Consider the following 115,343-nt stretch of genomic DNA (forward strand, 5'->3'; position numbering starts at 1 on the left):
TCCCATATTCCTTTTGTACTTTTTGAAATTATGACGAGAGAAGTGTTAGTACGTCCAAGTTTGGGAAAGGATATTTAAAATGGTTTTTAGCTATAAAAAGCTAAACTGGTTTTAGATGATGATTTATCTCATAGTCTTTTGATTTCTGGCTTCTGACTTTTACATTTATAATTCGTTATTCAGTATTTATTTTGATATTAGGGTGCTGTACAGATATGAGAAATAAGCATGGCCGTTCCATAAAAAAAATGACTACCCTTAGTAATTATATACGAAACGGTACCATGCTTATATGAGTCTTACAAGTACTCGATATTCCTTAGTGCTTATACAAAATTTAGCTTTACTATACTAGTTACTTCTTTTTCACTATGAAACTGCGGTCATATATAGAGGGTTACCTATATTTATCGTTTCAATACATAATTTTGATTTTTTAATTATTTTAGCGACTTCAAGGGCGGTACTACCATTGTAGAACTTTTCTTTTATCCATATGCGAAGAAGAAGTGCATAGCCTCTATGCTCCTTTACACAAGTTTTGAAAAGTTTTGGGTCTATAAACAAATAGTTAAATACCCTTTCTTCAAAAAACTTAAATTGATTTGGTTCTAAAACACACTTTATATTCTCTTTCATAATACTTACTTATTTGGGGTTACATTAATCTTTCTAACTCTTTCTCTAATTGTTGCAAAAACATTTTACTATTTTCAATAGTTTGTTTTTGGTGAGAAATTGCAATTCGTATCATATCTTTAAGTATTTGCTTATTTGGATCTTTTTTTCTCCTATCTCTTATATTAACAATTGTATTATAATGAACATTGTGTTCTTTTGCTATAGCTTTTATCTGTGATGCGGTTAGTGTATCTTTTAATAATTTAGATAGTAAACCACTTATAGGAGTACGACTGCTTATTGCCATATCTTTCAAGAATTTTTTTACATGTTAATTCAATAGCATACAAATCATAAATTGTTAATACTGTTTTCATATATTTGTTTCTTAGTTATTGTTTTACAGTGTTAAAAATACGAAATAAAATTCGCATATACAATATTTATTTCGTATTTATTATAATTCACACAATATTTATTATGAAAATAGGCGATAGAATAAGGAAAGTAATGGAGTTCAAAAACATGAACTACAGATCTTTAGGTATTTTACTGGATTATTCAGATGGCCAAACTAGAAATATCATGATAAATAAATCTGTTCCGAAAATTGACTTTGTACAAAACCTATTACGCGCTTTTCCTGAAATAAATGTCAACTGGCTGATAACTGGTGAAGGTAGAATGCTTGACGATGTATCAGAAAACCAAAAGGTTACAGATTACAGTAAACTAGATAATATAGAACTAATCAAACATCTTCTTGAAAGAAAAGATGAACTCATCCAAGATGAGACTTTTAAAGACTACGTAAGAATGGTTATGGAGTTAATCATGGCAGATGATGAAAGAGAGAAGAAAAACAAGGCCTTGGAGGAACTAAAAGAAATTGCTATAAAGAAGTATTCGAAAAGAAGTTGATTTTTTTATAGTGGTTGTTGTTTAAGAAGAATATTAATAATTCTAGATGATCATCTCTTATAAATTAATTTAAATGAGATAGTGTCTACTATTAACATTTTTTCAAAAAGAGAAATCATGTATAATTTCATGGTATAGCTCATTAAATTCACTTTCGGTGTAGTAATTAGGGTTCTCTTTCAAAATTTCTACCAACACCTCCAATTCAATACGCTGCTTTCTTTCAATGTTATGCAACTTAGAATTGTTTTTCATTTCCTTTCTGATTTCTTCTTTAACTTCCTTTCGTATAACCTTTGGACTATCATCAAAAAACTTTCTTTGTTCAGATGTAGTATATTTTCTAGGCTTCAATATCTCGAGTAATTTTTTTAACATCATTTATCCTATTAAATATTATCGGTTACTCTTTTTAAATCTTCATGAAATTCATCTATACAATCATCTACTAGCTTACCAGATTTGTAAGGTTTTCCTGATTCCTCAGCATACATCGCTTTAAAAATCATGTCTTTATAATATATTCTTTTAACCCTTTCAATAAAAGAAAGCTGTCTATAAATAATTTGATCTTTATAAGTATAATATTTGACGAGAAAATATGTAAAAGCTGCAAAGAACGAAGCAGCTATAACAAGAATCAAAACATATTTGTTTTGAGTAAAATCTTTTTGAGTGAGAAAAATGAGATGAATAAACCAAAATCCTGAAACCAATATTCCTGTAAGTGAAACAAAATGAAATTTGAAAGTACTGCCCCTGGAGAAATCGTCGTGTAAGGATTTACAACTAAAAAAGAAAAGCGCGGTCACTAACCCAAAAACAAATATCCAGAAATGAAAACTAGATCTACCCCGAAAAGAATGATCTCTATTGATTTGACGTTTCTCTGCATTTATTTTAGCAACATTTTGTTTAGAGGTTTTAACTAGGTCAGTAGCTAAAACGTAATATTGTTCAATATCAATTTTCCTATTTTTTAGATCTTCCAAATATTGATTCTGTAAATCATTCCTACGATTTATTTCTACTGAGTACTTTTGATTATTTAATGGGACTAATTTAGATTTAGCGTTAAAAAAAACATGGAATAAAGAAAGGGTGACTAGCATAAAAGCCATCACCCCTTTTATAAATGGTAATATTTTATTATTGTCCTTCTCTGTGATCGTCTTCATCAATGGTTCCATCGTCTCCTGGGTCAGTGAGTTGTAATTCTGTTTCGCTGATTTCATCATTTAGTGTTTGTCTTTCACAGCTACTCATAAAAAAAATTAAAAATAGCACGCTGAATAAAATTATAACATTCTTCATCTGATAAATATTTTAAGGTTTGTTACCCTAAAATACTATTAAATAAGGAGATTATCCTTTACCAAATGATAATTGAGTTTATTTTTTTTAGACTGATTTGGGGAAGTACTATAGAAATAGTAGAATCAATCCAATTTTATTTTAATATTTATCTTTTAAAAACAATCAAATATAATAAAGATGACAGCTTTTTCAAATACGGTTTTACCGTAAACAGCTGATTTTGTGAGAGTAAAACAATAGTACAACACTGACATATAGGTTTTTATAAAGTCATAAATTTTTGAAAAAAATTTACAACCCTATCTATTTACGGGAACCCGTAAACATTGGGATAACGCTTTTATTTGTATCACTGTGATTCCAAAATTCCCCTTTTACAAATAATGTGATAGCTTCCTAAAAGCATGTACGGTTTCCTTTCTTTTTTAGAGTGTTTGGTTACTTCAATCTAATGGTCATATAAGTGAAGGTTTAAAGAAATAAAAAAAAGAGCTATATCTGAATATTAACTACATAGAAACTATGTTCAATAGCACAGGTTTCTACGATAGATTTGAGAATGACAAATTCGAATATATTCTAGAAACTCAGAACAACAGAATATAGGGTCATTAGTTATAGGTCTTTTACAATGATAGGCTCTTTGAAACAGAATGAAAGTTTAGGTTCCTTATTTAGCTTATAGGTATATATGATCGAACAAGTTCTAAAAGTAAGAACCGATTTGTCTTTGGTTTATGCTTCTAAAAACTATTGTCTTTTAAATTTAATAGGTGCTCCCTCTCAATTAAGCATATCTCTATTTATAGAGAATATTACAGACATCAATCTTGATTATTCATTCCGCCTTCAACAAAATTTATATGCTAACTTTAAAAATATATAGTAACTTAGCAATTAGAAAAATTTAGGCAAACGGCCGCTACAAGCCGAGCAAAATATAAACCGCCGTATTGACCGACGCTACAATCGGATTTATGGTTACTTAATGAATAATGCTTAATTTAAAAAAAGATGATAAACTCATCGAGTTAAAAGAAGTATGTGAAAAACTAAAATTTAAAGACATTCGTACCGCTATCAAATGGTGCAAAAAAACAGGGATACCTGTTATCCCCAGAGGGAAACAAAAGCTTACTTATAAATTTCTTGTTGACATAGAATTAGATAGAGATATTGTAAAATTTCTTAAATCTGAATATCCAAAGTCCTGGAAAGAAATGTATACATTTTATCTTGACAATGACAAACGCGGGTATGTGTTAGCAATAGAAGAATATAAAGTTTCTTCAAGAATCGAAGGAATAGTAAAGTAAATTGTTATTCTCTGAAATTAGAACAATATAGATGATGCCTAAAAGTTTAAGATCTTTTCTAAGGCATCATCTGTATCTTTATGAATAAAATTTCCTTGATACCCAATAGTTGTTGTTAAATGTCCATGCCTATATAACTTTTGCAGCATTTGCAGAGGCACTTTATCCCCAGCTATATTACCGAAACTATGCCTTGCAATATGATTCGTTATTTTTTTATCAATCTCGGCCAATTCAGCTATATCAGAAAGATTATTATTAAACTTTTTAGTTGCTGTTTTTATTTTTGCATACATATCTCTTGCATCTTTGGCATTTGCATTTTTCAATTCAGGAAAAATATAGTCGTTACCCTTTTTCTGATCTTTCCTATAAATTTCTAAAATAGAAATAACTTTTTCTGGCAATTTAATCGAAACCACTTTATTGTTTTTGCCCATTTTATAATACAGCCTATCTTGTTTTATATCACTCCATTTCATTTTTAAAACATCTGCTATTCGTATTCCAGCAAGATAAAACGAAAAAAGAAATACATTTCTAGTATGTGCTATGGTTGTTCCTTCTTGTAAATCAAGATTTTCAATTCTTCGTATTTCAGACTCATCTAATCCTATTTTTAAAGTCTCAGGAAGTTTTATTCTAATTTTATCGGTTCCAAATGGATAATACTTTCTATCTACAACTCCCATTTTAATAGCTCTATTATAAAGTAATCGAATCAATATCAAAATATTCATTATTGACCTTTCACTAACAGTTTCTTTAGCCTGTAAATGATACTTAAAACGGTTTAATAAAGTCTCATCGATTTCATTAAAAGTTAAATTTTCATTTCCTGTAAATTCCAAAAAGCTGTTTACTTTGCTGTTGTCTGAAATTGCTCGATTGTGCTTTTTAGCCTTTCTTAAATTTTTAACATGTTCATCAGCAACCTGAAAAAAAGTTACAGTTTCAGTAACCCCTTTAATCTCATCAATAATTTGTCTAGCTGTAAATGATTTTTTAGTTGCCTCATACTCTAATATAAGATCCTCTATTGAATCAAACTTTTTCCTGATAAGTCTATTTAATTGATGATGTTTCGGATTTTCACTTGTTACTACCCTTGCTTGATCATCCCACTCATCAATACTATTTAGGTTAGTCAAGTATAAATAATTCTGTTTGCGATCTTTAGTTACTCTAATTGCTACTCTAAATATCTTACCTCCCAAGCCATCACTTTTGGGATGTAGTAGTACTTTAATTGTTGCCATAATATGAATATTGAGTCCAAATATAACGAATAAACTCAACCAAAAGGTCATACATAGGTCATACTTTTTGTGTTTTTCGTTGATTTTTAACATTTTCAAAAATCATATAAACCTTTTACATACAATACTTATGATGACATTTAAACACATTAGAAATCATTAGAAATCAAAAAATAATAGACTTAGGATCTAGTGCCGCGAGGTGTGAGAGTTCGAGTCTCTCCGCCCGCACCAAAAAATAAAAGCTTCTCAGAAATGAGAGGCTTTTTTTATGCCTAAAAGCCTAAGCTACTTGCAAGAGACGAGAAGTTTATCCTGAGCCTGGTCGAAGGGAGTCTCTCCGCCCGCACCAAAAAATAAAAGCTTCTCTTAATCGAGAAGCTTTTTTTGTTTAGGTTGTCCCATCCTGAAATAAGTTTGCACAAAATTGACTTATCAGGAAACACTAACAAAAAGTCTACTTAACGCTATTATAATTTAGATTTTAAATTAGGAGTGGTGCCAGTTAGAAAAAGGCGAGACAACCTATAAATAAACCTAGAAGGCTTTCTGCTTTATTGATTGTTAAATGCTTTTTATTAAACGAAAAAAAATTAAAACGTATTTTACGTCTACTCTTAAAGAGTTTTTTTATTGGAATTATTAGTGACTTTGTTTATCTTTTGGTGTCTCAATATATATAACAATAAAACCATATTATACAATGAAAAAGATTCTTTTAATTTTAGCGGTAGTATTAACAGCTAGTTTTACCTCTATAGATAATAATGATATCGTAGAAGCACAGGTAACTTATAGCGGGCAATCTGATAAAGCGTATTATTTTACTAATAAGGATACGGGAAAGGTACTCGAATTTACTTTTGTAAGTAAAAAAGCGATATCTAAGTATGATTTAAGTACAAAAAAACTTACCGGAAAAGAGTTTATAATTACTTATGAAATTGATAACATAGAAATTGTAAGCAAAGATACACAAGTAAAAAAATACAAGAAACGTTTAATTCTTATCGATATAAAGATGACAGAAAACGAAGTAGTCAATAACTAATAATATCTTAGGTGAGAGAGTTTGAATCTCTCTGTCTGCCCAAAACAAATAAGAAACCTGTAAATAATTGATTTACAGGTTTCTTATTTTTTACCCAAATCTTTCACCTATATTATTATCAGCACTTTATAGGTTTTTATGATTATGAATAATTATACTTGTCCATTTATGAAGTAAAAAACGGACTAATTACTAGTGTACAGTTTGCAAGAGAATGATGGTATAAAAATTAAGCTAAAACTCAGAAAATATGATTTATTGATAATTACCTCTATATAAGCGCTACAGCTTAAGTTTCTACTGCTATTTTTATCCTTAAGGATAAAAAAACTCTCCACATCAAAGGATCTGGAGAGTTTACATTAACACTATGGTTATAAAACAAAAAACACGTTTTATTATTTTAATAAAGTATACTTTAATTTCTAGTTTCCTCTTTCAGTACTCTCATTGACGACCTTGATAAAATGAGGTTTATCATAATTACTAGTACATCCTCTATGATGTAATATCTATCATCCTTTTTACGCGAAAATGAAATTGAGGTAAAAAAATAAAAAATAAAGCAAAAATCTATTTCTATTTAGATTCATTCTTAATAAATTTGCAGCAAATATATAATTATTTTAATTCAATCTAAATAAGGATTAGTAATTTTTTAAAATATTCAAAAATGAAACGATTAACACTTTCATCACTTTTACTATTAGTTGTAGTATGTACGATAACTGCACAGGATAAAAAAAAACAAGATAAAAATGCTATAAAAAAAATGTGCGGTTGCTATGAAGTAACCTTCAATTTTGCAGAAACTTTTCAATATAGCAATGATTCTCTTTATAAGCCTTCAAAAACAAAAATTGCCAAAGGGTTAGAATGGGCTCAATTGGTTGAGGAGGATAAAAACAAGATTTCTATTCAGCATCTATTACAAGTAGGTGATCCTTCAAAACCTCATATTGTAAAACATTGGAGACAAGATTGGATATTTCAAAACACAGATTTCTATATGTTCAACGGTAATAATTCCTGGAATTATGAAAGTAAACCTAAATCTGATGTAAAAGGGCAATGGACTCAAAAAGTATATCAGGTAGACGATAGTCCTCGTTATGAAGGCTCTGCAACCTGGGTACATGTAGATGGAAAAAGTTTTTGGGAAAACACAACAGATGCCCCACTACCAAGACGAGAGTATACTAAAAGAAGTGATTACAATGTAACTGTTAGAGGAAACAGACATGAGATTACCAAAAATGGTTGGATACACGATCAAAACAATGATAAAGTAATACGTGAAGCAGGTAAAGCTGATGTTATTTTGGCTAAGGAAAAAGGATTTAATACATATGTAAAAGTAGATGACAATAAATGCAAAGCTGCTGCAAACTGGTGGAAAGAAAACAACCAAAAATGGGCTTTAGTTCGTAATAAATGGGAAAAAGTTTATGGTAGAAACGCCAATTTAGTATTAGAAGCCAAAGTAGATAACAAACCACTATATAAACATCTATTTTCTGATGAATACACAAAAGAACAAGATATTAATAAAGTCATTGAATCTTTTGTAGTTCAATAACAACAATCATGACCGCAACCACAACCACAATAAATAAATAATATAATCATGTCAGTCTTTAAAAAATTACCCCTATTACTACTTCTATGTAGCTTAAATTTGATGTATAGTCAAGCCACTATACAAGGCGTTGTAAAAAGTGAATCTGATGAGGCGATTCCTTATGCAAATGTATTCATTCAAGGAACCAGTCTAGGTGTACAAGCACAAGAAGATGGTACTTTTACGATTACCAATGTTCCTTTTGCCACTCATGAGATAGTAGCTAGTGCTGTTGGATATAATGAACTTAGTCAAAAGACAGCTATATCAGGTGATATATCAGGTCTTGTTTTTGTATTGCAAAATGATACTCAGCTAGAAGAAGTTGAACTTTTTGGCTCTAGAAATAAAAGAGCAGAAAAATTAGAAACACTCACCAGACTACCTTTACAGCCCAATGAGCAGTTACAGAGTATATCTGTACTGTCTCATAAACTTATTGATCAACAAAATGCATTAACGCTAAGCGAGGTTACCAAAAATGTTGCTGGTGTTTATACATTTGCTACATACGGAAATATAAGAGAAAGTATGTCTTTAAGAGGATATAGAGGTATTCCTTTATTAAAAAATGGAGTTAGAATCAATTCAGATTTCAGAGGAGTTGGTGTTATTACCGATATGGCAGGTGTTGATAATATTCAGGTATTAAAAGGGATTTCTGCAATTAGTCAAGGTTTAGGAGGTGATTTGGGTTCTGTAGGAGGAGTCATAAATGTTGTAACCAAAACTCCTAAATTTTATAGCGGAGGTGAAGTAAGTTTAAGACTTGGCAATTTCGGCAAAGTACGCCCCACATTTGATTTTTATGGTCCTTTAGATAAAAAGGAAACCATTGCTTTTAGAGTAGCAGGTTCTTACGATAGAGCAGATAGTTATAGAGTAAAAGTGAATTCGGAGCGTTTTTATATAAACCCTTCCCTTGCATGGAAACCCGATGAAAAAACCTCTATCGTTCTCGAAATGGATTATATGGATGATAGTACAACTCCAGACCAAGGGACCATTAATTTAGGAGATTACGCAACAAACAATATTTTAAAATTGTCAAATGATAAGTTTTTAGGTTTCGAATCTGATAGAAATAATTCTGTAAACACCACTTATGCAGTACGTTTTGAGCGAGAAATAAATGATGACCTAAGCATAAAAGCGGGGTATTTTGCTTCTGATTTAGAAACATATGCAGAGACTTCTTATGCTTTTCAGGGAGGCGGAAGAACTGGATTACCAGAGCTACCTAACACACAGAGATATCGAGAGTATTATGCTCAGGGAAGGAGTGATAAAAATAGTGTTTTACAAATAGATTTGGTTGGTAAAGACATTAAAACAGGTTTTTTAACACATACATTTCAGGTAGGAGTAGATTACAGAAATACTACTTTTGATAATACGGCTTATACGGCTAACTACCCAGACAATGATAACGACCCAGATAATGATCCTCCTACGTATATAGATATCATCGATGTCACTCAACCTATCAATAATATTTTACCTAATGGTGTTACGGTAACACCAAACCCTGCAAGAGCTACAGGATCTAAAACAAAGTCATATGGATTTACTGTCCAGGATAAAATTTCTGTTACCAAATGGGCTGATCTCTTTTTAGGATTGCGATATACCACATTAGAAAGAACTAAAGGTAATTTTATAGGAAGAAGTTTGACCGGAGCAAAACGCGATGATGCCTTTAATCCTTTAGTAGGATTAAATATCAAACCTACAGAAAATATTATTATTTTTGGCTCCTATGCCAGTAGCTCTAACCCTATGACTTCTTTTTACCGGGATGTTAATGGTAAAGAGTTAGGCACAGAACGTTGGGATCAATTTGAAACAGGTATTAAATCGGTATGGTTAAATAAGGCTTTACGTTTTAACGTAACCTATTTTTCGACTTATAGTAAAAACTTAAACTTGCAAGCAATTGACCCAGCAGGTAATTTCTTAGGATATTATTTACAAGGAGGAGAAGATACCAGAAATGGTGTTGAAATAGAATTAATAGGTAGAGTATTGCCTAATTTAGAAATAATAGGAGGGTATTCTTACTTAGATGCCAAATATAAAAATCATGCATCTTATTATTTTAATTCTAGTCCTATAAATACACCTAGGCATACGGCAAATTTTTGGGTACGTTACAACTTCAAAAAATATGTAAAAGGTCTGTCTTTAGGTGCAGGAGCTTATTATCTGGGAGAACGCCCACATAATGTATGGTCCAGAAATTACACACATACCGGAGTAGTTCCTGGTGTTAGGCCTTTTGATTTAAAAGCATATACTACGGTAAATGTACAAGCATCATATAAATTTAATAGTAAATTAAGTTTAGATGTTTTCGGAAATAATGTTTTTAATGAAATTGGATATAATGCATACCGTACAGTATATCTTAACAGGATTCAACCTGCTAGTTTTGGGACGGTATTGCGATATAAATTTTAAATTAAAAAAAATGAAAACAATAAAATTAGTAACCGCATTTCTTTTGTTTGTAAATGTTTTACAGGCTCAGACAAAAAATGTTTTTTTAGAAAGAGAATTCTGGAAAACTAACCCTTCAATAGAAGTTATAGATCAGAAAATAACAGAAGGTAATGATGCAACGGCATTAAATAAAAATGGATTCGATGCTGTAGTATATGCTATTTTGGGAAACGCAGATAATGCAATAATAAAACACTTACTATCTAAAAAAGGGAATGATGTTAATAAGTTAACCCATGATAAAAGAACCTATGTGTTTTGGGCAGCTTATAAAGGAAATCTTGAATTGGTAAAACATCTCATTAATAATAATGCCAGATTAGATTTAAAAGATTCACACAATTTTTCACCATTAACTTTTGCTGCTGTCGCAGGACAAACTAATACAGAAATCTACGATGTATTTATAAAAAACGGGATTGATGTTAAAAGTGATTTAGATGAAAAAGGAGCCAATGCTTTATTACTATTAATTGGTCATTTAAAAGATTTTGAACTTGTAGATTATTTTGCAAGCAAAGGGCTTAACCTTGATAGCGTAGACAACCATGGAAACGGAGCTTTTAACTATACAGCTTATAAGGGCAACAAAACCATGTTGGAGTTATTAATAAAAAAGGGATTGCCATATAAAAATCCAAGTGCCAACGGGGATAACGCTATTTTGGCAGCTACTATAGGCTCACGTAGCGGTTATAATCCATTGAGTTTTATCAAGTACTTAGAAGGTTTAGGCATTAACCCGAACATTACTAATAAAGATGGAATAACACCACTGCATAACATCGCTTATGGTAATAAAGACTTAAACACATTCAACTACTTTTTAGATAAAGGGGTAAATAGTAATCAAAAGGATGATAAAGGTAATACTCCTTTGTTAAATGCATCTCATAACAATACCTTAGAGGTAATAAAATTATTGGTAAAAAAGACAAATGATATAAATACCACTAATAAAGATGAGCATTCTGCATTAACCAATGCAATAAAAAACAACACAATAGATGTGGTTGATTTTTTAATTAGTCAAAAAGCCGATGTAAATGTAATCGATTCTAAAGGAAATAATTTGGTGTACTACACACTAAAATCGTATAATCCCAACAAGGTTGATCAATTCAAAAAGAAAATAGCCGCTTTGACTAAAAAAGGATTTGATATTGCCAAGCCTCAAAAAAACGGAAATACATTATATCATTTAGCCATAGAGAAAAACGACCTGGAATTATTAAAAATGATTCCTGATTATAATATCGATATCAATGCTAAGAATAAAGAGGGAATTACAGTCTTACATAAAGCAGCAATGAGTGCTAAGAATAATAAAATCTTAGCCTATTTATTATCGATTGGAGCCGATAAGACTATTAAAACTGATTTTGAAGAATCTGCATTTGATTTGGCAAGTGAAAATGAAGTATTAAAGGGAAACAACGTAGATTTAAATTTTTTAAAATAAAATGAAAAAAATAGTAACATTTAGACTGTTTCCGATAATAGCATTTGCCATTTTTACAGTATTTGGGTTTAAAAGTACTACAGATAGTAGTCCTTATAAATGCATGATACAAATGACAAATTACACGGGAGAAGGTGCATATATAGTTATTTCTTTATTAGACCCGAACGGAAACTACGAAAAAACACTATTTGTACAAGGTGATGATGAAGAATGGTATCATGATATTACAGATTGGTGGAAATTCTATGGAAAAAAACGTCAAGACATTGATGCGATCACAGGAGCAACTGTAAGTGGCGGTGGACGATCTATCAATATTATTGAAATTGAAAACGATAAGATAGACTCTGGCTATAAAATACGTTTTGAAACCGCTGTAGAAGATCAAGAGTATTATAAAGATGATGTAGAGTTTGAGTTAACATCGGAAACTGTAAAAAGTAAAATTGAAGGAAAAGGATTTATACGATATATTCGTATGATGCCACAATAACAATACGATTAAATGACGATTTCAATTTGGAGATATAGCCACCTTGCTTTGGCTATATCTTCATTTGCTTTTATACTTATAGCCTCTTTAACAGGGATTATTTTAGCATTCGAACCTATATCGAATCAGCTAGAGCCTTATGCTGCAAACAACACAAAAAATCTCACTCTTGCACAAACCATAACAGTATTACAAAAACATTATGGTGAAATAATTGAAATTGAAATCGATAATAATGATTTTGTGTCAGCCTCAGTAATTACCAAAGAAGGAGACAACAAAACCCTTTATGTCGATCCTTTAACGGGTAAAAAGGTAGGCGATATTATCGAAAAAGCTCCTGTTTTTAAGTTTGCGACCAACCTACATCGTTCTTTATTTCTAAAAAGTACTGGTCGTTTTTTTGTGGGACTAGTTTCTTTTATATTATTTTTAATTGCAACAACCGGAGTTCTTTTAATTATTAAAAGACAACAAGGTATACGTCGTTTTTTTTCTAAAGTTATAAAAGAGAATTTTGAACAATATTACCACATACAAATAGGTAGATTAACATTAATTCCTATCATTATAATAGCCCTAACTGGTGTATACTTGTCACTAGAAAAATTTTCACTGCTACCATCCAATATCGTTAAACATCAAATAGATTTTGAGAATATAAAAGAAACCCCCAAACAGCAAATCAAAGATTTTGAAGTTTTTAATCAAATACGGTTAAAACATGTTAGAAAAGTAGAATTCCCCTTTTCTGATGATCCCGAAGATTATTTTCATATAAAACTATCTGATAGAGAATTGAATATTAATCAAGTTACAGGCGAAATATTAAGCGAAGTAGCGTATCCTTTTAATACATTACTATCACATTGGAGCTTGGTGTTGCATACAGGTCAAGGAAGCATATTATGGTCTGTCATACTACTTATTTCCAGCTGTTCTATTTTGTTCTTTATGTATTCAGGTTTTTTAATGACTATAAAACGAAGAAAGAAAAGCCTAGTACTAAAAAATGTGTATCATAAAGACAAATCCGAATACATCATTCTGGTTGGTTCAGAAACCGGAAATACATTTAATTATGCAAGACTCTTCTATGATGCTTTAATTGATTTGGAAAAAACAGTCTTTATTTCAGAATTAAACAAGTATTCCTCCTATAAAAAAGCAGAGCATTTAATCGTATTTACAGCAACTTATGGTAAAGGAGAACCTCCTACCAATGCGAAAAGTTTTGAGCAATCTTTTAAAAAAATCGAACCCAAAAAAGAAATGAAATTTTCGGTTGTTGGTTTTGGTTCATTAGCGTATCCAGATTTTTGTAAATATGCGATAGACATTGACAAAATGTTACAATCTCACCCAAAATTTAAATCGACTACAGAACCATACCCTATAAACAATCAATCTTATGAATCTTTTAAAGATTGGTCTTTAAAATGGGGAGAAAAGATTGATTTACCAATACAGGTAAAACAGTTACAAAAGGCCACAAAATCTAAAAATAATAAACGGTTCTCTGTTGTTCATAGATCCCCACTAAATATTGACAATACATTTATACTGCGTTTACGTCCAGAAGAGAAAATACGGTTTACATCAGGAGATCTGCTAGCTTTTTATCCAGAAAACGATGCTGTCGAACGCCTATACTCTATTGGTAAAATTGATGACGATATTCTTTTGAGTATTAAAAAACATGAATTTGGTATATGTTCGACTTATTTTAGTGAGCTTAACAAAAACGATAGCATAACGGCATCAATAAAGCGAAATCCTGATTTTAATTTCCCAACCTATGCAAAAGAGGTTATTATGATTGCAAACGGAACAGGAATAGCTCCTTTTTTAGGAATGATTAGTAAAAACAATAAGAAAGTAAGAACACATCTATTTTGGGGAGGAAGAAATAAACAATCTAATGAATTGTATAACGAAATAATTCAGGACAGTTTAAAAAACAATAATTTAACTACATTTTATCCTGCCTATTCAAGAGCTCAACCAGAAAAAATATATGTACAACATGTACTAAAAAGAAATAGTAATCTAATCACAAAAACATTAGATAAAAACGGAGTTATCCTAATTTGTGGGTCTGTTATTATGCAAAAAGAGGTTATTAATCTCTTAGACAAAATATGTAAAGAAGTTAATAATAAACCAATACGTTATTATCAAAATAAAGGGCAACTTAAAATGGATTGTTACTAATTCTTAATCCAGTCACTAACAATTATATTTTAATGATTTTGAATTTTTAAATAGCCATATTTTAATAGCCACATGATGTGTTTTCCTACTTTTTCTGAAGATATCGTATCACTCTTTATTTGTTTCTTCAACATACCAAACTCCTGACTTGTATAACCTCCAAAGGTACTTAGCACACTATATAAAATAGGGGTCGAAAGATGATTAAACGAATCGTAATAAGAAATAAGAGATTCTTCCTTACTAACTATTCTTTTCCCTTGTTCAGAAAGGATTATTTGTGTGGTATCACTTATTCTTTTTGAAGCATAATGATTGAAATTTTTATAAAAGGCCGGAATCTCATATGTTTTAATAAAATCTATAGTTGCATTCTGTTTACTGGCTCTTTCTAATTGTTTTTCCCAAAGTTGTTCGTGTAAGTAAATACTATTTTTCCAGTCATAAATTTTTAAAGCTCGTTCTCTAGAGTTTTTACTCATTTTTAAGCATAGAGATGGAAAATCCAAAAGCATTTGCAATGCTTGTTGATAAGCTTCCAAATCAATAGCTACAGTCTGGGCAAACTCAAAATGATCGATCAGATTGTAATTATCGTACATCCCTGATTTTAGTGTTATTTCCTCATCCAGATCACACATATACGTAGGAATCAAGAAACCAGTTTCACCATGTTTTACGGTATCTTTATACCCATTCCAATCAGATACCACCTGTGGTACTCCACAAGCCATAGCTTCTATAGGAGTAATGCCAAAAGTTTCCTGGATATTATCTGCAGGAGAAACAAATACATCTGCACAAGAATGATATAAGTGACGTTTGGATACAGGCAAGGGCCTAATTAAAATGATATGGTCATTTAATTGAAGGTCATGAATACATTCATCAATGATTTTGTTAAAAATATCTTCTCCGGCTCCCCCGAGTGCTAGCCTTATTTTCTTTTCAGGATTGTTCTTTATAAGATTTTGAACAACCAATAATAATGGTAGTAAATCTGCTTTATCAAGCGGTGAAATTCTTCCAATCCATAATATAATAAATGCGTCTAATGGAAGTCCAAGTTCACATCTCACCTCTTTTTTATCTCTTGGTTTAAAAATAGTAGTATCGATTCCTATAGGAATTACCTCTGTATTACCTTTAAAACTTAAATCGATGTTATGTGAATCTTTTAGCCTTTCACTAACATGATCAAAAATAGTGTTCAATGCTTTTTGGGCTGCTGTGCTGGTACATATCATCGTATCATAATCATATGTTTTTTTCAACAGAATTTCTAAATACCAATCATGTAAAAGATATTGATAACTTAATACATGAAAAGTAGCACTTATCGGATAGGCTTTTGCGCTATATCGATTTCGCAAAGAAATTGCTTTAGAGAAGTCTGCATCAGTTTCATGCCAGATATCAAAATCAAACGTACTATTTTTCTCCTTTATATCATTAATATCCTTAATTGTAATAGATATATCTTTTCGCTGATTACCAATATCTAATAATTTCCTACGATCATTAAAGGTGTTTTTAAAAAAATCGAAAGTTTGATAAAATTGATAATTCCTTGGTTTACCATGTACAAGTAATCCCTTTAGAAAATCATTCACAGCGATATCTCTTCCGAATATAGTTTCTCCTTCTTTAACAGGAGGGTAACTATTAAGATATATCCCTAGATCATTTTTTTTAACAGCAGACTTCTTTGTCATCATATTATTACTAAATTTTCATTTTGTTTAGCAACCAAAGAACGCATGGTATATTCTAATGCTATTACTGTGTAAAAATCAATATTTGAATATTTGCTCGCTCCTTTATCATTAATATGTTCTTGATAAGCATTTATGAATTTTTTCGGTTCTATATACCCTAAATCTGCCAAATACGAATTTTTAAAAAGCTTATTTACCTGATATTTTGATTGTTGCAATGCATGAAACATGACAGGGCCAAAATCTTCTGGTTTTTTGGGGTGGGTAATCTTTTTAGAGCAACCAGATTGTGCGAGAAATTCTCGTTGTAATCTTCGATTTTTTCGCCAGGAAAAAGGAAGGCTTCTACAAAAATTAATAAGTTCGGGAGTACAATAGGGGCTTACTGGCCAAATATTATTAGAAAGATATACAGGAGAACCATATGCCACAGCTTCTACAGATGAATCAGGCATTAATGATTTAGGTGCTCTTTTTATCGAATTTACTGTATCAGAGTATGTTTCATATAAATCATCTTTTATAAACAAAGGCACTTCATTTCTTTGTAAATGCGCACTAGACATATATGATTTTTTGTCTTCGTTATCCATTTCATTCCAATAGGGAAAAAATAATTCATCACCGCCAAAGCCTGTAAATAACAGATCATTTTTATTTTGTTTGGCCAAGGATAACAAATGATTAAATGCGGCATGATAACACCCTTCCCAAGGAACCATTTCTGCATTAGTTATCCTATAACTATTTCTAGAAAAAGGTAAAAAATCTTCAATATGTATGCTTGTATCGTCATATCCAAACCTGGCAATAAATTCATTTCTTCGCGATATTTGAGCACCTTTATATTCGTCCATTACCAGCAAACCATAAGTTTGTAACTTAGTAGATGTTAAAGACGAAGCTATAATAGAGATAATCCCAGAATCAAGACCACTACTCAATTCTGTCGATATGGTTTTTACATCATTATGTATCCACCGTTTCATAGAATGATTAAGAATTTCTTTAAACATCCCAACAACATCGGCATCGGGTTTAAGCTCTCTAGCAAAAGGTTGTTCGAGAGATAGTGGATATGTAATTTCTAAAGTATCATTCCCACTCCAATGTGCTACAGATCGCTCTGTTAGTCTATGCATTTTCGGGAATATTGTTTTTTTTGAATATGGTCTGTAGTATGTAATAAGATAATGAGAGGCTAATTCTTTATCTAATGTTAGCGAAGAAAGATGTTTGTAATGTTCTTTGGGATTCCAATGCCCTAATAATTTATTATTACTTTCTACCAAATAGATTGGGGCAACTCCCCATTTTCCTGTATGAATAGTAATGGTATTGCTATCTATTAAAAGAGAAATATAATGCAGTGACCACTGTCTAAGGTTTTTTGTTACTTCATGAAACTCGTTATCACAAACAATACGTAATGTACTCTTTTTAGTTTCTTTAGTTATTATCTGGGCATTACGTTCTCTAACAACAAATAGATATTGTGTTCCATTAGTAATAGCAAAAGATTCTAACGATTGATGTGTAAATGGTTCTATACTACTCTCATCAAAACACCATCCTTTTGGTGTTGCAGCACAAGGATAAATAATATCTTTTATATCAATCGAAAAACTAATCATAAGCAAAAAGATGAGACTGTCTTAAAAATCTCTTTTTATACTATTTTGAGTCTAATGATTCAATACATTCCTGCTATAATCTATTTGACAAATAGGATTGTTTACATTTTTAAAGCAGCCTCATCTTATATTTATGTTATCCATTCTTTTTACCTTGAGCATCTCTGTCTCCATCTCTTTTTCCTCTCAATTCTATCATTGAAGAGTTTCTTTCTGGAGAGAAAGTTTTGTTCTTAAAAAGATCTTCTCCCGTAGGAATATTACTGTTAATTTTCATAATATAAAGTTTTAATAATTAATGATTTATATCATAAATGTAACTTATCCATGATAGATAACAAATACGTATTTATACCTGAAATTTTAAACCTTTGAGTACTATTTATAAAATAATTGAGAAAAAGTATTTTATATAAAATGATGATATTCTAAAAAACAATTCTATAGGATTTGTGAGTTTACTTTTGCAAGTATTTTGCTTATAATAGTATAATCAAATCAAACAAAAAAAACCTGACAAGTTAAACTCATCAGGTTTATAAATAGACACTAAATTAAGGGCAACCTTTACAAATCAAATCATTACTACTTATTATTAACCCCTTAATTTCCTCTATTTTTAAAGATATCTAGTTCAAGGCCTACCCAAAAACTATCCTTCTTTATTTCCACCACTTTCGTAACCCATTGTGATGTTATCTATTGCATTTTTTAATGTAGTATCAATTTCTTTTAGGGCACCATCAATTCTAGAAGAATAATATTTATATTCTTTACCATTAAAACGTAATGTAGTAATTGGCTTATCTCTCACTTTTTTAAAAGCCAAACCTTCGTATGAGTCTTTATTCAACATCGTTTTTAACGCTCTAAATTCCTGTTCTTCTAGCTTAGCTTTTATATTTCCTTTTACAGAAACGTGATGTATTCCCGAGTAAGAAACCGAGCCATCTTCATATATCCATACATCATACACCGGGCATTTTCCCATACAAGATCCTTTTGAATAATATACTAGTGCTTCATCTTCTGAAGTATTTGCAGTAGCATTTTTGGTGGATTGACAAGAAAAGCTTACCATTATTAGTATTATCATTACATATTTCATGCGCTATCTTTTTTAAGTAGTAGTGGTTTGAATGATTAAATCACTACTACAGTTTTTATCATTTTAATGCTTGTGAATACCACAGTGTGTTTTATTTTTATTACCAAAAGTATTTGCATTTTTCCATGATCCGGGAAGAGGTAGGAAACTTCTGCTACTTTTTGAGATATTGCCTCTTATATAATTTCTAAGCTTTATCATCTCTGCATTATCATACATCATTTGTATCTTTTTTTCTGCTCTACTGCTTCCATTTGCTCCTCCTGCTCTGGTCACAAACGTAGCAAAGACCTCTGCGATATCTTCTCCGGGATTAGTAGAAGCATATTGCGTTACATAACGCTCTTTATATTTATCATAAAATTTTTGTGCATCACTTTCATTATTCACCTTTCGAAATTCTTCCCAGATATCAGCCCAATGATTTTGATATAGCTTATTAATATTAGAATTATCTCTGGAGCACCCTTCTCCTGTAAAGAAATTTTTGCAATCGCCTTGAGATACAGAAGAATCAACCTGCACTTTATCCAAAGTGATGATATGTCCAAATTCGTGCACTATAGTATATGCCAGTTCTCCTCCTGCATTAAATCCTCCTTGATATGCAAAATCTATCGCAATACCCATCTGCCACTTCGAGAGGTCTTGTGTTCTTTCTACTACATATCCAGCGGTTCCATCATTTTCGCCAGCAAAAATTACAAACTCACTCATTCTTGATCTATAATCGGGCGGAACAATCTTTTTTACTAAGTCCCATATTTCCTCATGCTTTTTAGTATCCTTTTGAAACTCTAATAATTTCCCGGTTACTTTATAATCTTTTTCTTTTATGATTTTATCGCCATCAATTTTATAAAGAGTTATACTTCCACCATCACCATTAGTCTCACTATCAGTTCCTGTATCACCACCAGTAGTACCTGGGGTATCTGTATTCGGATTCGGTTGTGGACCGGCTGCATCATCATCTTTACTACAGGATTGAATAGAAATTGTCGCTATACTCAGAAAAATGATCAGTATATAATTCCATCTTTTCACGTTGTTCATGTTTTATTTTGGGTTAAAAATTAAACGTCCTTTCTTACACAACAGTGAACTTCTAAAACACCCTATTTTTTTATTTACTTTTTTTTAAAATCTTCTATATTTTTTTTAGAAATAGGGTAAAAGCAAAATATACTGTTGTTATAGTATATGGAGATATCATTACAATAAAAGCTTAAGTAGAAGGCAATCAAAGAAAGAAAAAACAACATCTTTCTATACTTTTTCTTTAAATACCGTAGTTTTGAAAAAAAGCTAAGTATTTCTAAGATGTCAGAAAAACAAAAGTCTGTTTGTGATGAAAAAAACTTTAGGATGATTTTTGATAATCATTCTGAAGTGATCCTGAATTTCATTTATTATAAATGTGGAGATATGAAACAGGCAGAAGATATAACACAGGATGCTTTTGTAAAACTTTGGAAAAATTGCAAGAAAGTACTTTTTGATAAAGCAAAGTCTTTTTTAATGAAAGTAGCTCAAAATGCTTTTTTTAATGAATTAAATCACGAAAAAGTAATCTTAAAGTATAATCAGCAAAGCTTCTCTTCTATTCAATATGATTATAGCCCAGAGTTTTTAATGGAGGAAAAAGAGTTTATGGTAAAATTACAACGTAGTATTTCTGAACTCCCGCCAAAGCAAAGAGAAGTTTTTCTATTAAGCAGAAAAGACAAGAAAACCTATAAAGAAATTGCCGAGATTATTGGGTTAACCCAAAAAGCGGTAGAGCGAAGAATGCACTTGGCATTATTAGAATTAAGAGAAAAATTAGGGCGCACGGTTTAACAAGAGAACAAAAAAATGGAAAAGTCAGATAACATAGATGTTTTTTTAGCCAAATGGGCCAGCGGTGAATTATCCGAAGAAGAAATCAATGCTTTCAAAAAATCTAAAGATTATACTTTATACGAAACTATTCTCGAAGGAACAAAGTTACTTGAAGTCCCCACAGTAGACAGAGAAAAACTTTTTGATCGTATTCAAGAAGATGTCTCTAAAGAGAAAAAAGTAATCTCTTTGATTCCTGGATGGGCATATGCAATCGCTGCAAGTATTGCACTAATCCTTGGGTATACTCTATTTTTTAATCAAAACATTACACATCAATCCGGATTTGGTGAACGACTAGCAATAACACTTCCTGATGGTTCTGAAGCAATTTTGAATGCTAAATCAAAACTATACTATAAAAAAGGAAGCTGGGAAAATACCGAACGAATCGTATTTTTAGATGGAGAAGCCTTTTTTAAAGTGAAAAAAGGAAATACATTTACCGTAAAATCTGATCATAATTCTGTTTCAGTATTAGGCACGCAATTTAACGTTAATGCTTCTTCTAAATTTTTTGAGGTGATCTGTTATGAAGGTAAAGTAAAAGTAGAAAATGGAATTTCTTCGAAAATTATTACCAAAGGACAAGCAGTAAGAAGTATTGATTCATCATTCGAAGAATGGGAATTAAATGACACCGCTCCTTCATGGACTTCAGGAGAAAGTAGCTTTGTCAATACCCCATTACAGCAGGTGATATCTGCTCTCGAAAAACAATATAAAATTACTATTAAAAGTGAGCGCATTGGTGTCGATCAGCGATACAGTGGTGGGTTTGCCCATGATAATTTACAAAATGCTTTGCATACTATTTTTGATGCAATGGATATTAAGTTTATTTTTATAGACAAGAATACTGTAGAATTGTCTAAAGAATAAATGAAATACCACTTTTTATTGCTTATTTCTCTTTTTTTTCTAACTGCAAATGCTCAAGAAAAAAAGAAGGACATACATTATATTGACCTCTCATTAGACGGTTTTCTAACCGAAATGGAAGGGCTTTTTGATGTGAAATTTTCTTATAATACTTCGTCATTCACAGATATAGTGATCACGATAGATCAAAACGCTATATCATTAAACGAAATTATAGCTATTGTATCCGATCAATACCCAATACATTTTACACAAGTTGATGAGCGATACTACGTTGTTAAACTTAATAAAACAACTCCTTTTTGTGGATATCTTACCGATGAAACCCACACTCCTATTGAGGGAGCTACTATACTTAACGAAGTAAAAAAATCAGGGACCTCATCTGATGATAAAGGCTTTTTTTCTTTAAAAGACAATAGCGTATCAGACACTTTAATTATTTCATACCTTGGATATAAAACCATTGCTATCCCTCTTAAAAAAGTAATCAACAAGAAATGTGACACCTATATTCTATCTCCCGAAGATTTTGTGTTAAACGAAGTTATAATAAAGGAATATCTAACCTCTGGAATAGTAAAAACCAGAGATGGTTCGGTTAAAATTCAACCTAATAATTTAAATATAATTTCGGGATTATCTGAGCCCGATATTCTGCAAAATATTCAACTGTTGCCTGGGATAGAAAGTCCGCTAGAAACCGCTTCAGGAATTTATATAAGAGGTGGTACTCCCGATCAAAACCTAATTCTATGGGACGGTATTAAAATGTATAATTCTGATCACTTTTTTGGACTTATTTCTGCTTTCAACCCATACATCACCAAAGATATTACTATATACAAAAGTGGAACCCAGCCTATTTATGGAGATCGTGTCTCGGGAGTTATTGATATCAAAACAGATCAAACTGTACCCGATAAAACACACGGAGGTATAGGAATTAATATGACTCATGCCGATGGATATTTAAAACTTCCTATTTCTAAAAAAATCGGGGTTTTACTATCGGCCAGAAGATCTATTACCGATGTTATTGATACTCCAACAATTAACACCTACTCTAACCGGGCTTTTCAGAACACAAGTATTACTGATAACAGGTCTATTTTTGATCCCGAATCTTCAGAAAGTAAAGAGCTATTTTATTTTACCGATGTAACCTTAAAATTAATTGCCAATCTTTCTAAAAAACACGATATCTCTATTTCTAATTTGTTTACTCAAAACAAACTTGATTATTCTTTTAAGGATTCTCAATTTGCAGATATGTCACAGGATAAACTTGCTATTAAAAATTTTGGAACAAACATTTCCTGGGATAGCAAGTGGGGTTCGCGATTCTCTACAAAAACACAATTTTCATATTCTGAATATCTACTCGAGTACCAGGGAAGGAACCTCTTTATTAATCAAGATCTAACTATAGAAAAAGAAAATGCCATCGAAGAATATGGACTATTATTTCATTCTGACTGGACTATTAATCCTCATTTCACTTTTTCTAATGGATATCAATTCTACTATAACCGAACAGCATTTTATCTAAGAGAAAATGATGCTGAAGTCGGAAATTATCAAGAGAATCCTACTCATAGTTTTTATTCTCAATTACAATATAGTGCTCCCCAAACTTGGCTGGTTAGCTTTGGCCTAAGAGGAAATTATTACGCCGCATTACAATCTGCTTTTATCGAGCCCAGATTCTATGTAGAACGAAAAATAGGAAAGCATTTTAGGGTTAAAGGATCTGCAGAAGTCAAAAATCAATCCATTAGTCAAGTGATTGAGTTTGCCACTTTTAATTTTGGCCTCGAAAATCAGTTATGGGTTGCAGCACAAGAAGATGATATCCCATTGTTGAGAAGTCAGCAATACACGCTGGGCACTCTTTTTCATAAAAAAAACTGGAATATCGAAATAGATACCTATTACAAAAAGATAAAAGGACTTACTTCGCTAACCAGAGGGTTTGAGTCTACTTCGGGTGACCTGTCTGAAGGAGAAAGTATCTCTACGGGAATAGATTTATTAATTAAAAAGAAAGCGGGTAAGTACTCTACCTGGCTTGGGTATTCATTTTCTGATACCGAGTTCACATTTAATACGCTTAATCAAGGTAAAGCTTTTAAAGGAAATAATAATATCACGCATTCTGTTTCGTGGTCTCATGCTTATCAGTGGAAGAAATTTCAGTTTTCGTTGGGGTGGAAATATCGTACCGGTACTCCATATACTCCTTCATTAGGGCTTACAATAGTAGATGATCTGCCCATTGTTCAATACGGTGCTATAAACTCTAAGTCGCTACCCGATTATCATAGACTGGATTTTTCTGTAGTATATGATTTTAACTGGTCATCAAAAAACGATAGAATAAAAAGCCGCCTGGGCTTCTCTTTATTAAATCTATATGGAAGGAAAAATATCTTAGATCGAAGTTATCCGCTCTATCAATTAACAGATAGTGAAAATAATATTTCTTATGAATTAAGAGAAGTCAATAAATCTTCTTTAAATATCACTCCTAATGTTACGTTTAGACTAAGTTTTTAAATGAAATGGTTTACTATCGCATCAATGAGAAATTAGCGGTAAACTCTTTTAATACACCGTTTTCTTTATACACTACTTTGAACCAATAATCTGCTGAAAATAATCGCTTCCCGTTATAGGTGCCATCCCATCCTGCACCTCCAGGTTGCAATACCTTTATTAATTTCCCAAATCGGTTAAAAATATATAGATTTTCAATTTCTATGGCCCCACAGCCACTGGTATTAAGATTCCAGGTATCATGAATCCCATCTCCATTAGGCGTAAAATATTTGGGATATCCCATAATACAGATTTCAATTGTATCACAACCACAGCCATCAATACTACATACTGTTATTTGATGAGCTCCAGGGGTTAAATCTTCAAAAACATTACTATCCTGAAAAATACCTCGATCCAGGCTATATTCATATGTACCTTCACTTTCTACTTCTACCGTCACGCTGTTATTTTCTGAAAATGCCTGCACACTTTGTGCACTAATAACCGGAGGTGTTCCTTCCAAAATCGTAATCATAAAACTAGATTCATTATTACACTCTGGTATACCAGCATAGATATAGATCATTTGCGAACTGTAAATCTCGGTACCGGCATCTAATTGTGTACCTGTTGCGTTACTGCCGGTATAATACGTTCCATTGAGAATGACCGGCAATTCATATGCTCTACAGATTTCAATATCATCTAAGGTGGTTATTTCTGGGGTATTAGTTATGCTAACATTTTGTGATGCACTGCCTGTACAAATATCGGTAACTGTTACAGTATAGCTACCTGATTTGGTAGTTGTAAGCGTATTTGAGGTTTCGTTGGGAATAACATTACCATCTAACTCCCAAACATAAGTAGCAGCAGTACTAAACGTTCCTACAGCAGCAAGCGTAGCTTCACCTGAACATGTTTGTTGAGTTACTGTCATATCTACTACTAAGGCATTGGTAATCGTAACTGTTTTGGTAACACTACCTGCACAACCGTCAGTAACCGTGAGCGTATAATCACCTGATACAGTAGCTGTAAGCGTATTTGAGGTTTCGTTGGGAATAACATTACCATCTAACTGCCAAGCATAAGTAGCTGCAGTACTAAATGTTCCTACAGCGGTAAGCGTAGCTTCACCAGAACAGGCTTGTTGAGTTACTGTCATATCTACTACTAAGGCACTGGTAATAGTAACCGTTTTGGTAACACTGCCGGTACAACCATCAGTAACCGTGAGCGTATAGTCACCAGATACAGTAGCTGTAAGCGTATTTGAAGTTTCAGTTAATGGATTACCATCTAACTGCCAAGCATAAGTAGCTGCAGTACTAAATGTTCCTACAGCTGCAAGCATAGCTTCACCAGAACAAGACTGTTGAGTTACTGTCATATCTACTACTAAGGCATTGGTAATTGTAACTTTTTTGGTAACACTGCCAGAACAACCGTCAGTAACCGTGAGCGTATAATCTCCTGATACAGTAGCTGTAAGAGTATTTGAAGTTTCGTTGGGAATAACATTACCATCTAACTGCCAAGCATAGGTAGCTGCAGTACTAAATGTTCCTACAGCAGCAAGCGTAGCTTCACCAGAACAGGACTGTTGAGTTACTGTCATATCTACTACTAAGGCACTGGTAATTGTAACTGTTTTGGTAACACTGCCGGTACAACCATCAGTAACCGTGAGCGTATAGTCACCAGATACAGTAGCTGTAAGCGTATTTGAAGTTTCAGTTAATGGATTACCATCTAACTGCCAAGCATAAGTAGCTGCAGTACTAAATGTTCCTACAGCAGCAAGCGTAGCTTCACCAGAACAGGACTGTTGAGTTACTGTCATATCTACTACTAAGGCACTGGTAATTGTAACTGTTTTGGTAACACTACCAGCACATCCATCGGTAACCGTGAGCGTATAGTCACCAGATACAGTAGCTGTAAGCGTATTTGAAGTTTCAGTTAATGGATTACCATCTAACTGCCAAGCATAAGTAGCTGCAGTACTAAATGTTCCTACAGCAGCAAGCGTAGCTTCACCAGAACAGGACTGTTGAGTTACTGTCATATCTACTACTAAGGCACTGGTAATTGTAACTGTTTTGGTAACACTACCAGCACATCCATCGGTAACTATTAAGGTATAATCGCCTGATGCAGTAGCTGTAAGCGTATTTGAGGTTTCGTTAGGAATAACATTACCATCTAACTCCCAGGCATAAGTAGCTGCAGTACTAAATGTTCCTACTGCCGTAAGCGTAGCTTCACCGGAACAGGACTGTTGAGTTATTGACATATCTACTGCTAAAGCAGTAATCTTAACTGTAAAATTACTACCATTCGAACCCGAACAACCATTACCATCAACGATACGCACATAAATTGTATCATCACTGGTTACTGTATAGGAGGTAGGGTTTGTTATAGGGTTTACTCCATTATCAGCATTTGTTTCTGTGGTATAATAACTTACAGTAAGTCCCGTTTGGCCATTAGTTGCCAGAGCATCATTAACTGTAAGATCAAATTCTGCTTGACCATTTTGATCTGCACAAGCTTCCAGATCTTTTACAGGACCTACCTGTAGTCCCCCGCTTAAATTCACTTCGATCTCATCTTCTCCCGGGCATTTTGCTCCGGTAACAATAACGGTATAGGTACCTGATTGGGTTGCCGTAAGTGTTTTTGTATTTTCATTAGGAATAGGTATTCCATCTAATTGCCATTCAAATTGCATTGAAGAATCAAAAACTCCCTGAGCAGTAAGTGTTGTTTGTTGTGCGCATGTATTGATATCTGGTCCAAGATCTACTTTAAAATCTCCAAAAATACTGTTTTGTATAAATACTCCTCCATCAAATTGATGATCTCCTCTATCCGCAATTACTAATTTTAAAGTATACGTTTCTCCCGGAGTTACTTTGGATGTAGCTGTTAATAGTGTTGTACGACCGTCAAACTCTATAGGAGAATTAGTTCTTTTTTCTATAGAGTTCCAATGGCTTACATAAAATTCTGGAAAAGAATTAGGATCAATACAATTTGCACTAGGGTTATCATAAATAGTTTTGGCACTTACTGGTAGGTTTGTACCAGGAATTAATGCTATATTTTTGCCTTCATGTGCAAAAAGAGTGTTATCTTTTTTCCTGTCGGGAGTAATTCCAGGGCCTTTAATAATAAATGCAAAACCATCCTGATAGTCTAAGTTACCTGAATTTTCAAAACACGAGTCGTCTTCATATTCATCTGATGCAAATACATAATCAAAAGATATTTTGTCTACTGCAGGAATAAATGTAAATGTAATACTGGTCGCATTAAAGGTTGCAAAAGAATTCTCTAATCTATCATCCAAAATCTCTTTCAAGTCTGAATCTCCAGTCCAGCTTGCATCTCCAAATGAAAAATTGCCTCTTTCATTGGGCCCTTCTACCTCTGATGCAGATCCTGAAGTGAGTACAATTCCTTTTTTTAAAGGAAAAGAGTGTTCTACATTTTCATCGGTTGTTCCTCCATATGTAAAATAGCCATAACTATTTCCGTGATTGGGCGTAGATCCTGATACCACTTTAATATCTGTTACCCCTCCTGCACAACCTCCTATTAGTATATCCTCTGCAAGTTCTTCTAATGACAAATTCGAATTTGGATCTCCCATAGGATGTACATCAATAGGTACTAAAACCGGATTAGTAGTTAATGTTGTAAAAATAGCCGAAAGGCTATAGGCAGACTGATCCCCCCCACATATACTACTCACCCTTACCAGATAGGTAGTGCTTAATGTTAGCCCGGTAAGCATAACCGGTGTTGTAGTGGTTGGCAGATCAATCCAATTGGTAGCATTTTGTTCTTTATACTGTACATTATAAGTCGCATTGGGTACCGCAGTCCACGATACAAGTGCAGTTGTCGTAGTAATACTTCCTAAGGGAACTGATACTCCTGTAGGGACAGTCGCATTACATACCGGGGCATCTGTAGTAAACGTTTCAGAAGATGTATATCCCGAAGTACTAGTATCAGGACATTTGCTTTGTATCTGTACTTCGTATTCTGTTGCAGGATCTAATCCAGTAAGCGAATACGGAGGAGAGGTTACTGATACTTCTGTCCAGTTAGTATCTCCTGTTTTTCGATACCGTAAATCATAAGTTGCATCGGTAACCAGATTCCAGGATATTTCTGCCGTAGTATCGGTAATTGTAGCTACTGTTAATCCTGTGGGAACGGTTGCCATGCAATTATTCTGTCCTGTAATCGTAAAATCAGCATTAGAAATATCATAAAAAATATTACCTGATCCGCGAATCATAATCCTGTTGGTCGTTCCGGGAAGATTCGGCACGGTAATACTTGCCGTTCCTGTATTGGGTACTGTAGCAATGGTATTGGTATAGGTATATCCTCCATCGGTAGACAATAGGATGATTACATCGGTTGTGTTGATCCCGTTAGCTGTAGTACCTGCAACATCCCAGGTTACTGTTTGTGTACTATTTGCAGCCCAGGTTACGGCAGTATTAGGAGCCGTTACCAGAAAAGGCCCTGTATTAGCTACTGTGACCACCATGTCATCACTATTGTTCTGACCACCTGCAGCATTATTGTCCCTTACTGTAAGCCTAAAATTCATGGTTCGGGCGACTGTGGGGATTACTCCCCATGTGGGTGCCAGGTTCCCAGCAATCACTGCCGGTAGACTGGGCATATATCGATCAGGAGCTGTACTCGGTGGTATTGACCTAAACATCGGTCCCTGAGTAGCAGTGGGTAAAATCGGCACAGCCCCCTGCTCATTATCCATCTGCTCCCAGGCATAGGTAAGGGCATCGCCATCAGGATCAGTACTATCTCCTTCGAGGATAAAAGCAGTCCCATAGGGTATCGTATGATCACTACCTGCACTGGCAGTAGGTGCTGTATTACTGATATTAGTTAATATTCCGCAACTAGTAGAGGAAATATAATCATATATATTATGAAGACTAATCGCATGAAAGTAATCATCACTATTATTTTGTACATTTTGAGGAGAACAAATCCCGGCATATGCCATAATGGTTGTACCACTTCCAGGCTCAAAAGCAGTAGCTGCATTTTGGTTTCCACCACCACAAGCTCCTGTTGTTCCATTAAACGTATGAGGAGCTCCGAACTGGTGTCCCAACTCGTGAGCTACATAATCAACATTAAAGGCATCACCTATTGGGTTTTGACTACCTGTTACTCCTGCTGCTTTTCTAGAACCACATACAACCCCCAAACCAGCAACACCACCACCACCTGTACTAAACACATGTCCAATATCATAATTTTCACTTCCGATATTGGTATTACATATTGATGGATTTTGGTTAATCAAACTGGGGTCATTAGAAGTAAATCCATCTCCGGGAGTTAAAAATATAATTTTTTCATTATCAGGAATAATCTCCATAGTAATTGCAAGTTCTCTTTCAAAGATTCCGTTCACCCGTGTCATGGTAGTATTCATTGCCCCAAGAACAATTCCTTTTTTTACAACATCGGTAGCTCCGCCTTGTCCGGCAGCATTCACATGATATTGTGCATACTCTCCATTACAGGCAAGTGCCAAGCGGTATTTTCTATGTATTCCATCATTGGCATTTCTTTGTCCATAGAGATTTCTCTTTGTAGCCGTTTTGGATTGTACGGTTTCTTCTACTTCACAACTAAACTGCGATAAATTTGCCGGCAGATCTCTTTTAGAAAACGCCATGTAGTACTGTTTGTCTTTGTTATAAGGATCAATATATATAGTGCCTTGCGGCATACCCAGAATCATCCCATGAAATCCTAATGAGGTCACACTAAGTGCAATGGTAACAGAAGCGTCCTCGAGAGCAACTCCCATGTAGGATTTGATATCAGGATATTTTACTGCCAAATCAGGATGTAGTATCGAGGCTTCCTGTATTTTAAATTTGATAAGCTGACCATTCTGATCAGGAAATTCGACAATCAATCCTGCTGCTCTAGAAGCAGTATTTCTGTCTGGAGCTTTTTGCAGATGAGTAGTAAAAGATTTTAGATCAAGATTCAGCAGGGTATAATGATCTGGATCAACATTGTTGTTTGTTTTGGAAATATTTCTGAACTGAGGAAACGATACAATATCCCAGTATTTGGATTGTGAAAAAGCAGATACAGAAAAAGCAAAGACTAATATTGGAAATAGAGTGTTCCTTATCATCATAATTACTGTAAAAATTTATATCAAATTATATAGGTAGGTTTCGAAGAGTAATAAACTTATGGGTTAGAATTAAGGTTAGAGTAAGCAGATAATTTTGTGAGCGCAAACATAGCTCAACCACAGAAATCACAAAGTAAAAATGAAGTTTTGTGACGAATACCCAAGAAATAGGGGCGAATTTTTAATTACTTAATAACATGATTTTTATGCTTTTGCATCAAAAAACAGTTTACATATATGTAAATCACATATTAATCTCAATTTAGAAGTAGTATAAACTTGCTTCATAAAAAAAACCGGTAAAATTTGATTTTACCGGTTTCATCTAAATAGTTAATTCAATATACACATTATATAATTGAATTGGGGTTATGTGTATTACTCAAAAGAGGTTTCTCCTTTGTTAGGATTATACACATAATTAAATGTATAATATTGTGACTTTTTAGAAGTATCTTCATCCTGATAATAACTCAGTATTTCTACTTTTGCATAGTTACCGTTACGGGTTTTAAAAACAAGTATTTTTCCAGGGATTGGAGAGATCAAATGAGTTGGAGGTCCTGCATAATTATACCAACCATTATCACTTCCTGTAGGGATCGCAAATGCAGCATCTGCATCTTGACTAAAAGTTACATCTTTTGCACTGGTTACCCCTGCAAATGTCCCGGTAACTATTGCTGCTCCTACATTACCATTACGTGAGGGTTCTTCTGCAACACCAGTAACTGTTCCTCCATTAATTGCTATGGTAGTACCTCTAAATGCAACATCCCAATCGGTATCACTGGTAGTTATTTTTCCTGTTTCAAAATCAAATTTGGTAAATGCTCCTCCTATAGGGTTTCCAGTTCCCTGACCGCCTGTTTGTATAGCCTCAAGGTTAGAAATTTTCTCAGATTTAACAGGTACAGGAGTAGGTGCATCATCATCGCTGCTACACGAAATAAGTACTGTACTAAGTACTAAAAATAATATTGATAATTTTTTCATTGTCATGACATTTAAAATATTAAAATTGATAGTTAAGTTTTGCATATAATTGTATCCCTGGTAAAGTGGGAATGTTATCTTCGGTATAATCAAAAAGATTGTTTGCACCTATTTGTAGTGTAAAATTTTCGTAAAAAGTCTTACTGGCTGCAATATTTGCTGTCACAAATCCATCGACAAAGCTGGTGTCATAATCATCTATAAGGTCATTACCGTTAGTGTCAAACAAGGCGTATTTACTTCTATATAACAGCCTTAGATTTATATTCGCTTTCGCGGAAACGATATCATAAAAAACTTTAAAGTTCGCATTATGCCTCGAGCGATTCACAAGTCCAAAATATTCTGATCTTGAGACTACAACTGTTTGGTTAGTTTCGGGATCACGAGCAAATACTTCGCCATTTTTTACTTGTTTTTCTTTTTCTTTATCAAAAGCGTAGAGTAGTTGGTAACCGGCGCTCAATCTTACATTATCGATTATTCTATAGTTGGTATTAAACTCTATACCTGTCGTGTATATTTCATCAAAATTGAAATAGCTAAACACATTTTGCCCATTAGTTTTACGAGCGATAACACGAGTATCGATTAGATTTTTAATATCGTTTCTAAAGAAATTGAGTTCTGCATTCCATCGCTTTTCATTATAAGTTAATCCTGCATTATATCCTATAGAGTTCTCTGCTTCGAGGGGATCTTGTAATGATGATTCGGGAACAACCACATCAAGAATTTGACCCTGAGCTTGTAGTTCATTTAATTTTTCTAAAGCCACATTATATCCTAGTACGGTATACCCCACCGCAGAGTTTGTAAAATCAAAATAAAGCTGTCTAAAATCCGGAGCTTTAAAACCATATCCTATAGAAGCTTTGGCAGCCAATGCATCTGTGATTTTATACCGCAATGCAAGCTTAGGACTAAACTGGTTATTATATTCTGAATGATTATCAAAACGTGCTCCCGCAATGACGTTTAATCGCTCAATAAAGTTTACATCATATTGAGCATACACATACTGAGAGTTAAAATCTACTTGTGTATCAAAAAAAGTACGATCTAACTCATCGTATTGAAAACCTACCCCAAGAGTAAGCTTGCTTCTATCTTTAAATACGTAGGTAGTTCGTATTTCTGGCCGCAATAAACGCTGATCAAAATCACTATTGCTTACTATATCTCCAGAACCAGAGTCTACCAGTTCTTCTTTGGCATTGTAATTCGTATAATAAAACTCGTATTGAGTAGTTAGATCATCACTCCATTTGTGATCGAGACGTATGTGACTGTTCCATTCTTGTTCCTCGCTATCTCCTTCAAAACTCGTAGTATTAGCTGTGAATCCTGCATCCTGGTATTGCGTATATAAACGACCCGACAGAAATAACGAAAACTGATCAGAAAAATCATAATATAACCTGCCATTAAATGTATAATTCTCGAATGGATTTACAGTTTGCCCTGCAGTATCAGGAGTGAGATCATAGCCTTCGCTAGAAAATCGGTTTGCAAAAATACTATAACCAAGTTTCTTAATACGTTGCTTAATATTTACATTAATATCCTGCTGGGTATAACTGCCTATTCGATAAGAAGCATTTCCCGATAGCACATCACTTTTTGGTTTCTCGGTAATGATATTAATTACGCCTCCCAAAGCTTCAGAACCATAAAGGCTACTAGATGGCCCCTTAACGACTTCTACTTGTTTTATATTACCAACGGTTAACCGATTTACATCAAAGTTTCCTGCTTTTCTACCAACCAGAGGAACACCATCTATAAGAATTAAAATATAGTCTGAAGCAATCCCTTGTATTTGCACCCCTTCAAAACCGCTTTCATCGGCAACAGTTATAATCCCTGTTTGCTCATTTAGAATTTCATTAAGTCTAATGGTACCTGATTGCTTAATTGTTTCCTGAGAAACAATAGTAACGGGTAAAGGCAGAGAAGAAAGCTGTCTTTCTGTTCGGGTAGCGGTAAGAACTACTTCTTGTAGCTCATTAACCAAAGTAGTATCTATAGTTTTTTCCTGCGAATATCCACTTACAATAACAAAACCTGCTAAAATGCAGATTATCAGATTCTCAAATCTCATTTTTATTTAGAATGTTTCTTAATAGAGTGCAAATATATATTTATTTTTATTTATTCTAAATAAACTTAACTATTTTTGTCATTAATTTACAGAAATAACCTACACGCTATGAAAACAACATTTTGTACATTTTTAGAAATATCACTATGATTTGTAGCAACTACTTAAGTAGAAAAAACAATTGAGATGTGATGCCATTAAAGAGAGGTGTGGTTGTTACAAAGTTGTATGTAGAGATACCGAAACATTTGCTACCGTGATCGATTAAGAAAAAACCAGGTTATTCAGACGGCCTTTTTTGTTACTAGTATATGTAACAAAATATATGATTACCCGATTACCCCACTTTCGGACCTCACAGAGATGCTGAAACAAGTTCAAATAGGCTCGTGAGGTCTGATAAAAAGACCATTATCAATACAACTCAATCTTTAGTTTATGCTAACAAAGAATCCTTAAAAATAGATCCTAAACAAATTTCAACAAGCCATTTATATACTTACCTCTATACCGTAACTTCTTACAACCAACAGTATAAAACACGCAATATAAATCACTGAATTATAGATTTTTATACTAGTATTATGGGATTTAATATGGAAATAGCACAAAAAATATTTAAAAAAAAGGAGAAATATCTTACGGGAAACCGTAATTATTTGAAAGCTTCTTACTATATTGTGCTTTAGGAAAATAGAACTACTAAAAAAGATAAAATAGTTCGTTTTATATTTTTAGACACAAATTATCGATTAGAAATTATATATAAGGATTTAGGGTTAAATCATTCAGAAATCATATCCTTTTTTGAGCTATTTACTCTAAAAATATCCTTATAATGGTTGGTTTACATTAAATCAATCGTTATTCAGACCCTGCTTTTGTTGGCTCGCCAAAGTTTTACAATTGCGGGGTTGTTTCTGTTTTATAACTACCTATTTAGTAGCTTTTTACGATTGATCAATAACTATAATTGCTGCTCTTTTTAAGCCAACAATCTCAGTTATTTTAAGTATTACCTCAAATTTAAAGCTAATAAACGACAATTCCTTGTGGATTTCCGTAATAAAAGCGTTAAACTAATGTGAATCTGGCATTTAAAAAATTTAAATATCTGATTTTGAGATTTTTACACTTACAACATCTCATCGTATTATCTGGTAGGTATTATTTTCCAATTCGTTAAAGTACTTCAGCATAGTCCTTAATCTCCAAGAATTCAGGATACCAAAGGGTATTAGTGTTCTTAATATAAGTTGTCTGTCATCCTGGACTTGATTCGGAATCTACTTTGGAGTAACGTTTTCGCTATGGATCCCAGCCTATAGTTTATCCTGAGCCATGCCGAAGGGCTGGGATGACAAAAAGTATTGAAATGAAGACTTTACCCTTCGACAAACCTGTCCTGAGTTTATCGAAGGGCTTAGGGTGACAAAGAATGTTGAATATCGAATACTGAATAACGAACTGTCGAATGAAAAATGTAAAACTCTAAATATAAAAGTAACCTCTATAACCTGAATGCTTTAAATTCTAAATATTAAATGCAAAAATTGAAAGAAGAGTACATCTAGCATTCGACTTCTGGCTTCTGGCTTCTACAAAAGCCCTAAATCTTTGGTCATTGCTACCAGGTGAATGGCATTTTTTGCTTTAAAATTATATTTCAATTTATTAAGTCGCTTCTCTATAGAGCTGGTACTATTTGGAGAAATTTGATTTTTCTTAAAATGATTCCCTATCTCTTCCTGGGTGAGGCCATCAGACAAATGCTTTAATAATAAAATGTCATAATCCTGGAGTTCGAAAACATTATTCTTACTCATTGCACTTTCTAACTGTGGGGATACGTATCGAATGTTGTTAAACACATCGGTAACCGATTTTACCAATTCGTTTAGTCCATAGCGTCCTTTGCATACATAGCCATCTATGCTCTGTTCTGCAAAAAACGATTTAATTTTACCGGGTCTATCTTCCATAGAATATATAATAACTTTAACATTAGGTTGGATCTCTCGTATGGCTTCTACAAGTTCAATCCCCGAAGCCAATTTTCGTTCTCTGTGACTCTCTTTAAACGAAAGATCTGTGATCAACAGATCAAATGGGGTATGATCACTAATTGCTCTTCTAAATTTTAGCAGAGCATCATCACAATATTGTGCTTGCTGTATTTCATCAATCCCAGTTCTTTCTCGAAGAATATGCGCGATACCATGGCTAATACTACCAAGATCTTCTGTGACTAAAACTTTCTTAAACATAAGCTCTATATTATAATTAATTCGGAAAATTTATCTTCGCTTTAAAGCCTTTTCCTTTTGCTGAATCAAAGATAAATGATCCCCCGATCGTTTTTATACGGTTTTCCGTATTTTGGAGTCCGTTACTATATATTATTTCTTCTGCGGCTACGCCAACACCGGTGTCAGCATACGTGATTACTACACCTTTGGGTGTTTTCTTAAATGTGATCGCCACCAGTTCGGCATGACTATGTTTTTTCATATTTACCATTAATTCTTGTAAAGTACGGTGTACAATAATCTTTTTTTCTGGGTTTATCGCCTGCCAGTTGATCTCATCTATGTCTTTAATAATAATCTTGGTACCATTGGTACTATAACTACTTAACATACCATTAAGTTCGGTAGCATATTCCTCTCCTGTTTTAAAACTATTATGCTCCCTAGAGATATCCCGGGTGGTATTGTATATTTCTTCTAATTTATCTAATACCCCAGGGTCATTCTGATCATTCTGCATCTGCATCATCACCTGGTATACATCATTGGCCAACTCATCATGTAGTTTTTTAGAGATTCGCGCTTCTGCATTATATACCTCTCGTATTTTTTCTCGCCGTAGTCGTTGTCTATATAAATAGAACACTACTCCCCCTATTAAAAAAACAAATAGCGTACTAAACAAATAAATCACCTGTTGCCGTTCTTTCCTGGCGGTCTCTGCTTTTAGGATCAGGTTCTCGTTGGTGAGTTTATCGTTTTCATATCGGGTTACCGCATAGATCTCCCGGTTGCTTTGGTTTACTTCTTGTATTTTTTTATGAATTCGGTCATACTCCTTTGCTTCTTCATTTGTTTTTTCTTTTAGTTTAAAAATATACCCTAAAGCTTCAAGAAGCAATTCGAGGCTATGTTGTTGTTTTGCATTATAATAAGCCGCTTCAGCATACTTCAACGCTTTGGTTTTATCTTTCTCAAAATAATATTTACTCAAATGTATATTACTCGTAACCAACCCTATAACATCATTGCTTTCTGTTCTTATTTTTAATGCTGTAAGTAATAATGTTTCAGAATTCTTATTTTCTTTATCCTCTAACCATTGTATATATGCAAGATTACTCAAAACCCTAGCGTATTCTCTTTTATCTTGTTGTACTATAGGATCGGAAACCAATATATTCAACATTGCTATTGCTTCTTCATAGTAGCCCTGGTTTGCTAATATTAGAGCTTTTGTATTTTTAAAAATCAAAATATTTTTGGTCCCTATAGTTTTTATCGATATACTGTCTTTACCCAGATTTAGTGCTTTCTCATTATATTTAAAAGCTTCCTTATAGTTTTTTTGCTTCCTATTTGCTACAGAAATAATATGGTATAAACCGGCAAGGTTTTTTAAGTCAGAAGTGCCTTCTAAATATATTACACCATCGATCGCTGTAGTTTTACTCCCTGAAAAATCTCCTAAAGAGGTTTGAATGTTGGCCATTTGAAGTAAGTATCTACCGATCTTAACCTTATCATTGATAATCCTCGAGATCTTAAATCCCTCATTATAATATTTAAAAGATTCGGCTAAATCATTATTTTTCTTGTTATATAGACCTAGTTTGGTTAACGCATTTGTAATAAAAAAGGTATCTCTATTTTGTCTCGCCAAGTCATATAATTGATGAGAATATACAATAGCACTATCATATTGTTTAGCTTTACTAAGCAACCATGTTTTTTGTCTTAATCCTTTATATATCAATGAATCTTTTTCTGATAAAAAAGCACTTTCTAAGAATGAACTGACATGATACAGGCGTTTGTCTATAGATAATGAATCTACATTACTTAATGTATAGTTTTGGGTCATATTATCTAACTGCCTTTGAGGCAAAGAATTTTGTGCATTTAATTGACTAAAGGCAAATACAATAACACCGAATATAAGCCCCTTCACTATTCTAAAAGAGAGGAAATTGACGCGCCAAAGTTTCATTCCTCTAAGATACTAAATTAAATTCGGTGCATGCAGTAAATTTACTGCATGCACCGAATTTAAAATCATCAATATCTTACAAATTATTGACCACCACCACCATCTTCTGATTCAACTTGTCCATCTTCTGTTCCAACTGTCTCAATAGAGATATCTTCTGTATCGTTAATATTATCTGCAGTACAAGATGCAAGGTTTGCCGTGATAAATAGGGTCATAAGTAGGTATAAAAAAGTTCTCATAATATTTAATTTTTTTAAGATTTAACATGGGGATTGCTGCCTGGTTCTACACCAGGGATTTGGGATAGCAATCAAATAGTGCGGGAATATTCCCTCGTTTTTTCGGAAAGTTGAAATCCGGTGCGGTAGTGTTTAGCCACTTTCCTTTTGAGCTTTTACCATCGCGCTACGGATTTCCGTAACATCTAAATCCATACATTTACTATGTTAGCAAAATGAAACTGGAACTAATTGTTGAAGCGAATTTATAAAGACCCCAAGTCTATATCCGTAAACAATTCCAAGGATTCCAAAGATTCCATTGAAATCCTAAAGATTCCAATAACCTATGCCTATGAGAACAAAAACAAGTGTGACGTACAAGAATGAGATTCTTGAAAAGTACAAAAGGGAAAAAGGAGGAGAAATGAACTGTTATCTCCAGGAACCCACCCGAAAACAAATTAAAGAAGCCTGCTTATGGCTGTTAAACCGTAGAAAAGAGAAGTATGATGAAAGTATTCTAAATCGCTTTTTTCAATTTGAAGAAGGAGAAAATAAAGCATACGCTATCGAACGTGTTCACGGTGACAAATTTAAACCCATTATCAATTTTTTAACAGGAGAAACAAAATCAACCACTCCTGCTAATCTAGAGTTAATCGCATGGCTTATCGATTTTAAGCCAAGACCATTATCTATGTATTTAAAATCAAATACCGAGAATGAAGTAACATTACGTGAATCGTTTCAGAAAAAAGAAAATGCCTACTACCTTAAAAATGAAAACCAAGTTGTAGATATTATTCCTGAGACCAAAGTGATCGAAAAAACAGATAAGAGTATTACCATTATCTCTCAGATCAATCCCACGCTTAGGATTACGACTATCGTATCCTTATGATGAGGGATCCCGTAAAAAGACCCGTTAAACTTGTACTAAGTCAAGTCTAGTATAAGTAGAACAAGTCAACAATAACCAGTGTAGTCATAGGGTGTCTGTCAAAATGTAATTGGAAAAACATGATTTTATAATCATTGACAAGGCCCAGACTAGCATTTTTTAACAGAGTTTATTCAAGGAATAGGATCAACTCAACCCTAAGTGTAAGACCCCATAGGTATATACTGAACATGATTCGGTATTCCTGTGGGGTCTTTTTTAATGATGAATATTGGTTATCGACCGTAGTATATACTTTCAATTTAACCAGACCTCACAGGTCTCTGAGACCTGTGAGGCCTAAAATCCTACCAGATGTCTACAAAACTTTTCAAAATAGAGTTTCGCTAATCAAATTTCGCTCTATCTTTGTATACATAGTTTCTGGTCGTAAACAGGCGGTTTTTAGGATTTGAATTATTTTTGATGGAATTTTGATTTTCTTTTTTGACACAGATGCCTTAGCATCAGGTGATAAAAATAAATTGAAATTGCGCAAAAAGAAACAAATCTAATAGTGATCTATTTACGACCAGAAACTAGTAACGAAATTACCTATGATAGCTGTAGAAAAAGCCCTTGAACTCATCAATAATAGCATCAAAAAAACAGATGTTATCACTACAATACCTATATCAAAAGCATCGGGATATGTACTGGCAAAAGATGTTATGTCTCCCATCAATATGCCGCCTTTTAGACAATCTGCAATGGATGGATATGCATTGGGATCTGTCGAAGAGAAAAAATTTGACCTAATCGGCGAAGTAAAAGCCGGCGACGATACCGATCCTAATCTCGAGCAAGGTAAAGCGATTAGAATTTTTACCGGTGCCCCAGTACCATCAGGAGCAAAGGCTGTTATCATGCAAGAAAAGGTAGACATACAAAATAACCAGGTACTATTACAAGAGACTGTACTGCCTAATGCCAATATTCGCCCTCTTGGAGAGCAAATAAAAAAAGGAGATATCGCACTTCCAGAAGGGACTACAATTACTGCTGCCGGTGTAGGATATCTCGCGTCTTTGGGAATTACCCATGTGCAGATCTATCAAAAACCTTCTATAGCAATCATCGCTACAGGAAATGAATTAGTACCACCGGGCCAAACTCTTAAATATGGACAAATCTATGAGAGTAATTCGATCATGCTATCGACTGCTTTGACTAAAGTAGGATTTGATGATATATCGTATTTTAAGGTAGAAGATGAATATGATATTACTCTTGCTCTTTTAGAAAATACAATAGCTCACTATGATGCGGTTTTAATTTCTGGTGGAATATCGGTTGGGGATTATGATTTTGTAGGTAAAGCACTAAGAGCACTAGATGTTGATGAAATTTTTTATAAAGTAAAGCAAAAGCCAGGAAAGCCGCTTTATTTTGCCAAAAAACAAGGTACAACCATATTTGCGTTACCCGGCAACCCTGCTTCTTCACTAAGTTGTTTTTATATCTATGTACTACCTGCATTACTCAAAATCTCTGGATATAAAGAATATGGCTTAAAACGAACATCTGCTATTTCTAATCTCAAATACACAAAAAAAGGCCAAAGAGCAGAGTTTTTAAAAGCACATACCGAAGAAAACAAAGTAACCATCCTTGACGGACAGGCATCTTCTATGTTACGATCTTTTGCCCAGTCCAATGCCTTGGTTTATCTTCCCGAAAACGTAACAGAAGTTAATATTGGTGATACGGTACAGGTGATCAATTTGCCATAAAATCCTCGAGTATATAAGGTAATTAGAATTAGACCTCACAGGTCTTAGAGACCTGTGAGGTCTGGTTAAGCTTATACCATTTTTGATCTAAAAAATCTTTTAAAAGAAAAACATCTCTAAAAAAATCGTTGTATCTTTGAAAACCTAACGGTTTTATGATATGGATTACGTAATAAAAAGTAGAATTTGGATAGAATCTGAGCACGGTGTGTTTTTGGGTGAAGGAAGAGTAAAGTTATTAAAAGCGATCGCACAAACAGGTTCATTAAGCAAAGCTGCCAGTGCGTTAGAAATGTCATATAAAAAAGCCTGGAACTTATTAGACAGCATGAACAAATCTACCAAAGAACCTTTGGTGATTACTTCTACTGGTGGTAAAGGCGGTGGTGGTGCAAATCTTACTCCGTATGGTAAGAAAGTTATTGAAACATTTGATCACATTAATCAAAAATGCTGGGAGTTTCTGGATAAAGAGCTAAAACAAATCTCACTATAACCATTTTAATATTTATATGAATGATCCAAGAAACATAACAGGAATTATTCTTGCCGGAGGAAAGAGCTCTAGAATGGGAAGAGAGAAAGGATTAATTCTACTCGACGGTAAACCTTTTATTCAACATAGTATTGATGCATTGCGTCCATTGGTTAATACCATACTTATCGTTAGTAGTAATTCTGATTATGATGGTTTTGGAGTCAACAGAGTTGAAGATATTATAGTTGAATCTGGGCCATTAGCAGGGTTGCACTCTGGATTAATGCATAGTAAAACAGAACATAATTTGGTTATTAGCTGTGATGTTCCTTTAGTGACAACCGAATTTTTAAAAAAACTGCTATCCTATAAAAAAGAAGATTACGATATCGTTCAATTTGAAGCTAATGGAAAAAGTATTCCACTAATCGCATTATATAAAAAACGATGTGCAGATCGATGTCAGGAATTACTAACGAATGGAGAGCGACGTTTACGTAAACTCGTTTCAGCAGTAAAAACAAAAACCATTACCGTACTTGAAAAAGAGCGTCTTTTGGTAACCAATATGAATACCGTTGAGGATTTAAAAACAATTACAAATGCAATTGACCATTAAATATTTTGGTATGCTGGCCGAGGCCACAACAACTAATGAAGAATACTTACAAACCGAGGTTTGTTCGGTTTCTCAATTAGTAAAAAAGCTAAAAAATCAATACCCAAAATTAGATAATACTGATTTTAAAGTGGCTATTGATCAACAATTAGTTGACCAAAGTCATATTATTAACTCAGAAGTAGAAGTAGCTTTGTTGCCGCCATTCGCTGGTGGATAATTTAATTATTCAAAATATAGATCATGAATTCGTTTAATCCCAGATATCATAGACAAATCATCTTACCCGAGATCGGTACTGCTGGTCAGGAAAAACTAGATACTGCTAAAGTATTAGTTATCGGTGCGGGTGGACTGGGGTGTCCTGTATTACAATATCTTACAGCGGCAGGAGTAGGCACAATTGGTATTGTTGATTTTGATACTGTAGATATCTCTAACTTACACCGCCAGATTTTATATGGCACCGATTCTTTGGGAACAAATAAGGCCGTAGCAGCAAAACAGCGCCTTATAGACCTTAACCCTACAGTAACTATTAATACATATACAGCAAAATTAACTCCAAAAAATGCCATATCTCTTTTTTCTGAGTATGATATTATTGTTGATGGGACTGATAATTTCTCTACCCGATACTTAGTTAATGATGCTTGTATTATCACCGATAAACCGCTGGTATACGGAGCTATTTTTAAGTATGAAGGGCAAGTATCTGTATTTAATTATCAAAATGGTCCTTCTTATCGATGTTTATTCCCCGAACCTCCAAAAGCAGGAAGCGTTCCTTCTTGCTCAGAGATAGGTGTTCTGGGAGTATTACCGGGTATTATTGGTAGTATGCAAGCCAACGAGGTTCTTAAAATTATTTTAGACCTGGGTGATGTGCTTAACGGAAAACTGTTAATGTACAATTGCTTAACTACACAATTCTCATCTTTTACTATTAACCGAGTTGCAGCAGAAGTATCTAAAGTACTTGATTCTGCAAATCGATTTGAAACTAATGATTATGACTTTTTTTGTGGTGTGAAGCAAATTTCAGAAATCACTGCCCAGGAAGCTTTTTTAGTAAAAAATGCCCAATTTATAGATGTTCGTGAGACTCATGAACAACCAAAAATTGAATATTTGAACCCTATTTATATCCCATTGGATAGTCTTAAACAAAAATCAGATACTATCTCTAAAGAAAAAGAAACGATAGTTTTTTGTCAATCCGGTATTCGAAGTAAAAGAGCTTTAGACATCTTACTTCAAAATGGATTCGAAAACATATCTCATATAAAAGGAGGAGCTATTGCTTTACATGAAATTATACCAGACCTCACAGGTTCTGAAAATCTATAAGGTCTAAAGACACTTGGATTAAAAAAATCTAAAAAATAACTATGGAAAAAAAGAAACCAAAAAATGTATTTGTGCAAGGTGCTATTTCCTCAGAATTTATAGGAACATCTATTGCAAAGCATCAAACTAAAACCAGTATAGGAGCCCATAACATATTTCTGGGACAGGTTCGTGCAGATGAAATTGATGGTAAGAGGGTTACGGCTATTGACTATACTGCTTATGAAGAAATGGCAAATCAAAAATTTCATGAAATACGAGAAGCCGCTTTTGAAAAATTTGACCTCACTTGTATGCATATTTACCATAGTTTAGGAACGGTAAACGCTGGAGAGATTTGTCTTTTTGTGTTTGTGTCTTCCCCGAGAAGAAAAGTAGTTTTTAAAGCTCTGGAATATGTAGTTGAAGCTATTAAAGCAGATGTTCCCGTTTTTGGAAAAGAGATTTTTGAAGATCAAACACATCAATGGAAACAAAATAGTTAAAACTTCAAAAGATAAAAACACAAATTTCAAAATTAAACTTTGGTTCTTGTTTTTTGAAATTTGGTATTTGAGATTTTAAATTTATTATTAAAAAAACATGGTAGACATCACTCATAAAACATCTACGCTGAGAATTGCAACAGCTCAGGCAATTGTAAAGGTTAGTAAATCCGAAACTATAGAGGCTATAGAACAAGGTACTGTTCCAAAGGGAGACGTATTTGCAATGAGTAAGGCAGCAGGGTTGCTTGGTGTAAAAAAGACTCCGGATTTACTTCCGGATTGCCATCCATTACCAATTGAATATACTGGAATTGAGTATACCATTGATGGATTAGAAATCACAGTTTTGGTTACTATAAAAACGATTTATAAAACCGGTGTAGAGGTAGAAGCTATGCATGGAGCAAGTATTGTAGCTCTAAATATGTATGATATGCTAAAACCTATTGATAAAGGTGTCGAGATTCATCATATCAAATTACTCAATAAAAAAGGAGGAAAATCTGATTATAAAGATAAATTTAGAAGAGATCTTAAGGCTGCTGTTATTGTTTGTTCTGATACTATTTCTGAAGGAAAGAAAGAGGACAAAGCTGGTAAAGCTATCATCGCAAAACTAGAACAATGTGAAGTTGATATTTTAGATTATGTAATCATCCCCGATGAGGCCGAAATCATACAGGAAAATGCAAAACAATATCAACAACAAGGAGCAGATCTTATTATTTATACCGGAGGTACCGGTCTCTCTAAACGAGATGTCACCCCAGATGCTTTACGACCGCTTTTAGACCGAACTATTCCCGGTATCGAAGAGGCTGTACGTAAATATGGACAAGATCGTATGCCCTACTCTATGCTATCTAGAAGTGTAGCAGGAACAATTAAAAACGCCCTGGTATTAGCATTACCAGGTTCTACTAATGGAGCAAAAGAGTCTATGGATGCTATTTTTCCTGAAGTATTACATGTGTTTAGAATTTTAAAAGGAGCGAGACATGACTAAGTCAAACATACTTACCGATACCTTTGGCAGAAAACACAATTACCTGCGTATTTCGCTCACCGAGCGATGTAATCTTCGATGTACCTATTGCATGCCTGCAGATGGTATTCAATTATCTCCCAAAGATCATCTTATGACCTATGAGGAAATTTATACCATCGCCAAAGAATTTGTAAGTATGGGTGTTACCAAAATTCGGTTAACAGGAGGGGAACCCTTGATACGCAAAGATGCTGCTCTTATTATGGAAAAACTCTCCTCACTTCCTGTTCAATTAACATTAACTACCAATGGCGTGATCGTGGATAAATTTATAGATCACTTCAAAAAATGTGGTATTAAAACTCTTAATGTTAGCCTGGATTCTCTCGATACTCAAAAAAATAAAGAAATTACCCGTAGATCATATTTCGAAAAAGTATATCAGAATATCATTTTATTAGTTAAAGAAGGTTTTGTGGTAAAAGTGAATTGTGTTTTGATGAAAGGTTTTAATGATGATGAAGTTATTGATTTTATTAATTTAAGTAAAAACCTACCTGTACATGTTCGATTTATCGAGTTTATGCCTTTTGATGGAAATCAATGGAATATGAATAGACTGGTTTCTTTACAAGAGATTCTTTCTAAAGTACATTCTAATTTTGAAAAGAATGATATTGTAAAACTCCAAGATGCCCCTAATGACACTACAAAAAGTTATCAGATAAAAGGATATCAAGGCACTTTTGCTATCATAAGCTCTGTGACCAATCCATTTTGTGATGGTTGTAATAGAATACGTCTAACTGCAAACGGGCAGATAAAAAACTGTTTATTCTCTTCAAAAGAATCAGATATTTTGACCACGTTAAGAGCGGGAAAATCAATAATCCCTATCATCCAAAAGGCAGTACACACCAAATTTAAAGTACGTAGCGGGATGGATACACTGGATAAATTTAACCAATCAGATATACATTCTAATAATCGTAGCATGATTGCCATTGGAGGTTAATCTAAAATATTTTCGACTATAATGAAGGTAAATATGAAACAATTATTATTACTAATTCTCATATTAATATTAAATTCTTGTAAAGCTCAAGAATCAATTATTGTGGAAAAGAATAAAATTGATTGGAAGGATTACCCAATTCTTTTTCAGGATAAAGAGAAAACCAAATTCATTGAAAAATTTCATTTTCTCAAAAATATCGAGATGTTTGAAATTACATACCTAAGTGATGGTTTAAGGATTCAATCTTTTGCTGCAATTCCTATAAAAGAAGGAAAATATCCAGTAATTATATATAATCGGGGTGGTAATAGAGATTTCGGAGCATTACAACTTTTTAAAGGAAAAGCAAAACGTCCAGTCGCCTACTATTTTTCAAAATTAGCAAACGAAGGCTATGTGGTAATTGGTTGTAATTATAGGGGTTGTGGAAAAAGTGAAGGAAATGATGAATTTGGAGGGCAAGATGTTAATGATGTCATCAATCTAATTCAAGTCGTAAAAGAAATCCCCGAAGCAGATACCGAAAAGATAGGAATGTATGGCTGGAGTAGAGGAGGAATGATGACTTACCTAGCATTGCCAAAAACAAATCAAATTAAGGCAGCAGTTGTTGGGGGAGCACCTTCGGATATGACAATAATTGATAGGCCGAATATGGAAACAAACGTATATTCAGAATTAATTCCAGATTACTGGGATAATAAAGAAGAAGAGCTAAAAAAAAGATCTGCTTATTATTTTGCTAATAAATTCTCAAAAAACATACCAATTTTGCTCTTACATGGAAATTCTGACTGGCGAGTAAAATCTACTAATTCACTTAAACTTGCATTGGAATTTGATAAAAACAGAATCCCATATAGATTAAAAATATTTGAAGGAGGCAGTCATGGCCTTCGAGAATTTAGAAATGATGTTGACAAAGAAGTATTAAGTTGGTTTAATAGATTCTTAAAAAACAATGAACCTGTTCCCAATATGGAATTGCATAGAAATTGAATATGGTCGAGAAAATGTGTAATATTCTACTAAAAAAAGCTATTCCTTATATACACTATTAGACCAACATCATGACGGATATCATAGTTATTTTATGCTATCTGATTTATTTTTAGAACTATAAATCTTTTACACATGAAAAACATCCTTCTTCCCACCGACTTTTCAGACAATGCCAGAAATGCAATACATTATGCTGTAGAGTTTTTTAAAAATGAACTTTGCACTTTTCACCTCTTTAATGTACAGAAAGCATCTCATTATACTACAGATGATTTAATGGCTGCTCCAGCTAATACTACAATACACCAATCGGTAATTAGCGATACTAAAAAGAAACTTAGTCAAATGGTCAAAGAACTAACCGACCAATATCCAAATCAAAACTATACATTTAATACCATTACCGACTATGATGTCTTTATAGATGCTATACGACAAGTGGTTAAATCTAAGAATATCGATATAATCATTATGGGAACAAATGGTGCTACAGGAGCATCAGAGGTGGTTTTTGGCAGTAATACACTTAATGTTATTCGCAAAATAGACTGCCCTATAATAGCCATTCCTCAAGGGCATAAATTTAAAGATCCAAAAACCATTTTATATGCTATAGACTACTGGGATCATTTTAACACAGAAGGTATCGAGCCTTTAATGGATACTATTATAAAACATAAATCTTCTTTACGGGTTCTTAAAATCAAAGAAGATGATACTATTACTGTAGCCGATTTTGATGACAAAAAACATATGAAGGAGTTTTTTAAAGAAATAAATCATACATTTCACTCTATTATTAATGTACCAACTGCTTTAGCTATTAATAGTTTTGTGCAAATCATGGATATTGATATGACGGCTATGTTTATCAAAAGAGAAACATTTTTAGATCGATTTTTTAAGGGGTCAGAAACCTCTAAAATAAGTTATGGAACAAGAGTGCCTCTTTTAATTATGCACAGCCAATAAATCTTATAAAACTCATACAATAAAATGTTATTATATATTGCTACTACGCTTTATATCCTGCTGGGAATTTTTATTGTTATACGACTGCTTTTAAATGGAATGCGGCCTACTAAAACATTGGCTTGGCTTCTTACTATTTTTACGATTCCTGTTGGTGGCATCTTTTTGTACTTAATGCTTGGTAGAAATCGTAGAAAAAATAAATTATTCCGATTAAAACATACACCAAAAGTAACTTCATACATCGCAAAAGCATTGGATCAATATTCTTCAATAACAGAAGAAGAATATGCAGAACACCACAAAATCATTTCTCTAATTACCAAAAACTCCTACTTTGCTCCCTGTACAGGAAATAACGTGAAATTGCTTAAAAATGGTGAAGCTACTTTTCAAGCCATATTTGACGCTTTAGAGAACGCAGAGCATTTTATTCATTTAGAATATTACATTTTTGAAGAAGGTAAATTAACATCTGATCTTTTCGAGCTTTTTCAGAAAAAAGTAAAAAACGGAGTAAAAGTACGTGTATTATACGATGGTATAGGTAGTATGTCTTTGAGTAAAAAGTATATCAAAAAACTACAAAACATAGGAGTCGAAATCCATAAATTCTTGCCTATAAAATTTGGTAAATTTTTATCATCGATAAACTATAGAAACCATCGTAAGATCATAGTAATAGACGGTAAGATTGCATTTACAGGAGGTATCAACGTATCTGATAAATACGTAAAAGGTGATGCTAACCTAGGGGTTTGGCATGATATGCATTTACAACTCAATGGTCCCGTTGTTCATAGTCTTCAGGCCATTTTTGCAATGGATTGGTATATGATAAGTGCTAATGATGAAGTTCTGGACACTTCATATTTTCATACCTATAAAAAGACAGAAGGTTCTACAGCCCAAATCGTACATAGTGGCCCGGATTCTGATTTTTCGGCAACCCAACAGATGTATTTTTCTATAATTAATGAAGCCAAAGACTATATCTATATTACAAACCCCTATATTATCCCTGGAGAATCCATTCTGGATGCATTAAAAGTAGCCTCAATGAGTGGAATTGATGTAAGAGTGCTACTTTCAGAAAAATCGGATAACGTTATAGTCAAATGGTGTATTCGTTCTTATTTTGAAGATCTGCTACAGGCGGGAGTAAAAATACACCTGTTCTCTGAAGGTTTTATACACAGTAAAACCATTGTCGCCGACAGTACCATATCGTCTGTAGGAACAACTAACCTGGATGTTAGAAGTTTTGAACAAAACTATGAGGTAAATGCAGTAATCTACGACGATAATTTTGCTATAGAATTAAGAGATGATTTTTTGAGAGACATTAAAAATAGTAAACAATTAGATTTTAACACTTTTATACAACGCCCCTGGAGTGAAAAATTAAAAGAAGGTTTTGCCAAAATCTTTAGTCCGGTTTTGTAAATTTATTGATGAAAATGAAAGCATTTAAAAACATAGGGATAGTACTCTCTGGCGGAGGATTTAAAGGTGTTGCGCACATAGGAGTTATACACGCCCTTGAGGAAGCCGGAATAACCGTTGATTTTGTTTCGGGTGCCAGTGCAGGAGCTATTGTAGGATCACTATATGCTGGGGGTTATGCTCCAGAGGAAATAAAAAATTTCTTTACCAAAACCCCTTTATTCAAATTAAATCGGTTCTCCCGAAAAAAAGCTGGGTTTTTAGATTCTGAAAAATTTTATAATGACTTGCTTACGTATTTCCCCGAAAACTCCTTTGAATCCTTACATAAAAAACTATTTGTTACAGCAACCAATCTTATAGAAGGAACAACAAAAGTATTTAATACAGGAGAGTTGATAAAACCTTTATTGGCATCTGCTGCATTTCCCGGTGTTTTTACTCCGGTAACCATTAATAATGAATTATATGCAGATGGTGGAATTTTGGATAATTTCCCGGTATCACCGCTCAAAAAACATTGTGACCTGATTATTGGTGTAGATGTATCTCCGATTAGGAAACCAAAAATTTCTGATTTTAAGCATTCATATAACGTTATGCAACGCGCTTATTACCTTAGAGCTATGCCAAATGCCGAAGTTAAGTTTAATCTATGCGATATTATAATTCAACCTAAGAAATTGGTTAATCATGGTATTTTTAGCAGTAGTAGTTTGGATAAAATATATGATCTTGGATATCAGGAAGCAAAATTACAATTAGGATTATTCCTAAAAAACCTAGAAGGATGATTAAAGAAATAAAAAATAAATATGGTCACCTTTTTGAAGACGAATTGCTCGAAGAAATTAATCAGGTAGGAACTTTTAAAGAAATCCCCGAAGGCTTTGAACTCATCAAACCCGGAAGCTATATTAAATTTATGCCTTTGATCATTAGTGGTGCTATAAAAGTGCTTAGAGGAGATAATGATGGCGACGAATTATTATTATATTTTTTAGAACAAGGAGATACCTGTGCAATGACATTATCTTGCTGCCTGGGGCATCATAAAAGTGAGATTAAAGCCATTGCTGAGACAGATACCAAATTAGTAATGATTCCTATCGAAAAAATGGAAGAATGGACAACAAAATACAAATCCTGGAGAGGTTTTGTTTTTAGTAGTTATCATAAACGATTAGTAGAAACCATTGAAACCATAGACAGTATTGCTTTTCTAAATATGGATGATCGTTTATTAAAGCACCTTAAGGACAAAACCAAAATCAGTCATACCAACATTATCAATACTACACATCAGCAAATTGCATATGATCTTCATACGTCTAGAGTTGTAATCTCCCGATTGCTTAAAAAACTTGAGAAAAAAGGTGTTGTTAAACTTAACAGAAACAATATCGAAGTATTAGAAATGTAAACTGTTGATATTCTTAGTAAAGAATACCCTTTAAACAAGCTTTGTAACAATTGTTAATGTATTGCAATAATAATTGTATTATTTTTCAAACTGTACATAGTATAAACATTTAGTTATGTCTGACTCTGATAAGTATTAAATAAAAACAACTAAAATATTCCTATAATTTCGGTTTCTTTGTGATTAACACAAAAGTTAAACCTGCGTAATCGCAAAATATTATTTATGCAACGACTATTATCTGTTTTATCTACACCATTGATTAAAATTTTAATGCTCATTACTATTGGGCAAAACGCTTATTCACAAGGAGAAAAAGATATACTATTAGCTTCTCAATACTACAAAAAGGCAGATTCATTACTCACCGAAGAAGTTTACAAAAACTCTATCGATTTTTTTGAAAAATCTCTTTTACTATATCAAAAAAACAAGGATTGGGAAAAGGCAGCAAATTGCTTTAACAAAATATCTAGTATACAAAACAAGATTTCTAATTTCACAAAATCTCTTGAGAATGCTAATAATGCTTTAGAAATTTGTGAGAAACATTTACAAGATAATAGTGAAGAAAAGGCAAATGCTTTTGATAATATAGGTCATTATCATGAAAATAATTCTCCTGCTTTTCAAAAAGCGTTAGATTATTTTCAAAAAGCATTAGAAATTCGTTTAAAAATCTCTCCAAAAGATCCTAAAAACATTGCTTTATCTTATGATAATATTGGGGTACTATACCACAGGCAAGGAGGGATTCCTATGGCTATAAAAAACTACGATAGAGCATTAGAAATCAGACTTAAAAATTATGGAGAAAACCACCCGATAACTTCAAAATCTTATATTAAAATTGGGATGCTAAATAGAATTCAAGGCAAAAACCAAGAAGCAATATCTAACTTTAATAAAGCACTAGATATTTTAATTCAAAAATATGGCGAAGATCACATAAAAATAGCTAATCTACATTCGCGTATTGCAGGCTCATACACGTTTCTATCAGCCTACGAAAAGGCAGAATTTCACATAAAAAAAGCATTAGAAATAAGAACAAATAGTAATAGTGAGGATCGTAAATCATTAGCAAGTCTTTATTATAAATTAGGAATGCTTTATATAGATACGGATAGATTTAAATTATCCGAAAAAAAATATCAAAAGGCATTAGAGATATATACCGAATTATATGGGGATCAAAATATTCATGTTGCTAATGCATATTATGGTTTAGGAAGTCTTTATGGTATCATGGGGTTTTATGATAGAAAATTGGACTATTTACAAAAATCGTTAAAGATATATCTAAAAAAAGCTAAAAATCATTCTGCTTTAAGTAACATTTATCATAATATGGGTAATACTTATGTTGATAAAGGAGCTTATGAAAAGGCGTTGCAGTTTTATAAAAAATCTATAGACATCTCTATTAAAACTGTCGGAAAAGAACATTATCTGGTTTCATATGGATATAGTGGTATGGCATCAGTGTATCAAAATCAAAACAATTATGACCTTGCACTTGAGTATAATAATAAATCGCTAAAAATTAGAATAAGTAATTTTGGGGAAGATCATCCTATCGTTGCTACATCTTATAATAAAATTGGAGATGTTTTTTTAAAAAAGGAACAATATGACAATGCATTACATTACTATAAAGCTGCCTTAAATGTATATAAGAAAACATTTAATACAGATTATCTTGAAACGGCTAAATCTCTAGCAAAAATAGGGGTGTTAAAACAAGAAAAAAAACAATTTGATGAAGCATTGCATTATTTTAATGAATCCTTAGAAATGTATAAAAGATTATACGTAGAAAATAATGGGGTTATAGCAGATATATATAATCATATAGCAAAAACATATTCTTATTCTGAAAAATACCAAGATGCATTACAAAACTACGACAATGCTCAAAAAGCAAATAACAAATATAAAATCGGTGAAATTAAAAACAACAATACATCATCTTATAATAATTATATAGACCCTAATATTTCATTAACCACCTTAAAAGGAAAAGCAAAGATTTATAAAGATTTATATCAACAGAATAATGATCTCAATGATCTAATTCATGCCATTAATATTTATCTAAAAATAGATCCCTTAATCAATACTATTAGGCAAACTTTTACAGGTCATCACGACAAGGTGAATTTTGCTCGAATTACAAAAGAAATTTACCATGAAGCAATAGAATGTCATATGTTGTTATATGCAGCAAAAAAAGACCCAAAATCGTTGGAAAAAGCTTTTTATTACGCCGAAAAAAGTAAAGCCAATATTCTAAAAGAACTACTCACTAATACAAACGCAAAAAAGTTTACTGGATTACCCGAAGAAATTTTAGTTTTAGAAAAAAAATTAAGGATTGATTATGCTTTTTATCAATCTAAAATCAAACAAGAATTCTCTAATCAGAAAATAGACACTTCTAAAATTGCTTTTTACGAAAACAACCTTTTTGATATTAACCAACGACAAGATTCTTTAAACTTAGTTATAGAAAAAAAATATTCAAAATATTATCAATTTAAACATAAAAATACTATTGTATCAATACCACAAATCCAAGAACAACTAAATGAAAATAGTACTCTATTGGAGTTTTTTACATCAGATAGTAATACCTATGCTTTTACAATTAACAAAAACACTATTACGGTACAAAAATTAATTACACCAAAACTTATTGACAAAATAGAACGTTTTAGGAACAGTATTATATCTAAAGATATACATGAATATAAAACAATAGGAAATAATTTATATAATCAATTGATCACTCCTGTTATCGATCAATTAATCGGAGATGAATTGATAATTATTCCTGATGGTCCTCTATGGCAACTTGATTTTGAACTCCTACTCACTAAAAAAGAGAGTTCTAATAACCCTTCCTTATTACCCTATATGTTGCGAGACTATATAACCACTTATACAAACTCTGCCAATTTATTGTTCACACCCATTACAACAAATGCTCAGCCTGTTACTACAAATTTTCAGTCAAAGCCAAAACAGGAATGCTTAGCATTTTCATTTTCAAATAATACACAAGATACTTTAAAAAATGTTTTAAGTTTAGCCATTCTTAGAGATGCTAGTGATGATCTTCCTGGCACTAGAAAAGAAATCAAAGCAATCTCAAACATTATTGATGGGCAATATTACTTTGGAAAACAAGCTGTAGAGTCTAATTTTAAAAAATATGCAGGACAATATAATATTCTTCATCTAGCTTTACACGGAGATATTGATAACGAAAACCCTAATAATTCCAAACTTTATTTTACGAAAAGTAACGATTCTATAGAAGACGATTTATTATATAGTCATGAATTATTTGCTCTGGATATTCCTGCAGAGCTTACTGTATTGAGTGCCTGTAATACTGGAACTGGAAAAATTGCCAAAGGAGAAGGAATTATGAGTTTAGGAACTGCATTTCAGTATGCAGGAACCGAAAGCTTATTACTTACCCGTTGGGAAGTATCTGATCAAACGACTCCAGAGTTAATGAAATATTTTTATACTCATTTACGATCAGGAATGAACAAAGGAAAAGCACTACAGCAAGCGAAGCTTGATTACCTTTCTACTGGTAATATAAACCGACTAGATCCTTTTTATTGGGGAGGGTTTTATCTCGTAGGAAATTCTGCTCCAGTTTCTTTTCATAATAATTATACTTGGTTATATTGGGTAATAGGATTAGGAGGTTTAATATGGCTACTATTTTTGTTTAGGAAAAAAAATAACAACTAAACAAATTTGGATTGACAACATTTATGAACTCATTTGAAATTTTTGTTTGTCAACAAGAATTTTGGCTTTTGTTCTGTAATAAACATTTTTATGAAAGTATGAGAAATAGAGTCGTAGCCGGGCTATGATAAAAAAACAAAATTAGAGCGCAAAATGTGAAATTAACAGGTAAAAGAAACCCTAAATGAGTTCTACGTTAAATTTATAACTATCTATCCAAATATTAGCTTTTCTATTATATTTTTTTTGCGTTTCGCAACGCAAATATCAACAATCCTTTCTTTTTTCAGAAAAAGTTTAGATAACTTCATTTAATTACTTTGTAACAATTGTTACTGTATTGCAATAATAATTGCCTTATTTTTGAAAAATAAATAATAAATACATAGCTTCTCTTCCTAAAATCAAGAAAAGCTTAAAAATAGAATACATGAAGATAGAACAAATATATACAGGATGTCTCGCTCAGGGAGCTTATTATATAGAAAGTAACGGTGAAGTAGCAATTATAGATCCTCTACGAGAAATAAAATCATATATAGAAAAAGCAGATGAAGATAATGCAAAAATCAAGTATATTTTTGAAACTCATTTTCATGCAGATTTTGTAAGTGGTCATGTAACACTAGCCAAAGAAACTGGTGCCGATATTATATTCGGGCCTAGTGCTAACCCTTCTTTTGAAGTAACAATTGCCAAAGATGGGCAAGAGTTTCGACTAGGAGAGATTACCATAATTGCACTACATACTCCAGGACATACTATGGAGAGTACTACTTATCTTCTTAAAGATACTACAGGTAAAGATCATGCAATTTTTAGCGGAGATACCTTATTTCTTGGTGATGTTGGTCGCCCGGATCTCGCTCAAAAAGCAGCGCATATGACTCAGGAAGAGTTAGCAGCAACACTTTATGACAGTTTACGCACCAAAATCATGCCTCTGGCAGATGATGTTATTGTATATCCTGCACATGGTGCTGGTTCTGCTTGTGGTAAAAACATGATGAAAGAGACAGTAGATACTTTGGGGAATCAAAAGAAAATGAATTATGCACTTAGAGCAGATATGACTAAGGAAGAATTCGTAAAAGAAGTAACCGATGGGTTACTGCCTCCTCCTTTATATTTTCCGCTTAATGTAAAAATGAATAAAGAAGGGTATACTGATATAGACGAGGTAATTCAAAAAGGTACAAGACCATTTTCTCCAAACGATTTTGAAGCTCTCGCCAATGAAACCGGAGCTGTAGTTCTAGATGTAAGACATCAGACCGAATATGTAAAAGGGCATATCCCCCGATCAATATTTATCGGTATCGATGGTGGATTTGCACCCTGGGTTGGAGCCTTAATCGCAGATGTACAACAACCAATTTTATTAGTAACACCAGAAGGAAGAGTAGAAGAAACAATTACTCGGTTATCACGAGTAGGGTTTGATAATACCCTGGGATATCTCGAAGGTGGTTTCGAAGCCTGGAAAAAAGCAAGTAAAGACTATGATACCTTAACTTCAATCTCTGCATTAGAATTTAAAAATGCTATAGAAGAAGAGAACACCCCTGTTTTTGATGTACGTAAAGAAAGTGAATTTACAGCAGAACATATTGATGATGCACATCATACACCATTAGATTTTATTAATGATTATTTAGCTGAATTTCCTACCGATAAAACTTTCTATGTACATTGTGCGGGAGGGTATCGCTCTGTGATTGCAGCATCCATACTAAAAAGTCGTGGTATTCATAACCTTATAGATATAGCCGGAGGTTTTAAAGACATAAAAGAAGTAGGTATTAAAACTACAGATTATGTGTGCCCTTCGACAATAAAATAAAATATAACAGTTTTGTAACTAAGGTTACAGACAACTCGTTTTCAATTTAATTACTTTGCCTAAAAAATTAATATAAATGAATTGGATTTATAATCCTTGGCCGTGGTATGTATCGGGACCACTAATCGCGTTAGTATTATTTTTATTACTAATGGTAGGAAAAAGGTTTGGTATGTCATCTAATCTAAGAACGATATGTACTATCTGTGGAGCAGGAAAAACATCAGATTTTTTTAGATTCGACTGGAAGGCTCAACGATGGAATCTGGTTGTGGTACTTGGTGTAATTATAGGAGGATTCATTGCCAATACTTTTTTATCGGTAGACAATTCTGTGTCTATTGATCCAAAAGTAGTTTCGGACCTTCAATCCAAGGGGTTTAATAGTGCCGGAATGGAATACATGCCCGATATGTTATTTTCTAATGAAGCTTTAACAGATCCTAAAATACTCTTTTTACTCATAATCGGTGGACTATTTGTAGGTTTTGGAGCTAGATATGCTGGCGGGTGTACTTCGGGACATGCTATCTCTGGATTAAGCAACTTGCAAATCCCTTCTCTTATTGCTGTGATTGGATTTTTTATTGGTGGACTAACTATGATACATTTTATTTTTCCTTTAATTTTTTAAACATATGCGTTCAATTATATATTTAGGTATTGGTATTTTCTTCGGAATTGTTTTATTCAAATCTGAAGCAGCATCGTGGTTTAGAATCTATGAAATGTTTCAGTTTGGATCCTTTCATATGTACGGAATCATTGGTTCTGCGGTAGGATTAGGTATTATCATTACTCAAACTATAAAAAGATTTAAAATAAAGTCGTTTTATGGTGACCCTATAACTTTTGCTCCTAAAGACAGAAGTTTCAAAAGATATATATTTGGAGGTACTCTTTTTGGATTGGGATGGGCTCTTGCAGGGGCATGCCCTGGGCCGATGTTTGCTCTTTTGGGAGCTGGCTATTTACCAATTCTAATCGTACTTATCTCTTCTATACTGGGTACTTTACTATACGGAATAGTTAAAAACAAACTACCCCACTAACTCTAGGGTTAATTCGTTTTTACCAGGCTCATTTTGTTGCCAGCAATTAATGTTATAAAAGGTTGTTTCTGCAATAGTAGTAAGTGCTTCTTTGGTAGCAAACGCCTGATGAGGCGTAAGAATTACATTAGGTAAATCAAGAAGTTGTTGTAGTATTTTATCCTTAGGTTTATTTTCAGAATGATCATAAAAAAAGATTCCATTTTCATTTTCATACACATCTGTACCATATCCAGCTATACTTTTTGATGCTAACGCTTGCAATACATCTTGTGTATGCACTAATGCACCCCTTGCAATATTGATAAGTATCGCTTCTTTTTTCATCTGCTGAATTCGATGCATATCTATAAGATGATGCGTCTGGCTATTGAGTGGCGTACATAAAAAGATAATATCGGATTGCTTACATAAATTGTCAAGAGTCGTATATGATACTTTATATTTTTCTTCTAATTTTTTATCTTCATATATATCATGGCCTATGATCTCACAATTAAACCCGTGCATTATTCTGGTAATTATTTTTCCTATTCTACCGGTTCCAATAATACCAACAGTTTTTTTATTGATATCAAAACCTACAAGGTGACTCAACGAAAAATTATATGTACTTACTTGGTGATTAGAAGATATGAGTTTGCGGCTAAGGGCTAACAATAATGCAACAGCGTGTTCTGCTATGGTTTGTGGAGAATATCCGGCTGCATTAGCCACTTTGATCCCTAACTTTTTGGCTGTACTAATGTTAACATTGTCGTATCCTGTAGAACGAAGTGCTATATATTTAACTCCAAAATCTTTTAATCTTTCTAAAACCATAGAAGACCCATCATCTGCAGAGAAAATAGATATAGCATCAAAGCCTAATGCCAGCCCAGCAGTTTTTGGAGTAAGTCGTTCTGGCACATATTTAATTTGATGCTTTTCATTATTTGCCTTTTCCAGAAAAGGAATTTCAAAATCTTTGGCGTTATATATCAATATCTTCATTAGTAAGTTCTTCAATAATTAATAATTGTTGTCCCTTTAATGCCCAAACCAGTACTTTAACATAGTCGGTTACTGCTTTTTTAATATTTTCTGGCTCTGTAATATCTATTGATCCTTTCCATATTAATTCTCTTTCTTTATCTGGGCAAATGCAATACAGTGAAGATTCTGCATGAAAAATTTGATATTCTTCATAATAATCTTCATCATAATATATATCCTGATTTTCATAATAGTCATCTCTAAAACTGTCAAATGTTTTATCCAGATTTCTATATGCTTTTACAACAGTTACTTTATCTTCGACTCCTAATACTTTAGAAAGTAAAATTGCATCGAAGCCATTTTCTATAAGCTGAGACTCAAGAGCCATCATTTCTTTTTCGGTTTTTGGAGAGGTGGTAAAAGAACTCTCAAAATAATCTAAACTTTTTACGGCATTAACACCACTTTTCTTTAGTTCTGTTGCTAATTTCTTTTCGAATACTTTTCGGGCACTTTCATCTGGAGTAATTCCAATAACCAGAACTTTTTGAGCTTCAAATGTATCAATATCAGGGTTTTTCCAGTTTTCGACTAATTCACTAGATGAACAACTGTACAGTAATCCACTAATAATTAAAAGATATATATATAATTTGTTCATATTTTCTTGGTATAGGTTATTAAAATTTATGTAAGGTTTTCGGCTTTATAATTTTATCTAATCGTTCTACTACTATACTGGTATATTCTGGTGCTTTTTCGATAATAGATTCACCAGATATCACATCAACATCTTCTAAGGCTATATTACTACTTCCTACAGTTGATAGGATAATGAGCTTATCTAATTGACTCGGGTGATTTTTAATAAACTTTTTTACATTTCTAGGTGGGCTTCCATACTCCCACGAATTAATAATAACCAAAGCATCCCACTTGTCAATATTTACAGTAAACATCGTATATACATCTATTATCTTAAAATAAACTGCATCATTTTGATAATGCCTAATGATACCCTGAACCAAAGAATCTTTAAATCTGCTTCCTTGTGAAGCTATCAAAACTTTAGTTTCCAGATTAGTATCATTAACTTCAAAAGGGATTACGGTATCCATAGAATAGGTATACTCGTACCACACCCAAAATCCGGCAAAGAGTATCAAAACAGAAAATATTATGATTTTTAGTATACGTTTCATCTACTTAACTCAATAGACGTTTTTGTTTGCCTTCTTTCATTATAGTTTTTATCAAATCAAAAACCTTTCTTTTTGTTTCTTTGTAACTATTTAGGTACTTACTTACTGCCATTGTTAACTCCCAATGATTCTCTTTGTATTGTTTTTCCTCTACAGGTTGATCAACCCCGTCTAACAATATGGTAAGTTCATTATGGTGATTAATTATTTTTTTTAATAATGGGTCGAGACCTTTCCTGCTAAGAGATAGTTCTTGTAATATGTTCTTACTTTTCTCAAAAATTTTTTTTGAAATTAGTTGTACGGTATGGTTTTCTATAAGTTCATCTAAAAAATGCTGTTCATCTTTGATAAATTTAAGTTCTGATACCCAGTTTAAAGAAATTTCATGTAATTCTTCTGGGCTTCGCCATTCTACATATTTTATATTTGGTTGCTTTGCTTTCATGATTTCTATTTTAAGGTCATCATTTTTAGATAAAAAGACAGAGAATAATGTCCCTAAATCTATTCTCTGCCTTTCTTGTATAGATTAATCTATTTCAATTACCTTTTTAGGTTGTTCTTTTGTTTCTTCTTTTTTTAGAAGATTAAGAGTAAGCACTCCATTTTTGTAGACAGCTTTAACCTTTTCATTCTGGTTTACGCTGGTAGGTAACTGTAATTTTCTATCGAACTCGTTATAACTAAATTCTCTACGTGTGTACCCTTTATCCTCTTCTACTTCTTCTTTACTTTTTTGAGCACAAATGTGTAACACATCATCTTCCATAGTCACTTCAATATCTTTCTTTGAAAAACCAGGAACTGCGAGTTCAATTTCAAAATTATCCTTGTTTTCTTTGACATTCATTGCAGGAAGATTTTTGTCTTTTATAAAAAAATCGTCTGCAAAAAAATCATCTGTATCTAACCATGTAGAAACACGGTCATTGATCCAGGGAAATCTGTTTTTGTTAAATTTAATTAATGACATAACGTTAAGGTTTATTAGAGTTATTATTATGCTAAAATTAAGCTGACAACGGGTATATTAAAATGACAATTATCAGTTTATTAGCGTTTTAACCTGTATTTAACGTTACTTCTTTTTCTTTTTTAAAACTCCGCCTGCATACAGAAAAACTTCAGATTTCAATCTGCTGAAATTTTTATAGAAGTCATCAAAAGTACGCCTTACCAGAATATGATTTTTATAGTAAAAATTGTCACAAGAAATAGTATCGCATTCTAGCATACCGCCTAATTCACTCTCATGTGTTCTTATACCTTGACTTATATGTTGTATCTCCTTCTCTATGTCTGTGATTTGCTGTTTAAACCCTTGTAATCGCTCAAAAAGATTCGGAGTAGTAGGTTCAAAAACATAAGAATTTAATAATTGATTGATAAAATGTATTTCACCTTCGATAAATCGAAGACTTGATTTCCATTTTAGGATATCAAAATGGATCTCTTTTAGTTCTTTATCAGAGGTATTATCTGTTGCTGCCATCATTTTTTCTAGGTTTTTAAAGCTTACCAAAAAGGTACTTAACCTCTATAAATTAAAAAGTGATAATTATCAGGTTTTGTAAGTTTTAACAAGGAGGTAGTTTACAAGGTGTAATAATATCTTTAATATCTAATCTTTTTCGTATCCTTTCTGGGTATTCTTTTACTTTACCTATTCGCAAAAGCATTTGTATTTCTTTGTCTATCTTTAATGATGTCTTTAATAAATCATAATATTCTTTTTCTTCTAATACTTGACTCATAGGGTGAACCGCAATTTGGCTATCTATACATTCTAACCAAACTCGTTCTAATAATCTTCCTGTTTTTATCAATTCGGCTTTACTATAAGAATCAGATGTGATCAAAATATATCCTGAGCAAGAATTTAGCTGTTCTTTTGCACTCTTAATAGAACTTTTTATGAATGTTTTTCCTGTGACTGATTTTTTTGTAAAAAAAAGATTGAATAAAAAACGTTCAATTCCTTTTATTCCTAATGCTTCAGATGTTATTCCATCTTTTCTATGTTTTTCTTCTTTATAAGAAAAAGTCATCCATTTTGCCAATTCTCTAAGCTTACTAGTGTCTTTCATCTGAAAACTATACGCATCTAAAGAATAATCAATGATTTTTTTGGTCTCTTTATTTTCTATTGGAAAGTATAAAATACCATCTGATGGGTTGATCAGTTTTGTTATTATTCTATCGTCTATTTTTTTTTCTAAATATGGTTTTCTAATTGTTAAACGTTTCTTTATCAATTCAATATTTCGATTTGTTTTTACCAAATTATGATCTTGTTGAAGATTAAGGATTACTTCAGCATCATTAATCGTTACAGCTGAATTATAGCCTAAATCTTGTGCAGATAACACACAGTTTTCTATAAATGCTCCTATTGAAATCCATGTTTCTCTATTATTTGGATCAACAAATGGTAATACTCTATCATAATTAGGGTACACTTTAATCTTATTATTTTTTGGTATCTCAACAGTCCACATTTGGGCATTATGACTACTTGGAGCATAAGAACCGTATGTTATTATTTCTTTCATATTAGTAGTTTAAGAATAACTAAGTTTTTTTATTCCTTGCACTAGTTCTACTTATCATAAAAAATCAAACCATAATTTCTATGGTATCATGTAGTTTAGGAATCTGAACTTTCCATTGATACGTGTCTTGTATTTTTACGCGTAATACATCTGCTGGAGTTGCTTCGCCATGAATCAAAAATACTTTTTCGGGAACATTCTTAATCTCACTCATCCAATCTAATAATTCTCGCTGATCTGCGTGGGCAGACAGGCTTTCTATACCATAAATATTTGCTTTTACCGGATAATATTTACCAAATAGTTTGACCTCATGAGCTCCTTCTTGCAATTGTCTTCCACGAGTTCCTTCTGCCTGAAAACCCACAAGTACTACAGAGGTATTTACATTGTCTATAAGCTGTTGCAAATAGGTAAGTACTCTGCCTCCGGTAACCATTCCGCTACCTGCAATAACAATTTTGGGACGGGGATTATCGACCACTTCCCATGTTTCTTTATAAGACATCACAATATTAGTATGATTACAAATAGCATGGTATTCGTTCATAGGTAATTTATGCCAGTCGGGAAAGCTTTCAAAAACAGAAAGCACATTGTTTCCCATTGGGCTATCTACATAAACAGGAAGGTTAGGAATACGATTTTTTTGATATAGTTTCCAAAGTATATACATCAAAGCTTGTAACCTCTCTACTGCAAATGAAGGAATGATTAAAACCCCTCTGTTATACAATGTATCATTAATCAAAGTGATAAGTCTTTCTTCGACATCTTCGGGAGGGTGTAACTTATTACCATAGGTGCTTTCTATAAAAAGAAAATCTGCCCAATCTGGTTTTTCTGGAGCATAAAGCAATACATCATCTGTTCTTCCCAGGTCTCCAGAAAACACCAATATCTTTCCGTAAAGATTTAACTCTATAAAAGTAGACCCTATAATATGTCCGTTATATCTGAATCTAAATTGTATATCATGAGATAACGAAACCCATGTATCTTTTTCTTCTCTTTTAAAATACCCAATTGTTTTCTCTACATCATCCTTGGTATAAAAAGGTAATGCAGGATCATGCTTAGAGTATCCTTCTTTGTTAGCTTTTTCTGCTTCTTCTTCGTGTATTTTTGCACTATCTCTTAAAATAATTTCTGTAATTGCCAATGTAGGCGCAGTAGCTATAATATCACCGGTAAACCCTTGTTTAATTAATCTTGGCAAATAACCTGTATGATCCAAATGCCCATGAGTAAGCAGTACACTATCAATAGCAGAAGCATCGATAGGCAAGTCTATCCAGTTTAATTCTCGTAATTCTTTAACCCCTTGAAACATCCCACAATCAATTAGTATATTTTTTTGAGGAGTTTCGAGATAAAACTTAGATCCGGTAACCGTTCCTGCAGCTCCCAAAAAGTGAATTTTGATTGATGGCATAAGACTTTATTTTATGCTGTACATAGCACTTTGATTTCATTTATGATATTTTGTTTTCGCTGTTCAGAAATGCCTAAATGATCCAGAAAAAAAATCTGTTCTATCAATTGTTTTGCTAAAACAACATTCCGGCTTAATAAAAATTGTTTTTCGCGATTTGTTAAAAGTGTAGAAACCGTTATTGGATATAACCCTAAACGATCAATTCTATCTTTAAGGCTATTTTCTATAGGATAATCCCAACTTAATAAATACAACCCCGCACACTTGCCATATTGAATTGCGTCCTTTGTAAAACGCGTGTTGGTCACAACCCAACCATGATTAGGTGTCATTTCTCCATTATTTTTATGATGCGTTTCAATATCCCTAAATCGGGAATGGATATATAAAGGGACTTTTACATTACAATTGCGCCCTTCTTCACTATGAAACTTACATTCTATAACCAGGTAATCACTATTTTTTCTGGCTACTACATCAACTTCATGAGAAACACACATACCTTGAATAATTTCCCCTACTTCTACCTGATAACCAGAATACTGCAAAATAGATGCAACAAAACGTTCGAAAGGGAAACCTGTTGGTCCCAACTCATAAATTGCTTTTTTTAGTTTGTATTTTGAAGCAAAAACAGATTTCTTCTTTTTAAGTAATGCGAAAGCTCTATTATAAATTTCTCTGGTAGAAATACCCTGATATAATTCGTCTCTAACAACTCCCAGAATATGTTCTATTGCTTTATCATCTGCACCACTTCGCTTTAAGGAATTGCGAAGTTTGTGGAGTGAAAATTTAACTTTTTCTCCAGAAGATTTTATAACATCAAAATTCTGGTTTTGCATTAAAATTATTTAAATATTAAATACAACTAAATACCTTAATGAATACGCTGTTGATCTTTTTTGAAATATGATCTTATCAAAGCTTTGGTTTGATTATCGGTCATACTATCTGCTTTGAGCACATCTTTTACCTTTTCACCAATATCTTTATAATTGGTTGTTAATTCTTTATTGAATTTTTCTCCTGTTTCTGCGGGCCCATAAATCACAATCCTATCTGCATCTTTTATAAGAAGGACAATCTTCTTAAAATAGGCTTTAAATTGGTGTTTCTCTCGTTCGAGATATTTACTATCCTGAACTACATCCTGCGGCCCGCCTTTAAGTCGTGTTCCCGAACCGCCATGAATACGAAAGTTTTCAATTTCTGATAGTATGGTAGTCATATCCTCGCTATCTTCTTTAACAGAAATGATATGAGCCTTTTCTTTATCTATCCAAATTCCTATATGTTTCATCTGTTTATTTTTTATGGTTAAAGAGTATTAACAGCAGTTATGAGATGTAAACTGCATGATTATAGTATCTACTTAATTTGCTAAATCATGTAAGGCCAGTACAGGTACTTGCGAATGATGTCCTAAACTTTTTACCATTGGTCTTGAAAATATACTTCCAAAAAAACTGTGTTTTCTATTGATAAAAGTAATCATATCACTCTCCCGGCTTTCTACAAAACTACTAAGCCCTCCTTTTACATCTATATTATGCAGTGTATGAAAAGTATATTTTATACCATCTAGGTATTCTACGAGCAATTTCTTATTGTTTTCTTGTTCTTCATCTAGATCATCATCATTAGTAACATGAAGAATTCTTATTTCAGCATTTGTGATTCGTGCTATTTCAATTAGATATTGAAGCTCTCTGCGTTTAATCTGAGTTCTATAATCTGTTGGAAATACAATTTCTTTTGGCTCCTTATAATTGGTATTTTCTGGTATTGCCATAACAGGGCAATTTCTTACTTTTTCCATCACCAAAACTGTATTACTACCATAAATCAGGTCTCCAGCATTAGTCGTCCCTTTGGTTCCCATAACGATCATTTCGATATCCTTTTTCTCTACGGTATCTTTGATCGCACTCAATACATTATTGAATTGAGATATCATAAAAAAATTATGGTTAGGATTATCATCTCTAAAACTCAACCTTTCTTCGATTTTACTTAAGCCTTTTTCTGATTTTTCTTTGGCCTCTTCATAAAATCGTTCTCCTGGTTCGGGAATCATCATACTTTCTAATGCATAACCTGTTGCATTAAACACATTAAGTACGTAAAAATCACATGTTTCGTTTTTATATAGCTCTATAGCATATAGTATAGCATTCCACGCGTTTTTTGAAAAATCCGTGGGCAATAAAATCTTTTTTTTCATCACTTTAGGTCTTTAGGATTAGTTTTATAAATGTATAGGTATAGCCTTGTAAAAACTATGATAATTATCAGCTTAACTCAGGAATGACTAAGAAAGGAATAGTCGTATGAAATCCTATTTTTTTTATAACGGGTTCGTGTGTAATATTTTCTATAAGACTATGTTTATATTTTGACATACACAGCATATCAACATTCATCTCATCAATAAATTCATTAATAAGTTTTGCTTTTTGAGTAAATCGAGGAATCCAATGAATACAATAATTATAGTCTTTAAAATTTTCTTTAAGATTCTTAAGATTATGTTCTTGTATTTCGTCTAATTTTTCTTTTTCATGAATATGCATTATCCTAATATTTGAAGAAAATACAGAAACAATCTCTAGAAGAGGTTTTAAAGACTCTATACTATAGAGGCATTTAAAATCTGTTGCAAAAGCAATCTCTGTAGGTTTTTTAAAATCAAATTCATCTGGTACTGCCAGTATTGCGCAATCCTTAATATTATTGATAACTTTAACCGTATTACTTCCTATAAGAACTTCTTTGGCACCACTGGCTCCCTTAGTTCCCATAACAACAAGATCAATATTCTTACTTTTTATGGTTTTGTTAATGGTATCGGTAAGTTTTTTGGAAACAGAAATGGTCTCAAACGTATGCTTTAAATCTTCTGTATCTCTAACTATAGAATGAAGTGTTTCGGTAAGCTTTTCTTGAGATTCATTACTTAATTCCTGATATAACAAATCTCCTTTTGTAGTATTAATCCTGCTCGTTAAAACCGGAGTATCTACATCAAAAGTATTTAAAATATAGAATTGACATTCCTGATCTTGAAATAATCGGGTCGCATAAAAAAGTGCACCATAGGCATTATTAGAAAAATCTGTGGGAACAAGTATCCTTTTCATTTCTTTTCAGTTTTACAAATTATATCATAAAACTAGTTTTATAATAGCAAGAATACTATGACAAATCTCATATCTGTACAAACTCTTAAATCGCAGTATCAGCCGGGATCACTAAAAAAGGGATTATAGTACTAAATGTCATTTTTTTGATGATCGGTTCTTTTATTATTTTTTCGACAAAACTATGCTCATAATTAATCATTACCAGAATATCGATTTCTAGTTCTTCAATAAATTCCTGAATAGCATGTTCTACAGTTGAAAAATCAGGCATGACATGAAAATCATATTTTACACGTTTAAAATAATGTTCTAATGAACTAGAATTATAATGTTGAGAAGGTTCTAATTCGGGTTTATCATATATATGAATCATTCTAACGGTTGCATTCTGACTTTTGGCAAATTCTAGTATTGGAGCAATCTCTGCCTTATGATACATTCGCTCAAAATCTGTTGCAAAAGCTATTGCCGAAATTTCTTTAAAATATGAATCATCAGGAATGATAAGGATAGGACAATGCGATACATTCTTAACTACTTTCTGCGTGGTACTTCCCAAAAAAAGATTTTTACTCCCGGTTGTTCCTTTGGTACCAATAATGATCATACCAAAAGAACTGTCTTCTAAAAGCGTATTCATGTTTTGAACCAAAGATCCTTTCTTGCTTATGGTTTTAAAAGTATGATGCAACCCTGGTTTAGAGTTATGGATATCTTCTAAAGTCATTTTCAGTCCTTGCTCAGATTCCATCTTAATCGCTTTATAAAGATGACCAATACGCTGAGAACTCACAACACTTATAAGTTGTATTGGTTCAAGATCATACGTGTTTAACAAATAAAACTCACAAGGAACATTTCTATATAACTCTATAGCATACAATATAGTATTCCAAGCATTATCAGAAAAATCTGTGGGGATTAGAATTTGTTTCATTTGTCTATATTTATCAGACCTGCGAGATCTAGAGTTAATATCACGCTATCCTCTCTTTAGAAGGGATTACCAAAAAAGGGATATTGGTATGATAGGCTACTTGGTTAATTACTGGTTTGAATAAAAGATTTTCAAAGAAAGAATGTTTATTGTGAATCATGATCAATAAATCGATTTTGTACTTTTTCTGAAAATCTTCTACAGCTTCTAGTACATCCACTCCTTCGGCAATGTGAAAAATATGAGCATTATTTTTAAAATACTTGTCCAATTCCTCCTTAATCTTGTGCTGTTCAGGCCCTAAAGCAACTCCATAATACGCATTTAAGATATTAAGTCTGCAAATATATTTATCACAAATTTCTTTTACTAAAGGTAAATATTTATTATCAATACTAAGATTATAATCTGTCGGAAACAAAACCTCTTTTGGTTTTTCAAATTCAAAACCAGAAGGAACTGCAATAACAGGGCAATTTACTTTTTTTATCGTATACATAGTATGTGTCCCAATAAAGACTTCTTTGGCACCAGTAGCTCCTTTGGTACCCATTACTATTAGATCAATATTGTATTTTTCGACAACCGACTTAATTTCTCCTATCAGAGTATTAAAAACCGATAATCTAACAAAACTGTGTTTCGGGTTATTAAATTCTTCTTTGATTTTTTCTTCTGTTCGTTCGATATCGCGTTTAGAATTTATCATTGCAATATCTTCCATGCCATACGGCGCAGGATTCTCGATAAGATACCCTGTGTGATAAGACACCGGAGTAAATGTATTGAGTAAATAAAAAGTAGTCTCTTCCTCTCTAAACAAATTTAAAGCATATCTAATCGCATTAAATGCATTATCAGAGAAATCGGTAGGTAATAAAATTCGTTTCATCTCTATATAATTTTAATATCGTTGTAAGTTTTGCATCACTAAAAAAGGAATCTTAATATGTAGTCCTATTTTATCAATTGTAGATCGATCTAAAAGATTTTCTAAATAAGAACGCCTTGAATTTACCATTACCAAAAAGTCTATTTCATTACGTTCTATAAACTGATTTATAGCATGGGTAAGGTTTTCTGCTGTCTCTTGATGAAATATTACTTCTGCATTAGGTAATGATTCTTTTAAGAAATACTTATTATCTTCTTGCCTGATAGAAAGCTTGTCAAAGTCCGAGATATATAAAAAATTAATAATAGACCTGAAGCTTTTAGTTAATGTACTAAACAATTTGAGTTCTCTTCGCTTAAATGGTAATTGATAATTTGTAGGAAATAGAATGTTTTTTGGCGAATTGTAACTACAATCACTTGGGATTACCAATACAGGGCATTTTACATATTTAAGGACTTGTAAGGTATTGCTTCCAAAAGTAAGTTTTCGATCATTAGTTTCTCCTCTTGTACCCATAATCAGAATATCTATATTTTCCTTATCTACCAAGTCATTAGCCTCATCGGTTAGACTCCCAAACATGGATAGTAATTTATACTCATGTCGAGGATTAGGTGAAATATTCTTCATTTCTGAAAGCGCTTTCTCTAGTGCCATATTAGAGCTTTTGTACACTCTTTCTTTTAGTTCATCAAAAATTTCGCGAGAAACTACGGTGTTATGATCGTATACCTCATCGGCATAAGCATGTAGAATAAAGAAATCACATCGCTCATATTTAAAAAGTTCAACAGCATATCGTAAAGCATTCATGGCATTTTCTGAAAAATCTGTAGGAATTAATATTTTTCTCATTGTTTGCTTTTTTTGATATGTTATCCTCAAAATTAGATAATTGCAGATGCAAAAACTATGATTTTTGTCAGTTGAATAATCATGACATTTGTCATATTATATAAATGCATACTTTTTCATATTTGTAGCAAACAAATTCTATGTCAGAGCATACTTGTTTTCACTGTGGAGATGATTGCAGTAAGACGGTAATCAAATTTGATCAAAAAACATTCTGCTGTAATGGGTGCAAAACTGTATTTGAAATTTTTTCGACTCATGATTTATCCTGTTATTATGACTTACAGTCTGCTCCTGGCGCCATTCCTGAAGAAATTCAAGGAAAATACGATTATCTCGACACTCCTGCTATTGCTGAAAAATTAATAGAATTTAATGATGGTAACACTCAGATCATCACACTATATATTCCACACATGCATTGTAGTTCCTGCATTTGGATATTAGAAAATCTACATAAGCTTCAACCAGCGATTACAGCCTCTCAGGTTAATTTCCCTAAAAAAACAGTTCGTATTACTTTTAATAGTGACCGTATTTCTCTTAAAGCATTGGTCACTTTACTTAATTCTATAGGCTATGAACCCTATATTAGCCTGGATGACTACTCTACAGGGAAGACACAAATAAACCGAAGTTTGATTTATAAACTTGGTATTGCAGGTTTTGCTTTTGGAAATGTGATGTTTTTATCGTTTCCAGAATATTTTGAAGTATCAGAATACTGGTTAGAACAATACAAACACGTTTTTCGTTGGTTAATGTTTACTTTTTCATTGCCCGTTGTATTTTATGCTGCACAAGATTATTTTATTTCTGCCTATAAAGGATTACGATCCAAAATATTAAATATAGATATTCCCATCGCTTTAGGGATTCTGGTTCTTTTTCTAAGAAGTACTACAGAGATTATTTTTGATTGGGGAACCGGTTTTTTTGATAGTCTTACCGGACTGGTATTTTTTCTGTTGTTAGGAAAATTCTTCCAGCAAAAAACCTATTCCTTTTTATCTTTCGAAAGAGATTATAAATCTTATTTCCCCATTGCGGTAACAAGAATTGCCTTTTCACAACACAAAAAAGAAAGAAAAGAAGAAAATATACAAGTTTACGATATTAAAAAAGGTGATCGACTATTGATCAGAAATGGAGAATTAATCCCCGTAGATGCAATTCTTATCGAAGGCGATGCCCAAATTGACTACAGTTTTGTAACTGGCGAAAGTGAATCGGTTACCAAACAATCGGGTGATACTCTTTTTGCCGGAGGCAGACAACTTTATGGAGCTATAGAAATCGAAGTTTTAAAATCTGTAGAACAAAGCTATCTTACCCAATTATGGAGTAACGATGTATTTAATAAAGATAAAACAGCCTCATTTACCAATCTTACAGATACGATAAGTAAATATTTCACGATTACAATCCTATGTATTGCCATACTCGCTACTTCTTTTTGGCTATTTGTTGATCCCTCAAAAGCAGCACAAGTATTCACAGCAGTACTTATTATCGCCTGTCCTTGTGCGTTAGCTTTAGCAAGACCTTTTGCCTTGGGTAACATCCTTCGCATCTTCGGAAAAACCAAATTCTATCTCAAAAATGCAGATGTTATTGAACGATTAGCAAGGGTAGATACCATGATTTTTGACAAAACCGGTACCATAACTACTACAATTACAAGCGAAGTTACTTATGAAGGAATGAAACTAACACCAGAGGAAGAATCCTTACTTAAAAACACTTTACGAGCATCAAATCATCCGCTTAGCAGAACACTTTATGATATATTAGCAGAACACGATATTCTAACCTTAGACGAATATCATGAACATATAGGAAAAGGAATTGAAGGTAAACTTGAAGAAGACACTATCAAAATAGGGTCTGCAAATTTTGTAGGACAGGACATTAATTCTGAAATTAAAGACACTACAGTTCATATTAGTACTAATGAACAATATAAAGGCCATTACGTTTTTCATAATCAATATAGAAAAGGAGTTAAAAAAGTATTCGATCAATTAACTCAAGGTTACAAACTCGCTATTTTATCAGGAGATAATGAAGGAGAAAAAGAATATTTAAAAAAATTACTCCCTAAAAACACTTCTTTACTTTTTGATCAAAAACCAGATGATAAGCTAAACTATATCAAATCTTTACAACAACATAACCAAAACGTCATCATGGTTGGTGATGGATTAAATGATGCCGGAGCCTTAGCCCAAAGTGATGTAGGTATAGCTGTTTCAGAGAATGTAAATGTATTTTCTCCGGCATGTGATGCGATTCTGGATGCTTCAAAATTCGATACCATATCTGTTTATCTTAACCTTTCCAAAAAAGCGATTGCGATTATTAAATCAAGTTTCGTCCTATCGTTTTTATATAATATTATAGGTTTATACTTTGCTGTTACCGGTCAACTCTCTCCTGTGATAGCAGCAATACTAATGCCATTAAGTTCGATCTCTATTGTTGCATATGTTACCGTGCTAACAAACTGGTCTGGAAGAAAATTAATATCAAAATAACAATGAATACTCCTGATGACCATAATCCGATACAACATTTCCAGCAATGGTTTTATGAGGTAGATAAAGCTCATCCCGAGGACGAAGCTAATGCAATGTTACTCTCCACCATCGGGGTAGATGGTTTTCCCAAAAGTAGAATTGTATTATTAAAACGCTTCACCTGGGAGGGTTTTATCTTTTTTACCAACTATAACAGTGAAAAAGGAAAGGCCATAGCACAAAATAATAAAGTTTCTATTGCCTTTAATTGGACAGCAGCAGGAAAGAACGTTTTAATTGAAGGAGAAGCAGAAAAAATTGCCAGTAATTTATCAGAAGGATATTTCGAATCACGACCAGAGGGTAGTAAATTAGGAGCCTGGGCTTCTGATCAAAGTAAAGTAGTTTCTTCGCGAAAAGTGCTCGAAAATCAATTAAAACACTACGAAACCAAATTCAAGAATCAAATTATTCCAAGACCAGAGCATTGGGGAGGATACATGATCAGACCCAATAGATTTGAATTTATAGAACACAATCAGACAGAAGAGTATACTCGCACCATAACATATAAACTTCTGCCAGATTATAACTGGACAAAAAATACTATTTTTCTTCACATTATCGCATAGTCCAACTTCTTGAAATTCACTGAAAACTGGGTGGTATTAGAAATCTATATCTCATATTTTCATCAATCAAAAGATAGTTTACCTAATTAATATGAAATATAAAACATTACACTGTGCAAGATATTTTTTTACCATTCTAGGGTATTTATTTTTTCTAAACCTAATACTATCATGTGAGTCCGATTTAGATCCAATAACTCTTACAGAAGCAGAACTTCATGTTTCCGTTTCAGGAACTTTATCGGGAAATCCTCGTAGTAGTATTTCTGTAGCTATTTATCATACCAAAAATGACGCTATAGAGGAAATAAACACAATCAAATCTGCTCATACAGATGATGACGGGATTGCCATTTTTGACCACTTGGAAATTGGTAAAAGATATTGGATTAGAATCGACTCGATATTATTAAAAAATATTAAACTTAGTGAAGAGTTAAATGCCGGGTTTAACGAATTTATTATCAGAATCCTTTGACCTCACTATCCCAAATAATCCTTTAACTAACATCTTTAATATGATACTAAACAAATAGAAAGAGAACTTTTAATACCACCTGGTTTGAGTTTAGAACATAACCAGATAGAAGAATTTACTCATCACACAGCATATAAACCTTAACCAACACAATAATTATTTCAGTGAATATCCATTTAAAATTAATCTTTCTAACAATATCTATTCTATGTAAAGCCATCTACAATTAAGTGATTTTTCACATATAAGTTTAGTTCACTGCACATTAGGTCTGTCTTCAAAAAAGAGAAGAGTTCATTCTTAAAATTCTATTCTTATTTAGATTCAATTAATATATTGGCTTTATGACAATTATCATGCTTTAAGACCCTATTTGCGAATAGTTTTATCCGTATATTATGAGGTGAAAAAAGACATCTAACTATTTGTTTATTCTCTAATCTTAGAAAAATAAATAGCATACTCAGAGTATCATTAAAAATGAGAATGATGGTTGATTTTGAGCCTTGTATTTAATCAATTTAAACTAAACCTGATTGATATCATTGCACGCAATAATAAATGAACCAATATTTACCGTAGTTAATTTATAATCAAATCTTACTATGAAACTCGTTAAACTTAGTACCCTCATTTTTTTCACATTACTTATTACAACTACTAATGCTCAATTAAAAATCGATGCCGAAGTACGACCTCGATTCGAATACAGGCATGGATTTAAAACGCTGTTCCCAGATGATGCAGATCCCGCAACATTTGTATCTCAGCGTACACGATTAAATGCTGGATATAAAATGGAGAAATTAAATTTTTATGTAAGCCTGCAAGATGTAAGAGTATGGGGAGATGTACCCCAACTCAATACAGCAGACAAAAATGGTTTTAGTCTCCATCAAGCTTGGGGAGAAATTCTTTTTAATCCCAATATCTCATTAAAACTAGGACGCCAGGAAATTGCATATGACGATCAGCGTATTTTTGGAAACGTAGGCTGGGCACAGCAAGCCAGAAGTCACGATGCTGCACTTATAAAATATAATAAAGACAGCTTCAAATTCGATCTAGGTTTTGCATTTAACCGGGGAGAAGAATCCCTAACAGAACATACACTTACAACACCGAATACGTATAAAAGTATTCAATACCTATGGTTACATAAAGATTGGGAGAGTTTTTCGGGAAGCTTCCTTTTTCTTAACAATGGATTACAGTATACAGATGCCACCAATTCTGATAATAATGAAACCAGATACAGCCAAACTGTAGGAACTCATTTAAAATATAAAAAAGGAAAACTTGGTCTTACATCTAATCTTTATTATCAATTTGGAAATGATCTGGGTGATAATGACCTAAGTGCATATTTATTAGGCCTAGAAGCAGATTATAAATTATCAGAACAATGGAAAATAGTACTTGGTGGAGAACTACAAAGTGGTAATGATAATGGAGCTCCTGCAAATGGAGATAACGAAGCTTTTACTCCTTTTTATGGTACTAATCACAAGTTTAATGGATTAATGGATTATTTCTATGTTGGAAACCATATCGGAAATGTAGGGCTAATCGACTTGTATCTAAAAGCTAATGTGAAATTTAATCAAAAATCTACATTAAATGTGGCTGCGCATAATTTTATGGCAGCAGCAGATTTACCTGCAAACGAATCTAAACAACTGGGTACAGAAATAGACCTGGTATATTCATATAATTTACAAAAAAATGTAAATATTAAAGCTGGATATTCTCATCTCTTTGCTTCAGACGGAATGGAGATACTTAAAAATAATTTTGATGGGAATACCAATAATTGGGGATGGATCATGGTGACAATTAAACCAACTCTATTTACAACCAACAAATAATAAAACTATGCCAATTAAGAGTTATTTAGCCCATCCGCAAAAAGGAGAAAAAAATGAGCTTATCGATGCACTATCTTCACTAGAGCAATGTGAAGTCATGCCAGCCAATAATAAGGATGTACTCATCTTAATTACAGAAACCGAAAATGAAACCGAAGAAGCAATTCTAAAAGAAAAACTAGATACTATAGAAAGTCTAAAATTATTGGCTATGGTTTCTGGATTTAATACACCACAAAACAATTAGTATTATGTATACCTCTCTCACAAATAGAAGAAAATTCATAAAAAAGATGGCTATGTTGTCTGCGATGACTGCCGCAGCAACTATGTTTCCGGGAATCTTATTTGCAGACGAACAGGAAAAAGGGTTACCAAGTGGTGATATCGATTGGACAAAGGCTCCATGTAGATTTTGTGGTGTAGGATGTGGAGTGCTTGTAGGAACAGAAAACGGAAAAGCTGTAGCTGTAAAAGGAGATCCTAAGAGCAGTGTCAATAAAGGGCTACTTTGTGTAAAAGGATACCATCAAATCATGTGTATTCAATCAAAAGATAGACTAACTCATGCATTGGTAAAGAAAAACGGTCAATACGTTAAAACTCCAATCAATGAAGCTTTAGACATTGTTGCCAACAAAATGAAGGAGACTATTCAAAAGCATGGTAAAGATAGTGTAGCCATGTACACTTCTGGTCAATCTACAATTCCTGAAGGATATGTTGCTTCAAAATTAATGAAAGGTGCGATTGGCACAAATAACTTAGATTGTAATGCCCGTTTATGTATGGCGAGTGCAGTAGCCGGTTTTTTAACCTCTTTTGGCGCTGATGAACCCATGGGTTGTTATGAAGATATCGACCATGCAGACTATTTTATTACATGGGGTAATAATATGGCAGAAATGCATCCAGTGTTGTTCTCCAGAATGCTAGAACAAAAAAATAGAAGAGGCGCTAAGATTATTGATTTTGCAACACGTACAACACGTTCTAGTACTGCATCTGATAGATCTATATTATTTGAGCCTCAAACCGACTTGGCCGTTGCCAATGCAATTTGTTATGAAATTATCAATAATGGATGGGTAAATAAATCTTTTGTAGAAAAACATTGCAACTTTAGCAAAGGGCTAACCAATATGGGATATGGTCTGGAAGATAATTACAAATTTAAAGACAAGCCACAAAAAATAGATTTTGAAGCTTATAAAAAATTCTTAAACGATTATACTCCAGAAAAGGTAGCTAAGTATTCAAAAGTATCTGCAAAAGACATTAAGTATTTAGCCTCTATATACGGAGATCCAAATAAAAAGGTAGTTTCTTATTGGTGCATGGGAATGAACCAGCACACTAGAGGAACGTGGATGAACAACTTAGTCTATAACATCCATTTACTTACCGGAAAAATTTCACAACCGGGAAATGGCCCATTTTCATTAACCGGGCAACCATCTGCTTGTGGTACTGCAAGAGAAGTAGGTACTTTTACTCATAAATTGCCTAAAGGAGTCGTGATGAACGAAAAACATAGACGTCTGGCAGCAAAAATATGGAAAGTACCTTATGAACGTATCCCTTCTAAACCAACGTATCATGCCACAGAAATGTTTAGAGCAATTGATCGTGGAGATATCAAATTTATTTGGACACAAGTAACTAATCCATTGGTTTCAATGCCAAAAACAAGCAGGTATCGACCGGGTATGGAGAAAGACTCCTGTTTTGTTGTAGTTTCTGATGTTTTTCCTACACCAACTTCTGATGTAGCAGATGTCATTCTACCAGCATCATGGCATATAGAAAAAAGTGGATTGTATGGAAATTCTGAACGAAGAACACAACATTGGGATAAAATGGTAGATGGTCCCGGAGAAACTACTCCTGATGCATGGATGACCATTGAAATTGCAAAACGACTGGGATATGGTGATTTGTTTCCATATAGTGAAGAAAATCATGTCGAGGAAATTTATAATGAGTATCGGCAGTTTCATGAAGGAGCAAAACATGGTATGGCGCCTTTAGAAGTTCTGAAAAAAGAATCTGGTGTAATATGGCCATATGTAAACGGAAAATCTACGCAATGGCGTTTCAATTCAAAATATGATCCGGCTTGTTCTAATGGTGAAGATTTTCATTTTTATGGAAAACCAGACGGAAAAGCAATTATATGGCAACGTCCTTATGAACCGGCTCCAGAAGAACCTGATAATGAATATCCGTTTTGGTTAAATACCGGAAGAGTTGTTGAGCATTGGCATACAGGTTCTATGACACGTAGGATTCCTGTTTTACATAAAGCGATGCCAAGTGCCTATGTAGAGTTTCATCCAGAAGACGCAAAAGCATTAGGAATTAGAGATGGCGAAAATATAAAAGTAACATCACGTAGAGGTTCGTGTATATTACCTGCATCGATAAACAAAAGAGGATTACCTACCAAAGGTCAGGTCTTTGTCCCCTTCTTCGATGAAAACATGTTAATTAATGACGTTACTTTGGATGCTTTCTGCCCAATTTCTAAAGAACCTGATTATAAAAAATGTGCTGTTAAAGTTGAAAAAGCATAGGTTATGAAAAAGAGACTCGGAATCATATCACTTTTTTTATTGTTGTTCATAGCCTTTATTACTATTTGGAATTATAGTTATCAAGAAGGTTTGGAAGAAAGTTATATCCCTATTGAAGAAAATTCAACCGAAACATTTATTCCGTTAGAGAGTGGTGTGTTCAAACGTTCTGGATTGGCATTAGAGTATGCGAATATGCCTGTCGATGAAGAACATCAAAGGTCACTAGACACTTATTATGATAATAGGGCATATCCAGGTGCGCCACCCAGTATCCCGCACCTTGTAAAGGAAGAAATGAGTTTAGGAGCAAATACCTGTTTGCAATGTCATGAAAATGGAGGTTTCGTTACCAAATTTAATGCATATGCACCGGTTACACCCCATCCAGAAATGGTTAATTGCAGGCAATGTCATGTAGTACAAAATACTGAAACTCTCTTTACCGAAAATGGTTTTGCAAAGGCTCATGCTCCAAAAGTTGGGATAAATAATGCTTTACCTGGGAGCCCGCCAATGATCCCGCATCAAATACAAATGAGAGAAAATTGTTTGTCTTGTCATGCTGGACCCGCAGCTCCAAAAGAGATCAGAGTATCTCATCCAGAACGTATAAATTGTAGGCAATGTCATGTTCCTAAAGATAAAACAGTTACTGATATTGAAGTTTTCACAAGAGCTAATATTACCGAAAATGAATAGATATAATAACATACATATTCTGATGTATACTCTCCTTACCGTTATATTATTTTCTTGTAAACACGGAGAAGGTGAATACCATAATATTACGGATAAAATAGAAGCCAAGAGCAAAAATTATCACGGTACTTCTATTTCTTCAGAACAGTATTTAGAAGGTATAAAAACAATCAAAGTCACAGAAGGAGAACACACATTTTTGATTCCTGAACGTAAAAGTGAAATCAAATCATATGCCTGTACCGAATGTCATACCAAACCACTAGAAGAATTAAAAAGTAAAGATCCTTCAAAAAAAGCACATTGGGATATTAAGCTGGCTCATGCAGATTTAAATACTATGAACTGCATTACTTGTCATAATGGTAATGATATGGACAACTTAACAAGTTTAACAGGCACAAGCATTGATTTTAATAGAAGTTATAAATTATGTAGCCAATGCCACAGCAAACAGTTTAAAGATTGGAAAGGTGGTGCACATGGCAAAAAGCTAGGAGGATGGGCTCCTCCCAGAGCATCAATGACTTGTGTAAATTGCCACAACCCGCACAATCCAGGTTTTGAAACCAGGTGGCCTGCCGGGTATAATACTCAAAAAGTAAAAGAACGAGAATAGTTTAGCTATCACACTTTCATGTAATACCTCTTAACAATTTAACAATGAGCGACAATACTAAAAAATGGTTTTCTCTAAACCTAAATAGCAAAAAGAAACAAAGTACAGGTTCTTGTGGTTGTGGAAAAACATCTGGTGGATGCGGTTCTCATACTAAAGATCAAATTAGTGATAAGGAATTTGATGCTGCAGTAGATGCTGCTATCGGCGATGAACGTAAAAAAGATGGTTTCGATCAAGTTTTTGATGTACAAATGGATCGCCGAACTGCTTTTAGGAAACTAACCGCTAGTTTAGTCATCGGAGCCGGAGCAGTAAGTACGTCTTGTAATCTGACTACCGGAGAAGAAACCAAAGAAAAAGCACAAATCGATTGGGAAGAACAGTTTAAAGGCAACTACAAATTAATGACCGATGAGGAGAAAAAAGCCACTGTTGACCGATTAGTACGTTCCTATCAATTGCGAAAAGGGAAAAATATAAGTATGTCTTCTAAAAACGCCGAGAAAGACGTGCTTTTTGGATATGCTTTTAATATCTCTAAATGCCAAGGGTACATGGATTGTGTAAGTGCTTGCGTTGAAGAAAATAATCAGGATCGAAATTCGCAGATGGAGTATATTCGAATTCATGAAATGAAAGATGGTAAAGGTCTTAAGTTTGATGAAGCCGATGACAATTATTACCACGAAGTCCCGGCAGAAGGTCATTTTTATATGGGAACACAATGTTTTCATTGTGACAACCCCCCATGTGTAGAAGTTTGCCCTGTGCAAGCTACATGGCGTGAAGAAGATGGACTAGTAGTTGTAGATTATGACTGGTGCGTGGGCTGTAGGTATTGTATGGCAGCTTGCCCATATGATGGCCGACGATTTAACTGGAGTACTCCCGAAGTTCCCGAAAATGAGATTAACAAAAATCAACATTACTTAGGAAATCGTATGCGTAAAAAAGGGGTAATGGAAAAATGTACTTTCTGTGTACAGCGTTCACGAGCTGGTAAAAATCCCGCTTGTGTAGAAGCTTGCCCAACAGGAGCACGAATTTTTGGAAACTTATTAGACCCGGACAGTACAATACGATGGGTTCTTAATAATAAAAAAGTATTTAGACTAAAAGAAGATCTTGGGACAGAACCTAAGTTCTGGTATTTTATGGATTAATAAAATTGCGTGAGGGATTGAAACGGCATCCTTTTCTGTTACTTCGAGATGTCATTCTGAGCTTGTCGAAGAACGAGAAGTAGGTAAGAAAAGATATAGTGAAAAGCCCGACCCAATGGGCACGCCAAAAAAACAACACATGAAACGACTTAAAGTTTTTGGAAGTTTAGTTAAAGATAGCCTGGATACTACGACTCAAGGCTCAAAAAAATATCACATCTGGATGGCATTTTTGACTTTTGTCATGCTAATTGGTATGTACTGTTATTCTTTACAAATAGAACACGGCCTAAGTGTCACAGGAATGACCGATAGAGTAAGCTGGGGACTGTATATTTCTAATTTTACATTTCTTGTTGGTGTTGCTGCAGCTGCAGTAATGCTCGTTATGCCAACTTACGTACTAAAAGATATTGATTTTAAACAAGCTGTACTTATTGGCGAGGGACTAGCCGTAGCTGCATTGATTATGTGTTTGGCTTTTGTTGTAGCCGATATGGGTGGGCCATCTGTATTGTGGCATATGATACCAGGAATCGGAGTCTTTAATTTTCCAGCTTCAATGTTAACCTGGGATGTTATTGTGCTTAACGGGTATTTATTTTTAAACATCTCGATTCCGTTTTACATTTTGTTTACACGTTATCAGGGAAAAGTGCCTAATCCAAAAATCTATGTTCCAGGAGCAATTTTGTCTGTATTTTGGGCAGTAGCTATTCATTTGGTAACTGCATTTCTATATCAAGGCTTACAAGCTCGTCCTTTTTGGAACAACGCATTATTAGGCCCTCGATTTTTGGCATCTGCCTTTGCTGCCGGGCCTGCCTTGATTATTCTTGTTCTGGCAATCATCAGAACATTTACAGAATTTAAAATAGAAGATAAAACGATCAAAAAAATTGGTATGATCGTTACTGTAGCAGCTCAAATCAACCTGATCATGTTAGTATCTGAGTTATTTAAAGAATTTTATGCTCCAACACACCATAGTGAAAGCGCATATTACTTATTCTTTGGTCTACAAGGTAAAACAGCGTTGTTACCGTGGATATGGACAGCAATTCCTTTAAATGTCTTGGCAACCGTATTGCTAACTTTTGGTAAACTGCGCAACAATTTAAAGGTGTTATATTTCTGTTGTTTTATTCTCTTTATAGCCATCTGGATAGAAAAAGGATTCGGTTTGATCGTTCCTGGCTTTATCCCCGGACCTTATGGAAAAATTTCAGAATACACTCCTACAGGAATAGAAATTGGAGTAACTCTTGGTATTTGGGCTTTAGGAGCTTTTGTTTTTACTATACTGGCAAAAACTGCTATCAAGATAGAAACAGGAAAATTACAGTTTAGAAAAAAATAAATAAAGCCGAATTTTTAATAAAATTCGGCCTTTTAGTATCTAATAATTCTTAGCTTAATGCGCGTAGCGCTTAACTCCTGTGAACAAAGTGTCTTCATAATTATAAAGCTTTGGTACACAATCCAAAAACATATTTTGTTTTTGTGTTGCTGTTTTTAGTTGTTTTCTAATATTTCGTAAAGTTCTCATGATGATTAGTTTTTGATCCCAAGGTATTGGGATAGGTTGATAAATATGAATTATCTGTATCGCCTTTTTGAATTCCAGGTATATCCGATAGGAGCGTTTAATTTTCTTGTGATTCTGTTACTATCTATAGTTCTCATAATTTCTGTTTTTTTTGATTAATGTATAAATTGTTATATTTTTCTAATAGTCGTATTTAAAATTATCTGTATCGTCTTTTCGAATTCCAGGTATATCCAATTGGTGCATTTAATTTTCTCGTGATTCTGTTACTGTCTATAGTTCTCATGATTTTTGTTTTTTTGATTGATGTATAAATTGTTATTTTTTTAAATAGTTATGCTTAAAATTATCTGTAACGTCTTTTCGAATTCCAGGTATATCCAATTGGTGCATTTAATTTTCTTGTGATTCTGTTACTGTCTATAGTTCTCATAATGTCTATTTTTTGATTGATGTATAAATTGTTTTTTTTAAAATTATTGTACCTAAAATTATCTGTAACGTCTTTTTGAATTCCAAACATAACCTTTGGTTGCCGTTAATTTTTTAGTGATTTGATTGTTGTCTAAAGTTCTCATAATTTCTGTTTTTATAATTGATGTATACCTACTAGACGTCGATAAATCATTTTTGTTACAGTACTATGTATAAAAAGGTACTATTTTAACAATTATTAACATTATACACCTATAAAAGGTCAATAAATTAGATATTCTTGCTAAGAATGGGCTTAATTAATAAAACCTGATAAATGTCATTTTTTTAGAAAATGTTCGCGCATACTTTTGACTCATAATCAAAAGTAAGCATGGGTGTAATCTATATACTCTTAACGATTAGTATTATCGTTGCCATCGTCTTTTTTATTAGCTTTATTATATCGGTCAGAAATGGTCAATATGATGATGTCTATACTCCTTCTGTTAGGATGCTTTTTGATGATGAACTTATAAAAGAAAGCAAAGAAAAATCTTCGGAATCCACTAAAACTAAACAATCTTAATATGGAAATGGAACAATTCTATTACGATAATAAAATCGTAAAAAAATTCTTATATGCCACTCTGCTCTGGGGTGTTGTTGGGATGTCTGTAGGCTTGCTACTGGCGTTTCTATTTTTATTCCCTAATCTAACAGATGGAATCTCATGGTTAAGCTTTGGGAGATTAAGACCATTGCATACCAATGCTGTTATTTTTGCATTTGTTGGTAACGCTATTTTTGCAGGAGTATACTACTCTACTCAACGTTTGCTAAAAACCCGTATGTTTAATGATACACTTAGTAACGTTAACTTTTGGGCATGGCAATTGATCATTGTTGGTGCCGCTATTACACTTCCGTTAGGATATACCTCTTCAAAAGAATATGCCGAGTTAGAATGGCCTTTTGATATTGCAATTGCTATTGTCTGGGTAGCCTTTGGATGGAATCTTATTGGAACTATTTTAAAAAGAAGACAACGCCATATGTATGTTGCTATATGGTTTTACCTGGCGACTTTTGTTACAGTAGCTGTTCTCCATATTTTTAATAGCCTTGCATTACCCGTAAGTGCCTTAAAAAGTTATTCTGTATATGCAGGTGTTCAGGATGCTTTAGTACAATGGTGGTATGGTCATAATGCGGTTGCATTCTTTCTTACTACTCCTTTCCTAGGTTTAATGTACTATTTTATTCCAAAAGCTGCAAATAGACCGGTCTATTCATATCGATTATCTATTGTTCACTTTTGGTCTTTAATATTTATCTATATATGGGCAGGGCCTCATCACCTTTTATATTCATCTTTACCAGATTGGGCACAGAATCTTGGTGTAGCATTTTCTGTTATGCTAATTGCTCCGTCCTGGGGAGGTATGATTAATGGATTACTAACATTAAGAGGTGCCTGGGATAAGGTGCGTACCGATCCTGTATTAAAATTTATGGTAGTTGCTATTACTGGTTATGGTATGGCCACTTTTGAAGGGCCTATGTTATCCTTAAAGAATGTAAACGCTATTGCACACTTTAGCGATTGGATTATTGCTCACGTGCATGTTGGTGCATTAGCCTGGAATGGATTTTTAACCTTTGGGATGGCCTATTGGTTAATTCCGAGACTGTTCAAAACCAAATTGTGGTCGACAGGATTGGCTAATGCTCATTTCTGGATTGGTACTCTGGGGATCATCATGTATGCATTACCAATGTATGTTGCCGGATTTGTACAAGCTTCTATGTGGAAACAATTTAATCCAGACGGAACACTTACTTACGGTAATTTCTTAGAAACTGTAAATGAAATCATCCCAATGTACTGGATGCGTGCTATCGGTGGTAGTTTATTCATCTTCGGGATGTTTATCATGTTATACAACGTTATTAAAACCATAAAGAATGGTAGTACCGTGACAGACGAGCTTGCAGAAGCTGCTCCTCTTACCAAAGTGACCAAACATAGAACCGTTAAAGAAGGATATCATACCTGGTTAGAGAGAAGACCTGTAAAACTAACCATTTTTGCTACTATAGCAATCTTAATTGGTGGGGTCGTACAAATAGTTCCTACGTTAATGGTAAAATCTAATATACCAACGATTACCAGCGTAAAACCATATACTCCTCTTGAGTTAGAAGGAAGAGACATTTATATTAGAGAAAGTTGTGTGTCTTGTCATTCACAAATGATCAGACCTTTCCGTAGTGAAGTAGAACGATATGGCGAATACTCTAAAGCAGGTGAATATGTCTATGATCATCCTTTCCTATGGGGAAGTAAGCGTACGGGGCCAGATTTAATGCGAATTGGAGGGAAATATTCTGATAACTGGCACTTAAATCATTTTTATGATCCGCAAACAACCTCTTCGGGATCTATTATGCCAAGTTATAAGTGGCTGATCAAAAACAAGCTTGATCGATCTAATACAGAAACCAAAATGAATGCTATGGTAACTCTTGGTGTTCCTTATACTCCCGAAGAAATTACCAGAGCACAGCAATGGATGGATGAGCAAGCAACTACTATAGAGAAAAACTTGTATACCGATCCCGATTTTGTAAAAACCTACGAAGCTGATAAAAAATATGCACAGGAAAATGGGTTGGACTTTATCGAGATGCGAGATAGAGAAGTTGTAGCCTTGATTGCCTACATACAACGGTTAGGAACCGATATAAAAGTTAAAAACGAAGAAACTGTAGTTCAAACTAAAGAATAAACGCCATGCTAAAATTTATAAAAGGCCATATGGAAAGTATTGAAGGTATTGAAATCTATCCAATGATTTCGCTTCTTATCTTTTTTATCTTCTTTGCCGCATTATTCTGGTGGGTTTTCACCGCAAAAAAAGAGCATATAAAAGAAGTAAGCCAAATTCCATTAGAAACTGAAAACGAAAACGTGTTATGAGAAGTACTGCATCCTATATAAGAATTATTGCTTTTCTATTCCTAGCATACTTATTAATAGAATTAACCGTAGAATCAGGAGAACAATCTGCATTTATAGCACAACCTCTCACCTGGTTAGTATTAGGAATGGTTTTACTGTTTATTATAGCAATAGAAATTAGTTTAGAAGCATTAAGAAGTATCCTCTTTCGTTCTTTAAAACCTGATGCGCAAGAACGCTACATTCTGGCAGAAAAAGCTAAAAAAGAAAAACAATTTAAATGGATTAAAAGCATCTATTTAAAGCTCCTCGACAGTAAACCTGTAGAAAGTGAAGAAGAAATCATTTTGGATCACAACTATGATGGGATTAAAGAGCTCGATAATAATTTACCACCATGGTGGGTGTATATGTTTTATGCTACAATTATATTTGGTATAGTCTATTTAGTTCGCTTTCATGTATTTAATGAATATACCCAAGCAGAAGAATATGAAACTGAAGTAGCCGAAGCGAAAATTGCAATCGAAAAATACAAAAAAACGGCTAAAGATTTGGTAGACGTAAATACGGTTACATTACTAACAGATGCTTCTGATATTAGTGCAGGTAAAGCCGTTTATACAACCAATTGTGTCGCTTGTCATAAGGCAGATGGTGGTGGTGGTATTGGACCAAACCTTACCGATGAACATTGGATTCTGGGAGGAGGTATCAAAAATGTGTTTAGAACAATTTCTGAAGGAGGTCGAGATGGAAAAGGAATGGTTGCTTGGAAACAAACTCTAAAACCTGTTGAAATGGCACAAGTAGCGAGTTACATCATCACATTAGGAGGTACAACTCCAGCCGAACCAAAAGAAGCACAAGGAGAAATATGGACTGATCCCGATATACAGAAATAAAAAAGTAGAAGGAAGAAATTCCTGAATCTGTTTCGGATTTAACAACTGTAGTACTGAACGAATAAAATCAAAACCATTGGAAACACCCGAAAACGAAAGATTTAGAGATTCTATCGGCACCATAAACGAAGAGGGTAAACGTGCATGGGTGTATCCCAAAAAACCTAGTGGTAAATATTACGATTATCGCAAATGGGTGAGTTATGGATTATTGATATTTCTGATTTCTGCTCCTTTCATCAAAATTAACGGTAACCAGTTCTTACTATTTAATGTCCTAGAACGTCGTTTTAACATTTTTGGAGCACCATTTTGGCCACAGGATTTTCATTTGTTTGTGATATCAATGCTCATTGGTGTTATATTTATAACTCTATTCACCGTTGCTTTTGGTAGGATATTTTGTGGATGGATATGCCCGCAAACGATTTTCATGGAAATGGTTTTTCGAAGAATAGAATACTGGATCGAAGGCGATCGTGGAAAACAAATACGCCTGAACAAACAACCCTGGAATGCAGAAAAGATTCGAAAACGTATCCTTAAATGGGTTATATTTTTTATTATTTCGTTTTTAATTGCAAATATATTTTTAGCCTATTTGATCGGAAGCGACGTATTATTACGATATATCATTGATGGACCACTACAACATATAAGTACCTTAATCTCCTTACTTATATTTACGGCTGTCTTTTATTTTGTATTCGCTTGGTTTAGAGAACAGGTTTGTATTATTGCATGCCCCTATGGGAGATTACAAGGTGTATTACTCGACTCTAAATCAATTGTAGTTGCTTATGATTATAAGCGTGGAGAGAAAGAAGAAGGAAGAGCCAAGTTTAAGAAAAATGAAGACCGCCCTTCTACCGGAAAAGGAGATTGTATTGATTGTTTTCAATGTGTACATGTTTGTCCGACAGGAATTGATATCCGTAACGGCACACAGCTAGAATGTGTAAATTGTACGGCTTGTATTGATGCCTGCGATCATATGATGGAAAAGGTAAACCTTCCTAAAGGATTAATACGATATGCCAGTGAAGATAACATTGCTAAAAAAGCAAAATTTAAATTTACCCCAAGATTAAAAGGATATAGCGCTGTTCTGGTAATTCTAACTGGTGTTTTACTAGGAATGTCGTTTCTAAGAAACGACGTAGAAGCAAATATCTTACGACTACCAGGGCAATTATACGAGAGAAAAGAGAATAATATCATTAGTAACGTATACACCTATAAACTGGTTAATAAAACTACGGCAGAAATTGAAGATGTTCGTTTTGAATTGATGTCCCATAAAGGGAAAATAGAACTAGTCACTCATAAGAATTTTAATGTTCCTAAACAAGGAATTGCCGAAGGTACTTTGTTTATTGAAATTAATGGTGCTGCTCTAAATGGGGATAGTGACCGATTAAAAATCGGAGTATATAGCAACGACAAATTAATCGAAACGACAACCACCGCATTTTTAGGACCTAGAAGTTATAGATAATAAAAAGTATAAATTATAGTGGATTGTAGCCTTTGCCTGAATGACAAGTGTATTTTGATATTTTGTTCCTTTTCATCATTCTGGCATAGGCCCAACCCATAACCGAACTAAAGAAAAATATTATGAAAATAAACTGGGGAACCGCCATCGTATTAGTATTTATAGGGTTTATCTCTTTTATCCTATATTTTGTTGTAAAAATGAATATTAATTCAGACTATGAACATGATTTGGTAACAGAAGATTATTATAAGCAAGAACTCGCTTTTCAGAATGAAATCAATGCTGAAAAAAACTCAAAAACATTACTAAAAGATGTTATAGTTAAAAAAACGGCAGTAGGTCTAGCCATCTCTTTTCCAGAAGATAAAAACTACAATGATATTTCTGGCACTATATCCTTCTACAGACCATCGAATAAAAAGTTGGATTTCGAAATTCCTATTTCACTCTCTGCTTCAGAAGTAATAATTGAAGATAAGAATCTATTAGAAGGACGTTGGAACATCACCATCGATTGGAAATACGAAAACATTTCATATTTGTTTAAAAAATCATTTACATATTAAAAAATGCTTATCTCTGCACTCATACTTGGTCTATTGGGTAGTTTTCACTGTGTGGGAATGTGCGGCCCTATTGCCTTTATGTTGCCGGTAAATAAGTCTAATACTACTCAAAAATTCTTCCAGGTATTTCTGTATCATTTTGGGCGATTATTATCCTATAGCATCATTGGATTATTCTTCGGAATCATAGGAAAGAGTTTAAATCTTTTCGGGTTACAGCAAAAGTTATCTATTGCAGTTGGGGTTTTGATGATCATAATTGTAATGATCCCTTATCAAACTTTTTCTAAATACAATTTCTCAAAACCGATCTATAAAATTATCTCCAAAGTCAAAAATGCTTTGGGCGAAGCCTTAAAAAAGAAAACACCAGATACTTTTCTTTCTATTGGTTTCTTAAATGGTTTTTTGCCCTGTGGTTTGGTGTATATGGCTGTTTTTGGAGCCATTGCCTCTGGCCATATCCTTAAAGGTAGTTTATATATGACTTTTTTTGGGTTAGGAACCATACCCTTAATGACAATGGCTGTATATGCCGGGAATTTTTTAACCCGAAAAGCACGACAACACGTTCAAAAAATTATTCCAGTGTTTGTAGTCATAATTGGGCTATTATTTATCATACGAGGTCTTGGATTAGGCATACCATATCTTTCTCCCAAACCTGTAACCGAAATAGTTTCTGCAAATTTTGAGTGCCACTAACTACAGATTTTAGTGGATTATATTTTAATTATAATAGCACATTTAAGGTCTGTATTTTTATAGTACTATGACCCCTAACAAAATACCCTTCTCTACTTGCCAAAACACATATTGTAACCTTTGTTACCAAAACAAAGAATGAAAAACGTTAAATTTATGAGGTAAAACAGTAAATGTTTGCCAAATGAAAAGACGAAACTTTGTTAAAAAAGCAGTACTAAGTTCTATGGTAACAGTCATAGGATATGATATTGTTTTTGGAGCCATAATGCCCGAAGGATATGAACCACTAGCATTGCAGGGTTCAGATCCTTATAAAATGTTCAAAAAAGATAAAGAAATGGTAATCTTAAATGATAAACCATGGAACATTGAGGCTAAAGCTCATTTATTGGATGATAAAATAACTCCTAATAAATATATGTTTATTAGAAACAATGGTCTAATTCCTAATACTATAAATGCCAAAAATTGGACATTAACTATTGATGGAGAATCTGTAGTCCAAAAGAAAACATATACGCTTGCCGAATTAAAATCAAAATTTAAACAATATACTTACCAACTAACTTTAGAATGTGGTGGTAACGGTCGTAGTGAATTTGACCCTCCCGCAAAAGGCAATCAATGGACTGTTGGAGCCGTATCTTGTGCAAAATGGACAGGCATTAGGTTACGAGATCTTCTTGAAGATGCAGGTATAAAGGACAATGCAGTGTATATTGGCTATCATGCTATCGACACTCATTTAAGTATGGATCCCAATAAAGAACCTATATCCCGAGGAGCTCCAGTAGCAAAAGCTCTTCAAGATGAAACATTATTAGCCTTTAAAATGAACGGAGAAGATATCCCATTGGCTCATGGGTATCCTTTACGTTTAATTGCTGGAGGATGGCCCGCTTCTGTTTCTGGTAAATGGATCAACAGAATAAGTATTCGTAATAAAATACATGATGGCACCAAAATGAAAGGCACTGCATATCGAGTCCCTTGTGAACCAATATCACCTGGCAAAAAAGTAAGTGATGAAGATATGTGTATCATAGAATCGATGCCTGTAAAATCTTTGATTACATATCCCAAATCAGGAGCAATGATTAATAAAGGGGAAAAATTAAATATCAGAGGGCATGCCTGGGCTGGCGAATTGGAAGTCGGTAAAATGGAATATTCGATTGATTTTGGATCAACATGGGAAAAATGTTCAATAGAAAAACCTGTAAATCGACTTGCCTGGCAACATTTTTATGCGACTATTGATTTCCCGAAAAAAGGATACTATGAAGTCTGGGCACGTGCCACAGACGTACAAGGCGTTAGCCAACCCATGATTCTACCTGGCTGGAACCCAAAAGGGTATCTAAATAATGCATGTCATCGTATTGCAGTAAAAATCATATAAATGGAACAGCAAAAACAATTTAAGCACTATGTAAAAGCCATTTATCGCCTTCTGGTGATACTGTTCTTTATGGTGGGAATAATTACTATTGGTGGGATTTATCTTCTTATTGATCCAACATTGTCTATTTTTAAAAAAAACGAACCCAATTCAATATACCTTACAACTACAGAAGAAAATGAAGATAAAATTGAAAATGGAATACACTTAAGAACTGGGCTGGTAGACGCCGAAGGATTAATGGAAGTAGTAAATAATTGTACTAATTGTCATTCGTCTAAGCTCATTATGCAAAACAGAATGACTACAGAACGATGGATAACTACAATACGTTGGATGCAAGAGACTCAAAATTTATGGGATTTAGGGAGTAATGAAAAAATTATTGTAAATTATCTCGTTGCTAATTACCCTCCCAAGAGAAAGGGAAGACGTGAACTATTAACAAATATTGAGTGGTATGATTTACAGGATTAGCAGGATAATAATTTTAGGAGCACTATTTTTTTCCTGTACAAAATCTAAGGATAAAGTAAAGGATGTGATTTCTACAGAAACCAAAATAGATACAAAAACTTATTATAGTTCTAAACATCTAATAGAAGCCGAAGAACTAGTATCTCTTTCTAAACAACAACATATAAAAATAATAGATTTTAGAAAAGCAAAAGATTATGCCAAAAATCATATTAATGGGGCGATAAATATCTGGCGTGCAGATATAGAAGATTCTTCATATCCTTATAACGGGATGATGGCTAAAAAAGAAAGAATTGAGCAATTATTTAGTAGATTAGGTGTTAAAAATAACGATACCTTAATAGTATATGATGATAGAGGATCTTGTGATGCTGCTCGCTTTTGGTGGGTACTTAAAAATTATAATTTTCAATCTGTAAAAATATTAAACGGAGGATTAATCTCCTGGGAAAAAGCAGGGGGCTCGATTAATAATCATACTGTATCGATTACTCCTTCAACTTTTACACTTCCTAATAATAATACTTTTGAACTATATATTAGAAAAGAAGAAATCATTAAAGCCATAAACTCTAGTAAACAAGTCGTTATTCTAGATACCAGAAATATTGAAGAATTTAGCGGTAAAAGACAAAAACAAGGAGCTTTTAAAGCGGGAAGAATTCCTAAAAGCATACTCATCGATTGGGCAGAAACCATAGATCATCAAGGAACACACAAATTTAAATCTTATGATAATTTAAATATGATTTACAGTAGAATGAGAGCTTCAAAAACAGATACTATCATCACATATTGTCATAGTGGAGTGCGCTCAGCACATACTACCTTTGTACTCACAGAACTGTTAGGTTACAAAAATGTGAAAAATTATGATGGCTCATGGATAGAATGGAGTTATTTTGATGTTCTTCCATTTGAGCAAGATAGTACGACAACAATAAAGAATTAATTAGTTATGGAAAAATATATAAACGCATTTACCGACTCTTTTATAGGTAATGTACAATGGACCTGGAGATCAATACTATTTGAGGTTCCCTGGTACATGAATTATTTCTGGGGCCTTATTATTATATCACTATTAGTGTGGGGGTTAGAAGTTGTTTTTCCGTGGAGAAAAAATCAATCCATTTTCAGAAAAGATTTTTGGTTAGATGGTTTCTATATGTTTTTTAATTTTTTCCTTTTTGCCATTGCCATAAGTGGTTTTTATAAGCTACTTGAAGTGACCTTTATAGATATTGGGATTTCTGCAAAAACATTAACCATAATTGATGTTTCTAATCTTTCTACGTGGGCACAACTTCTATTATTTTTTGTTGTGCTAGACTTTGTACAATGGTTTACACATATCCTACTTCATAAGTATCCTTTTCTATGGAAGTTTCATAAAATACATCATTCTGTTAAAGAAATGGGATTTGCCGCACATCTAAGATATCACTGGATGGAAAACATTTTCTATAAACCACTTAAAACTATTGGTGTAATGGTTCTAGGTGGTTTTGAACCAGAGCAGGCTTACATTGTACATTTTCTGGCCATTACAATCGGTCATTTTAATCATTCGAATATAAAGATTACCTGGGGACCGCTTAAATACATCCTCAATAACCCGGTCATGCATTTATATCATCATTCTTATGTATTACCAAAAGGCTCTTACGGTGTAAATTTTGGGATTAGTTTAAGCCTTTGGGATTATATTTTTAAGACCAGTTATATCCCCGAAGATAGCGGGACAATAGCATTAGGGTTTCCTGGGGATGAAAAAATCCCAAAAAATTTCATTGGTCAAATCATCTATGGTTTTAGAACATCAAAACAGAAAAAAGAATAGATTTTCAAGCTTTTAAGATAATTATACGGTCATCGAAAACAACATAGTCTCTGGTATTTTGCGTTGTAATCTCAGATCAAAAGCCATACAAATATTGCGAACAAAGGGACGACCTTTTTCTGTGACATGAATATGAGAATCATTAATCACCAATAATTGATCTGCTTCTAATTCTTTTAAGTTCTGTAACACCTCTGGTAGTTCTTTAAAATACATATGATCATCCTCCCATTTGGTGCTAAAATGACACATCAAATTAAGAATATGCTTGCGTATAATCTGATCTTCTATGGTTAAAATATGCCCTCGATACACGGGAATAATACCTTCTTTTACCAAATGCTGGTACTCTTCTACTCCTTTTACATTTTGGGCAAAACCATACCAACTATCACTAATTGCAGATACTCCTAAACCAATCATTGCATGTGTTTTGGAGGCAGTATATCCCATAAAATTACGATGCAGAGTTTGATTTTTCATAGATTGGTATAGCGAATCATTTTTTAAGGCAAAATGATCCATCCCGATTTCTACATAACCTACTTCTGATAGCAATTTTTTCCCTACCTCATATTGTTTTCGTTTTTGCTCTCCTGTTGGGAGATCTGATTCGTTAAAACCACGTTGCCCATTACCTTTTTGCCATGGCACATGTGCATAACTGTAGAATGCCAACCGATCGGGCAGTAGCTCTTTTGTCTTTAGGATAGTATGAACAACTGCTTCCTGAGTCTGAAAAGGCAGCCCAAAAATGATGTCATGTCCTACCGAAGTAAAACCAATTTCCCTAGCAGTCTCTGTCACATATTTTACATTCTCAAAAGGTTGAATTCTATGAATTGCTCTCTGAACCGTTTCATTATAATCCTGAACTCCAAAACTTACTCTTCTAAAACCAACATCATACAATGCCTGCAAATGTTCTCGAGTTGTATTATTGGGATGTCCTTCAAAACTTAATTCACAATCTTTTGCTTGTTCTACTCCCGAGAAAATACCATTAATTAAATACTGTAAATTATCTGGTGAAAAAAATGTAGGTGTGCCTCCTCCCAGGTGTAATTCTTTTATTTTAGGTTTAGTCTCAAAAATCTTAAGGTACAATTGCCATTCTTTTAAGATTGTATTTATATAAGGTTCTTCTACATCATGCCGTTTTGTAATACGTTTATTGCATCCGCAAAATGTGCACATACTTTCACAAAATGGCAGGTGAATATATAAACTAATCCCTTCTTCTTCATTACTTTCTACAAATGATCGTTGTATAGAAGTTGTCCATTTTTTTAATGAAAAAGTATCTATATCCCAATAAGGAACAGTAGGATAACTTGTATATCGAGGTCCCGGAATATTATATTTATGAATTAAATTTGCGCACATTTTTTTTGTTTTTAGAACTATTCTTAGTTGTCAAGATGGTTAGCTTCAACTTAATTGGTTATATAAACCGACTATTTCTTCTTTCTTCATTTATAAGTCACTCATGCAATACCAAAAAAGGAATAGTAATGTGATAACTTATTTTTTCGACTGTAGGGTGAAACAAAATACGTTGGAAGAAATTAAGGTTTTTGGCAATCATAGTAATCATATCGATGTCTCGGCTTTCAACAAAACATTGTATAGCCTCTTCGATATTGGGGTTAGACAGGAAGTGAAAACTATGCTCTATTTCATCAATAGAATCATCTAGAAAGTCTTTATTTTTTCTTTGTCGATCGGTTAATTCTTGTTCTTTTTTGGCAACATGCAAAACCCGTAAAGCGGCTTCATTTAACGTAAGAGTATCCATAATCGTATTTAATACCCTACTTTTGTATAGCATATTATAATCTGTGGGAAATGCAATTTCTTTAGGTTTGGTATACTTGGCTTTTTCGGGTATTACCAAAACCGGGCATTTTACTTTTGTGATTACATCTCCTGTATTACTACCTATGGTTTTTTCTTTAATCCCCGAAGCACCTTTGGTTCCCATAACGATAAAATCAATATTCTTTTCTTTGACCTGTTTTCTAATTGCATCTACAAAAAAGATATATTCATTAATTGTGAAAAAGCTATGTTTTGTATTTAAAGGTAGTTTCTCTATTTTTTTAAGCAATAATTGCATTTGCTCTGTATCGCTTTGAGTGCTTTTTTCTAAGACTGTTTTTTTTGAACCATAAAAAGAATCTCCTCCTATCATTTCTTCAAAGGGAGAGACATGTAACAAATAAAAATTACATTTCACCCTTTTAAAAAATGATAATGCGTATGTAATCGCATTCCACGAATTTTCAGAAAAATCTGTAGGGATCAGGATGTTCTTCATTTTTAATACTTTCTAATACAGCAAATGTATTAGGATGTACTCATGAAAAATATGACAAAAATCAGTTTGGGTGCTTTTGTATTTTTATTCTACTAACTGAAGACCAGGTAAATCCAAAATTTTTATGTTACGCCCTTCAATTTCAATCAATCCATCTTTTTTAAAACTGGATAGTGTGCGTATCAAACTTTCTGTCGCAATCCCGGCAACACTAGCCAAATCATTTCTGGATATTTTTATACTATCTTTAGGTTTTTTATTCAATACATCGGCAAATTGAAGTATGGTTTGAGCCGTTTTTTTACGTACCGAGCTATAGGCCATTTGTAATAATTGCTCTTTGATATCAGAAAGATTATCGGTAAGTAACTCCATTAATTCAAGAGAAATATTTTTACTCTTTTCTAATATCTCTTTTAGGTTATTCTTTGATATTCCTGCTAATTCTGAATCTTCGACTGCTGTTGCCGATTCTAGATATGGAGTATTATCTATAAACGAAGTGAACCCCAGGAAATCATCGGTTTTGTATAAAGTAGTGATTAATTCTTTACCATTCTCATCCATTTTATGACTTTTAACAACTCCTTTTAAAATCAAATATATGTTATTAGAATGTTCTCCTTCTTCATAGATTACTTCTCCTTTTTTAAATTCAGAAATTTCACCATGATCATCAAAAAAATTCTTAAGCTCATGTAAATTTCTAAGTCCGCTATCTTCAGAAGTATTTGTTGCCGAAGTAGAAAACTCTTGATCTTTAACAATTTTAGAGAGTAATGCTGCTTTTGCAAGACGACTTTCGATTGCACTCAATAGTTCTTCTTCTTCAAAAGGTTTGGTTAGATAATCATCTGCTCCCAGATCCATTCCTTTTCGAATCTCTTTGTGTTCTGTTTTTGCAGACAAAAATATAAAAGGAATATGATTGGTTGCTATATCATAGGATAGTGCTTCAAGTACTCCATATCCATCAACCTCTGGCATCATAATATCGCAAACAATGATGTCTGGCTTTTCTTCTTTTGCTTTGGTAATACCTACTTTTCCGTTAGGAGATGTGATTACTTTATAATCCGAAAGCTCTAACAGTTCTGCGGTATTTTCTCTAAGTGCCGTATCATCTTCGATTAAAAGAATAGTTTTCATGATTCGTGAGTATTGGTTGTAGGTATTGTAACAATAAATGTAGACCCTTGATTTTCCTTACTTGTAAAAGTAATACTACCCCCTAGGTTTTCCAAATGACTTTTCACAATATTTAACCCAATACCTGTTCCTTGATCTAATAAGGCATTTTCTGCCCTAAAATATCGTTTAAAAATAAAGTCTTGTTCTTTTTTAGGAATACCAATACCTTGATCAATAATCTTAAATGTAAGGATATCATCCTCGAAACATACCTGCAAATCAATTACTGTATGTTCTCCAGAATATTTGATAGCATTATTGATTAGATTTGTAAGTACGAGTTCTAAAATCTTTTCATCAAACTCTATAACGTAATCATCAATATCCTTAGGGTAATTTATTCTCTGTCCGTCTTTAAGTAACATATTAGCATCATAAACCACTTCATTAACCACTTTACTAAGAGGGAACTGGCTATACTTATAAGTTACTTTTCCTGTTTCGAGACGTTCAATAGATAAAAAATCATTAAGGATATTATCCAGGTATTTCACTTTATTTTTTATGGTATCGAGATGCTTTTCTCTTTTTTCCTGTTGCTCGGTTTTAGTGTATTTTCCGGTAAGCGTGGCCGAAGTAAGAATACCACTTAACGGTGTTTTAAATTCATGTGAAACAAGTGAAAGGAACTTTGTTTTTAACTCACTTAAATCTCTTTCCTTTTTTAAAGATTCTTTAGTTTGAGCTTCGGCTTCCATACGAAGTTTTACTTCTTCTTTTAATTCTTGTATGGTATGATGCAGTTCTACTGTACGTTCTTCTATTTTTTGCTCTAGCTTAGCATTTAAATCTTGTATTTGCTGTTCTTGTTGTTTTCGAAGTGTAATATCGATAACAAGAGCCATTACATAATTATTACCATAAATTGCAAATGGGTTTAAGCCTGCTTCTACAGGAAATACCGAACCGTCTTTTCGTATTCCAAAAAGATCTCGCCCTGCACCCATATGTCGCTTTTCACTATGATCTACAAAGCCTTCAAAATGCTTTTTGTGACCGTGATGGTATTTTTTTGGTATCAGGGTATTAAGGTGTTTTCCTATCAACTCATCAGTCTCATAACCAAAAATAGTATTAGCAGATCCGTTAGTTGCCACTATTGTTTGTTTCTCATTCACCACAATGATACCTTCTGAAATAGCCTCAGAAAGTAATTTGAAAATGTTATTGTCTTTTTCGAAAACTTTCATGCTTCAAAAGTAATCATTTTGATTTGTTACCAGAACTGATTTATGTCATAAAAAATATGACTCAGTCTGATTACATTTATATTCATTAACCGATAATTTTTTATGATATGAATACTGCTCAAAATACAGGAATTATATTTTATCAAAACCTTGGCAAGCTATTTTATGCAATTGCTGCGTCGGATAAAATAGTTCGTAAATCAGAATATGATTCTTTACGAAAAATTGTAAAAACAGAATGGTTAAAAGTAGATGATATTGAAGATGAGTTTGGTGTTGATGCTTCTTTTCAAATCGAAATCGTTTTTGACTGGCTTGACTATGAAGAATTGAGTGCAGAAGAGTGTTTTATTCAATTCGAAACCTTTTTTAAAGAACACCAATCTCGTTTTACAGATAAACTAAAACAATTAATCTGGAGTACAGCTAATGCTATTGCAGGCGCATTTTCTGGTAAAAATAAATCCGAATTAATGATGCTGGGGCGATTAAAATTAATCTTTGAAAAACAGTAACTAATTTTTGATTAGCATATGGAGTTTATTGATTACTATAAAATATTAGGGGTTTCAAAAAATGCTTCAGATAGTGACATCAAAAAAGCGTATAGAAAATTGGCCAGAAAATATCATCCTGATTTAAATCCTAATGATGAAGAAGCTGAAAAAAAGTTTAAAGAGATTAATGAAGCCAATGAAGTATTAAGTAATTCCGAAAACCGAAAAAAATACGATCAATACGGTAAAGATTGGAAACATGCTGAAGAGTTTGAAAAAGCCAAACAATCACAGCATCAATACAAAAGTACCGGGCAACAACATTACAGAAATCATTCAGAAAGTGATTTCTCTGACTTTTTTGAATCTATGTTTGGAGGCTCAAGAAGAAGTGCAACATATGGCAGAACCCGATATAGAGGTGAAGACTACAATGCAGAGCTACATCTTAATTTAACCGATGTCTATAAAACACATAAAAGAACGCTAACTGTTAACAAAAAAAATATTCGAATCACAATTCCTGCAGGAGTTGAAAACGGACAAATTATAAAAATCAAAAACCATGGAGGCTCAGGAATCCAAGGTGGACCTAATGGCGACCTGTATATCACTTTTGTTATCGAAAACAAAACTCCTTTTAAACGCAACAAAAGTGATCTTTATTTACATGTTGATATTGATCTATACACAGCAGTCTTAGGCGGTGAAATTATGATTGAAACTCTTGACGGAAAAGTAAAACTAAATGTAAAACCTGAAACTCAGAATGACACCAAAATAAAACTAAAAGGAAAAGGATTTCCTATATATAAAAAAGAAGGACAATTTGGAGATCTCTTTATTACATATGCTATCAAGATCCCAAAAAACCTGTCAGAACAACAAAAAGAATTATTTAGAACATTATCCAAGCTTTAAATGTATTATAATGACTAAAGGACATCTTATACCAGTATTAGAATTCTGCACACGCCACGAGATAGAATTCTCTTTCATAAACTCATTACATGAGTTTGGATTAATTGAAATTATTACGATTCGGCAAACTGCATTTTTAAACTCTGATGAATTACCCAGGCTCGAACAAATTATACTTTTCAATAAAGAATTAGAAATTAATCTCGAAGGTGTTGAAGTCATCATGCGTTTGCTAGAACGAGTTCATCAAATTCAAAACGAAATGAATATACTTAAAAATAAATTAGGACTATACGAAAATTAGCTTTCATAGCGATTCAAAAACTTAATCTGTATAGATCAACTTTTTTAAAAAGTAGTTTAATTACAGGTTTTTTAATTACACACTACATAACAAAAGGTGGGTTTCATTCGAGACTCGCCTTTTTATTCGTCGACCAAGCTGATCAATATCATATTTTTTGATGGTTCGCTATCTTACTTTTATATGAATTAAAAACTTTCGTATGAAAACTCTTATCACTTGTATTGTTTTTTTAAGTTTCATCGCTTGTAAAAAACAAACGCCTATTCAAAAATCATCAGAGCAAAAAGAAACTGAGCAACAACATACAGAACAAAAAGCAGAAGATACTGTATCTGTTTTTTCTGAAGAAAGCCTGGAGTTAGATCAGGAAAAAACAAAAGCCATAAAAAGAGAACGATTAATCACTGCCAAAGATGATAAAACTCAATTACAGGAATTAGTAGTTTCTAAAAGCTTCTTAAAAGAAGAAGATCTTTATGTTTTAGATTACCAATACCCGTACCTAAATGAGAAAATTGATCCTTTATACTCGGTATTTAATGATTTTATTTCAGAAAACTATCTGAATATTGAAAAAACCGAAAATCAAATTCTTGAAGACAAAGAGTTACTTTGTGATACCTTAAAAATTAATAGGTTTAGAGATAAAAGAATTATTGATTATAAAATCTATAGTGTAAAAAGTGATCGTATTAGTGTTGTCCTTTACAAAGAGAATTATTATTCTGGAATGTTATATTCTACATATCTCTTTGATTGTGTAAACTTTGATCTTAAGAAACATAATTTCATTTATTTTGATGATTTCTTTGAAACTGGCTCAGAAGAAGAAGTGTTTACTACTATAAATACAATTATAAAGGACGGTATTAGTTCTGGAGAATTGTATTATGACTGTTGGGAGCTTTCAAAAGGGGATTTTAAAGCTTATAAAAACAATTTTGTGGTAAATGATGATACCGTAGAATTTTATTTTGATGATTGTGTTATTTGCCCTTCCTATACGGGAACATATTCTATAGAAATCCCCATTAAAGACATAATGCATCTTATCAAAAAATATAATGACCGCCCGATAGTAAGTTAATTTCTTTAATTAAAAAATTTCTCGACTCATTATTATAACTTAGCAATTAAAAGAGGATAGATGAAAAGTAGTTTTAACAATATCATAGAATCAAAAACACCTGTGTTAGTAGATTTTTTTGCAGATTGGTGCGGCCCCTGTAAAATGCTTGCTCCTATTCTTAAAGAGGTTAAAGATGAGCTAGGAGATACGATCAAGATTGTAAAGATAGATGTTGATAAAAATCAACCTTTGGCATCAAAATATCAGGTTCGAGGTGTTCCTACAATGATTTTGTTTAAAGATGGTAAACAACTTTGGAGACAATCTGGAGTATTGCAAAAAAATGATTTGATTGGCGTAATAAATTCACATCAATAACCATGGCACTCAATACATATATAGATCACACATTATTAAAAGCGAATGCTACAGTTGATGATATTAAAAAACTTTGTGCAGAAGCAAAAGAACATCATTTTTATGCAGTTTGTGTGAACAGTTATTATGTTGGTTTGGCAGAGAGTGAATTAATGCACACAGATGTTAATATAGCTGCCGTGATAGGTTTTCCTTTGGGAGCTACCATCACCAAAGCAAAAGTATACGAAGCCCAACAATGTATTGATGAAGGGTCGAATGAAATTGATATGGTACTCAATATCGGACTATTAAAATCTGGATATTATAAAATTGTAGAAGAAGAAATAAAAGCAATAAAAAAAGCGATTGGAAAGCATGTTTTAAAGGTAATTTTTGAAAACTGCTATCTCACAGACGAAGAAAAGAAAATCGCCTGCCAATTATCCCTTAATGCTGGAGCAGATTTTATAAAAACATCAACAGGTTTTGGCACTGGTGGTGCTACTATAGAGGATGTACAACTTATGAAAAATGAAGTGAAAAATGCAATGCAAATAAAAGCTTCTGGAGGAATCAGGGATGCAGAAACAGCAAAACAATATATTGATTTAGGTGTATCCAGAATAGGCACCTCATCTGGGATCACTATAGTAACTTCAAAATAAAACAAGATGAGTTTACATATTGCAGCACAACCGGGAGACATAGCAGAAACCGTCTTATTACCAGGAGATCCTATGCGTGCAAAATGGATTGCACAAACCTTTCTCGATAATCCGATCTGTTATAATGAAGTTAGAGGAATGCTAGGGTATACCGGAAGTTACAAAGGTAAATCTGTCTCTGTACAAGGAACCGGAATGGGGATTCCTTCTGCTCTAATCTACAGTCATGAACTTATTAATGACTATGGGGTTAAGAATTTAATTCGCGTAGGCTCGGCAGGTTCATATCAAAAAGATATTAAGCTTAAAGATATTGTTATTGCAATGGCCGCTTCTTCTACTTCGAATATCAATACTGCCAGATTTATAAATTCGGACTACTCTCCTACTGTAGATTTTGAATTATTTATGAAAGCAATACGATATGCAAAAGATAATAACATTCCTATTAAAGCCGGAAATGTATTATCTTCTGATGAATTCTACGAAGATGATCCTAATTCATATAAGCGTTGGGCAGAATTTGGAGTGCTTTGTGTCGAAATGGAAACAGCTGGATTGTATACTATTGCGGCAAAACATAATGTTAAAGCTTTAGCCATTTTAACGATATCTGATTCATTAGTCACAGGAGAAAAAACTTCTTCAGAAGAAAGAGCAACTACTTTTAATAAAATGGTTGAAATTGCTCTGGGAACTCTTTAAAATACTTTATAATAAAGCAATAGTTACCTCACAGGCTTAAAAACCTGTGAGGGTTATTGTTTTAGATTTTAAATGTAATCACAGGCTTATTTGCATGGTTTGCAATATCCTCACCTATACTTCCATTAAAGAAATGTGCCAAACCACGACGGCCATGGGTCGGAATCGCAATGATATCTGCATTGATCTTTTTACAATAATTAAAAACTCCGCTTTCTACACTGTAGTCATTAAAGTAGATTACCTTATCATACATATCCAGATTACCAGAATCTGCTTTAAAAAGAAATTCTTTTACTCTTTCTTCTATTTGATCCGAACTTCTAAATTGTTCTCCTGGTAGATTAACATATAGCAAATGTATATTAGCATCCAGAGCATTAAATAACTTCATCGCATTGTGATATGCTTTAATATTTTCTATTTTAAAATCACAGGCAAATACAACTTCTTTTAAAGCAAAGTTATCTACAGGGTTCTTTATAACCAACACAGGAATATCTGATGTACGCACTACTTTTTCTGTGTTTGATCCTATAAACACTTCTTCTCGCAAACCACTAATACCATGGGATCCCATAACGATAAGATCTGCTTCATTTTCATGAGCAACTTCATTAATTTCACTAAAAATCTTATAGTTTTGTACCGTCTCTGTAATTTTAATACCTTTTAGGTATTCTTTATCTAGAAAGGTACTAAACCTTTTTTCGGCGAGTTTCATATAATACATCGCTTCATTTGCCTCCTGAGTTTCATTTTTAATTAATACGGCTTCAGACAATCCCAGCATATGCAATACTATGATTTCAGCATTTTGTTGTTTCGCTAATAATGCCGCAACCTGTAATGCGTATTCTGAATATTCTGAAAAGTCTACGGGTACAAGAATTTTTTTCATGATTATCTGTTTTTATACTATCAAAATTAGAAGATGTTATTGCCAATTAAAATGATAATTATCATATCAATACAATACATAACATGTCTTAAAAATAATTTTTATAGTATCTTTAAATACTACTACAGACAATGCAAAAACATTATAACATCACAGTAAAAGGAAAAGTCCAGGGAGTTTGGTATCGAAAAAGCACCCAGGAAAAAGCCAGAATACTCCAAATTACAGGAAACGTAAGAAACCTACCTAACGGAAATGTTTACATAGAAGCCGAAGGAAATAAAAACCAACTTAACCTCTTATTAGAATGGTGTGCTATAGGCCCAGAATTTGCAAAAGTAGATGATCTATCTTTTGAAGAAGGTGACTTGCAACTTTTTAAAAGCTTCGATATTTTGCGTTAGATAATCTTTATTAATTAAATCATAAATTAATTTAAGATCTTGTTAAGTATGACATTTCTCATTTTTAACCCTTTTAATGGGTGGTATTTTTAAGCTATAAACTTAAAAAAATGTGCTTATGTATATGTTTAATAGTCTTCCTTTTGTGAGAATCATATCATAAGTCTTTCTCTTACTTAAATTAAAAATATTAAAATTATGGAATCAACAGAAATAGAGACAAATAGCATACCTAGAATAGGCGATGATGCACCAGATTTTGAAGCATTAACCACACACGGTAATTTAAAATTTTCTGAGTTTGCAGATGGAAAATGGGCGATCTTGTTTTCGCATCCAGCAGATTTTACACCAGTATGTACGACAGAATTGAGTGGTTTTGCAGAAAGAAAACAAGAATTTGAAGCTCTAAACACTAAACTTATTGGTCTAAGTATTGATAGTATTCATTCTCATCTGGCTTGGGTAAATAATGTAAAAGAAAAAACCGGAGTATACCTTGATTTTCCAATAATCGCAGATCTGGATATGAAAGTCGCCAAACTATATGGCATGTTACAACCTAATGAAAGTGCAACAGCAGCTGTACGAGCCGTATTTTTTATAGACCCATACCAAAAAATCAGACTTATTATGTATTATCCTCTTAATGTAGGGCGTAATATGGATGAGATCCTTAGAGTATTGCAAGGTCTACAAGTGTCTGATGAGCATAAAGTAGCTTTACCACTGAATTGGAAAAAAGGAGATAAAGTAATCGTTCCTCCTCCAAAGACGTTGAAGCAAATGGAAGAGAGAATACAGGATACATCTTGTGAAAAAGTAGATTTTTACCTTGCCAGAAAAGAATTAAATCTCAACTAAATACGTAGCTAAGAACATAACCAAACCTCCTACATTTTATATGCTTGGGAGGTTTTTGATTACTAATAAACAGAGGTCATAACTATTTAAAAAACAACAAAGCCTACTAGAACCCATTTCTAGCAGGCTTTGTCAACTAACCAATCAATTATTGAAAAAACTTAGCATTATATGCAGCTCAATAAAACTGCATTACTTTTTTATTTTTATTTTTTGCCAATTCGTATCAGCTTTCTTTTGCAACTTTGGAGCATCTTCATTTATCCATTTATCCAGTGTATTAATCCCCCACGAATTATAAAATAAGTATAACTTACCATCTCTTACTTCAAAGGTTTTAGGATTAATATCCACTTTTTCACTATTCACTGCTACAGCATAGGCACAATACCCACCATACTGTGGAACATATTTATCGGGATTGTTTTTAAATTTCTCCAAATTTTCCTGACTTGCAAATTTGTAGTTTACTTTATCATGAGTTGCTATAAACTTACTATCTCCCTTAACTGCCTTATTGCTAAAGTATTCTGTAACATCATATCCTTCTGCTACAAAATCTTTATTAGTATTATAATCTACTTGCTGAGCACTTACTGTTGCTACAAAGGCAAAGAATAGTATAGCTATGTATGGTTTCATGTATTAGTTTTATTACGCTCTTATCCATTAAGTCGTAAAAAAACCTAATCATTACACTTTTAACATAATTATAGGATGTTTAAGCTATTATAGTAGAAAATTAGTAGTTTCTGGATACGGTATTAGAGCACTAATCAATAGACTAATGCTATCTTTTGCTATTAAGGTAATCGATAACAATGTAGCAGTAACTACCACAGCAGAAGCCACATTATTTTGTTGAATATCTTTAAATTCATTTACACCTTTGGTAAGAGCAGAAAAAAGTAAAAAAACCGAAGTATTAATAAGCAAAGCAAATATAAATCCGATACATAGATATAAGCCAGAATATTGAATAATTTCTCCAAACGCAATTTCATTTTCTGCAGACATCGATAGTCGAATCATATTTGTTATCGATGGGATAATCTCCCCGAGAATCATACCTATCGATAAAATAATTCCTGCTGCAAAAACAGAAAAAGCCATATTATCTTCTCTAAAGGAGATATTCTTAAAAAATACTCTTTGCAAGATTTTAAAAGAAATAAACAGTATGAGTACAGAAACGACAATAGCAAGTACAATTTCTATAAAAGCAAGGGTTAATAGTTTCGTTTGCATGAGTTTTAGGTGTTAGTTAGTACAATATACCAATGATTTACGTTACCAAAATTTTTGGGTAATGTGCCAATGGTAAAATGTTTATTTGTGGTCTCCCATAAATAATATCGTTTTCCATTCTGCACTTTATATATTCCTTTTGCCGGAATGTGTAACCCAAGAACAGAGTGCTTATAATAATCGCTATTAAGAATAGCTACATCATATCCAAAATGACTAAGAATAGCATAAATAATTACAGTTCTGGTATCACAATCTCCTTTTAGATTTCCCATAAAACCTACAGGATTTTGGATTCCGAACGGAATATTACCAATACAACAATCAGAACATTCTTCTAATATCACCCGAATAGATTCTTCATATTTTTCTGGAGACTCACAATCATTTTCAAAAACAAAAGAATACGGGATATCTTGTATAAACGTCACTACCATTTCTGCAAACTCAAATTGATTTAGTTTGTTCGAGTTTTTAATAGCCGTAAGTTCTTTAAGAATTAAATCTAGTCTTGGCGTATCAGAAGTTGCAAGATATTGATACAACTTACCCCAGGATTCCTGTTTATGTTTTTGTACGGTATTAAAATATTCTTTTCTAGAAGAAAAATAATCCTTTTCCCGAACCGAAAACTTTCCTTTAAAAGTGTTACCATAATTATCTGTCCATTGTCGATTCTGCCGTAATAGTACTATAGAATCTCCTTCTTCCAGAGCTTTCTCTCGATAAATATATTCTGAAATATCAGATTTTTGGCTTTCTATAGATATCGGAATAGTATCCAACATATGTCGTAATCCTAGTATAGATCCCAAAACAAAAGTACTGTACACTATATAACGCCATTGAAATCTTTTTTGATTACTATCTAATTTCCCTAATAACCACGAAAGCAATAATAACACTAATGCAAAGGCCCAGAATAAAGAAATAGAGAAAAAAGCTTGTACAACACTACTGCTCACCAAAGAGATTAATATGATCGCCGGAAACGAAAAACAACCTAATTTCTTTTTAATTGCCATATTTATAGTGCCATTAAATTACAGCCTCTGATATCACTATGATCAAATCTACCAATAATTTCGAAACTCCCATCGGGATACATTTTACCTAAATCCTGAGTAGCGATAAAAGAACATGAATTTATATTTGCCAGATCTATAACATTTATACCTCCTGTTTTATTAACTCCTAATGGAGTTAAAGCATCTTCGGGATTTCTGATCGAAACTTTCATCCAGGGAGGGCAGTAAAAAAGTCCATCTTTTTTAGAATAGGCTTGCGATAATAATTCTGTCATCCCATATTCGCTATGAATCTGAGAAACTCCAAAATCATTTTTAAGAACCTTATGTAATTCTTCACGAATCATTTCTTTTCTGCGACCTTTCATACCACCAGTTTCCATAATTATTGATGTCTCATTTAATCGTACATCATAATTCTCAACAAGATCCAATAAAGCAAACGAAACTCCCAGAAGTAGTATTTTTTTATCTTCTGCAATAAGTTGTCGAAGGGTTTCTACCAATTTTTTAGTATCATGCAAATAAAACCCACTTTCGGGATGATTACTATCATTGATTAATTTTTCGGCCATATATACCAAAGAAGAGCCATCTCTTTCTAAATAAGAAGGTAGTAATGCTAATACTATATAATCAGTAATATCACCATAGAAATGTTGAAATCCTTTTCTAAAACTTCTTTCATACACTGTAAGATCACTAACATGGTGTTTACTAGTCACATTACCTGTTGTACCGCTACTGGTAAAAATTTTATGTATGGAAGCTCTAGTGCTTACAATTTTCTCTTGTTTAAAGAATTGGATTGGCAAATATGGAATATCATCAATACATTTTACTGAAGTTTTTGCTATTCCTAAAAGATTACAAAACCTCTGATATGTTATATTGTTGCTGTATTGATGTCTAAAAATATGTAGGGCCGATCTCTCAAAATCTGTGTTGTTTTGAATAGAAAAAATAGTATCAGCCTGCATAAGATTTGTTCAACAAATTTTGTAGAACAAAGGTATAAAAAAGAGTGCCTTTTTAGTCTTGTTTTTTTAGATTATAAAAAACAAGAGGGCTAAAAAGAAAGTATTTTAAATCAAAAATTATTTAATAATGAGTTTTTTGGTAGCTTTAAGTTCACCTTCGGTTACTTTAATCACATATATCCCAGGATTTAAATGGGTAATATCTAATTCTCTACCAATTAAAACTTTAAAAAGCACTTTTTCTCCTAAAACTGTAAAAATTGAAACTGTCTTGGTAAGGTTTTTAGTAGAGGTAATGTATAATACACTTCCAGCAGGTGCTGGATTGGGGAACAAACGCAATCCTTCGATTTTTATGCTCTTCGAATCTTGTGTTTCGGCTATATCAGACTGTGCTTGGATTCCTGGAGCAAAGGAAAAGCAGATGAGACTAATACATGTAAGCAGCAAGTAGATTTTTTTCATACAAAAATTTATTTTGGGGCAATAAATATACAACATTAAAATTAAAAACATTACAAATTATTAGCTTACTTGTGTATAAACCCCAGATTCAATGGTAGTTCTGTACACAAATTACGGTTTTCACTCATTAAGCATTTTGATTTTATTCTTGTCGGCAAATTTATCTTTTTCACTCTTAATTTTATCTTTTTTATACTGCAACTATGGCTGTACTTTTTTAAAAAGATATCATCATAGGTTTAAGAATTCAAAATTCTTACTAACAAAAAAATCAAAATGAATTCAAATTTAAATTTTGTAAATCAAAAATAATGCCTGATATTTGTTTCATTATGAAGTTATAAAAGAATTATGTACATAATTGTGCGCATAGAGACCACTCGATTTAGAAGCTAAGGATTCCTTCTTTAGCACTTCTTATTTATATTTTCAATTCGTAATTCTTATTATAATGACTCAAAAAAAACTTACACTTACCCGTATATTTTCATATTTCAAAATTGCACTAACTGGTAAAGAACAAGAATTTACCTCGGGTAGTATTCGCAGAGCGGTTTTCATGCTTTCTGTACCTATGGTTCTGGAAATGATGATGGAATCTATCTTTTTTCTTGTAGATGCTTACTATGTTTCTAGTCTTGGGGCCAATGCTATTGCTACGGTAGGATTAACAGAATCTGTACTTACCCTTGTATATGCCATTGCTATTGGACTTAGTATGGGAGTTACTGCAATTGTTGCCCGTAGAGTGGGTGAAAAAGATATTAGTGGTGCCTCACAGACAGCAATACAATCTATACTTTTAGGAATCGTAATTGCTATAATAATTAGTGCTATAGGTATCGTTTTTCCGAAAGAAATACTTGGACTCATGGGAGCCGAACCAGATCTTATTGCAGACGGATATGGCTATACTCAAGTATTATTAGGCGGAAACGTGACCATAATGTTGCTGTTTTTAATCAATGCAGTATTTAGAGGTGCAGGTGATGCTTCTGTAGCAATGCGAGTATTAATCTTTTCTAATTTATTAAATATCATTCTGGATCCGATTTTTATTTTCGGATTTGGTCCTGTTCCTGCTTTTGGTGTTCAGGGAGCGGCGATTGCTACAACTATAGGTAGAGGTAGTGCTGTGATATTTCAGCTATTAATTCTTTTTTATGGCTGGAGTAAGATCAAGGTTGCTTTTAAAGATATTGTTTTTAGAGCCGAAATTATGCTTAATCTTGTTAAGGTCTCTTTGGGAGGGATTGGACAATTTATTATTGGAACATCTAGCTGGGTATTCTTGATGCGAATTATGGCTGAATTTGGTAGTGAAGTATTGGCAGGCTATACAATAGCTATTAGAGTATTAATGTTTACACTTATGCCTTCTTGGGGAATGAGTAATGCTGCGGCTACGTTAGTAGGTCAAAATCTAGGTGCTGCAAAGCCAGAACGTGCTGAGCAATCGGTTTGGAAAACAGGAAAATACAATGCATATTTCATGGCTATTGTATCTATATTTTACCTATTATTCGCAGAAGCAATTATAAGGATCTTTAGTGATGAAGCATTAATCATTGAATATGGAGCCTTAAGTTTACGTGTAATTGCTGCAGGATATGTATTCTATGCGTATGGAATGGTGATCATACAATCTTTTAACGGAGCAGGTGATACCAAGACTCCTACTGTCATTAATTTCTTTTGCTTCTGGGTATTTCAGTTACCTTTTGCATACCTGGCAGCCTTGGTTCTGGATTGGGGCGCAATGGGAGTATTTCTTGCCATTACCTTTGCCGAAGTTTTAATCGCGGTGATTGGAATTATCTGGTTTAAAAAAGGAAAATGGAAAGAAGTAAAAGTATAGTTAATTATAGAATAAGCCCCGTAAAACAAATTTTACGGGGCTTTATCTGTTAGTAAATCTGGAAGTTATTTGACTACCTTATAGGTTTCTGTACCATTTTTAATGATATAAAAACCTTTTGGTAATCGATTTGTAATTTCTTTTTCTTCAAATTCATTCTTTATATTATGTCTAGAGTAAAAAGTTCCATCAAATTTATAAATTTGAATCAAGTAAGGTAAACGTTGAGAGTTTTCTACTGCTAAATTTGTTCTATTTGGACATGAATAAGAAATTTTTGCTGCAGGCTTTGATCCTCTAGTTAATTCCTCAATTGTTTTATGGGAAGTTACTTCTGAAATTATTTGGTCATATCTTCTAAAACTCTGACCAGATATACTTGTTACTGTATATTGCATAGTGCCAATTTCTAAAGGATGTCTACTTCTATTGCTTAAAGTACTTGGGTTTGATATACCATTACAAATTGAAGCTGTAGCTTCTGATCTATCATCACCAAGAAGATTTGTTCTATATATTCTATATCTGTTTGAGGCTACTCTTTTAATCCCTCTATATTCTAAAATAAGAAACAAATGATTATTTAAATTCACGCCACTTTGTTTATGTACTGAACTCCAAAAATTTATAGTTACCCAACTAGGATAATTAACTATATCATCTTCAGAGTTAATTCTTCCTGATGTTACCAAATTTTGTGGAGATTCTGAGTTTTCATATAATCTATAATAAATTCTTTCCGTGAAGTTACCCCTTAAATCAAAATCAAAATAAATTCTGTCATGTTTATTAAGCGAATTACCACTTGATATAATGGATAATTTTTTTAGGTCAAATTGAGAATTAGTCGGAGGTCCAATAGGGCAACGTTCTATTGTTTTTATCTTTGCTACATCTTCTGGTTTATATAAAGAATAATAATCATCTCCATCATTTGGCCATTGACGTACACGTTTCAAGTAATAATAATTAAAACCTAGACCAAAATCCATATAGTAAAATTTACCAACTACTAATGGCTGATCTATGGTTATATTAACTATATGCTCATTAGAAATTCTAGTGCTCAAATTTTGATTACAAGTTTGATTGATGATACTTGAAGTAATCTTTTTTCCATCGATATGAGAGTATAAACGGTAATCCATTTCTTTTCTTGTCGCTATTTCCGCATTAGAAAAAGCACTAAACGTCATTAATGATAATAATAACTGTAAAATGTAATATTTAGTTTTCATTGTTACTTAGGTTTAAGATTTATGTTCAACGAAATTTAGGCAATAAAGCATGTAGTTGTATTATGGTTTCGCCGTAGGCCAGAGTTAAATAACGAAACCTTAAAACCATTAATATTTTCATGATAATTAGTGATAAAATATTAACTCACAGGTAATATTACTGCCTTAGTGTTGAATTGGGGGGCAATGGGAGTATTTCTTGCCATTACCTTTGCCGAAGTTTTAATCGCGGTGATTGGAATTATCTGGTTTAAAAAAGGGAAATGGAAAGAAGTGAAAGTGTAGTATTCTTCCTTAATGATAATAATAAAAAAACACCCTCATGTTTTGAGGGTGTTTCTATAATGTGGCTAATCTATTGTAATTATTATTCTTTTACAGTATAGTTGGTCCAGGCAAATTTTGAGAAATCTGCACCAACTCCAGCTTTTACTGTTACAGTACCATCGGCAGCTACAGTAATAGCATCGTTATCTGTAGTAAAAGTACCCGTAATCGTACCTCCAACTTTATCGTCACCTACATCACCTTGTTGTATAGCATTTGTAAAAGTAACTGAACCATTTCCTTTCTTATCATCTGTATCTACTCTGTTTCCAAAAGAAGCTTTACCCACTGTTCCAAAGAAAGCATTATTAATAGTAGCTTCTGTACCTCTTCTTATTTCTGCTCCAGCTTTTAATGGAGTTATTTCAGAAAGGTTTAACACAGTAACTTTTTCGAAAGTAGGTTTAGAAACCGGAGTTGCAGCATTGTTAGAACCATTACTATCAAATTCTATACCTCTTGGATCTTCGGTAGCATCATTAAATCCGTTTTCTCTAACTCCAAATAGATTAGTTAAAGTACCAGTGTATCCTTCTGTACCATCAAACATATCATCTTTGATATTCACACAAAGAACATTTTCTACACTTACAGTTCCGCCAAAGAACTCAATACCATCATCTGCACCATTGAAAATAGCAATGTTATTGATTGTTGTTCCGGTACCTACAGTATATAAAGAAATTCCATTAAACTCCTGATCTCCATTAATTTTGGCTCCTGTATATTCTGCAATTACATAAGTAAGAGTACCAGAGTTATCTGCGTTATCAGTACCTCCGTAATTAAGTCCTGCAACTTCAGATTCTGCAGTTGCTCCTTTGTTAGTTGGAGTTTTTCCTGCAATTACTATTCCTCCCCAGTCACCCGGTCTTGGATTAGCTGCATCTGAAGTAAATTTTATAGGAGCAGCCGCAGTACCTTTGGCTTCAATTTTTGCTCCTTGCTCAACAGCTAAGTATACATCAGTACCTCCGGCTTTTGCTTTTACAGTTGTTCCTGCTTCTATAGTTAAAGTCTGCCCTGATTTTACGGTTAATGGACCCGAAAGAACCCAAGATTTACTTGCTGCCAGAGTAATATCACCTGTAATATTACCTTTTAAGTCTGCTTCATCTAAATCTGGATCATCCTGAGAAGCTATCGTACCATCTTTTGTGGGTTCAGAAGGAGTTGGTGCAGGAGAATCATCATCGCTAGAACAAGAAAATATTGTTGCTGCTATTACTAATATTGGTAAAAACCTTAATTTTTTCATTTTGTTTGTTTTTTGAGTTATTATTTCATTCTTGACAAAGAACCCTATAGAATCTAAATTCAGAGTAAAGGATTCATTATGTATGTGTTATATATTTTACTTTAATTTTATCTTAAGGTAAAATGCTTTTTATATGTTAAAATTTATAGTTAAGTCCTAGTGAAAAATTTATTCCTCTTTGATAAGATCTCATAACAAATTCTTGAGGCACATCCCTTATTTGTTCAATTTTGGGATTTAAGAGGTTAGTGGCTTTGAATTTAATTCCTATTTGATCATTAAACTTTCGTTCCATAATAAAGTCGAGATTTGCTACAGCTTTTTGAACAATATTATTATTGAAGTTTGACCCAATACTAAATACTTTATCGGTTTGATATGCAAATACCAAGGTTGCCAAAAACTCTTTCTTGTCATTAACACTTCTATACGTGATATCACTATTGATTAAAAGCGGTGCCGCTCCTTCTAATTCAGAGTCTTTACCGGTAATAAGAATCCCCTGATCTTCAAGCTTATCTGTGTCTTTGAATTCTAAATTCGTATACATATATGTTGCATTTCCTCCAACACTTAATTTTTGAGATTTATCATCATCTGTTTCATTTTTATATACGTTCTTTTTAACCTCAATTTCAATTCCTGCTATGGTAGCGTCTCCTAAATTAGCATATGTGAAGTTCCTGTCGGCTGCAGATATTCGTTCTATTCTGTTGATTGCATCGTTAACCTGTTTGCCAAATACTGAGGCTGATATCAACTCATCACTTTGTGGGTATATTTCCCATTTTAAATCGATATTATAGTTGTCTGATGGTTTTAACTCTGGGTTTCCAGATTCTAAATAATCAATCCCTTCATATACAAATGGTGCTACTTCCTTAAATTGAGGATATGTATAGGTCTGACTTGCTGAGAGACGAAGTATATTTTTTTCGTTGATGTTATATTTTAGGTTAAGAGAAGGAAGAAAATAGGTTTTATCTATATCTAATGGCCCTCCATTATCTCTATCAGAATTTGTAAGATTGGTAAACCATTCTACCTCCATTTTTATATCTTCAAATCTTCCTCCTACACTGGCGTAAAACTTTTCAGAAAACTTATAATCTACACCTAAAGCAGCAATGTTCGTTGCCTTATTAGCCTTATATGTAAAAGGGTCAAGAGCATTTTCTCCAAAACCAAAACCGGTTGTAAACCTAAAGACATCATTATCTAGCGCTGCCTGATTTAAAGTAGCTTCAAGATTATTAGGATCAATAACTATGGTACTGGGTAAATTATAATCAAAATAAATGGCTTCAAAATCCCTTGTTGTATTTCTAAAATTATATGCAAGAGTTATTTTTCCTTTATTTTCATCCTTCGCTCTTCCTCCAAAATACCTTGTTATTGTTGCTTTGGCATTAAGATCATCTTCCTTAAGATTATGATAATAACGACTATTATTTCTCGGTGTACCAGACGCCAAACGAGTTATATCCTCATCTGTATTAATGATAAAAATATTTCTCTTTCTATTAGGTTCATCATTCTTTACCAAGTTATAAGACACTCCCAAATCAATATCAAAAGATCTTCCTATTTCATGTTTTGAAATAAGTTGATTAACATACAATAGGTTTTGATTCTGAGTTTGCTGTACTACTCGTGCAAGTTCGCCATCGGTATCTGCAACATCTGGTTTTGTTCCTAAATAATCCTGAACTTTTTGACTATTTGAGTGTACCAAAAAGGTATTGTAAGATATATCATTGGATAAATTTATTTTATATTTAAAATTACCCATTGCCACCTTGGTATTAGAGTAGTCAAATTCTTCGGCACTTGTATAACTACTTCCAAAAGTACCATCGTTATTAAAGTTTATTGAACTACCATCTTTATAGTTATATCCATTACTAAAAGAACCTACTAAGAACATGGATAGCGAGCTTTCGTCTCCAAAATTATATTTCTTTCCCCAATCTAAAGAAACACCAAGGTTTAAGGGCACAATTCCTGATTGATTTGGTGCTAAGTTATCATCAAAAGCATATACTGTTAAGTCTGTTATTTTTGGATCTGTATGATCAGCTATTCCAATCCAATTAGCACCATCTATTGTTTTAAAGTCTTTATTTTCTACTGCTTGAGAATTTACTCCGCTGGATACACTTACTTTAAAACCGCTTTTACCTTCAAAAATCTTACTGTTAATATTTATATTCGCACCTCCAACATCTCCATTCTGGTTATTAGAAAAGGCCTTACTTACCCCTAAATTTTGTATAATATCTGTAGGAAATAAGTCTAAAGAAATATTTTTATATCTAGGATCGTTTGATGGTAACGGAAGATTATTTAAGGTTGTACTATTATATCTGTCGCCAAGTCCTCTAACATAAACTTTATTAGAACCTTCTTGTTTTGCTACTCCTGATATTTTGGCAGCTGCAGCTGTTGCATCGCTCACTCCTTTTCGCGAAAGCTCTTCAGCACCAATTTTTTGTTCAATTTGAACAGCATTTTTCTGCTCTATTAAAAGGGCTTCTTCGCGTTCACGATTGGTAACTACTTTTATCACAACTTCTTCTAATGCTGCTGCTGTAGCTCCCATAGTAGCATCTACCACGGCTACTTTATCTGCTTCTACTACTACATTAGGTATTTCTACCGTTTGATATCCTGTAAAACTAAACAATAGCGTATATGTCCCTACAGGAACTCCTGTAATCTCATATAACCCATCAAAATCTGTAGACGCTCCTTTGGCAGTACCTCCTACAATTACATTAGCAAAAGGAAGAGGTTGATTGTTTGATTCTTTATCTAATAATTTTCCGGCAATAGTCCCGGTTTCTTGTGCAAAAATAGCTCCTATAAAAAATAGTGCCAGTACTGTAAATGTTTTTCTCATTATGTATTTTCAAAATCTGATACAAATAAATACGGTTTTACAGTAATTGTCTTTACCCCACTATTATGGTTAGTTTAAGGGATTGTGATGTAGGAAAAATGAATAAAAAGGTAAGATCTGTAGGATTTTTAGGGGATTTTGCACCTAAAATTCTATACTATTAAATTACTAATAAACCACTGAATTATAAGGTTTACCCACATCAATCGAGAACTATTTAGCTATACCATTTTTTGAATCTCGAATATCGACGATTATACAAAATCTGTTTTTTATAA

The 115,343-nt window shown here is 33.1% G+C and carries 105 protein-coding genes; 60 read left to right on the top strand and 45 right to left on the bottom strand.

Annotation, left to right across the window (positions count from 1 at the left end; translation table 11 throughout):
* Nucleotides 1-369: 369 nt before the first annotated feature.
* A complete protein-coding gene (locus NNH57_RS14365; RefSeq protein WP_108809126.1) occupies nucleotides 370-639 on the bottom strand; it encodes a hypothetical protein in 270 nt (89 codons plus the stop codon).
* A gap of 19 nt (nucleotides 640-658) precedes the next feature.
* On the bottom strand, nucleotides 659-928 hold the full coding sequence (locus NNH57_RS14370; protein WP_132066195.1) for a hypothetical protein: 270 nt from the start codon (nucleotides 926-928) through the stop codon (nucleotides 659-661).
* Nucleotides 929-1,101: 173 nt separating this feature from the next.
* On the opposite strand from NNH57_RS14370, the gene NNH57_RS14375 reads away from it, so the two are divergent.
* Nucleotides 1,102-1,542: a helix-turn-helix domain-containing protein gene (locus NNH57_RS14375; RefSeq protein ID WP_108809128.1), complete on the top strand. Its 441-nt coding sequence runs from the start codon at nucleotides 1,102-1,104 to the stop codon at nucleotides 1,540-1,542.
* Between the two features lie 102 nt (nucleotides 1,543-1,644).
* Here the strand turns inward: NNH57_RS14375 and NNH57_RS14380 are convergent, their stop codons facing one another.
* On the bottom strand, nucleotides 1,645-1,923 hold the full coding sequence (locus tag NNH57_RS14380; RefSeq protein WP_132066197.1) for a hypothetical protein: 279 nt from the start codon (nucleotides 1,921-1,923) through the stop codon (nucleotides 1,645-1,647).
* Between the two features lie 8 nt (nucleotides 1,924-1,931).
* Nucleotides 1,932-2,720: a hypothetical protein gene (locus tag NNH57_RS14385; protein WP_234423447.1), complete on the bottom strand. Its 789-nt coding sequence runs from the start codon at nucleotides 2,718-2,720 to the stop codon at nucleotides 1,932-1,934.
* Nucleotides 2,721-3,854: 1,134 nt separating this feature from the next.
* On the opposite strand from NNH57_RS14385, the gene NNH57_RS14390 reads away from it, so the two are divergent.
* Nucleotides 3,855-4,175 carry a hypothetical protein gene (locus tag NNH57_RS14390; protein ID WP_108809132.1) on the top strand — a complete coding sequence of 107 codons (321 nt, stop codon included), beginning with the start codon at nucleotides 3,855-3,857 and terminating at the stop codon, nucleotides 4,173-4,175.
* Nucleotides 4,176-4,213: 38 nt separating this feature from the next.
* On the opposite strand, the gene NNH57_RS14395 is transcribed toward NNH57_RS14390, so the two are convergent.
* Nucleotides 4,214-5,527 (bottom strand): tyrosine-type recombinase/integrase, encoded by a 1,314-nt coding sequence (locus tag NNH57_RS14395; protein WP_234423448.1) that lies wholly within the window; start codon nucleotides 5,525-5,527, stop codon nucleotides 4,214-4,216.
* Between the two features lie 610 nt (nucleotides 5,528-6,137).
* On the opposite strand from NNH57_RS14395, the gene NNH57_RS14400 reads away from it, so the two are divergent.
* From NNH57_RS14400 to NNH57_RS14425, 6 genes are all read left to right on the top strand, one after another.
* Nucleotides 6,138-6,485 (top strand): hypothetical protein, encoded by a 348-nt coding sequence (locus tag NNH57_RS14400; protein WP_108809133.1) that lies wholly within the window; start codon nucleotides 6,138-6,140, stop codon nucleotides 6,483-6,485.
* 673 nt (nucleotides 6,486-7,158) lie between these two features.
* A complete protein-coding gene (locus NNH57_RS14405) occupies nucleotides 7,159-8,064 on the top strand; it encodes a DUF6607 family protein (RefSeq protein ID WP_108809134.1) in 906 nt (301 codons plus the stop codon).
* 48 nt (nucleotides 8,065-8,112) lie between these two features.
* Nucleotides 8,113-10,566, top strand: coding sequence for a TonB-dependent receptor (locus tag NNH57_RS14410; protein WP_108809135.1), 2,454 nt, complete (start codon nucleotides 8,113-8,115; stop codon nucleotides 10,564-10,566).
* 10 nt (nucleotides 10,567-10,576) lie between these two features.
* Nucleotides 10,577-12,070 carry an ankyrin repeat domain-containing protein gene (locus tag NNH57_RS14415; protein WP_108809177.1) on the top strand — a complete coding sequence of 498 codons (1,494 nt, stop codon included), beginning with the start codon at nucleotides 10,577-10,579 and terminating at the stop codon, nucleotides 12,068-12,070.
* A 1-nt stretch (nucleotide 12,071) separates the two neighbouring features.
* Entirely contained in the window at nucleotides 12,072-12,566 is a 495-nt protein-coding gene (locus tag NNH57_RS14420; protein WP_074407135.1) for a DUF2271 domain-containing protein, read from the top strand.
* Between the two features lie 12 nt (nucleotides 12,567-12,578).
* On the top strand, nucleotides 12,579-14,780 hold the full coding sequence (locus NNH57_RS14425) for a PepSY domain-containing protein (RefSeq protein WP_108809136.1): 2,202 nt from the start codon (nucleotides 12,579-12,581) through the stop codon (nucleotides 14,778-14,780).
* 29 nt (nucleotides 14,781-14,809) lie between these two features.
* Here NNH57_RS14425 and NNH57_RS14430 read toward each other — a convergent pair whose 3' ends face one another.
* From NNH57_RS14430 to NNH57_RS14450, 5 genes are all read right to left on the bottom strand, one after another.
* Entirely contained in the window at nucleotides 14,810-16,498 is a 1,689-nt protein-coding gene (locus NNH57_RS14430) for a glycosyltransferase family 4 protein (protein WP_108809137.1), read from the bottom strand.
* Entirely contained in the window at nucleotides 16,495-18,132 is a 1,638-nt protein-coding gene (locus tag NNH57_RS14435) for an asparagine synthase-related protein (protein WP_108809138.1), read from the bottom strand. The genes NNH57_RS14430 and NNH57_RS14435 overlap by 4 nt, the downstream gene beginning before the upstream one ends.
* A gap of 136 nt (nucleotides 18,133-18,268) precedes the next feature.
* Complete coding sequence (locus NNH57_RS14440; RefSeq protein WP_159099324.1) at nucleotides 18,269-18,409, bottom strand: hypothetical protein; 141 nt, start codon at nucleotides 18,407-18,409, stop codon at nucleotides 18,269-18,271.
* 375 nt (nucleotides 18,410-18,784) lie between these two features.
* The gene (locus NNH57_RS14445; protein ID WP_108809139.1) at nucleotides 18,785-19,240 is read right to left on the bottom strand and encodes a DUF6438 domain-containing protein; all 456 of its coding nucleotides are present in this window, start codon (nucleotides 19,238-19,240) and stop codon (nucleotides 18,785-18,787) included.
* Between the two features lie 63 nt (nucleotides 19,241-19,303).
* Nucleotides 19,304-20,296: a zinc-binding metallopeptidase gene (locus NNH57_RS14450; protein WP_108809140.1), complete on the bottom strand. Its 993-nt coding sequence runs from the start codon at nucleotides 20,294-20,296 to the stop codon at nucleotides 19,304-19,306.
* Nucleotides 20,297-20,563: 267 nt separating this feature from the next.
* Between NNH57_RS14450 and NNH57_RS14455 the strand changes: the two genes are divergently transcribed.
* From NNH57_RS14455 to NNH57_RS14465, 3 genes are read left to right on the top strand one after another with little or no spacing between them, the layout of a single operon-like run.
* The gene (locus NNH57_RS14455) at nucleotides 20,564-21,082 is read left to right on the top strand and encodes an RNA polymerase sigma factor (protein ID WP_074407129.1); all 519 of its coding nucleotides are present in this window, start codon (nucleotides 20,564-20,566) and stop codon (nucleotides 21,080-21,082) included.
* A gap of 15 nt (nucleotides 21,083-21,097) precedes the next feature.
* Nucleotides 21,098-22,006: a FecR family protein gene (locus NNH57_RS14460; protein ID WP_074407128.1), complete on the top strand. Its 909-nt coding sequence runs from the start codon at nucleotides 21,098-21,100 to the stop codon at nucleotides 22,004-22,006.
* Complete coding sequence (locus NNH57_RS14465; protein ID WP_108809141.1) at nucleotides 22,007-24,565, top strand: TonB-dependent receptor; 2,559 nt, start codon at nucleotides 22,007-22,009, stop codon at nucleotides 24,563-24,565.
* 13 nt (nucleotides 24,566-24,578) lie between these two features.
* Here NNH57_RS14465 and NNH57_RS14470 read toward each other — a convergent pair whose 3' ends face one another.
* The 6 genes from NNH57_RS14470 to NNH57_RS14495 form a co-directional block, all read right to left on the bottom strand.
* Nucleotides 24,579-30,776, bottom strand: coding sequence for a choice-of-anchor L domain-containing protein (locus tag NNH57_RS14470; protein WP_108809142.1), 6,198 nt, complete (start codon nucleotides 30,774-30,776; stop codon nucleotides 24,579-24,581).
* Between the two features lie 378 nt (nucleotides 30,777-31,154).
* Nucleotides 31,155-31,772, bottom strand: a complete 618-nt coding sequence (locus tag NNH57_RS14475; protein WP_074407668.1) for an HmuY family protein — start codon at nucleotides 31,770-31,772, stop codon at nucleotides 31,155-31,157.
* 19 nt (nucleotides 31,773-31,791) lie between these two features.
* Entirely contained in the window at nucleotides 31,792-33,876 is a 2,085-nt protein-coding gene (locus NNH57_RS14480) for a TonB-dependent receptor plug domain-containing protein (protein WP_108809143.1), read from the bottom strand.
* Between the two features lie 1,598 nt (nucleotides 33,877-35,474).
* On the bottom strand, nucleotides 35,475-36,143 hold the full coding sequence (locus NNH57_RS14485) for a response regulator (protein ID WP_074407124.1): 669 nt from the start codon (nucleotides 36,141-36,143) through the stop codon (nucleotides 35,475-35,477).
* A 16-nt stretch (nucleotides 36,144-36,159) separates the two neighbouring features.
* Nucleotides 36,160-38,115, bottom strand: coding sequence for a tetratricopeptide repeat-containing sensor histidine kinase (locus NNH57_RS14490; protein ID WP_132066001.1), 1,956 nt, complete (start codon nucleotides 38,113-38,115; stop codon nucleotides 36,160-36,162).
* 83 nt (nucleotides 38,116-38,198) lie between these two features.
* Nucleotides 38,199-38,357, bottom strand: coding sequence for a hypothetical protein (locus tag NNH57_RS14495; RefSeq protein WP_159099325.1), 159 nt, complete (start codon nucleotides 38,355-38,357; stop codon nucleotides 38,199-38,201).
* Between the two features lie 334 nt (nucleotides 38,358-38,691).
* Here NNH57_RS14495 and NNH57_RS14500 point away from each other — a divergent pair, with 334 nt between their 5' ends.
* From NNH57_RS14500 to NNH57_RS14585, 18 genes are all read left to right on the top strand, one after another.
* Complete coding sequence (locus tag NNH57_RS14500; protein ID WP_132066003.1) at nucleotides 38,692-39,240, top strand: hypothetical protein; 549 nt, start codon at nucleotides 38,692-38,694, stop codon at nucleotides 39,238-39,240.
* A 596-nt stretch (nucleotides 39,241-39,836) separates the two neighbouring features.
* Nucleotides 39,837-41,012: a molybdopterin molybdotransferase MoeA gene (locus NNH57_RS14505; protein WP_108809145.1), complete on the top strand. Its 1,176-nt coding sequence runs from the start codon at nucleotides 39,837-39,839 to the stop codon at nucleotides 41,010-41,012.
* 160 nt (nucleotides 41,013-41,172) lie between these two features.
* The gene (locus NNH57_RS14510) at nucleotides 41,173-41,508 is read left to right on the top strand and encodes a winged helix-turn-helix domain-containing protein (RefSeq protein ID WP_108809146.1); all 336 of its coding nucleotides are present in this window, start codon (nucleotides 41,173-41,175) and stop codon (nucleotides 41,506-41,508) included.
* Between the two features lie 16 nt (nucleotides 41,509-41,524).
* Complete coding sequence (gene mobA / locus NNH57_RS14515) at nucleotides 41,525-42,109, top strand: molybdenum cofactor guanylyltransferase (protein ID WP_108809147.1); 585 nt, start codon at nucleotides 41,525-41,527, stop codon at nucleotides 42,107-42,109.
* Entirely contained in the window at nucleotides 42,093-42,329 is a 237-nt protein-coding gene (locus NNH57_RS14520) for a MoaD/ThiS family protein (protein WP_025664319.1), read from the top strand. The genes mobA and NNH57_RS14520 overlap by 17 nt, the downstream gene beginning before the upstream one ends.
* Before the next feature lie 23 nt (nucleotides 42,330-42,352).
* The gene (gene moeB, locus NNH57_RS14525; RefSeq protein WP_108809148.1) at nucleotides 42,353-43,459 is read left to right on the top strand and encodes a HesA/MoeB/ThiF family protein; all 1,107 of its coding nucleotides are present in this window, start codon (nucleotides 42,353-42,355) and stop codon (nucleotides 43,457-43,459) included.
* Nucleotides 43,460-43,500: 41 nt separating this feature from the next.
* Nucleotides 43,501-43,944: a molybdenum cofactor biosynthesis protein MoaE gene (locus tag NNH57_RS14530; RefSeq protein WP_074407117.1), complete on the top strand. Its 444-nt coding sequence runs from the start codon at nucleotides 43,501-43,503 to the stop codon at nucleotides 43,942-43,944.
* A gap of 97 nt (nucleotides 43,945-44,041) precedes the next feature.
* The gene (moaCB, locus tag NNH57_RS14535; RefSeq protein WP_108809149.1) at nucleotides 44,042-44,953 is read left to right on the top strand and encodes a bifunctional molybdenum cofactor biosynthesis protein MoaC/MoaB; all 912 of its coding nucleotides are present in this window, start codon (nucleotides 44,042-44,044) and stop codon (nucleotides 44,951-44,953) included.
* Nucleotides 44,946-45,950 carry a GTP 3',8-cyclase MoaA gene (moaA, locus tag NNH57_RS14540; protein WP_074407115.1) on the top strand — a complete coding sequence of 335 codons (1,005 nt, stop codon included), beginning with the start codon at nucleotides 44,946-44,948 and terminating at the stop codon, nucleotides 45,948-45,950. Before moaCB ends, moaA begins: the two co-directional genes overlap by 8 nt.
* Nucleotides 45,951-46,052: 102 nt before the next feature.
* The gene (locus tag NNH57_RS14545) at nucleotides 46,053-46,952 is read left to right on the top strand and encodes an alpha/beta hydrolase family protein (RefSeq protein WP_159099326.1); all 900 of its coding nucleotides are present in this window, start codon (nucleotides 46,053-46,055) and stop codon (nucleotides 46,950-46,952) included.
* 135 nt (nucleotides 46,953-47,087) lie between these two features.
* Entirely contained in the window at nucleotides 47,088-47,927 is an 840-nt protein-coding gene (locus NNH57_RS14550) for a universal stress protein (protein ID WP_074407114.1), read from the top strand.
* Nucleotides 47,928-47,951: 24 nt separating this feature from the next.
* Entirely contained in the window at nucleotides 47,952-49,373 is a 1,422-nt protein-coding gene (gene cls / locus NNH57_RS14555) for a cardiolipin synthase (protein ID WP_074407113.1), read from the top strand.
* A gap of 14 nt (nucleotides 49,374-49,387) precedes the next feature.
* Complete coding sequence (locus tag NNH57_RS14560; protein ID WP_074407666.1) at nucleotides 49,388-50,167, top strand: patatin-like phospholipase family protein; 780 nt, start codon at nucleotides 49,388-49,390, stop codon at nucleotides 50,165-50,167.
* A complete protein-coding gene (locus NNH57_RS14565) occupies nucleotides 50,164-50,796 on the top strand; it encodes a Crp/Fnr family transcriptional regulator (RefSeq protein WP_108809150.1) in 633 nt (210 codons plus the stop codon). Before NNH57_RS14560 ends, NNH57_RS14565 begins: the two co-directional genes overlap by 4 nt.
* Nucleotides 50,797-51,021: 225 nt before the next feature.
* The gene (locus NNH57_RS14570; protein ID WP_082994803.1) at nucleotides 51,022-54,570 is read left to right on the top strand and encodes a CHAT domain-containing protein; all 3,549 of its coding nucleotides are present in this window, start codon (nucleotides 51,022-51,024) and stop codon (nucleotides 54,568-54,570) included.
* Nucleotides 54,571-55,000: 430 nt separating this feature from the next.
* Nucleotides 55,001-56,413, top strand: coding sequence for an MBL fold metallo-hydrolase (locus NNH57_RS14575; protein WP_108809151.1), 1,413 nt, complete (start codon nucleotides 55,001-55,003; stop codon nucleotides 56,411-56,413).
* 76 nt (nucleotides 56,414-56,489) lie between these two features.
* On the top strand, nucleotides 56,490-57,047 hold the full coding sequence (locus tag NNH57_RS14580) for a YeeE/YedE family protein (RefSeq protein WP_074407109.1): 558 nt from the start codon (nucleotides 56,490-56,492) through the stop codon (nucleotides 57,045-57,047).
* A 4-nt stretch (nucleotides 57,048-57,051) separates the two neighbouring features.
* Complete coding sequence (locus NNH57_RS14585; protein WP_074407108.1) at nucleotides 57,052-57,465, top strand: DUF6691 family protein; 414 nt, start codon at nucleotides 57,052-57,054, stop codon at nucleotides 57,463-57,465.
* On the opposite strand, the gene NNH57_RS14590 is transcribed toward NNH57_RS14585, so the two are convergent.
* The 15 genes from NNH57_RS14590 to NNH57_RS14660 form a co-directional block, all read right to left on the bottom strand.
* Complete coding sequence (locus NNH57_RS14590) at nucleotides 57,454-58,458, bottom strand: 2-hydroxyacid dehydrogenase (protein WP_108809152.1); 1,005 nt, start codon at nucleotides 58,456-58,458, stop codon at nucleotides 57,454-57,456. The two genes, NNH57_RS14585 and NNH57_RS14590, sit on opposite strands and share 12 nt — an antisense overlap.
* Nucleotides 58,439-59,104, bottom strand: a complete 666-nt coding sequence (locus NNH57_RS14595) for a hypothetical protein (RefSeq protein ID WP_074407106.1) — start codon at nucleotides 59,102-59,104, stop codon at nucleotides 58,439-58,441. Before NNH57_RS14595 ends, NNH57_RS14590 begins: the two co-directional genes overlap by 20 nt.
* A 19-nt stretch (nucleotides 59,105-59,123) precedes the next feature.
* Nucleotides 59,124-59,645 carry a hypothetical protein gene (locus NNH57_RS14600; RefSeq protein ID WP_132066005.1) on the bottom strand — a complete coding sequence of 174 codons (522 nt, stop codon included), beginning with the start codon at nucleotides 59,643-59,645 and terminating at the stop codon, nucleotides 59,124-59,126.
* A gap of 4 nt (nucleotides 59,646-59,649) precedes the next feature.
* On the bottom strand, nucleotides 59,650-60,093 hold the full coding sequence (locus NNH57_RS14605) for a hypothetical protein (protein ID WP_074407104.1): 444 nt from the start codon (nucleotides 60,091-60,093) through the stop codon (nucleotides 59,650-59,652).
* Nucleotides 60,094-60,177: 84 nt separating this feature from the next.
* Nucleotides 60,178-60,621 carry an Hsp20/alpha crystallin family protein gene (locus NNH57_RS14610; RefSeq protein WP_074407103.1) on the bottom strand — a complete coding sequence of 148 codons (444 nt, stop codon included), beginning with the start codon at nucleotides 60,619-60,621 and terminating at the stop codon, nucleotides 60,178-60,180.
* Nucleotides 60,622-60,726: 105 nt separating this feature from the next.
* Entirely contained in the window at nucleotides 60,727-61,143 is a 417-nt protein-coding gene (locus NNH57_RS14615; RefSeq protein ID WP_074407102.1) for a hypothetical protein, read from the bottom strand.
* A gap of 82 nt (nucleotides 61,144-61,225) precedes the next feature.
* On the bottom strand, nucleotides 61,226-62,200 hold the full coding sequence (locus NNH57_RS14620) for an Acg family FMN-binding oxidoreductase (RefSeq protein WP_074407101.1): 975 nt from the start codon (nucleotides 62,198-62,200) through the stop codon (nucleotides 61,226-61,228).
* Nucleotides 62,201-62,264: 64 nt separating this feature from the next.
* Nucleotides 62,265-63,635, bottom strand: coding sequence for an MBL fold metallo-hydrolase RNA specificity domain-containing protein (locus NNH57_RS14625; RefSeq protein ID WP_074407100.1), 1,371 nt, complete (start codon nucleotides 63,633-63,635; stop codon nucleotides 62,265-62,267).
* An 11-nt stretch (nucleotides 63,636-63,646) separates the two neighbouring features.
* Nucleotides 63,647-64,483, bottom strand: coding sequence for a restriction endonuclease (locus tag NNH57_RS14630; RefSeq protein ID WP_074407099.1), 837 nt, complete (start codon nucleotides 64,481-64,483; stop codon nucleotides 63,647-63,649).
* A 35-nt stretch (nucleotides 64,484-64,518) separates the two neighbouring features.
* Nucleotides 64,519-64,941 (bottom strand): hypothetical protein, encoded by a 423-nt coding sequence (locus NNH57_RS14635; RefSeq protein WP_074407098.1) that lies wholly within the window; start codon nucleotides 64,939-64,941, stop codon nucleotides 64,519-64,521.
* Nucleotides 64,942-65,013: 72 nt separating this feature from the next.
* A complete protein-coding gene (locus NNH57_RS14640) occupies nucleotides 65,014-65,865 on the bottom strand; it encodes a universal stress protein (RefSeq protein ID WP_074407097.1) in 852 nt (283 codons plus the stop codon).
* Nucleotides 65,866-65,932: 67 nt separating this feature from the next.
* Nucleotides 65,933-66,781 carry a universal stress protein gene (locus NNH57_RS14645; RefSeq protein WP_108809153.1) on the bottom strand — a complete coding sequence of 283 codons (849 nt, stop codon included), beginning with the start codon at nucleotides 66,779-66,781 and terminating at the stop codon, nucleotides 65,933-65,935.
* 85 nt (nucleotides 66,782-66,866) lie between these two features.
* The gene (locus NNH57_RS14650; RefSeq protein ID WP_074407095.1) at nucleotides 66,867-67,721 is read right to left on the bottom strand and encodes a universal stress protein; all 855 of its coding nucleotides are present in this window, start codon (nucleotides 67,719-67,721) and stop codon (nucleotides 66,867-66,869) included.
* Nucleotides 67,722-67,761: 40 nt separating this feature from the next.
* Complete coding sequence (locus NNH57_RS14655; RefSeq protein ID WP_074407094.1) at nucleotides 67,762-68,613, bottom strand: universal stress protein; 852 nt, start codon at nucleotides 68,611-68,613, stop codon at nucleotides 67,762-67,764.
* A 12-nt stretch (nucleotides 68,614-68,625) separates the two neighbouring features.
* The gene (locus NNH57_RS14660; RefSeq protein WP_074407093.1) at nucleotides 68,626-69,474 is read right to left on the bottom strand and encodes a universal stress protein; all 849 of its coding nucleotides are present in this window, start codon (nucleotides 69,472-69,474) and stop codon (nucleotides 68,626-68,628) included.
* A 140-nt stretch (nucleotides 69,475-69,614) separates the two neighbouring features.
* Between NNH57_RS14660 and NNH57_RS14665 the strand changes: the two genes are divergently transcribed.
* From NNH57_RS14665 to dsrP, 10 genes are all read left to right on the top strand, one after another.
* Nucleotides 69,615-72,011, top strand: a complete 2,397-nt coding sequence (locus tag NNH57_RS14665; RefSeq protein WP_108809154.1) for a heavy metal translocating P-type ATPase — start codon at nucleotides 69,615-69,617, stop codon at nucleotides 72,009-72,011.
* A gap of 2 nt (nucleotides 72,012-72,013) precedes the next feature.
* Entirely contained in the window at nucleotides 72,014-72,625 is a 612-nt protein-coding gene (pdxH, locus tag NNH57_RS14670; protein WP_108809155.1) for a pyridoxamine 5'-phosphate oxidase, read from the top strand.
* A gap of 91 nt (nucleotides 72,626-72,716) precedes the next feature.
* Nucleotides 72,717-73,103: a hypothetical protein gene (locus tag NNH57_RS14675; RefSeq protein WP_108809156.1), complete on the top strand. Its 387-nt coding sequence runs from the start codon at nucleotides 72,717-72,719 to the stop codon at nucleotides 73,101-73,103.
* A 605-nt stretch (nucleotides 73,104-73,708) separates the two neighbouring features.
* A complete protein-coding gene (locus tag NNH57_RS14680) occupies nucleotides 73,709-74,971 on the top strand; it encodes an alginate export family protein (RefSeq protein WP_074407090.1) in 1,263 nt (420 codons plus the stop codon).
* A gap of 7 nt (nucleotides 74,972-74,978) precedes the next feature.
* The gene (locus NNH57_RS14685) at nucleotides 74,979-75,218 is read left to right on the top strand and encodes a hypothetical protein (RefSeq protein ID WP_074407089.1); all 240 of its coding nucleotides are present in this window, start codon (nucleotides 74,979-74,981) and stop codon (nucleotides 75,216-75,218) included.
* 4 nt (nucleotides 75,219-75,222) lie between these two features.
* The gene (locus NNH57_RS14690; protein WP_074407088.1) at nucleotides 75,223-77,547 is read left to right on the top strand and encodes a periplasmic nitrate reductase subunit alpha; all 2,325 of its coding nucleotides are present in this window, start codon (nucleotides 75,223-75,225) and stop codon (nucleotides 77,545-77,547) included.
* A gap of 3 nt (nucleotides 77,548-77,550) precedes the next feature.
* Nucleotides 77,551-78,249 (top strand): nitrate reductase cytochrome c-type subunit, encoded by a 699-nt coding sequence (locus tag NNH57_RS14695; protein WP_108809157.1) that lies wholly within the window; start codon nucleotides 77,551-77,553, stop codon nucleotides 78,247-78,249.
* Nucleotides 78,242-78,868, top strand: a complete 627-nt coding sequence (locus NNH57_RS14700) for a cytochrome c3 family protein (protein ID WP_074407086.1) — start codon at nucleotides 78,242-78,244, stop codon at nucleotides 78,866-78,868. The genes NNH57_RS14695 and NNH57_RS14700 overlap by 8 nt, the downstream gene beginning before the upstream one ends.
* Before the next feature lie 44 nt (nucleotides 78,869-78,912).
* Nucleotides 78,913-80,034, top strand: a complete 1,122-nt coding sequence (locus NNH57_RS14705; RefSeq protein ID WP_074407085.1) for a 4Fe-4S dicluster domain-containing protein — start codon at nucleotides 78,913-78,915, stop codon at nucleotides 80,032-80,034.
* Between the two features lie 139 nt (nucleotides 80,035-80,173).
* Nucleotides 80,174-81,394, top strand: coding sequence for a sulfate reduction electron transfer complex DsrMKJOP subunit DsrP (dsrP, locus tag NNH57_RS14710; RefSeq protein WP_074407665.1), 1,221 nt, complete (start codon nucleotides 80,174-80,176; stop codon nucleotides 81,392-81,394).
* Nucleotides 81,395-81,448: 54 nt separating this feature from the next.
* Here the strand turns inward: dsrP and NNH57_RS26465 are convergent, their stop codons facing one another.
* Entirely contained in the window at nucleotides 81,449-81,583 is a 135-nt protein-coding gene (locus NNH57_RS26465) for a hypothetical protein (protein ID WP_255409737.1), read from the bottom strand.
* A gap of 808 nt (nucleotides 81,584-82,391) precedes the next feature.
* Between NNH57_RS26465 and ccoS the strand changes: the two genes are divergently transcribed.
* From ccoS to NNH57_RS14765, 11 genes are all read left to right on the top strand, one after another.
* A complete protein-coding gene (gene ccoS / locus NNH57_RS14715) occupies nucleotides 82,392-82,586 on the top strand; it encodes a cbb3-type cytochrome oxidase assembly protein CcoS (RefSeq protein WP_024768150.1) in 195 nt (64 codons plus the stop codon).
* Between the two features lies 1 nt (nucleotide 82,587).
* Complete coding sequence (ccoN, locus tag NNH57_RS14720) at nucleotides 82,588-84,789, top strand: cytochrome-c oxidase, cbb3-type subunit I (RefSeq protein WP_108809158.1); 2,202 nt, start codon at nucleotides 82,588-82,590, stop codon at nucleotides 84,787-84,789.
* A 5-nt stretch (nucleotides 84,790-84,794) separates the two neighbouring features.
* Nucleotides 84,795-84,980 (top strand): CcoQ/FixQ family Cbb3-type cytochrome c oxidase assembly chaperone, encoded by a 186-nt coding sequence (locus NNH57_RS14725; protein WP_024768152.1) that lies wholly within the window; start codon nucleotides 84,795-84,797, stop codon nucleotides 84,978-84,980.
* Nucleotides 84,977-85,867: a cbb3-type cytochrome c oxidase N-terminal domain-containing protein gene (locus tag NNH57_RS14730; RefSeq protein ID WP_074407083.1), complete on the top strand. Its 891-nt coding sequence runs from the start codon at nucleotides 84,977-84,979 to the stop codon at nucleotides 85,865-85,867. The genes NNH57_RS14725 and NNH57_RS14730 overlap by 4 nt, the downstream gene beginning before the upstream one ends.
* A 76-nt stretch (nucleotides 85,868-85,943) precedes the next feature.
* A complete protein-coding gene (gene ccoG / locus NNH57_RS14735) occupies nucleotides 85,944-87,365 on the top strand; it encodes a cytochrome c oxidase accessory protein CcoG (protein ID WP_074407082.1) in 1,422 nt (473 codons plus the stop codon).
* A 122-nt stretch (nucleotides 87,366-87,487) separates the two neighbouring features.
* A complete protein-coding gene (locus NNH57_RS14740; RefSeq protein ID WP_074407081.1) occupies nucleotides 87,488-87,934 on the top strand; it encodes a FixH family protein in 447 nt (148 codons plus the stop codon).
* A gap of 3 nt (nucleotides 87,935-87,937) precedes the next feature.
* A complete protein-coding gene (locus NNH57_RS14745; RefSeq protein WP_108809159.1) occupies nucleotides 87,938-88,639 on the top strand; it encodes a sulfite exporter TauE/SafE family protein in 702 nt (233 codons plus the stop codon).
* A gap of 184 nt (nucleotides 88,640-88,823) precedes the next feature.
* Nucleotides 88,824-90,044 (top strand): sulfite oxidase, encoded by a 1,221-nt coding sequence (locus tag NNH57_RS14750; RefSeq protein ID WP_074407079.1) that lies wholly within the window; start codon nucleotides 88,824-88,826, stop codon nucleotides 90,042-90,044.
* Nucleotides 90,045-90,521: a monoheme cytochrome C gene (locus NNH57_RS14755; RefSeq protein WP_074407078.1), complete on the top strand. Its 477-nt coding sequence runs from the start codon at nucleotides 90,045-90,047 to the stop codon at nucleotides 90,519-90,521. It begins immediately after the preceding gene.
* Nucleotides 90,505-91,476, top strand: coding sequence for a sulfurtransferase (locus NNH57_RS14760; RefSeq protein WP_082994802.1), 972 nt, complete (start codon nucleotides 90,505-90,507; stop codon nucleotides 91,474-91,476). The genes NNH57_RS14755 and NNH57_RS14760 overlap by 17 nt, the downstream gene beginning before the upstream one ends.
* A gap of 6 nt (nucleotides 91,477-91,482) precedes the next feature.
* Nucleotides 91,483-92,367, top strand: coding sequence for a sterol desaturase family protein (locus NNH57_RS14765; protein WP_074407077.1), 885 nt, complete (start codon nucleotides 91,483-91,485; stop codon nucleotides 92,365-92,367).
* Between the two features lie 21 nt (nucleotides 92,368-92,388).
* On the opposite strand, the gene hemN is transcribed toward NNH57_RS14765, so the two are convergent.
* The 4 genes from hemN to NNH57_RS14785 form a co-directional block, all read right to left on the bottom strand.
* Nucleotides 92,389-93,753, bottom strand: a complete 1,365-nt coding sequence (gene hemN, locus NNH57_RS14770; protein WP_074407076.1) for an oxygen-independent coproporphyrinogen III oxidase — start codon at nucleotides 93,751-93,753, stop codon at nucleotides 92,389-92,391.
* Between the two features lie 97 nt (nucleotides 93,754-93,850).
* A complete protein-coding gene (locus NNH57_RS14775; protein ID WP_108809160.1) occupies nucleotides 93,851-94,687 on the bottom strand; it encodes a universal stress protein in 837 nt (278 codons plus the stop codon).
* Nucleotides 94,688-94,771: 84 nt separating this feature from the next.
* On the bottom strand, nucleotides 94,772-95,836 hold the full coding sequence (locus NNH57_RS14780) for a response regulator (RefSeq protein ID WP_074407074.1): 1,065 nt from the start codon (nucleotides 95,834-95,836) through the stop codon (nucleotides 94,772-94,774).
* Complete coding sequence (locus NNH57_RS14785) at nucleotides 95,833-97,068, bottom strand: PAS domain-containing sensor histidine kinase (RefSeq protein WP_074407073.1); 1,236 nt, start codon at nucleotides 97,066-97,068, stop codon at nucleotides 95,833-95,835. Before NNH57_RS14785 ends, NNH57_RS14780 begins: the two co-directional genes overlap by 4 nt.
* Nucleotides 97,069-97,175: 107 nt before the next feature.
* Here NNH57_RS14785 and NNH57_RS14790 point away from each other — a divergent pair, with 107 nt between their 5' ends.
* The 7 genes from NNH57_RS14790 (at nucleotide 97,176) to deoD (ending at nucleotide 101,592) form a co-directional block, all read left to right on the top strand.
* On the top strand, nucleotides 97,176-97,583 hold the full coding sequence (locus tag NNH57_RS14790) for a hypothetical protein (protein WP_074407072.1): 408 nt from the start codon (nucleotides 97,176-97,178) through the stop codon (nucleotides 97,581-97,583).
* 18 nt (nucleotides 97,584-97,601) lie between these two features.
* Nucleotides 97,602-98,486 (top strand): DnaJ C-terminal domain-containing protein, encoded by an 885-nt coding sequence (locus tag NNH57_RS14795; RefSeq protein WP_108809161.1) that lies wholly within the window; start codon nucleotides 97,602-97,604, stop codon nucleotides 98,484-98,486.
* Between the two features lie 10 nt (nucleotides 98,487-98,496).
* Nucleotides 98,497-98,790 (top strand): chaperone modulator CbpM, encoded by a 294-nt coding sequence (locus NNH57_RS14800; protein ID WP_074407070.1) that lies wholly within the window; start codon nucleotides 98,497-98,499, stop codon nucleotides 98,788-98,790.
* 202 nt (nucleotides 98,791-98,992) lie between these two features.
* On the top strand, nucleotides 98,993-99,880 hold the full coding sequence (locus tag NNH57_RS14805) for an RsiV family protein (RefSeq protein WP_108809162.1): 888 nt from the start codon (nucleotides 98,993-98,995) through the stop codon (nucleotides 99,878-99,880).
* Nucleotides 99,881-99,940: 60 nt separating this feature from the next.
* On the top strand, nucleotides 99,941-100,240 hold the full coding sequence (gene trxA, locus NNH57_RS14810; RefSeq protein WP_108809163.1) for a thioredoxin: 300 nt from the start codon (nucleotides 99,941-99,943) through the stop codon (nucleotides 100,238-100,240).
* Nucleotides 100,241-100,242: 2 nt separating this feature from the next.
* Nucleotides 100,243-100,887, top strand: coding sequence for a deoxyribose-phosphate aldolase (gene deoC, locus NNH57_RS14815; protein WP_108809164.1), 645 nt, complete (start codon nucleotides 100,243-100,245; stop codon nucleotides 100,885-100,887).
* Between the two features lie 6 nt (nucleotides 100,888-100,893).
* Nucleotides 100,894-101,592, top strand: coding sequence for a purine-nucleoside phosphorylase (deoD, locus tag NNH57_RS14820; protein WP_108809165.1), 699 nt, complete (start codon nucleotides 100,894-100,896; stop codon nucleotides 101,590-101,592).
* Nucleotides 101,593-101,653: 61 nt separating this feature from the next.
* Here the strand turns inward: deoD and NNH57_RS14825 are convergent, their stop codons facing one another.
* Nucleotides 101,654-102,493, bottom strand: a complete 840-nt coding sequence (locus NNH57_RS14825) for a universal stress protein (protein ID WP_074407065.1) — start codon at nucleotides 102,491-102,493, stop codon at nucleotides 101,654-101,656.
* Nucleotides 102,494-102,624: 131 nt separating this feature from the next.
* On the opposite strand from NNH57_RS14825, the gene NNH57_RS14830 reads away from it, so the two are divergent.
* Both NNH57_RS14830 and NNH57_RS14835 read left to right on the top strand, forming a co-directional pair.
* Nucleotides 102,625-102,897, top strand: coding sequence for an acylphosphatase (locus tag NNH57_RS14830; protein ID WP_074407064.1), 273 nt, complete (start codon nucleotides 102,625-102,627; stop codon nucleotides 102,895-102,897).
* A gap of 198 nt (nucleotides 102,898-103,095) precedes the next feature.
* Nucleotides 103,096-103,761 (top strand): peroxiredoxin, encoded by a 666-nt coding sequence (locus tag NNH57_RS14835; protein ID WP_074407063.1) that lies wholly within the window; start codon nucleotides 103,096-103,098, stop codon nucleotides 103,759-103,761.
* Between the two features lie 192 nt (nucleotides 103,762-103,953).
* Here NNH57_RS14835 and NNH57_RS14840 read toward each other — a convergent pair whose 3' ends face one another.
* The 5 genes from NNH57_RS14840 to NNH57_RS14860 all read right to left on the bottom strand — a co-directional run bounded on the left by NNH57_RS14840 (nucleotide 103,954) and on the right by NNH57_RS14860 (nucleotide 107,482).
* Complete coding sequence (locus NNH57_RS14840; protein WP_108809166.1) at nucleotides 103,954-104,403, bottom strand: YHS domain-containing (seleno)protein; 450 nt, start codon at nucleotides 104,401-104,403, stop codon at nucleotides 103,954-103,956.
* Nucleotides 104,404-104,490: 87 nt separating this feature from the next.
* A complete protein-coding gene (locus tag NNH57_RS14845) occupies nucleotides 104,491-105,009 on the bottom strand; it encodes a DUF350 domain-containing protein (RefSeq protein ID WP_074407061.1) in 519 nt (172 codons plus the stop codon).
* Between the two features lie 5 nt (nucleotides 105,010-105,014).
* Nucleotides 105,015-106,034 carry a hypothetical protein gene (locus tag NNH57_RS14850; RefSeq protein ID WP_074407060.1) on the bottom strand — a complete coding sequence of 340 codons (1,020 nt, stop codon included), beginning with the start codon at nucleotides 106,032-106,034 and terminating at the stop codon, nucleotides 105,015-105,017.
* 2 nt (nucleotides 106,035-106,036) lie between these two features.
* Nucleotides 106,037-107,017: a LuxE/PaaK family acyltransferase gene (locus NNH57_RS14855; protein WP_108809167.1), complete on the bottom strand. Its 981-nt coding sequence runs from the start codon at nucleotides 107,015-107,017 to the stop codon at nucleotides 106,037-106,039.
* Between the two features lie 117 nt (nucleotides 107,018-107,134).
* Nucleotides 107,135-107,482, bottom strand: coding sequence for a T9SS type A sorting domain-containing protein (locus NNH57_RS14860; RefSeq protein ID WP_074407058.1), 348 nt, complete (start codon nucleotides 107,480-107,482; stop codon nucleotides 107,135-107,137).
* Nucleotides 107,483-107,933: 451 nt separating this feature from the next.
* Between NNH57_RS14860 and NNH57_RS14865 the strand changes: the two genes are divergently transcribed.
* Complete coding sequence (locus tag NNH57_RS14865) at nucleotides 107,934-109,340, top strand: MATE family efflux transporter (protein ID WP_074407057.1); 1,407 nt, start codon at nucleotides 107,934-107,936, stop codon at nucleotides 109,338-109,340.
* 65 nt (nucleotides 109,341-109,405) lie between these two features.
* Here NNH57_RS14865 and NNH57_RS14870 read toward each other — a convergent pair whose 3' ends face one another.
* The 3 genes from NNH57_RS14870 to NNH57_RS14880 form a co-directional block, all read right to left on the bottom strand.
* Entirely contained in the window at nucleotides 109,406-110,578 is a 1,173-nt protein-coding gene (locus NNH57_RS14870; RefSeq protein ID WP_132066113.1) for a hypothetical protein, read from the bottom strand.
* A gap of 367 nt (nucleotides 110,579-110,945) precedes the next feature.
* Complete coding sequence (locus NNH57_RS14875) at nucleotides 110,946-112,163, bottom strand: hypothetical protein (RefSeq protein ID WP_025664387.1); 1,218 nt, start codon at nucleotides 112,161-112,163, stop codon at nucleotides 110,946-110,948.
* 136 nt (nucleotides 112,164-112,299) lie between these two features.
* Nucleotides 112,300-115,065, bottom strand: coding sequence for a TonB-dependent receptor (locus NNH57_RS14880; protein WP_108809169.1), 2,766 nt, complete (start codon nucleotides 115,063-115,065; stop codon nucleotides 112,300-112,302).
* Between the last annotated feature and the right edge of the window lie 278 nt (nucleotides 115,066-115,343).

The sequence above is a fragment of the Aquimarina spinulae genome, from assembly GCF_943373825.1.
Taxonomy (GTDB): Bacteria; Bacteroidota; Bacteroidia; order Flavobacteriales; family Flavobacteriaceae; genus Aquimarina; species Aquimarina spinulae.

Excerpts from the sequence above, each read along its gene's own strand:
- NNH57_RS14840 (WP_108809166.1), bottom strand. The coding sequence starts at position 104,403 with ATGAAACCATACATAGCTATACTATTCTTTGCCTTTGTAGCAACAGTA.
- NNH57_RS14835 (WP_074407063.1), top strand. The coding sequence starts at position 103,096 with ATGGAATCAACAGAAATAGAGACAAATAGCATACCTAGAATAGGCGAT.
- NNH57_RS14775 (WP_108809160.1), bottom strand. The coding sequence starts at position 94,687 with ATGAAGAACATCCTGATCCCTACAGATTTTTCTGAAAATTCGTGGAAT.
- NNH57_RS14790 (WP_074407072.1), top strand. The coding sequence starts at position 97,176 with ATGAATACTGCTCAAAATACAGGAATTATATTTTATCAAAACCTTGGC.
- NNH57_RS14575 (WP_108809151.1), top strand. The coding sequence starts at position 55,001 with ATGAAGATAGAACAAATATATACAGGATGTCTCGCTCAGGGAGCTTAT.
- NNH57_RS14765 (WP_074407077.1), top strand. The coding sequence starts at position 91,483 with ATGGAAAAATATATAAACGCATTTACCGACTCTTTTATAGGTAATGTA.
- NNH57_RS14405 (WP_108809134.1), top strand. The coding sequence starts at position 7,159 with ATGAAACGATTAACACTTTCATCACTTTTACTATTAGTTGTAGTATGT.
- NNH57_RS14415 (WP_108809177.1), top strand. The coding sequence starts at position 10,577 with ATGAAAACAATAAAATTAGTAACCGCATTTCTTTTGTTTGTAAATGTT.
- NNH57_RS14495 (WP_159099325.1), bottom strand. The coding sequence starts at position 38,357 with ATGAGAACTTTTTTATACCTACTTATGACCCTATTTATCACGGCAAAC.
- moaA (WP_074407115.1), top strand. The coding sequence starts at position 44,946 with ATGACTAAGTCAAACATACTTACCGATACCTTTGGCAGAAAACACAAT.
- NNH57_RS14635 (WP_074407098.1), bottom strand. The coding sequence starts at position 64,941 with ATGAAACATATAGGAATTTGGATAGATAAAGAAAAGGCTCATATCATT.
- deoD (WP_108809165.1), top strand. The coding sequence starts at position 100,894 with ATGAGTTTACATATTGCAGCACAACCGGGAGACATAGCAGAAACCGTC.
- NNH57_RS14680 (WP_074407090.1), top strand. The coding sequence starts at position 73,709 with ATGAAACTCGTTAAACTTAGTACCCTCATTTTTTTCACATTACTTATT.
- NNH57_RS14795 (WP_108809161.1), top strand. The coding sequence starts at position 97,602 with ATGGAGTTTATTGATTACTATAAAATATTAGGGGTTTCAAAAAATGCT.
- ccoN (WP_108809158.1), top strand. The coding sequence starts at position 82,588 with ATGGAAATGGAACAATTCTATTACGATAATAAAATCGTAAAAAAATTC.
- NNH57_RS14740 (WP_074407081.1), top strand. The coding sequence starts at position 87,488 with ATGAAAATAAACTGGGGAACCGCCATCGTATTAGTATTTATAGGGTTT.
- NNH57_RS14690 (WP_074407088.1), top strand. The coding sequence starts at position 75,223 with ATGTATACCTCTCTCACAAATAGAAGAAAATTCATAAAAAAGATGGCT.
- NNH57_RS14640 (WP_074407097.1), bottom strand. The coding sequence starts at position 65,865 with ATGAAAAAAAAGATTTTATTGCCCACGGATTTTTCAAAAAACGCGTGG.
- NNH57_RS14595 (WP_074407106.1), bottom strand. The coding sequence starts at position 59,104 with ATGAACAAATTATATATATATCTTTTAATTATTAGTGGATTACTGTAC.
- NNH57_RS14605 (WP_074407104.1), bottom strand. The coding sequence starts at position 60,093 with ATGAAAGCAAAGCAACCAAATATAAAATATGTAGAATGGCGAAGCCCA.
- NNH57_RS14500 (WP_132066003.1), top strand. The coding sequence starts at position 38,692 with ATGAGAACAAAAACAAGTGTGACGTACAAGAATGAGATTCTTGAAAAG.
- NNH57_RS26465 (WP_255409737.1), bottom strand. The coding sequence starts at position 81,583 with ATGAGAACTTTACGAAATATTAGAAAACAACTAAAAACAGCAACACAA.
- NNH57_RS14865 (WP_074407057.1), top strand. The coding sequence starts at position 107,934 with ATGACTCAAAAAAAACTTACACTTACCCGTATATTTTCATATTTCAAA.
- NNH57_RS14705 (WP_074407085.1), top strand. The coding sequence starts at position 78,913 with ATGAGCGACAATACTAAAAAATGGTTTTCTCTAAACCTAAATAGCAAA.
- trxA (WP_108809163.1), top strand. The coding sequence starts at position 99,941 with ATGAAAAGTAGTTTTAACAATATCATAGAATCAAAAACACCTGTGTTA.
- ccoS (WP_024768150.1), top strand. The coding sequence starts at position 82,392 with ATGGGTGTAATCTATATACTCTTAACGATTAGTATTATCGTTGCCATC.
- NNH57_RS14625 (WP_074407100.1), bottom strand. The coding sequence starts at position 63,635 with ATGCCATCAATCAAAATTCACTTTTTGGGAGCTGCAGGAACGGTTACC.
- NNH57_RS14745 (WP_108809159.1), top strand. The coding sequence starts at position 87,938 with ATGCTTATCTCTGCACTCATACTTGGTCTATTGGGTAGTTTTCACTGT.
- NNH57_RS14755 (WP_074407078.1), top strand. The coding sequence starts at position 90,045 with ATGGAACAGCAAAAACAATTTAAGCACTATGTAAAAGCCATTTATCGC.
- NNH57_RS14645 (WP_108809153.1), bottom strand. The coding sequence starts at position 66,781 with ATGAAAAGGATACTTGTTCCCACAGATTTTTCTAATAATGCCTATGGT.
- pdxH (WP_108809155.1), top strand. The coding sequence starts at position 72,014 with ATGAATACTCCTGATGACCATAATCCGATACAACATTTCCAGCAATGG.
- dsrP (WP_074407665.1), top strand. The coding sequence starts at position 80,174 with ATGAAACGACTTAAAGTTTTTGGAAGTTTAGTTAAAGATAGCCTGGAT.
- moaCB (WP_108809149.1), top strand. The coding sequence starts at position 44,042 with ATGGTAGACATCACTCATAAAACATCTACGCTGAGAATTGCAACAGCT.
- mobA (WP_108809147.1), top strand. The coding sequence starts at position 41,525 with ATGAATGATCCAAGAAACATAACAGGAATTATTCTTGCCGGAGGAAAG.
- NNH57_RS14585 (WP_074407108.1), top strand. The coding sequence starts at position 57,052 with ATGCGTTCAATTATATATTTAGGTATTGGTATTTTCTTCGGAATTGTT.
- NNH57_RS14490 (WP_132066001.1), bottom strand. The coding sequence starts at position 38,115 with ATGAAACTTTGGCGCGTCAATTTCCTCTCTTTTAGAATAGTGAAGGGG.
- moeB (WP_108809148.1), top strand. The coding sequence starts at position 42,353 with ATGAATTCGTTTAATCCCAGATATCATAGACAAATCATCTTACCCGAG.
- NNH57_RS14550 (WP_074407114.1), top strand. The coding sequence starts at position 47,088 with ATGAAAAACATCCTTCTTCCCACCGACTTTTCAGACAATGCCAGAAAT.
- NNH57_RS14565 (WP_108809150.1), top strand. The coding sequence starts at position 50,164 with ATGATTAAAGAAATAAAAAATAAATATGGTCACCTTTTTGAAGACGAA.
- NNH57_RS14875 (WP_025664387.1), bottom strand. The coding sequence starts at position 112,163 with ATGAAAAAATTAAGGTTTTTACCAATATTAGTAATAGCAGCAACAATA.
- NNH57_RS14695 (WP_108809157.1), top strand. The coding sequence starts at position 77,551 with ATGAAAAAGAGACTCGGAATCATATCACTTTTTTTATTGTTGTTCATA.
- NNH57_RS14620 (WP_074407101.1), bottom strand. The coding sequence starts at position 62,200 with ATGAAAGAAATAATAACATACGGTTCTTATGCTCCAAGTAGTCATAAT.
- NNH57_RS14385 (WP_234423447.1), bottom strand. The coding sequence starts at position 2,720 with ATGAAGACGATCACAGAGAAGGACAATAATAAAATATTACCATTTATA.
- NNH57_RS14460 (WP_074407128.1), top strand. The coding sequence starts at position 21,098 with ATGGAAAAGTCAGATAACATAGATGTTTTTTTAGCCAAATGGGCCAGC.
- NNH57_RS14390 (WP_108809132.1), top strand. The coding sequence starts at position 3,855 with ATGCTTAATTTAAAAAAAGATGATAAACTCATCGAGTTAAAAGAAGTA.
- NNH57_RS14600 (WP_132066005.1), bottom strand. The coding sequence starts at position 59,645 with ATGAAACGTATACTAAAAATCATAATATTTTCTGTTTTGATACTCTTT.
- NNH57_RS14435 (WP_108809138.1), bottom strand. The coding sequence starts at position 18,132 with ATGATTAGTTTTTCGATTGATATAAAAGATATTATTTATCCTTGTGCT.
- NNH57_RS14610 (WP_074407103.1), bottom strand. The coding sequence starts at position 60,621 with ATGTCATTAATTAAATTTAACAAAAACAGATTTCCCTGGATCAATGAC.
- NNH57_RS14425 (WP_108809136.1), top strand. The coding sequence starts at position 12,579 with ATGACGATTTCAATTTGGAGATATAGCCACCTTGCTTTGGCTATATCT.
- NNH57_RS14850 (WP_074407060.1), bottom strand. The coding sequence starts at position 106,034 with ATGGCAATTAAAAAGAAATTAGGTTGTTTTTCGTTTCCGGCGATCATA.
- NNH57_RS14570 (WP_082994803.1), top strand. The coding sequence starts at position 51,022 with ATGCAACGACTATTATCTGTTTTATCTACACCATTGATTAAAATTTTA.
- NNH57_RS14410 (WP_108809135.1), top strand. The coding sequence starts at position 8,113 with ATGTCAGTCTTTAAAAAATTACCCCTATTACTACTTCTATGTAGCTTA.
- NNH57_RS14530 (WP_074407117.1), top strand. The coding sequence starts at position 43,501 with ATGGAAAAAAAGAAACCAAAAAATGTATTTGTGCAAGGTGCTATTTCC.
- NNH57_RS14480 (WP_108809143.1), bottom strand. The coding sequence starts at position 33,876 with ATGAGATTTGAGAATCTGATAATCTGCATTTTAGCAGGTTTTGTTATT.
- NNH57_RS14675 (WP_108809156.1), top strand. The coding sequence starts at position 72,717 with ATGAAATATAAAACATTACACTGTGCAAGATATTTTTTTACCATTCTA.
- NNH57_RS14725 (WP_024768152.1), top strand. The coding sequence starts at position 84,795 with ATGCTAAAATTTATAAAAGGCCATATGGAAAGTATTGAAGGTATTGAA.
- NNH57_RS14400 (WP_108809133.1), top strand. The coding sequence starts at position 6,138 with ATGAAAAAGATTCTTTTAATTTTAGCGGTAGTATTAACAGCTAGTTTT.
- NNH57_RS14655 (WP_074407094.1), bottom strand. The coding sequence starts at position 68,613 with ATGAAACGAATTTTATTACCTACCGATTTCTCTGATAATGCATTTAAT.
- NNH57_RS14395 (WP_234423448.1), bottom strand. The coding sequence starts at position 5,527 with ATGTTAAAAATCAACGAAAAACACAAAAAGTATGACCTATGTATGACC.
- NNH57_RS14660 (WP_074407093.1), bottom strand. The coding sequence starts at position 69,474 with ATGAGAAAAATATTAATTCCTACAGATTTTTCAGAAAATGCCATGAAT.
- NNH57_RS14800 (WP_074407070.1), top strand. The coding sequence starts at position 98,497 with ATGACTAAAGGACATCTTATACCAGTATTAGAATTCTGCACACGCCAC.
- NNH57_RS14505 (WP_108809145.1), top strand. The coding sequence starts at position 39,837 with ATGATAGCTGTAGAAAAAGCCCTTGAACTCATCAATAATAGCATCAAA.
- NNH57_RS14380 (WP_132066197.1), bottom strand. The coding sequence starts at position 1,923 with ATGATGTTAAAAAAATTACTCGAGATATTGAAGCCTAGAAAATATACT.
- hemN (WP_074407076.1), bottom strand. The coding sequence starts at position 93,753 with ATGTGCGCAAATTTAATTCATAAATATAATATTCCGGGACCTCGATAT.
- NNH57_RS14375 (WP_108809128.1), top strand. The coding sequence starts at position 1,102 with ATGAAAATAGGCGATAGAATAAGGAAAGTAATGGAGTTCAAAAACATG.
- NNH57_RS14590 (WP_108809152.1), bottom strand. The coding sequence starts at position 58,458 with ATGAAGATATTGATATATAACGCCAAAGATTTTGAAATTCCTTTTCTG.
- NNH57_RS14785 (WP_074407073.1), bottom strand. The coding sequence starts at position 97,068 with ATGAAAGTTTTCGAAAAAGACAATAACATTTTCAAATTACTTTCTGAG.
- NNH57_RS14855 (WP_108809167.1), bottom strand. The coding sequence starts at position 107,017 with ATGCAGGCTGATACTATTTTTTCTATTCAAAACAACACAGATTTTGAG.
- NNH57_RS14430 (WP_108809137.1), bottom strand. The coding sequence starts at position 16,498 with ATGATGACAAAGAAGTCTGCTGTTAAAAAAAATGATCTAGGGATATAT.
- NNH57_RS14445 (WP_108809139.1), bottom strand. The coding sequence starts at position 19,240 with ATGAAATATGTAATGATAATACTAATAATGGTAAGCTTTTCTTGTCAA.
- NNH57_RS14870 (WP_132066113.1), bottom strand. The coding sequence starts at position 110,578 with ATGAAAACTAAATATTACATTTTACAGTTATTATTATCATTAATGACG.
- NNH57_RS14830 (WP_074407064.1), top strand. The coding sequence starts at position 102,625 with ATGCAAAAACATTATAACATCACAGTAAAAGGAAAAGTCCAGGGAGTT.
- NNH57_RS14580 (WP_074407109.1), top strand. The coding sequence starts at position 56,490 with ATGAATTGGATTTATAATCCTTGGCCGTGGTATGTATCGGGACCACTA.
- NNH57_RS14420 (WP_074407135.1), top strand. The coding sequence starts at position 12,072 with ATGAAAAAAATAGTAACATTTAGACTGTTTCCGATAATAGCATTTGCC.
- NNH57_RS14860 (WP_074407058.1), bottom strand. The coding sequence starts at position 107,482 with ATGAAAAAAATCTACTTGCTGCTTACATGTATTAGTCTCATCTGCTTT.
- NNH57_RS14560 (WP_074407666.1), top strand. The coding sequence starts at position 49,388 with ATGAAAGCATTTAAAAACATAGGGATAGTACTCTCTGGCGGAGGATTT.
- NNH57_RS14825 (WP_074407065.1), bottom strand. The coding sequence starts at position 102,493 with ATGAAAAAAATTCTTGTACCCGTAGACTTTTCAGAATATTCAGAATAC.
- NNH57_RS14805 (WP_108809162.1), top strand. The coding sequence starts at position 98,993 with ATGAAAACTCTTATCACTTGTATTGTTTTTTTAAGTTTCATCGCTTGT.
- NNH57_RS14520 (WP_025664319.1), top strand. The coding sequence starts at position 42,093 with ATGCAATTGACCATTAAATATTTTGGTATGCTGGCCGAGGCCACAACA.
- NNH57_RS14370 (WP_132066195.1), bottom strand. The coding sequence starts at position 928 with ATGGCAATAAGCAGTCGTACTCCTATAAGTGGTTTACTATCTAAATTA.
- NNH57_RS14665 (WP_108809154.1), top strand. The coding sequence starts at position 69,615 with ATGTCAGAGCATACTTGTTTTCACTGTGGAGATGATTGCAGTAAGACG.
- NNH57_RS14685 (WP_074407089.1), top strand. The coding sequence starts at position 74,979 with ATGCCAATTAAGAGTTATTTAGCCCATCCGCAAAAAGGAGAAAAAAAT.
- NNH57_RS14440 (WP_159099324.1), bottom strand. The coding sequence starts at position 18,409 with ATGAAAATTAACAGTAATATTCCTACGGGAGAAGATCTTTTTAAGAAC.
- NNH57_RS14750 (WP_074407079.1), top strand. The coding sequence starts at position 88,824 with ATGAAAAGACGAAACTTTGTTAAAAAAGCAGTACTAAGTTCTATGGTA.
- NNH57_RS14485 (WP_074407124.1), bottom strand. The coding sequence starts at position 36,143 with ATGTTTAAGAAAGTTTTAGTCACAGAAGATCTTGGTAGTATTAGCCAT.
- NNH57_RS14615 (WP_074407102.1), bottom strand. The coding sequence starts at position 61,143 with ATGATGGCAGCAACAGATAATACCTCTGATAAAGAACTAAAAGAGATC.
- NNH57_RS14510 (WP_108809146.1), top strand. The coding sequence starts at position 41,173 with ATGGATTACGTAATAAAAAGTAGAATTTGGATAGAATCTGAGCACGGT.
- NNH57_RS14650 (WP_074407095.1), bottom strand. The coding sequence starts at position 67,721 with ATGAAACAAATTCTAATCCCCACAGATTTTTCTGATAATGCTTGGAAT.
- cls (WP_074407113.1), top strand. The coding sequence starts at position 47,952 with ATGTTATTATATATTGCTACTACGCTTTATATCCTGCTGGGAATTTTT.
- NNH57_RS14730 (WP_074407083.1), top strand. The coding sequence starts at position 84,977 with ATGAGAAGTACTGCATCCTATATAAGAATTATTGCTTTTCTATTCCTA.
- NNH57_RS14760 (WP_082994802.1), top strand. The coding sequence starts at position 90,505 with ATGATTTACAGGATTAGCAGGATAATAATTTTAGGAGCACTATTTTTT.
- NNH57_RS14470 (WP_108809142.1), bottom strand. The coding sequence starts at position 30,776 with ATGATGATAAGGAACACTCTATTTCCAATATTAGTCTTTGCTTTTTCT.
- NNH57_RS14450 (WP_108809140.1), bottom strand. The coding sequence starts at position 20,296 with ATGAACAACGTGAAAAGATGGAATTATATACTGATCATTTTTCTGAGT.
- NNH57_RS14365 (WP_108809126.1), bottom strand. The coding sequence starts at position 639 with ATGAAAGAGAATATAAAGTGTGTTTTAGAACCAAATCAATTTAAGTTT.
- NNH57_RS14780 (WP_074407074.1), bottom strand. The coding sequence starts at position 95,836 with ATGAAAACTATTCTTTTAATCGAAGATGATACGGCACTTAGAGAAAAT.
- NNH57_RS14845 (WP_074407061.1), bottom strand. The coding sequence starts at position 105,009 with ATGCAAACGAAACTATTAACCCTTGCTTTTATAGAAATTGTACTTGCT.
- NNH57_RS14455 (WP_074407129.1), top strand. The coding sequence starts at position 20,564 with ATGTCAGAAAAACAAAAGTCTGTTTGTGATGAAAAAAACTTTAGGATG.
- NNH57_RS14465 (WP_108809141.1), top strand. The coding sequence starts at position 22,007 with ATGAAATACCACTTTTTATTGCTTATTTCTCTTTTTTTTCTAACTGCA.
- NNH57_RS14475 (WP_074407668.1), bottom strand. The coding sequence starts at position 31,772 with ATGAAAAAATTATCAATATTATTTTTAGTACTTAGTACAGTACTTATT.
- NNH57_RS14700 (WP_074407086.1), top strand. The coding sequence starts at position 78,242 with ATGAATAGATATAATAACATACATATTCTGATGTATACTCTCCTTACC.
- NNH57_RS14630 (WP_074407099.1), bottom strand. The coding sequence starts at position 64,483 with ATGCAAAACCAGAATTTTGATGTTATAAAATCTTCTGGAGAAAAAGTT.
- NNH57_RS14880 (WP_108809169.1), bottom strand. The coding sequence starts at position 115,065 with ATGAGAAAAACATTTACAGTACTGGCACTATTTTTTATAGGAGCTATT.
- deoC (WP_108809164.1), top strand. The coding sequence starts at position 100,243 with ATGGCACTCAATACATATATAGATCACACATTATTAAAAGCGAATGCT.